We start from the raw sequence: 113,880 nt of genomic DNA, 5'->3' as shown, positions 1-113,880 counted from the left end.
CCCCACTTCGGTCGACGCCCGGTGTCACGCCGCCCTCCCCCTCCTGCCCGACGACGCGGCCTTCAGCCACGTGACCGCGCTCGCCCTGCTCGGGGTCGAGGTCCCGTGGCGCCTGCAGTCTGACCCGCTCGTGCACGTCACGACCCGCCGGCGCGAGACCCGCCCGCACCGACCCGAGATCGCGGCACACCTGTGCACCCAGGCCGCCCTCGACATCGTGCAGGTGGGGGCGCTGCCGGTGACCTCACCGGAACAGACCTGGTTGCAGCTGGCCCACTACCTGCCGCTCGCGGACGTCGTGGTCCTCGGCGACGCGATGCTGCGCCGGGTGGAACCCGTCACGGACCTCGGCCGGCTCGAGTCACTCATGCTCCACACGCACAAGATGCGCGGCCTCACCGCGTGCCGCGCGGCGCTCGAGCTCATGGTCGCCGGGACCGACTCGACTATGGAGACCCGCACCCGGCTCGTCCTCGTCGCCGCCGGGCTGCCGTGCCCGGAGGTGAACACCCCGGTCTATGACGACGCCGGACACTTCGTCGCGCTGCCCGATCTCCAGTACCACCGGCTCAAGATCGCGATCGAGTACGACGGCGACGTCCACCGCACCGACCCCGCCGCCTGGCGCCGTGACATCGAGCGTTGCCACGGGCTTGAGGACGCCGGGTGGCTCATCATCACTGCGACGGCCGACGACGTGCTGCGCCACCCCGAGCGCCTGGTGGCCCGGGTGTCCGCGGCGGTGCGGCGCCGGAGCGGCGAGCATGTCTGGGCCCAGGGGTAATCAGGGCATGTCCGTTGACCCACCGGATCGCCCATGAATTGCTAGCGCGCAAACACTTATATAGAGCACCAGATCTTCTCGACCGTGGATGCGCTGTGCCCGTTCCGCCAGCCCCTGTGGGCCACGGTCGGTGACGAGTTCCAGGCGGTGTTCGACGATGTCGCCGCCGCCCTGCGGGCCACCGCGATCGCTCAGCTGCTCTTCTCCCCCGAGGTCGACTGTCGTTTCGGGCTGGGCCTGGGAGAGCTGCGCACCGTCGGAGACGATGCGACGATCCAGGACGGATCGGCATGGTGGTTCGCCCGGGAGGCGATCGTCGAGGCCCACAGCAGAGAGGACAAGGCCAACCCCTATCTACGCACGTGGTTGGCCTCCGACGATTCGCGTCCGGACATCGCTGCGATCGTCAACTCCTACCTCCTCGTTCGCGACCACACGATCCGCAGGATGAACCCTCGCGAGCGATGCGTTGCTGCCGGTGCTTTGCTTGGCAGGCGGCAGTCCGAGCTCGCGACCGAGGAACGCATCTCCCAGTCGGCGGTCTCGCAGAGCCTCCAGCGATCGGGCGTAGCGACGCTCGTGGCGGCCCACCAGGTGCTCGACGAGCTGGGCACCTGATGACCGCGTCGGTCTTGGTCCTCCTGATCGGCCTCGCCGACATCGTACGGTCGGGGCTCACCTGTGGGCACCGTATCTCTCGTCGGCCCGCTCAAGGGTGGACGACTCATCGGCAGCCTCACGAGTTGGACGATCTCGGCGGCAGCAATTCTCTACCTCGCGGCAAGCACTCTTTGATCCCGCAGAACTGCCTATACCCATATAAGCAGTTGCGATGAGCATGAGACTCAGTCCGCGGCGACCGCCCCACGACCGTCCGCCCAACCGCGCGCGTACGCCTCGGCGCTGCCCTCACGGAACATGTCCTGATCCGGATCGCGGACCAGGACCCGTGCACCTGGGCCGTCGTCATCCAGCACGTGCTTGGCCAGACCGCGGACGATGGCGACCGGTCGCCCGGTGGCTTTGCCCTTGACCAGCTCGGCGGCGGCGGCGATCTCGTCGGCCACGGCGGTCACGGTGACCGTGAGCTCGCGTCCGTGGGAGTCCGTCCCTCCGCGCAGGTCGTCGAGAACCGCCAACCCGGCGGCGCCGATCGCGATGTCGGTCAGGCCGTTGCGCCAGGCGCGCCCAGACGTGTCAGAGACCACGACCGCCACGCTGACACCGTGGATGCCGCGGACGGCCGCTCGGAGCCGGCGCGCGGAGGCGTCGGGGTCGACCGGCAGCAGCAGCACGGTGCCGTCGGGGGTGTTGCTCGCGTCCACCCCGGCCGCGGCCATGACCAGGCCGAGGCGGTTCTCCACGATCCGCAGCACACCACCCGGATGCTCGCGGGTGGCGACCACCCGAACGGTCTCGTCCGTGATGGCCTGCTCGCGGTCGGCCGCGGCGATCATGCGCCCCTCGGCCTTGGACACGATCTTGCTCGTCACCACGAGCACGTCGCCGTCGACCAGGTCGGTGAGAACGGTCGCGAGCACTTCAGCGAGGTCGTCACCATCGCAGACCTCGCCGATGCCGGATGGTGCCCAGATGCGCAGCTGCGCCTCCGGATCAGAGACGACCGGTTCCGCCGAGGGCGGCACCGGGCTCACCGGACGAGCTTGGGCAGCACGTCGCGGCCGAAGGTCTCGATCCACTCGCGCTGGTTGCGGCCCACGTTGTGCAGGTAGATCCGGTCGAAGCCGAGGTCGACGTACTTCTGGATGTTCGCCCGGTGCACGTCCGGGTCGGCGGAGATGACCATCCGGCCCTCGAAGTCCTCGGGGCGCACGAGCTTGGCGATCTGCTCGAACTCGAACGGCGAGCGGATGTCCGCCTTCGGGAACTTCATGCCGCCGTTGGGCCACTCGGTCATCGCGTTCACCATGGCCTGCTCGTCCGTCTCGGCCCAGGACAGGTGGATCTGCAGGACCTTCGGCATGGTCAGCGGGTCGCGGCCGGACTCGCGGGCACCGTCGTCGAACTTGCCGAAGAGCATGGAGATCTTCTCGAGCGGCGCGCCCACGGTGATGAGACCGTCGGCGTGCTTGCCGGCCCGCTTGGCCGTGACCGGCCCGGCGGTCGCGACGAGAATCTCCGGGGCGACGTCGGGCATGGTCCACAGGCGTGTCGACTCGAGCTTGTAGAACGGCCCCGAGTGCTTGACGTCCTTGCCAGCGAGCGAGGCCGTGAAGAGCTTCTTGATGATGTCGATCGCCTCGAACATGCGGTTGATCCGCTCGGGCGCCTCGGGCCAGTACTGGCCGACGATGTGCTCGTTGAGCGCCTCACCCGACCCCAGACCGAGCCAGTGCCGGCCGGGGTACATGGCTGCGAGCGTCGCGGAGGCCTGGGCGACCATGGCCGGGTGCCAGCGGAAGGTCGGGGCGGTCACCCCGGGGCCGATGTCCCCGCGGGTGCGCTCCCCCAGCGCGGCGAGCACGTTCCACACGAAGGCGCTCTGACCCTGCTGGGGAACCCACGGCTGGAAGTGGTCGGCGGCCATCACCCCGCTGAAGCCGTGCTGCTCGGCATACTCGGACAACGTGATGATGTCGGTCGGGTGAAACTGCTCAAGCATCGCGGCATAGCCGATGGTCAGGTCCATAGAACGACCTTAAGCCCCGTGGCCCGGGTGGCACCCACCCACCCGCCAGATGGACGGCGTCGGGCAGACGGCGGCGGGCGGGCGGCGGCGGGCGCACAAGCCCGTCGCCGCTCGTGGACCCCCCTCGCTGAGTGCGGGGAAATGGCTGCCCAAACCGGACATCCGGCAGCCATATGACCGCACTCAGCGAGAGAGTGAGGGGCGGGAGGGGGCGGGAGGGGGCGGGAGGGGGCGGGAGGGGGCGGATGGAGAGGTGTCAGGTGAAGAGGGGGGTCAGGGCGGCGTACTCCTCGACTGAGCCGTCGCGCAGGCAGACCTCGATGATCTGGCGACCGAGCGGGTCCAGGTCGTCGGTGAGGAACTGCGTGAGCTCGCTCTTGAAGAAGTCCGTGATGATCTTCGCCCCGGCGTCGTACGCCTCGAAGCCCACCTGCGACTGCAGCTCGGGCCGCAGGAACGTCGGCCGGATGAGCTGGCCGTCGATCTTCATCTCCTTGAGCGTGTAGCCGAACAACGAGCAGCGGGAGGGGGTGAGCTCCTCGGCGCGCAGCTTTCCGCCGCCGCGACGGGCGAGGTACTCACGGGTGAGCCACTCGGCCGCGAAGTCCACCTTGTACGCGCCGATGTGCTGGTTGGGTGTCAGCACGTAGCGGGTCCGGTCCATGTCCACGATCTGGCGCAGCAGCAGGTTCGCCGCGGCCACCTTGGTGCCGGTCGCGAACGGCCAGTACGAGCCGACGCCCTCGGCGACCATGCCGCCGTGGGCGAGCTTGTCGGTCGCCGTCTTCGACTCCCCGATCGAGGGGTTCTTGTCCCCGCGCGGGGCGATCAGCCGCCAGATCCAGGCGAGCGACGGCGGCACGATGTGGGTCATGCCCATGATCCCGTAGGTCGGGTTCTCGCGGGTGCAGGCGGGCATCCGGGCACCGAAGGTGCGCACGTCGACCTCCTCGGCGCCGACGACGTCCGTCATCAGCCGACGTGGCACGACGACGCGCGGGTTGGGGCAGCGCTTGCCGTTCGAGTCGAGTGTGTGCTCCCACGGCAGGACCGTGGCGTCCGGGACGCCCTCGATGTTGAAGAAGACGAGCGGCTGGTCCGGGTGGATGCAGGCCCGCTCGAGGTGCACGTCCTGGCCATAGCCGGTGAGGTTGTCCACCCGTACGAACCAGCCGTCCTCGGCGTCGGCCACCACGAGGCGACCCTGGCCGGTCTGCAGGTCGATGTGGCACAGGGTCATGTCGTCGGTGACGGGGGCCAGGGCGCTCGTCTCACCGAGGGTGATGACGTAGGGCTCGTCGGAGACGACGTTGGTGCCGAGCAGGATCCGGCCGTCCTCCTGGCGGCGGATCTCCTGGCACATCTCGGACTTGCCACCGCCCGAGGCGCCCTCATGCATGATCACGGTCTCGTTCTCGTACGGCGTTGTCACCCGGACCGACGACGCGTGCGCGGTGACCCAGCCCTCCTGCTCCCCGACGTCGAGGAGGACCGAGAACACGCCCTTCTTTGCGCTCGGGCCTGGGTAGAGGTTGTAGGCGAACACCTCGTGCAGGGTCTCGGAGCGGTCGTGCACCACGACCTGACGGCCCTCGAAGTGGGTGTGGCGGAACGGTGGAGCGACGTAGAGGATCGAGCGCGGCTCGAAGGGACCGAGCTCGTCGAAGGTCACCCAGCCCTGCAGGTCCACCAGGGTCAGCGCGAAGAAGGCGGAGTTGACCGGGCAGATCGCGAGCGAGGGGTAGCCGTGCGTGAGGCCGCCGGCCTTGAAGGGCACGACGACGAGGTCCTGGCCTGCGAGCCAGTCGAGGGTCTGCGCCTTGACCGACGCGAACTCGGTTCCGAAGATGTCGCGGTAGCGGGGCTTGTCGGTGGGCAGGTCGTCGGCGATGCGCATGCAGTCCGGGTCCCGGCGGCGCATGTAGTCCTCGGGGTAGTTCACGGCGATGCCGTTCTTGCACCGGACCACCTCGGCCTCGGGCACGGGTGTGCCGAAGACGTCGTACTCGACGGTGAACCTCGGACCGCCTTCGGGGCCGAGGGCCAGCTGGTAGAGCTCCTCGCGGGAGGACGGGATGATGACGTTCGCGCAGGCGTCCAGGGCGGCCTGGACCGCAGGGGGAAGGACCATGCCGGCGGGAAGCGTCCCGGTGCCTCGCGCGGTCAGGCTGTCGATAAGGGTCATAGCTGCTCCAAGGTCGGACCTCACGTACGAGGGCGTCGGATCATCAGCCTGGCGCATCCACTCTTCGCCCAGGCCTTTGCTTGGAGATTACGAGCCGATGACCATCTGGACCAGGGACCTTTGACTAGATCTTCTGGAGGACGCCGCCACCAGGACGCGGAATACGTGGGTGCTCAGCCTGAGGTGAGCGAGAGCCAGTGCACCCGGCGCTCGGCCTGGACAGCGGGGTCCGCGACGGGCGCGGCCGCGAGCAGCCGCTGGGTGTACGGGTCCTGGGGCGAGCCGAGCACGTCCCGAGTCGGGCCCTGCTCGACGATCCGACCCTCGTGCATGACGGCGACCCGCCCGGTCACCCGCTCGACGACCGCGAGGTTGTGCGAGATGAACAGGCAGGAGAAGCCGAGCCGCTGCTGCAGGTCGGCGAAGACATCGAGGATGCGCTGCTGGACGGACACGTCGAGCGCGCTCGTCGGCTCGTCCGCGATGAGCACCTCGGGGTCGAGCGCAACCGCACGAGCGATCGACACCCGCTGCCGCTGCCCACCGGAGAGCTCGTGGGAGAAGCGGTCCGCAAGATCCGGCGAGAGCTGCACGAGCTCGAGCAGGTGCGCGACCTTGTCCCGCGCCGCCGTGCCGCGCAGGTCGGTGTGCAGCCGCAGCGGTTCACCGATCGCCTGGGCGATGGTCCACCGCGGGTTGAGCGTCGAGGCCGGGTCCTGGAATACGACGCCGACACGCCTGCGCACGCCGAGCTGCTCCTTGCGCGGGGCCGTGCGCAGGTCCACCTGGCAGACCCGGACCGTCCCGGAGGTCGCGGGGACGAGGCCGGCGAGCACCTGCCCGATCGTGGACTTGCCCGAGCCGGACTCCCCCACGAGACCAAGCATCTCCCCGCGCTCGATGCGCAGCGTGACGCCGCTCGCGGCATGGACCGGGGCGGAGCGGCGCGAGCCCGGGTAGACGACGTGGAGATCGACGAGGTCGATCGGCGGGGGCAGGACGGCCTCCACCCGGCCGGTCGGCGCGCTCACCAGGGACGTCGCCGTGGTTGTGGCCGTCTTGGTTGTGGCCGTCTTGTTCGCGGACGCGACGGCCCCGAGGTGCGGGACTGCGTCGAGCAGCTCGCGTGTGTACGCGTCCTCGGGCGCGGCGAAGAGCCGCGCGACGGGCGCCTGCTCGACGATCCGGCCAGCGCGCATGACGACGACGTCGTCGGCGAGGTCGGCCACGACGCCCATGTCGTGCGTGATGAGCACGATCGCGGTGCCGCGGGTGTCGCGCAGCGTGCGCAGGAGCCCGAGGATGCCCGCCTGAACGGTCACGTCGAGCGCGGTCGTCGGCTCGTCCGCGATGAGGGCGACGGGGTCCGCGCTGATCGCCATGGCGATGAGGGCGCGCTGGAGCTGGCCGCCCGAGAGCTGGTGCGGGTAGGAGCGGGCGATCCGCTCGGGGTCAGCGAGCCCGACCTCACGCAGGAGCTCAAGAAGGCGCTCACGCGCCCGCGCCCGGGTGACCTTCGAGTGCACCCGGATGGCCTCGATGATCTGCCACCCGATCGTGAGCACAGGGTTCCAGGCGTTCATGGGCTCCTGGGAGATGAGGCCGACGACGCCGCCGCGGACCGGGAGGAGCTGCGCGGGAGTCGCACCGACGAGTTGCATGGACGCGCCACCGCCCTCGCCCACACCCTCAGTCGGCGCGAGCCGGACGCTGCCCGTGACCTCGGCGGTCGCGGGCAGCAGGCCGAGCACCGAGAAGGCCGTCACGGACTTCCCGGAGCCGGACTCGCCCACGAGGGCGAGCACCTGCCCGCGGTGCAGCGTCCAGGAGACGCCGTCCACCGCGGGCCGGTCCTGGCCCTCGAACTGGACGGTCAGCCCCTCGACCGTGACGAGGGGCTGACCACCGATCAGATCGTCGCTCACTTGGCCAACGACGCCTTGAGGTAGTTCGGGTACGCCGGGAACGACGGGATGTAGAAGTTCTCGACGTTCGAGCCGTGCAGGAACGAGTTCCGCGTGAACACCAGCGGCACGACGGGTGAGGCCGCCATGATCGCCTCATCCGCCTGGGCCCAGATCGCGCCGGCCTTGACCGGGTCGATCTCGGCCGTCGCCTGGGCGATCAGCGCGTCCACGGCCGGGTCGGAGAAGCGAGCGATGTTCCACCCGCCGTTGCCGATCTGGCTCGAGTCGAACAGCGGCTGGATGTTGCCGTTCGCGCTCGGGAAGTCGGGCTGCCAGGCGCTCACATTGAGGTCGTAGTCACCGTCGCCCTGGGTGAGCGTCTGCGTCGCGGCAAGCTGCGCCTCGGGCTTGATGGTCACCTTGAAGCCGGCCCGCTCGAGACCCTGCTCGATCGCCTGCGCCTTGGACAGCGAGACCGAGTCGTCCTCGGAGACGAGGATGAGCTCACGGCTGGCCGGGTCCCAGCCCGATTCGGCGAGGAGCGCCTTGGCCTTGTCGACGTCGCCGCCGGCCGGGGCCTCGTAGAGGTTGAAGTCGACTCGGCCCTGGATGCCCGGAGTGATCAGCGTCGTAGCGAGCGCACCACCGGTCTCTCCTCCGGACGCGACCTGGAAGGCCTGCTTGTCGGTCGCGTACTGGATGGCTTGGCGGACCTTGACGTTGTCGAGGCCGTCACGCTCCGTGTTGATCGCCAGGTAGGCGAGCGCGCCGGCGTCGGACGTCACGAGGCGCTCCTTGGCGGAGGCGTTGTTGGCGACCTGGGCGAGCTGGGCCGGCGGCACGAAGGTTGCGCCAAAGGCGTTCTTGTCGGCCCCCGAGTCGGCGATCAGGCGCTGCGCGGTGACGGTCGCGTCCTGGCCGAGGGAGAAGACGATCTGGTCCGGTCCGGCCGTACGCACGTCGTCCGTAGCCTTGTCCCACTTGTCGTTGCGCTCGAGCGTGATCGAGACGCCGCTCTTGGTCTCGGCGACCCGGTACGGGCCCGAGGCGACGGGCTGCTGGGAGTATGTCGCGACGTCGTCCTTGGCCTCAGGGACCGGGGCGAAGGCGGGCTGCGACACGATCCACGGCCAGTCACCGTAGGCAGACGTCAGGTGGAAGACGATCGTCTTGTCGTCCGGCGTCTCGATCGAGGGCAGCTCAGCCCCGGCGAACGGACCGGTGTAGGTGTCCCCGCCCTCGAGCAGGCTCTTGTGGTAGCTCAGCCCACCGGAGAGCTCGGGCGCGAAGGAGCGCTCGATGCCGTACTTGATGTCCGCGGACGTGATGGGCGTGCCGTCCTCGAAGAACAGGCCGTCCTTGAGGGTGTACGTCCACGTCGTGCCGTCCTCGGAGACCGTCCCGGTATCCGTGGCGAGGTCCGGCACGACGACACCAGGCTTGCCGGGCTCGACGCCCCACGTGGTCAGGCGACGCTCGACGAGTCCGAGTGTCGTGATCGCGAGGTTCTGGCTCTCGGCCGGGTCCCAGTTCACCTCGGTCGCGGAGGTGAGGATCGTGAGCGTGCCGCCGGCGACGGTGTCCGTGGTGGAACCCTGCGTGCCGGTCGAGGAGTCGGCGTTCTTGTCGCCGTTGGCGTTGCACCCGGTGAGCGCGATGGCGACGACGGCCGCTGCTGCGGCCGTCTTGAGCGCCGTCTGGCGCAGGGACCGGGGGGAACGGGAACGTTGTGCGTTCATGGTGGTCGGGCCTTTCACTGCTGAGATTCTGCAATTTCACTTGGAATCGGGGCGGCGCTGACTCAGCGCTGTGTACATCGCCTCGGGGGACTCGAAGGATCTGGGCGGCGGATCATGCGCGTGCCCGCGGGTCCAGGACCCCGTAGACGAGGTCGACGAGGAAGTTGGCAACGATGATGACGGCGGCCGAGAACAGCGTGACGCCGACGAGGACGGGCAGGTCGAAGTTGCCGACGGCGTCGAGCAGAAGTGCTCCCAAGCCGGGCATCGAGAAGACCTTCTCTGTGATGACGGCGCCGCCGAGCAGGCCTCCGAGGTCGAGGCCGAACAGGGTGATGACGGGGATCATGACGTTGCGCAGGGCGTGCCGGGTGATGACGCGCTGCTCCGTGAGCCCCTTCGCCCGTGCGGTGCGGATGAAGTCCGACCCCATGACATCGAGCATCTGGGCGCGGGTGAGCCGGGCGTAGACGGCGGCCATGAGGATCGCGAGGACGGTCCAGGGCAGCACGAGGTGCCAGGCCCAGTCGAGCGGGCTCTCGGTGAACGCGACGTAGCCGGAGACCGGGACCATGTTGAGCGTGAAGCCGAAGAGCAGGATGCCGAGCAGCCCGACGAGGTAGCTCGGGGCAGACACCCCGGCGATCGCGCCGATCATGACGGCACGGTCGATCACCGTCCCCCGCTTGATCGCGGCGACGACCCCCGCGGCAACCCCGACGACGAGCCAGAGCACCGCGGCACCGATCGCGATCGAGAAGGTGACCGGGAGGCGGCTCGTGATGAGGTCCGTGACGGACTCGTTGAGCCGGAAGGAGTACCCGAGGCACGGGGCCGCGCAGTCGATCGCCGTCGCGCCGCTGCCGAAGGTGCGCCCCGCGAAGATCCCGCCGAGGAACAGCAGGTACTGCTTCCAGCTCGGCAGGTCGAGGCCCATGTACCCGCGGGCCGCCTCGAGCCGCTCGGGAGTGCACGGGCGTCCGCAGGCGAGCTGGGCCGGGTCTGCAGGGAGCAGGACGAAGACGGCATACGTGAGGGCGGAGACCACGAGCAGCACGATGATCATGCCGGAGGCCTTGCCCAGGACGAACCGGGCCGTGCGGGCCGCACTCGTGCCGGTGCGCACGGTCGTCACCGGGGCGCTCACGAGCGGACTCCGCGCGAGCGGGGATCGAGGGCGTCGCGCAGGCCGTCGCCGAACACGTTGAAGGCAAGGGTGATGAGGAACAGGGCCACTCCCGGGAAGACGAGGTACATCGGGGTCACGGAGAACCAGGTGACGGCGTCACCGATCGACCGACCCCACGACGGGGTCGGCGGGGCCACCCCCACACCAAGGAAGGACAGCGCGGCCTCGGAGCCGATCGTCGCCGGGATCGTGATGGTCGAGAAGACGACGATCGTGGCGGACAGGTTCGGCAGGATCTGCCGGAAGAGGATGTGCCCGTGACTCGCGCCGAGCGCGGTCGACGCCCGCACGTACCCCTGCTTGCGCAACGCGAGCGTCTGTCCGCGGACGACGCGCGCGATCGAGGCCCAGCCGAAGAAACCGATGATGACGACGAGCAGCACCAGTCGCGGGAACGACACGGGGACGATCGCGCCGAGCGCGATCATGAAGATGAGGCTCGGGAACCCGAACATGACGTCGATGATGCGGCTCGCGACGGTGTCGACCCATCCGCCGAAGTATCCGGCGACGAGTCCGACGACCGTGCCGAGGAGCATCGCGAGGAACGTGGCACCGAGCCCCACCACGAGCGAGGTGCGCGACCCGTAGACGACGATCGAGAAGAGGTCACGGCCCGTGAGCGGCTCGACGCCGAACCAGTGGGCGGCGCTGATGCCCCCTCCCCATCCTGCCGGGGCGCCGCTGCTGTCGAGCGCGTCGAGGTGGTACGTGTATGGGTCGTTGCCCGAGAGCGAGGAGAGGAAGGGGGCGAAGATCGCCACGAGGACGAAGACGACGATCGTCACGAGGCCGGCGATCGCCAGCCGGTCTCTGCGCAGACGGCTCAGCAGCGTGCTGCTGGAGCGGGAGGTCTTCATGCTCGCGACGGGACCGACGATGTCGTGGTCGAGAGACATGAGCGCAGGTCCTTAAGGGGTCGTGGAACGGAGGCGGTGACGGCTGAACCGACAACACATTCCGCTCACGGTTGCTTCCCTGTCTGCGAGATTCGCTCGAACGACCCGGCGGGCGCTCGTCACCGGCGAGGAGCACTGCTCCTCGTTCGCGGTCCGCTCACCCTACGCCGTCTCGCCATGCATTATCAGACGTATCACTTTTTGAGATGCGTATCACTTCTTGAGATTTGATGGTCCGCGCCGGGACGCGCCAGCGGCGTCCACCCCTCGACCGTGCAGGAATCGGGGTCGCCGATCGCCCACTGGCCCCCGGCCGGCTTGTCCCGACAAGATGAAAACGGAACGAGGACAGCATCGGGGCCTGAATCTGGGAAGATAGGTCCCATGAGCTCATCTGCTGACTTCCCCGCGCCCGCGAACGCCCCGACCCCGCCGCAGTCCCTGGTGGCCACGGTCAAGCAGGTTCCGGACAAGGTCAGCCTGGACGGCCTCGAGGGCCAGTGGGACGCCGCGTGGTCAGAGCAGGGCACCTACGCCTTCGACCGCACGGCCGAGCGCGCCCAGGTGTACTCGATCGACACCCCGCCGCCGACCGTCTCCGGCTCGCTGCACGTTGGTCACGTCTTCAGCTACACCCACACCGACGTCGTCGCCCGCTTCCAGCGCATGCGCGGCAAGTCCGTCTTCTACCCGATGGGCTGGGACGACAACGGTCTGCCCACCGAGCGCCGGGTGCAGAACTACTACGGCGTGCGCTGCGACCCGTCGCTGCCGTACACCGAGAACTTCGTGCCGCCCTTCGAGGGCGCCGAGGGCAAGAGCGTCAAGGCTGCCGACCAGCAGCCGATCAGCCGCAAGAACTTCGTCGAGCTGTGCGAGCGCCTCACCGCCGAGGACGAGCAACAGTTCGAGGCGCTGTGGCGCTACCTCGGCCTGAGCGTCGACTGGAAGCACCACTACCAGACCATCGGGCAGACTGCCCAGGCCACCGCGCAGACCGCCTTCCTGCGCAACCTCGCCCGCGGCGAGGCCTACCAGGCCGAGGCCCCGGGCCTGTGGGACGTCACGTTCCAGACCGCCGTCGCCCAGGCCGAGCTCGAGGCACGCGACTACCCCGGCCACTTCCACAAGGTCGCCTTCCACGCCCCCGACGGCTCGAAGATCTACATCGAGACGACCCGCCCCGAGCTGCTCCCGGCCTGCGTCGCGCTCATCGCGCACCCCGACGACGAGCGCTACCAGCACCTCTTCGGCACGACCGTGCGCTCCCCGCTCTTCGACGTCGAGGTGCCGGTCATCGCGCACACGGCCGCTGAGCCGGACAAGGGCGCGGGCATCGCCATGTGCTGCACCTTCGGCGACCTCACCGACGTGCAGTGGTGGCGCGAGCTGCAGCTGCCGACCCGGTCGATCCTCGTCCGCGACGGCCGCCTGACCCGCGAGGTCCCCGAGTGGCTCACGTCCGAGCGCGCCGTCGCGCTCTTCACCGAGCTCCTGGGCAAGACGACGTTCTCCGCTCGCTCGGCGATCGTCGACGCGCTGCGCGAGTCCGGCGACCTGGACGGCGAGCCGGTCGCCACCCAGCGCAAGACGAACTTCTTCGAGAAGGGCGACAAGCCCCTAGAGATCGTCACGAGCCGCCAGTGGTACATCCGCAACGGTGGCCGCGATGCGGACCTCAACACCACGCTGCTCGCCCGCGGTGACGAGCTGAAGTTCCACCCCGAGTTCATGGCCGTGCGCTACTCCAACTGGGTGGGCGGCCTCAACGGCGACTGGCTCGTCTCACGCCAGCGCTTCTTCGGTGTGCCGATCCCTGTCTGGTACCCCCTCGACGCCCACGGCGAGCCGCAGTGGGACGCCCCGATCGTCCCGGACGAGGCCTTGCTGCCCATCGACCCGTCCTCGGACTCGCCCGCGGGCTACACCGCGGACCAGCGTGGTGCAGCCAGCGGCTTCATCGGCGACCCAGACATCATGGACACCTGGGCGACGTCGTCGCTCACCCCGCAGATCGCCGGCGGCTGGCTCACGGACCCGGACCTCTTCTCCCGCGTCTTCCCGATGGACCTGCGCCCCCAGGGCCAGGACATCATCCGCACCTGGCTGTTCTCCACGGTCGTGCGCTCCCACCTCGAGCACGGCTCGCTGCCTTGGGCCAACGCCGCGATCTCCGGCTGGATCCTCGACCCGGACCGCAAGAAGATGTCCAAGTCCAAGGGCAACGTCGTGACCCCGATGGGCCTGCTCGAAGAACACGGCTCCGACGCCGTCCGCTACTGGGCGGCCTCGGCCCGCCTGGGCACCGACGCGGCCTTCGAGGTCGGGCAGATGAAGATCGGCCGCCGCCTGGCGATCAAGGTCCTCAACGCGAGCAAGTTTGCGCTCTCCTTCGCCGGTGAGGGCGAGGTCAGCCTCGACCCCGCCCGGGTCACCGAGCCGATCGACCGCGCCATGCTCGCCGGTCTGGCCGACGTCGTGGACCGCGCGACCGCGGCACTCGAGTCCTACGACCACACCAAGGCCCTCGAGGTCTCCGAGACGTTCTTCTGGACGTTCTGCGACGACTACCTCGAGCTGGTCAAGGACCGTGCCTACGGCGCCGGAGCGGTTGACGTCTCCCCCGAGACCGACTCGGCCCGCACCGGGCTGGCCATCGCGCTCGACACGCTGCTGCGTCTGTTCGCACCGGTCCTGCCGTTCGCGACCGAAGAGGTCTGGTCCTGGTGGCGCGAAGGGTCCGTGCACCAGGCAGCCTGGCCCACCTCGGGTGGCCTGCGCGAGGCAGCCGGGGACGCCGACACGTCGGTGCTCACCGCGGCCGGTCACGCCCTCGCGGCGCTGCGCAAGGTCAAGTCCGAGGCCAAGGTGTCCATGCGCACGCCGATCCTGCTCGTCGAGCTGGCCGTGCCCCGCCCGTACCTGCACGCGATCGAGTCGGCCCTGGTCGACGTCCGGGGAGCCGGTCGGGTGACCGGGGAGCTCCGGCTCGACATCGCGGCCGACGGCCTGGGTGACCAGGCCGTCCAGGGCGGCATCGTCGTCGTGCAGTCCGAGCTGGGCGAAGCCGAGGCCAAGCAGCCTCGCGGCTGACCCACTCCAGTCCTGCAAGTCACCAGCCCTGCCAGTCCCCCCAGCCCCGCCGCTCAGCGCCGAGAAAGGCACACCATGCGCGAGTTCTCCTCACCCAGCGTGGTCGACGTCTCCGAGGAGACGTCGATCAACACCCTGCTGGCCACCCGGGTGGCCACGGCCGGGGGCGGGGTGCTCATCGAGCGCAAGGCCCACCTCGGCGACACGTGGATCCCGATCACCGCGCGGGAGTTCCAGGCGCAGGTCACGGCCGTGGCCAAGGGCCTGGTCGCCCACGGGATCGCGGTGGGCGACCGGGTCGCGATCATGTCCCGCACCCGCTACGAGTGGACCCTGCTCGACTTCGCGATCTGGGCAGTGGGCGCCGTCCCGGTGCCGGTGTACGAGACGAGCTCGGTCGAGCAGATCCGCTGGATCTGCTCCGACGCCGGCGTGCGGCTCGCCATCGTGGAGACCACCGCGCACGGCGTCCTGCTCGACGACGCGCGCTCCACCCTCCCCGGCGTCGAGGCCGTCCTCGTCATCGACGAGGACGCGATCGAGACGCTGCGCGCCGCCGGCAGCGCGATCACCGACGGCGAGATCACCGCCCGCTCCGCCGGCGTGCGGGGAAGCAGCCTCGCCACGATCATCTACACCTCCGGGACCACCGGGCGGCCCAAGGGCGTCGAGCTCACGCACTGGAACTTCGTGTACCTCACCCGCAACGGGGTCGGCGGCCTGGGCGAGGTCTGCGCGACCCCCGGCTCTCGCACACTGCTGTTCATGCCGCTCGCGCACGTCTTCGCGCGGTTCATCGAGGTGCTGTGCGTGACCTCGGGGGCGGTCATGGGGCACACCCCCGACACCCGGAACCTGCTGCCCGACCTGGCGATCTTCCGACCGACCTTCCTGCTCGCCGTCCCGCGGGTCTTCGAGAAGGTCTACAACTCCTCCGAGCAGAAGGCCGGCACGGGGACGAAGCTCACGCTGTTCCGGTGGGCGGCGAAGGTTTCCATCGCATACTCCAAGGCCAGCGAGACCGTAGGTGGTGCCCCCTTCCCCCTCAAGGTGCAGCATGCCCTGGCCGGCGTGCTCGTCTACCGCAAGCTGCGCGCGGCGCTGGGCGGCACCCGGTACGCGGTCTCCGGCGGTGCACCGCTGGGCGAGCGGCTGGGTCACTTCTACCGCGGCATCGGGCTGACCGTCCTCGAGGGCTACGGCCTCACCGAGAGCACCTCCGCGACCGCCGTGAACCTGCCGGGCCTGATCAAGATCGGCACGGTCGGCCCCGCGTTCCCGGGTACCCGCATGCGGATCGACGACGACGGCGAGATCCTCATCGGCGGCGACCACCTCTTCCGCGGCTACCACAACAACCCCGAGGCCACCGCGGAGGCCCTGGTGGACGGATGGTTCCGCACGGGCGACCTCGGCTCCCTCGACTCCGACGGATACCTGCGGATCACCGGTCGCAAGAAGGAGATCATCGTGACCGCGGGCGGCAAGAACGTCGCCCCCGCCCTGCTCGAGGATCGCCTGCGTGGGCACCCGCTCGTCAGCCAGTGCGTCGTGGTCGGCGACCAGAAGCCGTTCATCGCCGCGCTGGTCACCCTGGACGCAGAGATGCTGCCCGGCTGGCTGCGCAGCCATGGCCTCCCAGCCATGGACGCGGCAACTGCGAGCCGCAGCCCGGAGGTTCTCGAGGCGCTCGACCGGGCCGTCGAGCGCACGAACGAGGCAGTCTCCCGGGCCGAGTCGATCCGCAAGATCCGGGTCCTCACGACCGACTTCACGGAGGAGAACGGGTACCTGACCCCGTCGCTCAAGGTCAAGCGCTCCCTTGTGCTCAAGGACTTCATGCCGGAGATCGAGCAGATCTACACCAAGTACTGATCGTGGCCCACAGCCCGATCATCTCGATCGACGCGGTGGACTTCACCAAGGTGCACTACGCGGCCGTCTTCTTCATCTCCGTCGTCGACGACGGGTCCTGACTGCACGACCCATGGCCCTGGTCGGACCCCCGCGACGTCGTGGGGGTCCGACCAGGGCAGGTGGCCGCCGTGCCGGCGGCCAGGCCGATCAGGCGAGGTTGTTGATCCGGGTGCTGTCCGAGGACAGGCTGGGAGCGAGTCCATCCCCCGGTGTGCCGTCGTCGTGCCAGCGCAGCACCGCACCGACGCCGTCACCGAGGGACACCGCGTCGGTGGGGACGAAGGTCAGCCCGGCGTCCTGGCCCAAGGCGGCCCGCACAAGAGCGACCGTCGCGGGCAGCTGATATGCACCGTCCGTCACGGCGAGCTCGGCGAGCCCTGCCTGCGTGAGCGCGACCTGCAGCGGCTCGGAACCGACCCACACCTCCTGCGCTCCGAGCTCGGTATCGGGGCCGTACTCGTCGGAGAGCAACAGCTCCCGCACCTGCCCGCGAGCGAGGACGGCGACCACGCTCTCCAGGCCGCTCACCCCGCCGATGTTACGGCCCCGCTCCGCCCGGAACATCTCGAGCACCTCGTCGCGACGTCGTGCACGGAACTGCGCCAGCGCCTGGCTGATGTTGGCCTCGAAGGCGCCCACGTTGACGCCCGGTCCGCGGGCCCCTCCGGCCACGTCCACGACCAGCTCAAGGGTCTTCTTCCCCAGCTCCGCCCGCAGCAGGGCGACCGCCCGGACGTCGCCGGTGAGCAGGATCAGCTCGGGCCGGTGCGCCGCGACCTGGCGTTCGATCTCGGCCGCGACGATCTCCGCGTTGCGCTCCCAGGAGTCCTCAGCGCGGGACTCGAGCCGCTTGTGCGACATTCCCCCGGTCGCGACCTTGTTGATCACATCGTGGCCGCCCTCGATCGCCTCTGGCTGCGAATACGGCAGGTGCCCACCGGCCTCGGACCAGGTGAGATCGGCACCCTGCCTGTCGACGACGACACGCAGGTAGTCGACCGACTCGTCGGCTGCGCGGGCTGCCTGGAGCAGCTCGGGCACGGGACCGTAGGTCGCCTTCTGGACCGCGGGCGGGTCCTTGATGATCCGATCGACGAGGATCCCGTCACGGAGGTTCGCAATCATCACCCGGCCGTGCGGTCCGCCGATCCGGGTGGGCCGGACCACCTCGTCCTCGATCGAGGCGATCACTGCGGCGTCGGCGCCGTCCTTCTCGAGGGAGCGCCTCAGCCCCTTCCACCTGTTCTCCACCTCTCGGTCGCCTTCACCGGAGCGGGTCACGTCGATGTAGACCGTAGCGAACGGGCCGGGTGTTCCCAGAAGCGGCTTGAGCCAGTCAATCTTCATGCAGAGACCTCGTGCCTTCCGTCGGGGGCGGACGGCCCTGGAACGGGTCGACCGCGGGCACTTCAGTCTCTGTCACCCGGAGGGGCCCCGCCACCCCACGTCAGTCCTCAGCGGTTCAGCGGCCGGCACGCACCGGTCTCAGGAATACGTGTCGAGGACACCCGCGCGGCCGTGCTCGGCCGCGATCCGCTCATGGTGACGGATCACCTCGGAGACGATGAACTCGCGGAACTTCTCCGCGAAGGCCGGATCGAGACCGGCCTCGAGGGCGATCGTCGTCAGTCGCTCGATCTGCAGCCGCTCGCGCAGCGGGTCGGCGGGCACCACCCCGCCCTGCGCCTTGAGCTCACCGACTCGTTGGGTGAACTTGAAGCGTTCGGCGAGCAGGTACACCAAGGCCCCGTCGACGTTGTCGATGCTGGACCGCAGGCGCAGGATCTCGTCCCGGATGGCGGGTTCTTGGGTCGGGTCAGATCGGTCGTCCGGGGACGTCATCGACTCAGGCGCTCTTCTCGCGGGGGGCGGACTTGCCACGCGAGCTGCGCGGCACGAGCGTCGGGTAGACGTTCTCCAGGACGACCTCACCCGTGATGACGACCTTCTCCACGTCGTCGCGGCTGGGCACCTCGAACATGACCTGCTGGAGGACCTCCTCCATGATGGCGCGCAGCCCTCGGGCACCGGTCCCGCGCAACAGGGCCTGGTCGGCGATCGCCTCGACCGCGTCCGTGGTGAACTCGAGCTCGACCCCGTCGATCTCGAACATCCGTTGGTACTGCTTGATCAGGGCGTTGCGAGGTTCGGTGAGGATCTGCACGAGTGCGCTCTGATCGAGCGGCTTCACGGTCGTGATGACCGGCACACGGCCGATGAACTCGGGGATGAGCCCGAACTTCAACAGGTCCTCGGGCATGACGTCGTCGTAGGCGGTGGACTCGTCGACCGTCTGCAGCGGCGCACCGAAACCGATCCCGTGCTTGCCCGCCCGGGAGGAGATGATCTCCTCGAGCCCGGCGAACGCACCCGCCACGATAAACAGGACGTTCGTCGTGTCGATCTGGATGAATTCCTGGTGGGGGTGCTTGCGCCCGCCCTGCGGCGGGACCGAGGCCGTCGTGCCCTCGAGGATCTTGAGCAGCGCCTGCTGGACACCCTCGCCGGAGACGTCACGGGTGATCGACGGGTTCTCCGACTTGCGGGCGATCTTGTCGACCTCGTCGATGTAGATGATGCCCATCTCGGCCTTCTTGACGTCGTAGTCAGCGGCCTGGATGAGCTTGAGCAGGATGTTCTCGACGTCTTCCCCGACGTAGCCGGCCTCGGTGAGCGCGGTGGCGTCGGCGATCGCGAATGGCACGTTGAGCATCTTCGCGAGGGTCTGGGCGAGGTAGGTCTTGCCACAGCCGGTGGGGCCGATCAGCAGGATGTTCGACTTCGCAAGCTCGACCTGGGAGGAGTCCTCCCCGACCGAGCGGGTGCCCTCGCTAGCCTGGATGCGCTTGTAGTGGTTGTAGACGGCGACGGCGAGCGACCGCTTCGCGCCTTCCTGGCCGATCACGTACTGCTCGAGGAAGTCGAAGATCGCGCGGGGCTTGGGGAGCTCGACCATGCCGAGCTCGGCGGCCTCTGTGAGCTCTTCCTCGATGATCTCGTTGCAGAGCTCGATGCACTCGTCGCAGATGTAGACGCCCGGGCCTGCGATGAGCTTCTTGACCTGCTTCTGGGACTTCCCACAGAAGGAACACTTCAGCAGGTCAGCGCCGTCACCGATGCGAGTCACAGTAGGTCTCCTCCCGGTCCGCTCCCGTGCGGAGCGATCGTCGTCCCGCGCCGCTGCACGGTCTTGTGCTGACGCTGGTCCGAATGATCTTGCGTCCATTGCACACCACCGGAGCGCCAATGTCGCTATGGCGCTCCGGTGGTGGGTGCTTCACTTCTTGACGAGGGTCGGCTTGCGGCTCTCCAGGACCTGGTCGACCAGGCCGTACTCGAGCGCCTGGTGCGCGCTGAGGATCTTGTCGCGCTCGATGTCCTTGCGGACCTCAGCCTCGTCGCGTCCGGTGTGCAGCGCGATCGTCCCCTCGAGCCACTCCCGCATGCGGATGAGCTCGTTGGCCTGGATCTCGATGTCGGAGGCCTGGGCGTAGCCCCCGCCCTCCATCGACGGCTGGTGGATCAGGACGCGGGCGTTGGGCAGCGCGAGGCGCTTCCCCGGCGCGCCGGCGGCGAGCAGGACTGCCGCGGCCGAGGCCGCCTGGCCCAGGCATACCGTCTGGATCTGCGACGTGACGTACTGCATCGTGTCGTAGATCGCCGTCATCGCGGTGAAGGAACCACCCGGTGAGTTGATGTAGATGATGATGTCGCGGTTGGGCTCGAGGCTCTCCAGCACGAGCAGCTGGGCCATGACGTCGTCCGCCGAGGCGTCGTCGACCTGGACCCCGAGGAAGATGATGCGGTCCTCGAAGAGCTTGTTGTACGGGTCCTGGCGCTTGAAGCCGTAGGCCGTGCGCTCCTCGAACTGGGGAAGGACGTACCGCGACTGCGGCGCGCCGTAGGGCAGTGCACGCCCACCAGCGCCGGCGAGGCGCTGCGCGGTCGAGATGAACTGGGACTCAATGCTCATGGGGATACTCCTCGAACTCTTCTGGTGGCTTGCGACGGACTCAGGAGCTGATCGTGCCGCCGCCGCCGGGGACCGAGCCCGCGTGGGTCACAACACGGTCGATGAATCCGTACTCGAGAGCCTCGGCCGCGGTGAACCAGCGGTCGCGGTCGGAGTCGGTGTGGATCTGCTCGGTGGTCTTGCCGGTCTGTTCGGCGATCAGCTCGGCCAGCACACGCTTCATGTGCAGGATGAGCTGGGCGTTGATCCGGACGTCGGTCGCGGTGCCACCGATACCACCGGAGGGCTGGTGCATCATCACGCGGGCGTGCGGGGTCGCGAAGCGCTTGCCCTTGGCACCCGAGGAGAGCAGGAACTGCCCCATCGAGGCAGCCATGCCCATCGCGACTGTCGCGACGTCGGGCTGGATGAACTGCATCGTGTCGTAGATCGCCATGCCCGCGGTGATCGAGCCACCGGGCGAGTTGATGTAGAGGTAGATGTCCTTCTCGGGGTCCTCCGCCGCGAGGAGCATCATCTGGGCGCAGATGGCGTTCGCGTTGTCGTCGCGCACCTCGGAGCCAAGCCAGATGATGCGCTCCTTGAGGAGCCGGTTGTAGATGCTGTCGTTCAATCCAAGGCCGGCCACGTCACCGCGTGCTGCCACTGGCATCTGCTCGTTCACGCCATCTCCTTATTGCTCCATGCTCAACCGTGCGTTGCAGTGACCCTAACGCGCCACGTGCCGGTGTTTCGTCCCTGAACTGCGCTGTTTCGCTTTGGGCGCACACACCCGAGGCGTGCCCGCAGCCGATCGGGCAACCGCGGGGGCGCAGATCGCCGCCGTCCGCAGACACGAACGGCCCTGCCTCCACCAGGAGACAGGGCCGTTCGATCAGCCGACCTGAACGATCAGGCCTTCTCGTCAGCGTCCGCGTCCGCGGGGGCCTCGGCCGACTCGTCGACGACAACCTCAACCACATCGTCAGACTCGACGACGGCGACTCCGGCGGCCTCGACGGCCGCGTCGTCCTCGTCGGAACCGATGAACTCGGAGAGGTCAACAGCATTGCCCTCACCGTCGACGACCTCGACCTGGCGCAGGGCGACCGCGAGGGCCTTGGACCGCGCGACCTCTCCGACCATGGCCGGGATCTGGCCGTTCTCGTCGATCGTCTTGATGAACGTGTTCGGGTCCATGCCGTACTGGCGGCTCGCGTTGACGAGGTAGTCCAGCAGCTCGTTCTGACCGACCTTGATAGCCAGCTTCTCGGCCAGGATGTCGAGAACGATCTGGTTCTTCAGCGCGGTCTCGGTCTGCTCGAGAACCTCGGCGCGGTGCTCGGCGTCCTCAAGACGTCCCTCACCCTCGAGGTGGCGGACGATCTCAGCCTCGACGACGCCCGCGGGCAGCGGGACCTCGACCTTGGTGAGCTCGGCGAGCAGCAGGTCACGGGCCTGGACGGCCTGGTTGGACTGCTTGATGTTCGCGGCCTGCTCGCGCAGGTCCTCGGTCAGCTCGGCGAGGGTGTCGAACTCGCTCGCCAACTGGGCGAACTCGTCGTCGGCCTCGGGCAGGTCGCGCTGCTTGACCGTGGTGGCCACGACCGTGACGTCGGCGTCCTGGCCCTCGTGCTCGCCACCGGCGAGCGGCGCGACGAAGGTCGTGGTCTCGCCCGCGGACAGTCCGGTGAGCGCCTCGTCGAGGCCTTCGAGCATGTTGCCCGAGCCGATCTGGTAGGAGATGCCGGAGACGGTGTCGACCTCTTCGCCGTCGACCTTGGCCGACAGGTCGAGGACGACGAAGTCGCCGTCGACCGCGGGGCGGTCCACTCCGACGAGGGTGCCGAAGCGCTCGCGCAGGGCGTCCAGGCGGGCCGCGACGTCCTCGTCGGAGACGGTGACATCCTCGACGGCAACCTTGATCGCGGACAGCTCGGGGAGCTCGACCTCGGGGCGGACCTCAACCTCGGCCGTGAAGTGCAGCTCGCCGTCGGTGCCCTCGAGGTCGGGGACCTTGATGACCTGGACGTCGGGCTGACCGAGCGGACGGATGTTCGTCTGTGTCACGGCCTGGCGGTAGAAGCCGGACAGGGACTCGTTGATCGCGTGCTCAAGCACGGCGCCACGGCCGACGCGCTGGTCGACGATACGTGCAGGCACCTTGCCCTTGCGGAATCCGGGGACGGAAATCTGCTCGGCGATGTGCTTGTACGCGTGATCGATGCTCGGCTTGAGCTCGTCGTACTCCACCTCGACGGTCAGCTTGACCTTGGTCGGGTCCAGGGTCTCGACAGCGCTCTTCACTTCGATGATCTCCAACTTGCTCGACGGCATGCCGATGACCCGGCACGGACACTGCTCAGAAGTTCTCGGGGATACCCGGGACGCCGTCTCAGAACGACGGCCTCGCCCACAGGTCCAACTCACCCACGAGCAACCAGTAGATGGTACGCCACCGAGCACGGTGCAAGACAGTCCGCACGAGCAGAGCCCGGAAGATCCACATCGGGGGCCATCGCAGCCGAACTACTTGGATGGAGTGTCGTCGCTCATGAGAGCGGTCATCGCCGGCAGGACTCCTCGACGGCGGACAGGCTCTGTCACGGCGGAAGGCCCGGGCGCGAGTCGAGTTCTCCAGCGCCCGGGACTTCCACTGCGAGTCGGGGTGACAGGATTTGAACCTGCGACCTTCCGGTCCCAAACCGGACGCGCTACCAACCTGCGCCACACCCCGTTGCCCCGCTCAAACGTCCACCCTCGGGTGAACACTCGGGCAAGCATAGTAGGAAGATCCCTTGCTCGGGACCATCAGAATTTTTGCTAAGGTGTTCCAGCAGGTTCCTCCAGCACCTGACGCACTGCGTCCGAAGCCGGAGATTTCATGCGGGCGTAGCTTAGTGGTAAAGCCTCAGTCTTCCAAACTGATGATGCGAGTTCGATTCTCGTCGCCCGCTCCACGGTATAAGGCCAGGTCAGAGGGCATTTCCTCGACCTGGCCTTCTGCATGTCCGGCCCCGCGGCGCGCGTTTGCCCCGCTCACAGCGCCTCGACGCCAGAGACAGCGTTGCACCGCGCGCGCACTGTCGATACAGTCGACGGTGCAGCCCTCGTGCTGCGCTCCCGCGCCTGACCGGCGCGAAGGTCAGGATCACCAGGGGAAGGACGCGCAGTGACCACGCAGGCCATGCCCTCGATCAGCCACGCGATCGCGTTGTCATGCCCGGTGTCCGGTCAGTGTCTCTAGAGCGTTGACCCGTTCCGGCACCCGCCGGGCCGTCAATGCTCCACACCCCCCTGTCCCGGCGCCCGCCTCGCTCAGACCGAGGCCTCCCACCGTCCGGTTCTCACGCACCTGATCCTGGACGGGCACCATCCTCGGCAACCGATCCGATCGATGAGGTCAGCCAGACACACCGGCCCAGCCGCAAACAGCTCACTCCGCGTCACCGGCATCCACCGGTTGACCATCGAGAAGACCACTGAGAAAAGGACTCCCCCATGGCACGGATCTACGACGACGTCACCAAGCTCGTTGGCAACACCCCGCTCGTGCGCCTCAACCGGCTCACCGAGGGCGTGGGCGCCACGGTCGTCGCCAAGCTTGAGTACTACAACCCGGCCAACTCGGTGAAGGACCGCATCGGCGTCTCGATCATCGACGCCGCCGAGGCGTCCGGAGACCTCAAGCCCGGCGGCACGATCGTCGAGGCCACCTCGGGCAACACCGGGATCGCCCTCGCCTTCGTCGGAGCCGCACGTGGCTACAACGTCGTGCTGACGATGCCGGAGACCATGTCGAAGGAGCGTCGCGCGCTGCTGCGCGCCTACGGTGCCGAGCTCATCCTCACCCCGGGCTCGGAGGGCATGAAGGGCGCCGTGAACAAGGCGAACGAGATCGCCGCCGAGCGCCCGGGCTCGATCCTGGCCCGCCAGTTCGCCAACGAGGCCAACCCGGCCGCGCACCGCGCCGGGACGGCCGAGGAGATCTGGGCCGACACAGACGGCAAGATCGACATCTTCGTCGCAGGCATCGGCACCGGCGGGACGATCACCGGAGTCGGCCAGGTGCTCAAGGAGCGCAAGCCGAGCGTGCAGATCATCGCCGTCGAGCCGGCCGAGTCGCCGATCCTCAACGGCGGCGCACCCGGCCCGCACAAGATCCAGGGCCTGGGCGCGAACTTCATCCCCGAGATCCTCGACACGACCGTCTACGACGAGGTCTTCGACGTCGACACCGAGACCTCGGTCGAGGTCGCTCGCCGGGCCGCCAAGGAAGAGGGCCTGCTCGTCGGGATCTCCTCGGGCGCCGCGATCCACGCAGCGCTCGAGATCGGCAAGCGCCCGGAGAACGCCGGCAAGCTCATCGTCGTCATCGTCCCCTCCTTCGGCGAGCGCTACCTGACATCCATCCTCTACGCGGACCTGCTCGACTAGGTCTCGACCACCCCGTCGGACGCCGCTCTCGCGGCGGCGTCCGACCGGGCCCCACCACCTGCACGACGCCGCACCTGCACCACCTCGCCGTCCCCCACCGAAGGACCCACTTCGCATGTCTGGCCCGATCAACGCTTGGCAGCTGCTCCGGGAGGACCTTCAGGTTGCCCGAAACCGCGATCCCGCGGCGCGCAGCTCCCTTGAGGTGGCCCTTCTCTACCCGGGGGTCCACGCTGTGTGGGCGCACCGATTGACGCACCGCATGTGGCGCAACCCAGCGCTGCGCCTGCCGGCGCGGATCATCTCGCAGCTGACCCGGTCGGCGACCGGGGTGGAGATCCACCCCGCGGCGACCCTCGGCCGGCGGCTGTTCATCGACCACGGGATGGGTGTGGTGATCGGCGAGACGGCGGTCATCGGCGACGACGTCACGCTCTTCCACAACACGACCCTGGGCGGCCGCTCGATGACGCACGGCAAGCGCCACCCCACCCTGGGAAACCGGGTCGTGGTGGGCGCGGGCGCCAAGGTGCTCGGCGCGGTGTGGGTCGGCGACGACGCCCAGATCGGGGCGAACGCCGTGGTCGTCAAGGACGTGCCCGAGGGCGCCGTCGCGGTCGGGGTGCCCGCGAAGATCAAGTCACGGCCGCAGTACTCCCCCACGGTCGAGCACTGCGAGGACCCGGCCATCTTCATCTAGGCGGAGCACACACAACAGAACTCACGAAAGCGGACCGAGTGCAGCTGCATCCGGTCCGCTTCTGTGTGCGCCTGCAGTTGTACTAGTTACATTAGAACAACTACAGTAAGACGATGCTCTTCCGAATCGATCCATCCGCACCTGAGCCGCTCTTCGCTCAGCTCGCAAGCCAGGTGCGGCTGGCGGCCGCCCGCGGTGAGCTCGATGCCGGCGAACGGCTGCCCGCCGCCCGCGACCTCGCCGAGTCCCTCGACCTCAACGTCCACACGGTCCTGCGCGCCTATCAGGACCTACGCGACGAAGGGCTCATCGACCTGCGCCGCGGCCGGGGCGCCGTCGTGACCGAGCGCGCAAGCGCGGACTACGCCGCCCTACGGGCGGCCCTCGCCGTCGTCGTGCATGAAGCCCATGCGCTCAACCTGTCTCCGGACACCACCCTCGCCCTGCTCAAGGAGGCCCTCGCATGACCGTTTCCGCCGCGCCCGCCCCGTCCATGCACCGGAGGTCGACTACTCTGCTCGGCCTCGCCCTGCCGCTCATCATCCTGGTGAGCTCGGCCGTCCTCGCGTGGTCCTGGAAGGACACGCTGCCGGACCCGGTCGCGACGCACTGGGGCACCGACGGCGTGGACGGCTTCGGCAGCCTCACCGGCGCGATCGCGGTCATCCTCGTGATCGGCGTGCTCGTCACGATCCTCCTGTGGGCCATCTCCTTCCGGACCGGGAAGATGTCGTCGACCCGTCGCATGGTCAACGGGCTCAACGTCTGGACCGCCGTGCTCCTCTCGACGATCCTGCTCGGCACGCTTCACGCCCAGAAGGGGCTCATCGACGCGGCCGACGTCGGGGGCGTCGGCGGGACGATCGCCCTGGGCATGGCGCTCGCCACCGTCGCCGGGGTACTGGTCGCCGTGGTCACCCCCGCCTGCGCCGCAGCCCCCGCGACTGATCGGGTCCCGGCCGATGCGAGCCGGCTGCCGCTCGGCGATGGCGAGCGAGCCGTGTGGTTCCAACGACCGCGTGGCGGCGTCGGCCTCGCCGTCGGCTTCCTCGCGGCCGCGGGCACCGGCGTCGCCGCGATCGCGACCAGCGATTGGTGGATGCTCCTGGTGACCGCTTCTCTCGTGGCGCTCATGGCAGCCATGTTCAGCTGGGTCGCCCGGGTGGACGAGGCAGGCCTGCACGTCCGGTCCTCCCTCGGGGTGCCACGCACCCACATCCCACTCGACGAGATTCTCCAGGCCCGCGCCACGACAGTGCGGTGCTTTCGCGAGTTCGGCGGGTGGGGCTGGCGGATCGGGCGCGACGGGCGGGTCGGCGTCGTGCTCCGCTCCGGCGACGCTCTTGAGGTCACCCGGACCGGGGGCGGTGTCTTCGTCGTCACGGTCGACGACGCCCAGACCGGCGCGGCCCTGCTCAACACACTCGCCGACCGCGCTCGCGCGACGCACCCGGTCGAGTAGGCTCACTGCCCCAGGGCTGGGCCGATCCGCGCGAGCGGCCCCGGCCGCCCACCCTCAACGACGAGGAGAACCATGCGCTTCGGTCTGCACACCGGTTACTGGTCGGCCGGTCCCCCCGCCGGGATCGCCGAGGCTGTCCAGGCCGCGGACGCCCTCGGGATCGACTCCGTCTGGACCGCCGAGGCCTACGGCTCCGACGCCCTCACCCCGCTGGCCTGGTGGGGCGCCCGGACGCGGCGGATCCGGCTGGGCACCGCCGTCATGCAGATGTCTGCGCGCACGCCGACTGCTGCCGCGATGGCCGCCCTCACCCTGGACCATCTCTCCGGGGGGCGGTTCATCATGGGCCTGGGCGTCTCGGGACCGCAGGTCGTCGAGGGTTGGTACGGCCAGCCCTACGCACGCCCGCTCGCCCGCACCCGGGAGTACATCGACGTCGTGCGTCAGGTCCTGCGCCGCGAGGCGCCCGTCACGCACGACGGCGCGTTCTACCAGCTACCGCTGGCTCCCGAGCGCGGGGGCAGCGGGCTGGGCAAGGCGCTGCGCTCGACCGTCCACCCGCTGCGCGCCGACCTGCCGATCCACCTGGCGGCCGAAGGCCCCAAGAACATCGCCCTGGCAGCCGAGATCGCCGACGGCTGGCTCCCGCTGTTCTACTCCCCGCGCCTGGACGGGGAGTTCCGCGAGCTGCTCGGCACGGGTTTCGCGGCCCGTTCGCAGGCACTGTCCCCCGCGGCCGACTTCGAGGTCTCGGCGACCGTCCCGGTCGTCCTCGGCGACGACGCCGAGCGCGCGGCCGATACGATCCGGCCGTTCCTCGCCCTCTACATCGGCGGGATGGGCGCCAAGGGCGCCAACTTCCACCGCAACGCCGTCGACCGGCTCGGCTACTCCGAGGTCTGCGACGAGGTCCAGGCGCACTTCCTCGCCGGCGCGAAGGACCGCGCGGCCGCGGCGATCCCCCTCGAGCTCGTGGACGACGTCGCCCTCGTCGGCCCAGCCGAGAAGATCGCCCGCGGCCTCACGGCCTGGTCTCAGACCGCGGTGACCACGCTCATCGTCCAGGGGGATCCGCGGACGCTCGAGACGCTGACGACCCTTGTTCCCTCGCTCGGGACCACCAGCTAGCTGCGCGCGCCAGGGCCCGTGTCCAGGTGCGCCGCGGCGAGTGCCACCCGGGAGCCGTCGGGCGTCAGGGGGCATCCTTCGCCCCGCAGCCGCTCCAGGGCGAGCGCCCGTTTGTGGAGCGGTGGCTGCCCGGCGGCGTTGACCACCCGCCACCATGGGACCCCTCCGCCCATCTGGCGCAGCACGGTACCCACCTGGCGCGGTCCCCCGCGCTGCAACGTCTGGCCGACGAGCGCGGCGACGGCGCCGTAGGTCATGACCCGTCCGGCCGGGATCGCCTCGACGACATCCAGAACCAGCTCGCGATATTCCTCGTCCACCCCTCCACCCTAGGTGGCGGGGGAACCGGTGACGCCCATAAAAGGGTTGGTGGGGGGCGGCCGGGCCAGGGATCATGGGGGCATGACGCTTCCTGATGGATACCGCCTCTCCCCCCTCCCCGAGTCCCGCCACGCCGAGCTGCTCGACCTCGACTCCTGGTCCTTCCCGACGTCGCACTCGGTGGACGACCTCCTCAAGCTGGCGTCCCCGCTGAGCTGGGACCGCACGGTCGCGGTCGTCTCCGAGCACCCCGACGCAGGTGCCGTCCCGATCGACGGTGCGGTCCCGGTCACGTCGACGGTCGTCGCGATCCACTCCTCCTACCCGTTCAGCCAGTTCCACGTCCCCGGTGCGCAGATCCCCGTCGCTGGCCTGACCTGGGTCGGGGTGCACCCCCAGCACCGTCGCAAGGGGATCCTCTCGGGGATGATCGACGCGCACTTCCAGAGCTGCATCGACCGCGGCGAGGCCGTGTCCGCGCTGTTCGCTGCGGAGGCCGGGATCTACGGACGTTTCGGCTACGGCCAGGCCGCCAACGACCTGCGGGTGAAGATCCCCCGCGGCGCCGCGCTGCGCCCGGTCGCCGGCTCGGCGGAGCTCACCCTACGGCTGGAGAGGTACGACGCCGCTCGTCACAGCGAGCTCGTCGCAACGCTGCACGCCGAGGCGGGCCGCCGCCCAACCCCGGCCGCCGGACTCAACCGTCCCGGCTGGGCCACCCGCGAGACGCCCGAGCTGCGCGCGACCTTCAACGACGACCCCGTGATGTTCCGTGACGGCCGTGAGGCGCTGCGGATCGCCATCGTCGAGTCCGACGGCGAGCCCCGCGGCTACGTGACCTTCCGCCGCAAGGTCGACTGGGAGGTCCGCGGTCCGCGTGGCACCGTGTCCACGGGCGAGGTCGTCGCCCTCGACGCGCCCGCTGCGCATCGCCTGTGGTCGACCCTGCTCGACCTCGACCTGTCCGACGAGGTCGAGCCGTTCCTCCTCCCGGTAGACGACCCGATCATGGCGCTGCTCGTCGACCCCCGATCGGCCCAGCCACGGATCGCGGACAACGTGTGGGTGCGCATCATCAACATCACCGGGGCCTTGACCGCGCGCCAGTACGCGACCGACGTGGACGTCGTCGTGCAGGTCAGCGATGAACGGCTGCCGGCGAACGCGGGGACCTGGCACCTGCGCGGGCAGGCCTTCGGGCCGGCCACGCTCACCCGGACGAGCGCCACGCCCGACCTGAGCCTGTCGGTCGCGGAGCTCTCACGGGCCTACCTCGGTGGCTTCTCGCTCGCCAGCCTGGCCGCGGCCGGTCTGGTGACCGAGCACACCGACGGCGCGCTCGCCGCGGCGTCAGCCGCCTTCAGCTGGCCGGTCGCCCCCGTCTGCAGCTGGGTGTTCTAGCCACCCAAGGCTGCCCCCCGGCCTCCCCCTCCCACCGGCTCCGCCAGATCGCTGAGTGCTGGGAATTACACGCGACGCGCCGTCGTTTCGCCGTAATTTCCGGCACTCAGCGGGAGGTTGCGGTGTCGGGTGGGGGCGGTGTCGGGTGGGGGCGGTGGGGCTCCGTCAGGGTTGGCAGGTGGGGCAGCGGAAGAGGTTGCGGGTGGCCATGACGGACAGCGCGATCGGCGTGCGGCAGATGCGGCACGGCAGGCCGTCGCGCTGGTAGACGTAGAAGGAGTCCTCGCGAGCGACCGCGCCGGGCTCGGCGTCGGTATTCTGGCGGGCCAGGCGTCGCGGCGCGCCGACGTCGGGCAGTCCCTCACCGCGTGAGCGGTCCTCAGGTCGCGTGGTGACGATCGCGCCGGTGCGTACGCCGTCGGCCATGAGCTCGGCGACGTCGCGCCAGATGTCCAGGACCACCTCACGCGACACCGTGATGCCGGGGGCGAGCGGGTTCTGGCCGGCCCGGAACAGCGCCTCGGCCCGGTAGATGTTGCCGACGCCCGCGATGACCTCCTGGTTCATCAGAAGTACCCCGATCGGCGACCTCGAACGCACGACCGCCTCGACGAAACGCCCTGGATCACTGTCCGGGCGCAACGGATCCGGGCCGAGACGACGCTGGACCGCCCGGGCCTCAGGGGTGGTGAGCACCTCGCAGGCCGTCGGCCCGGTCAGGTCCGCGCAGGCATGCTCAGACTCGAGCCGCACCCGGACCGCGCCACGCGGAGCGGGCGGCTCCCAGTCCCCGGGGGCCGGTGACGCGCTTGCACCGCTGCTGATGCCACCGCCGCCCGCGAGCACGGTCTCGCGCTCGCCGACCCGCTTGCGCGGCGCACCGATCGCATGCACGACGGCGGTGGCCGGGTCCCCCGCGAACGTCCAGGCCCCGTAGAGCCCCAGGTGGACGCGCAGCCAGCGCAGCTCCTCGGTGGGTACCGCCTCCGGCTGCGGCGCGAAGCCCAGGAACATCTGCTTCCCATAAGCCTCGCTGGCCACCAGGACATGCCCGTCGAGCAGCGCCGAGCCCGCGGCGAACCGGCCCTGCGGGCTCGACAGGCTCACCCGCGAGCCCAGGAACAGGTCCCCGAACGTCGCCGCAAGCCGGTGGACGGTGTGCCCCTCAGGCATGAGTCAGCGAGCCGCCTCGTAGGCTGCCATCTGGTCGATCCGGCGCTGGTGGCGGGCGTCACCGCTGAACGGCTCGGCGAGGAATGCGTCGACGAAGGACGCGGCCTCGGCAAGGGTGTGCTGGCGACCACCGATCGCGACGACGTTGGCGTCGTTGTGCTGGCGGCCGAGCCGGGCGGTGTCCAGGTTCCAGGCGAGCGCTGCCCGGACGCCGACAACCTTGTTCGCGGCGATCTGCTCGCCGTTCCCGGAGCCACCGATGACCACGCCGAGGCTGCCCGGATCGGCGACGACCGCCTCGCCGGCCGTGAAGCAGAACGACGGGTAGTCGTCGAGAGCGTCATACTCGTGCGCACCGTGGTCGACGACGTCGTGGCCTTCGGTGGTCAGGTGGTCGACGAGGAAGGCCTTGAGCTCGTAGCCGGCATGGTCGGAAGCAATGTGAACGCGCATACCGTCAATGATGCCGCATCCGAGCCGTCAGCCCCAGCCCTGAACCTTCTTGAGGTCGACGACGTATGCCCGCAGATCGCCGCTGCCGGGGATGATCGCGCGGACCGTCTGGGCGCCGACCGTGTTGGAGGCGCGGACGAGGAGGGCGAAGGGCGGGGAGTCCGGGAAGACCGCGGAGGCCAGGACCGCGACGTCGTCCTTCTTGAGCGTGCGGGTGAGCGCCTTGGCCAGCTGCTTGGAGCCAGCCTTGTCCAGGCTCTGGATCATGACCGTCAGACCGTCGAACCAGTGCGCCACCTCGGGGGTGCCATTCGGTCCCGGGACGATGACCTGCGGGACGAACTGGTCACGTCCGATCACGAAGGGGATCGGCAGGCCCAGCGCTGCGGCGACGTAGCCGCCGGAGGAGTAGCTCGAGAACGCGGTCTCGTACCGGCCGTTGCGGGTGGCCATGGACACCAGCAGCAGGATCGCCGCGACCGGGATGACGACGACCGGACCCCAGACGATGACAACGAGCATCGGGTCGGTCGACCCGCGCGTCCCCAGGGTCGAGAAGAACACCTCGAAGAACCGGCTCGCCGGAGCGCTGTTCTCCATGAGCGTCCGGACGGTGCTGAAGATGTTGTACGCGAGCAGGACGACGCCGATCACCAGGACGGCCTTGAGCGCCTTGGTGACCCCGCTCGCCGGCACGACGGCCTTCTCGAAGCCTTCCCGCGTGGCGAGCTGGCGGACGACCGGCTCAGGAGCGGTCCAGGTGGTGGTCGAGGTGGTCATGAAGAATCCTGTCGCTCGTGCGGCGTGGGGCGTGGGGCGTCGATCGACGCAGGCTCGGTCTGCGGGCAGACCACGGCCACGGACATTGCATACCGGGATGGGCTCGTGCGCCATGGGGACTTCTCCCCCGCGGCCACCGGCCAGCGACTAGCCTGGGTCGATGACGACGCACGAAACCCCCACCCCCGCGCCCCGGTCCGGCATCACGCTCGACGAGCTCGACCCGGCCATCCGCCCCCAGGACGACCTCTACCGCCACGTCAACGGCCGCTGGCTGCTCACCCACGAGATCCCGGCCGACCGCTCCTCCGACGGCGCCTTCCGCGCCCTTCACGACGAGGCCGAGGCGCAGGTCCGGGCCATCATCGAAGAGCTCGGCGGCGGTGACCACCTCACGGGTGTCTCCGCGCAGATCGGCGAGCTCTACGCGAGCTTCATGGACACCGAGACCGTCGAGGCGGCCGGCCGTGCGCCGCTCACCCCCGACCTCGCCCTGCTGGACACCGCCTCGACCACGGCCCAGCTGACCGGTGTGCTCGGTGCGCTGCAGCGCACGGGTGGCGCCGGAGCGTTCGGGTTCTGGGTCGACAACGACGCCAAGGACCCCGAGAAGTACGTCGTGTACCTCTACCAGTCCGGTCTTGGCCTGCCTGACGAGTCCTACTACCGCGAGGGCAAGTACGCCGAGATCCGCGCCAGCTACCTCGCCCACGTGGCCCGGATGCTCACGCTGTCTGGCGTCGTGCACCCCGAGGCGGCCGAGCCGTCCGCCGAGCGGGTGCTCGCCCTCGAGACCGCCCTGGCCGCCCACCACTGGGACGTCGTCGCGGACCGTGACTCCGAGCTCACCTACAACCCGACGACGCTCGCCGGCCTCGCCGAGGCTGCGCCCGGTTTCGACTGGAACGCCTGGGCCTTCGCCGTCGGCGCTCCGACCGGCTCGCTCGACGACGTCGTCGTGCGGGAGCCGGAGTTCTTCGCCGGCTTCGCCTCGCTGTGGCAGTCGCTGCCCGTCGAGGACTGGAAGCTGTGGGCGATCTACCACCTCGTCACCGCGCGCGCCCCGTACCTGTCCACGGACTTCGTCGAGGCGAACTTCGACTTCTACGGCCGGACGCTCTCCGGGGCCCAGGAGGTCCGCGACCGCTGGAAGCGGGGCGTCTCCCTCGTCGAGGGTGCGCTCGGCGAGGCGGTCGGCGAGGTCTATGTCGCGCGGCACTTCCCGCCCGCGCACAAGGAGCGCATGGACGTGCTCGTGACCAACCTCATCGAGGCCTACCGCGAGTCGATCACGAACCTCGACTGGATGAGCCCGGAGACCAAGGTCAAGGCGCTCGCCAAGCTCGACGCCTTCACCCCCAAGGTCGGCTACCCGGTCAAGTGGCGCGACTACTCGACCCTGATCATCGACGCGAGCGACCTCGTCGCCAACGTCCGCCGGTCCAACACCTTCGACCTGGACCGTGAGCTGGGCAAGATCGGCAAGCCCATCGACCGCGACGAGTGGCACATGACGCCGCAGACCGTCAATGCCTACTACAACCCGTCGATGAACGAGATCGTCTTCCCGGCGGCGATCCTGCAGCCGCCGTTCTTCGACCCCGAGGCCGAGGACGCCGCGAACTACGGCGGCATCGGCGCGGTCATCGGCCACGAGATCGGCCACGGCTTCGACGACCAGGGGTCCAAGTACGACGGCACCGGCCGGCTCGAGGACTGGTGGACCGCCGCGGACCGCGCCGAGTTCGACAAGCGCGCCGGCGCGCTGATCGCCCAGTACGACGCCGTCCACCCCACCCAGCTCGACGCCGAGCACACCGTCAACGGCGCCCTGACGATCGGGGAGAACATCGGCGACCTCGGCGGGCTGTCGATCGCGCTCAAGGCCTACCAGATCGCGCTCGGGACGGACCTCACCGGCGCCCCGGTGGTCGACGGCCTCACCGGAGCCGAGCGGGTCTTCCTGTCCTGGGCCCAGGTGTGGCAGACCAAGATGCACGACGAGGCGATGATCCAGCGCCTGGCCACTGACCCGCACTCCCCCGCGGAGTTCCGCTGCAACGTGGTCGTGCGCAACCTCGACGAGTTCCACACGACGTACGGCGTCGGCCCGCAGGACGGCCTGTACCTGGCTCCCCAGGACCGCGTGCGGATCTGGTGAATGCGGCCGCGGCCGGGACCCTGGGGTCCCGGCCGCGCGCCGGCTCAGAACCGCGTGATGCCGGCACGGGCGAGGGTGAACCCCTTGCCCGTGTTGGTGTCCGAGCACTTCATGCCGGACTCGGTGCTCTCGCACGCGAAGTTGTTCACAGACTCGGTGTCGCCGTAGGCCAGGACCGGAATGGCGGCATCGGCCTTGCCGGGCTTCTCCGGCATGCACGGGGTCTGGACCCCGGAGGTGGTCAGCGTGGCGACGTAGCCGACCGTCCCCTCGCAGCCGTCGACGGCGGCCGGCTCGGTCGCGAGCGAGGCGATCGCGCACTCGGCGCCCTCAGGCGAGAGGGTGCACGTGATGTTCCCGGTCGGGGACGCGACCTGCTTGGCGTCTGCGCCAACGGCCAACGGCGTCGCCGACGGGGTCGGGGACGCGCCGTCGGACGTCGCCCCGTCGGAGGTCGACGTAGGTGTCGCTGAGCTCTGCGCCCCGGCCGGGGAGTCGTCGGACCCCAGGGACAACCCGAGCAAGACCGCGGCCACCACGAGCACGACGTCGAGCACGATGAAGGCGATGAGCGCCGGGGACAGCCCCCGACGTCCGGACTGGCCTCGGTTCGCGGGCGGCGACGTCGTTCCTGTCATGCGGGTCTCCTCCTGGTGCGGTGATCTGGTGCGGTGATTCCACTGCTGCAGCGATTTCACCCGCCAGCATCCCACGCCGCCGCGGCGTGGCCGAACCGGAACGGCCCGATCTACGCCCGGCGGATCGTCCGCACGCCGTCCCCGGACCGCCACGTCGTGATGGCCAGGGCGTCGTTGTCAGAGGTCAGCTCGGTGAGCGTGACCGCCTGCAGACGGAGGAAGAACAGGTGCAGCGGCTCCGGAACCTCGTTGGCGGCGAGGAAGGCCTCACGCACCGGTCCGTCGGTGATCTCCACGACGCGGCCCGACAGCTTGGCGTCACCACCGAGCAGGGAGCCGTCACCCGGGTTGGAGTGCAGCGCGAAGCGTGAGTCGGCCGCGAGGTCCTCGGCCTTGCGGGCGCCCCACATGGACCCCACCCACAGCTCCCCGTCCCACCAGCCCACCTCGGTCCCGCTCACCCGCGGGGCACCGGAGGCCATGAGCGTGGCGAGGACGTGGTGCTTGAAGGCAGCGAACCGCGCTTCGACGCGCTCGGCGAGCTCGGGAGCCTGCTGGGCGAATGCCGCCCACCGCACGGGCGGGCCCGACGGCGCGCGCCTGACGGTCCGGCCCAGGCTCACCGGGACGCCGCTCACTCGAAGACCGGGCCCTGCGTCCGGGTGCGCTTGAGCTCGAAGAACCCGGGGGTCCCGGCCACCAGGACGCAGCCGTCCCAGAGCCGACCGGCGGCCTCACCGCGGGGCGCGGGGGTCACCACGGGGCCGAAGAACGCAACGTCGTTGAAGGAGACGACAGGGGTGCCCACGTCCTCGCCGACCCGGGAGATCCCATCCTGGTGGGAGGCGCGCAGCTCGTCGTCATAGCGCTCGGACACGGCGTAGTCCGCGAGCGCGGCCGGGAGGCCGACCTCCGCGAGCGCCTCGGCGATGACGACGTCGTAGTCCGTGCGCCCGCCCGGGTGCAGGCGGGTCCCGATCGCGTCGTAGAGCGGCTTGACGACGTGCTCACCGTGCTCGATCCGGGCGGCGGTGACGACTCGCACGGGTCCCCACGCCTTGTCCATGAGCTCGCGGTAGCTCTCAGGCAGGTCCCGTCCCTCGTTGAGCACCGCGAGGCTCATGACGTGCCAGCGCACGCGGACGTCGCGGACCTGCTCGACCTCGCCGATCCAGCGAGACGTCATCCAGGCCCAGGGGCAGAGCGGGTCGAACCAGAAGTCGGCGACATCCGTGGACGACGCGCCGGCGTCCTGCGCGGGTACGGAGTCGGTGTCAACGGCGGCAGGCATGGTGCTCCAGGGGGGGTGAGGAGGGAGGCGACGCGACCATCTCACCACGTTCTCCGCTCACCCGTGAAATGATCGGTGCGGGCCGCATCAGGCCCGACCCACCAGGTGCTCAGGTCTCCCGCTGCGCTCGCTCACAAGCTGCGCGGCCGACCCGAGCGCCGCATTGCCGAGGAGGCGTCCGTGCCCGGAGAGAACCTGACCCGCACCGAAGCGAGGGACCGTGCTGCGGTCGTCGCCGTCAGCTCCTACGAGGTTGCGCTCGACCTCACGACGGGGGCGCAGACCTTCGCCTCGACCACCGTGGTGACCTTCACCGCGCGGCCCGGCGCGAGCACGTTCATCGACCTCGTCGCCCCCGCCGTCCGCGAGGTCACCCTCAACGGCGTGAGCCTAGACCCGGCCGCGGTGTTCGCCGACTCCCGCATCCAGCTCGACGGGCTGGCGGAGTCCAACGTGCTGCGCGTGGTGGCCGACGCCGCCTACACGAACTCCGGCGAGGGCCTGCACCGCTTCGTCGACCCCGTCGACGGCGAGGTGTACCTCTACTCCCAGTTCGAGGTGCCCGACGCGCGCCGGGTCTACGCCGCCTTCGAGCAGCCCGACCTCAAGGCGACGTTCCAGCTCACTGTGACCGCGCCCTCGGCATGGCAGGTCGTCTCGAATGCCCCCACCCCGGAGCCCGTCCCCGCCGGCGAGTCCGCCGCTGTGTGGACCTTCGAGCCCACGCCGCGCATCTCCACGTACATCACCGCGATCGTGGCCGGCCCCTATGTGGTTGAGCGTTCTGAGCTGACCAGCAGCGACGGCCGGGTCATCCCGCTCGGCCTGTTCGTCCGCGCCTCCCTCGCCGAGCACCTCGACGCCGAGTACCTCTTCGACATCACGCGCAAGGGCTTTGCCTTCTACGAGGAGAAGTTCGCCTACCCCTACCCCTTCGCCAAGTACGACCAGCTCTTCGTCCCGGAGTTCAACGCCGGCGCGATGGAGAACGCGGGCTGCGTGACGTTCACCGAGACGTACGTCTTCCGCTCGAAGGTGACCGACGCGATCAAGGAGCGCCGGGTTGTGACGATCCTGCACGAGCTCGCGCACATGTGGTTCGGCGACCTGGTCACCATGCGCTGGTGGAACGACCTGTGGCTCAACGAGTCCTTCGCCGAGTGGGCCTCGACCCTGGCCACCGCGGAGGCCACCGAGTGGCACGGTGCGTGGACCACCTTCGCCGCGATGGAGAAGTCCTGGGCCTACCGCCAGGACCAGCTGCCCTCGACGCACCCGATCGTGGCCACGATCAACGACCTCGAGGACGTCCAGGTCAACTTCGACGGGATCACCTACGCCAAGGGCGGGTCGGTCCTCAAGCAGCTCGTGGCCTGGGTGGGCATCGACGCGTTCATGGCCGGGGTCGCCCAGTACTTCGCCAAGCACGAGTACGGCAGCACCGAGCTTGTCGACCTGCTCACCGAGCTTGAGGCCACGAGCGGCCGCGAGCTCACCACGTGGTCGAAGCTGTGGCTGGAGACCGCGGGAGTCAACACGCTCCGTCCCCTGATCACGCTTGACGAGTCCGGCGTGATCACCGAGTTCGCGGTTCTGCAGAGCGCGGCCGCCGACTACCCCACGATCCGCCCGCACCGCCTCGCGATCGGCTTCTACGACGTCGACGACGCCGGGGCGCTCGTGCGCACCCACCGCCTCGAGCTCGACGTCGACGGGGTCAGCACGGCCGTCCCCGAGCTCGTCGGACGCACCCGCCCGGACCTGGTCCTCATCAACGACGACGACCTCGCCTACGCCAAGATCCGTCTCGACGATGCCTCCCTCGCCGCGGCGACCGAGCACCTCGCCGCGATTGCGGACCCGCTCGCCCGGTCCCTCGTGTGGGGATCTGTGTGGGACGCGGTGCGCGACGGCGAGACCCCGGCGAGCGACTATGTGCGCCTCGTCCTGGGGAACATCGCGACCGAGACGGAGTCGACGACGATCCGCACGACCCTTGCTCAGCTCGCCCTCGCGGCCCGCAGCTACGTGGCGCCGGAACCCCGGAGCGCGACGATCACCGAGGTCGGGGACGGGCTGTGGGCCCTGGCCCAGGCAGCGGGCGCCGGCTCGGACGCGCAGTTCCAGTTCGTCAAGTACTTCGCGAACCTGGCCAGCACGCCCGGGCACGTGCGCGTGCTGCGGTCCCTGCTCGACGCCGACGTGACCCTCGCGGGCCTGACGATCGACACCGATCTGCGCTGGGAGCTGCTCGAGGGTCTCGTGCTGTGCGGCGCCGCCGCCCAGGACGAGATCGACGCCGCGCTGGCCCTGGACAACACGTCCAACGGTCAGCAGTCCGCCGCGCGTGCGACCGCGACGCACCCGACGTCCGAGGCCAAGCTGGCGGCCTTCGCCTCGCTCGTGGCCGACGACAGCGCCCCCAACGCGATCGTGCGGGCCACGACCGTCGGGTACGGCCACATCAACGACGCGTCATCGCTGTCCGAGGTCGTGGCGCCGTACTTCGCCGCGATCGAGGGGATCTGGGCGGACCGCAGTTACCACATCGCCGAGACGATCGTCGAGGGGCTCTTCCCGGCTGCGCTGGCCGACGAGCGGCTGCTCAATGCCGCACAGGCCTGGCTCGACACGCACCCGGACGCCGCGCCCGCGCTGCGCCGGCTCATCGTCGAGAGCCTCGCCGGGGTCGAGCGGGCGCTGCGCGCCCAGGCGGTCGACGCCCGGTCCTGACCGCGGGCGGCTGAGGCCGACGCCAGCGGGGGGACGCGGGACCTGAACCCGCGTCCCCCTGGACCGCAAACCGCCAAGATCTGGACGGTGAGGCGCCAGAGGCCATCCCCTCAAGCGAGCCCGCTCAGACCAGCCGGCTCCCGGCCGAGGCCGACCCCAGCCATGTGTGCGGGTTGCGTACTGTCGGGCATTCTGTTGACCGTTCTTGGCGATACAGGGGTAGGCGGCGGAACGCGTGAATGGTTGGCGCGTGGGTGAGGTCTGGTGGTGACGACGACCGTCATGTGGCTGTGGATTCGTCGAAGAATGTCAGTGGGGCCGGGTAGGTTCGGATCATGGTTACGGTACGCGACATGCTGTCGATTGTGACGTCGTTCTCTGGCTCGCTGTATGGCTGGCGGTCGGCCCAGGCCAAGCTGGTGCCCGCGGCCGCGGCCCAGGAGTTGCGCGGCGGTGGCCGCGGTGAGTGACGTGCTGCGTGAGTGGGGCGGGGTGAAGGTGATCGCAGCCCCGGGTGGCACGGCGACCACAACCCGATTGAGGACGAGCCTTGCCGACGACGCGGTGTTGACGGCTGTGGCGGAGCACGTCTCCAAGATCAGGCGGCGCGACCTGGCCGAGCGGACCCGTGCGCCCGGTGACCCTGTGTCCAAGGCGCGCCGCAAGCGGGAGATGACACCTGCCGCATCCTCGCGGTGGGCGGGGACGATCATGCGGGGCAACGATGCCCAATACCAGCTGGCACGCCGTGCTCAGCGCGCGGACATGAGGTCCCTGCGGGCGGGCATCGCCGCGATCACCGCTCGGCTTGCTCAACCAGTCGTGACCGCCGGTTCTGGTGCGCCGGCACCTGTTGAGCGGCGACGGGTAAAGGGCTACCGGTCCCTGGCGGAGCGGTATGGGAAGCAGGAGCGGTTGCAGGTCCTACAAGGCCGTCTGGTCCGGGTTGCGGTTGACTACGCAGCCGGCCATGTACATGTCGTGGCTGGCGGCAAGCGCCTGTTGAAGGTCCGGGCGAACCTGGACCTGGCCGGGTTGAGCGTGGAGCAGTGGCGTGAGCAATGGACGGCCTCCCGGGACAGGATCGAGGCGAACGGTGGCCGCGACGAACCGTTCGGGAACCTCACCTTGACCGTCACACCAGCCGGGGAGGTCAGCATCCGACTGCCGCGCCCGCTCGAGCACCTGGCCAATGCCCCGCGCGGACGCTACACACTCTCCGGCACGGCATCGTTCGCCCACCGCGGGGGCGAGTGGGCCGCCCAGATCACCACGCCCGGCGCCGTCGCGTACACCCTCGCCCGCAAGGCCGGTCGGGACGGCTGGTACCTGACCGCGTCCTGGACCACCACGGCACCCCAGCCACCGGCAGACGACGTCCTGACCGGTGGAGCGCTGGGTGTGGACCTGAACGCCGACCACCTGGCCGTGCGCCGGTTGGACGCTCACGGGAACCCTGTGGGGGCGCCGATCCGCATCGACCTCGACGTCACCGGTACCTCGGCACGCAGGGATGCCCAGGTGCGCCACGCGATCACCCAGCTCTTGCACCTAGCCGCTCGGTACAAGGTGCCGGCGATCGCGGTGGAAGACCTCAACTTCGCTGATGCCCGTGAGACCGGGCGGGAGATGATGGGCCGCGGCGCGCGCGGGAAGCTGTTCCGGCGCACCGTCGCCGGTATCCCCACAGCGGTCTTTCGCGACCGCCTCGCGGCGATGGCCGCGACAGCAGGCGTCACCGTCTTCGCGGTGAACCCGGCGTACACGTCCCAGTGGGGCGGACAACACTGGCGCAAGCCATACGGAATCACCCGGCACGAGGCTGCGGCTACCGTGATCGGGAGACGTGCCCAGGGGCACAAGGCACGGCGACGGGTAGGTGTGACGCGCGCTCGACCAGAGGATCGGACCGCGAGAGCTACCACCCAGGCCGTGCCTGCACCCGTGGGTATCACGGACGGTCACCACCGGAACGGGACGGGTGCCACCAAGGCGCCCGGGCCCCACCGGTCAAGTACGCGACCGCCCGGCCGGGCAACCGTTACCCCGGCACAGTTGACCAACAACGGCCAACTCCTTCCGTAACGGTTGCGGTCCCAGCACCAACCGAGCCGGGTAGCTCATCTGCGGTCAGGATGAGCCTGACCGGGTGACCCCGGACCAGCCCGCGACGTCAGGCCATGAATCCGAGCTTGCGCAACCGCTTGCGGTCCTTGAGCGAGGAGCTCGCCTGCAGGGCCAGGAGCTCGGAGTAGATGCCTCCGCTGACCGCCAGCTCGGCAGGGCTGCCCACCTCGTCGACGCGCCCGTCCCGCAGCGTGATGATCGTGTCGACCGACGAGATGGTCGAGAGCCGGTGCGCGATGATGATCGTCGTCCGGTCGATCATGAGCTCGTCCAGCCCGGCCTGGACCAACCGCTCCGACTTGGTGTCCAGCGCCGACGTCGCCTCGTCCAGTACCAGGACCGGAGCGTCCTTGATCATCGCGCGAGCCACCGCGATACGTTGCTTCTGCCCACCCGACAGCTTGAGCCCGCGCTCACCGATCGTGGTCTCGTAGCCTGCGCCGAAGGCAGAGACGAACCCGTGCGCGTGCGCGCGGGTCGCGGCCTCGACGATCTCGGCGTCGCTCGCGTCCTCGCGTCCGTAGGCGATGTTCTCCCGGATCGTCCCCGAGAACAGCGACGCCTCTTGGAAGACCACCGCGACCTGACGTCGCAGCAGGTCGAGGGGCACGTCGGCGACGTCGTACCCGGCCACCCGCAGCGTGCCCGACGTCGGGCGGTAGAACCCCAGCAGCAGGCTGACCAGCGTCGTCTTGCCGCCGCCGCTCTCGCTCACGAGGGCGACCCGCTCACCCTTGCGCACGGTGAAGGACACGTCACGGAGCACGTCCACGCCCTCGTCGTAGGCGAAGGTGACGCCGTCCAGCTCGACCATCGCTGCGCCGTCGGGCAGACGATCGATGCCCGACGGCGGAGCCTGGCGTGCGCCGGACGCCGCACCTGGTGCGGTCGCAGTCGCGGCGGGCGCGCCGGTGTCGGCGGAGGGGGCAGTGTCGGTCTCGGCGAGGAGCAAGGGCTCGTCGCGGTCGGCGGGCTCCGCCATGACCGCGAAGTAGTCCTTCGACCCTGCGATGGCGCGCTGCGTGGTGTCGATGAGGTAGCTCATCATCGTCACCGGTGCCTTGGCCATCGCGACGAGCTGAATGAGCAGGACCATGTCGCCCACCGAGAAGGTGCCCTTGGCTGTGCCGACGAAAAGGATCACGTAGATGCCGAAGAACACCACGTTGAGGAAACCGCGGCGCGCGGCATCCATCAGGTGCCAGTAGCGCGACTGGTCGCGTGTGGTCACGACGGTGCGGGCGAATCGACCGGCGAAGATGTTCAGCTCGCGGCGCTCCGAGGTGAAGCTCTTGACGACGTTGATCTGGCCGACGACCTCGGCGAAACGGCCACCAGCGAGGTCCACCTGTTCGTTCTTCTCTGCTTCGAGAACCTGCCACTTCTTGCTGGTCATCGCGGTCAGGCCGACGTAGATCGGGAAGACGACCGCGAGCAGCACGGCGATCGGCCAGGAGTAGCTGGCCGAGATGACCAGAACCGCGACCACGGTCAGCAGCATCGGGAAGAAGTTGTTGGCGAAGTTGTTGAGGAAGCCGGTGGTCTCGGAGATCGACCTGGTCAGGCGGCTGATGATGGAGCCGGTGACCTGGTTGTCGAAGTACCGCTGCGGCAGTCCGAGAAGCTTGGCGAAGTACCGGGTCGAGAGAATCTGGCGCATCCGCGCGGCCATCACATCACCGAGGTACCCACCGAAGTTCTGGACCGTGGAGCTGACCATGTCGGCGACCAACAGGGCAACAGCGAGCCAGACGACCGTCGTGATGACGTTGCCGACTGCTGTGCCTTGGACCACGTCGACGACCGTGTCGGTTGCGGCCTTCAGGACAAAGGGAATGACCAAGGTGGCCGCCGTCGCGATCAGCGAGCAGACGATGATGCCCAGGTAGAAGGGCCACAGAACGCGAGTGGCGCGCAGAATTAAGGCAATGCTCCGCACAGTTCTCCTCCGGTGGCGACGACGCCCTATCCTCCCTCATCGGTGCCCCCCGAGGAGAACCCGTCAGGCTGGGAGGTCGTCCTCGTTCATGACGGCTGCCAAGGAGAGCAGGCGAGCATTGTCCAGGAGGTCCTCGATGAGGACGACGTTGCCGCTCGAGTCGCCGAGCGGCACCTTCCAGTTCGGGTACTGCTGGTCGGTCCCGGGCTGGTTCTGCGCCCGGCGTTCCCCGACCGCATCGGCGAGCGAGACGCCGAGGAGGACCGCCGGGGTCGCCTTGATATACCGGTGCAGCGCCTCGACGAGCTCCCGCTCGGACGGGTCGTCGTCGATCAGCCCGCGGGTGGCCAGCGCAAGGATCATCTGGTCACGCTCGCGCCGGGCCTGCTGGCGCACGAGCTGGACCGGCTCGGTGAGCAGCCCCAGCCGGTCGCGCAGCTCAACCTGTTCACCGGCGAGATACCCGGCCGACGGCGGCAGGTCGTGGGTGGTCACGGTGGTCAGGGACAGGGCCCGATAGTGCTCGGGGGCGAGCGGACGCCCGTCGCTCTCTTGCTCGAACCACAGGATCGAGGTGCCCAGGATGCCCCGGTCAGTCAGGTAGTCGCGGACCCACGGCTCGAAGACACCGAGGTCCTCGCCGATGACGACGGCACCGGCACGGTGAGCCTCCAGGCACAGGATCCCGATGAGCGCCTCGTGGTCGTAGCGCACATAGACGCCCTCGTCGGCCCCGTTGCCTTCTGGGATCCACCAGAGCCGGAACAGGCCGATGACGTGGTCGATCCGCAGCGCACCGGCGTGACGCAGGACCGTGCGCAGCAGGTCGCGGTAGGCCGCGTACCCGGTCCGGGCGAGCTCCTCGGGGTGCCATGGCGGCTGCGACCAGTTCTGTCCCTGCTGGTTGTACATGTCCGGAGGCGCGCCCACCCCGATCCCGTGCGCCAGGACGCTCCCGAGCGCCCACGCGTCCGAGCCCTCGGGGTGCACACCCACGGCGAGGTCGTGCATGATCCCGATCGCCATGCCGCCCTCGAGGGCAGAGCGCTGGGCCTGCTCGAGCTGCACGTCGGCCACCCATTGCAGCCAGCAGTGGAAATCGATCTGCTGGGCGAGCTCGACGCGCAGCGCGGCGACCTCGTCACCCGCCGGGTCGCGCAGCGCGGGCGGCCACGCCGCACCGCCGAAGTGCTCGGTGAAGGCGCACCAGGTCGCGAAGTCTTCCAGGCCGCGGCCCTGGGAGGCACGGAAGTCCCCGAAGGCGGTCTGGCGGGCCGCGGACCGCGGTGCCTCGAACACGACCTGCAGCGCGGCCTTCTTCGCGTCCCAGGACGCGTCCCGGTCGATCGGCCCCGGGTCGGTGCTCAGCTCGCGGACCCCCTCGGCTGACCACTCCACGATCGAGCGGTCGGCAGCCGAGAGGTAGGCCGTCTCACGGATGTCCTCCACGCGTAGGTAGAGCGGGTTGATGAAGCGCCGGCTGACCGGCAGGTAGGGCGAGGGAGTCATCGGCGTGGTCGGCTCGGCGGCAGCGACCGGGTTGATGAGCAGGAAGTCCGCGCCGAGGGCCTTGCCGCCGATCCACCCCAGGTCCGCGAGGTCGGCGAAGTCGCCCACCCCCCAGGACTGGCGCGAGCGGACCGAGTACAGCTGGGCCATCAGACCCCAGGACTGGCGTCCGGCGAGGTCTGCCGGCAGCTCGAGGCGTACCGGCGTGACCGCGAGCGTCGCCCGGGACTGCCCGTCGGGGGTGGCCGCCCGGACCTCGTGCCAGCCCAGCGGGAGCGTCCGAGGGACCTCGAACATGGCCCGACCGATCGTGCGTCCGTCGACGGTCCGCGGCTCGGTGTACAGGTCGATCTGCTCCAGATCGATGCGTCCACCGTGGCCCTCGAGCTCGATCCACACCTCGACCGGCATCCCGTCGGTCACATGCACCGGGAATTTCTGGGCCTGGCCTTCACGCAGCACGAGCGTGGCCGGGAGCATCCTGCGCCACGGCGCGTCCACGACGCTGGCCAGCGCGACGTCGATCCGCTCGGGGGTGCTCGCGTCGACGCCCAGCGCGGCGAGCACAGCTGTGAGGGTGTCGGTCGAAGCCGTGCGGGATTCCCCGTGGAAGCCGAAGTGGTCGGGCGACACCCCGTAGGCGCGCGCAAGATCGATCAGCGCAGGTGACGGCGTCGCGTGCTCAGCAGGGTCCACGAGTGAATCCTGCCAGAGAGTGCCCAGAAGAGCAGCAGGACGTACCGGCGCGCCGAAACCTGGGAATGTGATCTAAGTTGACTCGGTAACCTTCGACCATGTACTTCGCAGACCTTGTGCCCGATGACCTTGTGCCCGACACCGTCGACCAGACGAGCGCCAACTCCTGGGTCACCTGGTTTCTCGGGACGCCGCTACGCCTGCTGCTCACGGCCCTGATCGGCGCTCTGGTCCTGGTGATCGTGCGCCGCCTGATCAAGAGCACGACCGATCACCTGGCGGACGGCACGTGGATGAACCGCCCGGGCCTGCGGGAGCTGGGGGCGACCGACATGGGTGCCGCGCTGCTGCGCGCGAACCCGCTCGCGAACGCCCGACGCGCTCAGCGTGCCCGGACCATCGGGTCGGTCCTGCGCTCGACGTCGACGTTGATCATCGGCTCGATCGTGGCGCTCATGATGCTCGACGACGTCGGGATGAACATCACGCCGCTGCTGGCCTCGGCTGGGGTGGTCGGTGTTGCCCTCGGTTTTGGCGCCCAGAGCCTGGTCCGGGACTTCCTGTCCGGAATGTTCCTGCTCATGGAGGACCAGTACGGGGTCGGGGACACGATCACGGTCGGTGACGTCTCCGGGACGGTCGAGGCGGTCGCGCTGCGGATCACGAAGATCCGTGATGAGGCGGGAACGCTGTGGTTCATCCGCAACGGGGAGATCCTGCGGGTAGGCAACCGCACGCAAGGGTGGTCCCGGGCGGTGATCGACGTCGCGGTGCCCGCCGACACCGACCTGGCCAAGGCCCGCGCCGCCCTCGTGCGCGCGGGCGAGAGGATCACCGGCGACCCAGTCCTGTCCGGCTACCTGCAGGAGGATCCCGAGGTGGTCGGCATCGAGTCGCTCAGCGCCGACTCGGTCCTGCTCAAGGTCCAGGTCAAGACCGACCCCGCCATGCAGTGGGAGGTGGCACGGGCGCTGCGCGAGGCGGTACGCCTCGAGCTCGAGGCCGCAGGCATCGCGCTCGCGGCGTAGGTCCTCAGCGCGGGGCGAGCCACCGCAGCAGCGGGTCCCCGCGCCGCACGAGCGTGCCAGCGCCGACGAGCAGCTCGACCTGCCCCGGGTCTTCCTGCAGCGCGATCACCGGGCAGACCGTGGCAAGTCCGCCCGCAGCGACCGCGGCCGGGTCCCAGGTGAGCATGTGCTGCCCGACGACGACCTGGTCACCCGCGGCGACCAGCGCACCGAAGCCCGCGCCCTTGAGCGTGACCGTGTCGATGCCCAGGTGCACCAGAACCGTGCGTCCGTCCGCCGTCTCGATCGCAAAGGCGTGCGGGAAGAGCGAGGCGACGGTTCCCGCCACCGGGGCCACGACTACGCCGTCGACGTCATCGACCAGGGAGGTGTGCAGCTCGCCGGGGGCGGTGGGAACCAGCGGCTCGATGGCCAGCCCCGGTCCCACGATCTCCTGGGCGAAGACTGGGTCGGGCACGTCGGCCAGGGGGACGACTCGGCCGGAGACAGGAGCGACCATGCTCAGCTCCGTGGGTGAGCCCACGGGACGAGCATGGTCGCGGTCGTTCGTCGCACGCACGCGGCGGACTCGGATCAGCGCAGGGCGTCGAGCTCTGCTGCGAGGTTGTCGGCCTCGGGACCGACGATGACCTGGACGACCTTGCCGGAGCGCACCACTCCGAACGCGCCGGTCGCCTTGAGGTCGGCCTCGTTGACGAGGTCCGGGTTGGTCACCTCGACGCGCAGACGGGTGATGCAGGGCTCGAGGTCAACAACGTTGGCCTGCCCTCCGAGTGCGGCGAGGATCTGCTGTGCCTTGCTCATATAGGAAAACTCCTGGTCTGGAGAACTGTGAACCGGGTACTAAGTCCTAGAGTAGTCGCCCCGGCTTGCAATTACTGCGAGACTTCCCCTGAGCATGCTGATCAGGAGGTCCCCATGACCACGCCCACTCCCCGCACCGTCGCCGGGATCGGAGTCTGCCCCGGGCTCGTCGCCGGGCCCGTCGTCCACATGCCCGAGCCGATCGCCGAGCCGACTCCGGGCCTGCGGCTGTCGCCCCGGGAGAACCCCACGACCCGCGCGGCCTCGATCCTCGACGCCAGCGCGCAGGTGAGTGCCGACCTCGACGCAGCCGCCGCGCGGGCCACGGGCGACGCGAAAGACGTCCTCGAGGCCACGTCTGCGATCGCCGCGGACCCGACCCTCGTCGCCGACGCCCAGCGCCGCGTGATCGAGGAGCACCTCGTCCCCGAACGCGCCGTGTGGGAGGCCGCCGAGGAGGTCGCCGAGCAGTTCCGGGCCCTGGGCGGGCACCTCGCCGAACGCGTCGCCGACATCACCGACATCCGCGACCGGCTGGTCGCAGCGCTCACCGGTCGGCCGCGCCCCGGCCTACCGACCTGCGACACACCCTTCGTGCTGGTCGCCCTCGACCTCGCCCCTTCGGTCACCGCCTCACTCGACCCGGCGCAGGTCATCGCGATCGTCACCGACGGCGCCGGACCCACCTCGCACACCGCGATCGTTGCCAACGCCAAAGGGATCCCCGCCGTCGTCGCCGCGACGGGCGCGCACGCACTGCTCACCGACGGGGCGATCGCGCTGGTCAACGGATCGACCGGGGTGGTCACCCTCGACCCGACCCCGGAACAGCTCAAGGCCGTCACGGCCCGGGCCGCCCGGGCCCGGACGTTCGCAGGACCGGGGCACACCCGCGACGGCCACCTCGTCCAGCTGCTCGCCAACATCGGCGACCCAGCCGAGGCCGCGCCCGCCGCCCGCGCCGGCGCGGAGGGGGTTGGGCTCTTCCGTTCCGAGTTCTGCTTCCTCGACCGCGACCTTCCCCCCACCGTGGAGGAGCAGGTCACCGCGTACCGGCGGGTCTTCACCGAGTTCGCCGGACGCAAGGTCGTCATCCGCACGCTCGACTCCGGCGCGGACAAGCCCCTGCACTTCCTGACCGCCGATGACGAGCAGAACCCCGCCCTCGGCGTACGCGGGCTGCGCACGGCGACCCGCTCCCCCGAGCTGCTCACCGACCAGCTCGAGGCGATCGCCCAAGCCGCCGCCGCCGAGGACGCCACCGTCTGGGTCATGGCTCCGATGGTCTCGACCGTCCCCGAGACCGAGTCCTTCGTCGCCGCGTGCGCGGCCCACGGCCTCGACGTGGCCGGGGTCATGGTCGAGGTGCCCAGCGCCGCCCTGCTCGCCGGGCCGATCCTCGCCCGGGCGACATTCGCCTCGATCGGCACCAACGACCTCACCCAGTACACGATGGCCGCCGACCGACTCCTCGGTTCGCTCGCCGAGCTCTCCGACCCGTGGCAGCCGGCCGTGCTCCAGCTCATAGCCGCGACCTGCGCAGGCGGCGCCCAGCAGGGCCGTCCCGTCGGAGTGTGTGGCGAGGCTGCGTCGAACCCGGCGCTCGCCGTCGTGCTGGTGGGCCTGGGGGTGTCCTCGCTGTCGATGACTCCACGCGCCCTGGCCGACGTCGCTGCGGTCCTGGCACAGGTGGACCTGGCGCTGTGCCAGCAGGTCGCCCAGCTCGCCCTCACCGCCGAGACGGCAGCCGATGCCCGGGCCGTCGTGCGGTCTCGTCTGCCCGTGCTGGACGAGCTTGGGCTTTAGGTGGGCTGGACCTGTGGCTGGCTGTGGCTGTGAGGCAGAGCACCGCAGGCGGGCGTCCCGGGGGCCACGGTTGTTTGGGATAGTGGACCGGTGACCGAAACTCCTTCCCTGCGCGCGGACTCCTTCTACGAGCTTGTCGGCGGGCACGCGACCTTCGTCAAGCTCATCGACGTGTTCTACGACGGCGTCGCCCACGACGAGGTCCTGCGACCGATGTACCCCGAGGCGGATCTGGGTCCCGCGAAGGAACGCTTCCTGCTCTTCCTCGAGCAGTACTGGGGCGGCCCGACGACGTACTCCGAGAACCGCGGGCACCCGCGGCTGCGGATGCGCCACGCGCCGTTCAAGGTCAACCCCGACGCCCGGGACCGCTGGCTCGCGCACATGCGCGTGGCGGTGACCGCTATCGACCTCGCCCCCTTGCACGAGGCCACGCTGTGGGACTACATGGAGCGCGCGGCGCACTCCATGATCAACACCTTCGACGAGTAGGAGCGCCCGTGAGCGAGCCCCAGGAAACGACCAGCGCGGTGGACCTCACCCGCATCCCGGACCCCGGCGCGATCGCCCGCGACCCGCTCGGGCACCTGCTCAAGGTGCTCCAGCTCGAGTATCACGGAGCGGAGACCGGCGAGGACGTGTACGCCGGCGACAGCATGCATCAGCCCAACGGGCGCGTGTACGGCGGTCAGGTGCTCGCTCAAGCCCTCCTCGCGGCCGGTGCCACGGTCGACCGGGGCCGGCTGCCGCACTCGCTGCACGGGTACTTCCTGCGGGCCGGCGACATCCACCAACCGGTCGACTTCGCCGTCGAACGTCTGCGCGACGGGCGGTCTTTCAGCGCCCGGCAGACGCACGCCTACCAGGGTGGCAAAGTGATCTTGTCGATGATCTCCTCCTTCCAGGAGGAGCAGGAGGGCCTTGAGCACTCCTCGACCATGCCCGACGTCCCCGCGCCCGAAGACGTGCTCTCCGCCCAGGACCTGCTCGGGGAGATCGACCACCCGGTCGCGGACTTCTGGTCCCGCCAGAGTGCCTTCGACGTGCGCCACGTCCAAGGCTCGCTCTACCTGGGGGCCGCCGCGGAGGCGACCGACCACCAGGCGGTGTGGATGCGCTCGCGCGGCCCGGTTCCGGGCGACCAGCTGCTGCACCGCGCGCTGCTCGTCTACGCCTGCGACCAGATCATGCTCGAGCCGGTGCTGCGCGCGGGCGGGCACAGCTGGATGACGCCCGGGCTGAGTGTCGCGAGCCTCGACCACGCCATGTGGTGGCACCGCGACGTCCGGGTGGACGAGTGGCTGCTGTACGTCCAGTCCTCCTCCTCCGCCCAGGGTGGTCGCGGGCTCGGGTCGGCTCGGGTCTTCGCCCAGGATGGCACCCTCGTGGCGAGCATCGCCCAGGAGGGCATGGTCCGGATCCCCAAGGCTTGAGCCGCCCCCGCGCGCGAGGCGGCTGCGGTCAGGCTCCTCGCCGGCGAAGTACCGCAGGGGCCTCGACGTACAGCTCCCACGCGCCACGTTCGGTCGCCGTGATGCGCCGCGGCGCCTGGGTGGCCGCATCGACGACCACGATGGTCGTGGAGGCGCGGGCGTAGGGCTTCTCGTCCCGCGCCGGCCCGCTGCGTCCGTCGGCCCCGTCCGGGTCGAAGACCTCGTAGCAGACCTCGAGGCTTGCGCCGCCGATGTGCCCGATCCACATCTGCACCGTGATCGGGTCACGGGTGAACCCGAGCGGGCGGAGGTACTCGATCTCCTGGCGGGCGACGAAGGTGTGCGAGTCCGCCTCCGGGCCGGAGTCGAGTACGGCGGTGGGCCACTCCAGCCCGGGGTCCGCCTCGCGGTGACGCCAGAACGCCGTGATCCGGGCTTCCTCGAGGAGACGGAACATCTCGACGTTGTTCACGTGTCCGTAGGCATCGAGGTCGGACCAGCGCAGCCGGACAGGGACGTTGAGGCGTGTCATGTACTCACCGTAGCCCGGGGCGGTTGGCTCCTCGGCGACCCGGATGAGTCGGAAGCCTACGTGCGCAGCGCGCGTCCCTCAGCGCCCGGCGAGCGCGGCGGCCGCCCGGCACTCGTCGAGCTGGCGACGCCGAGCCTCGACCGGCTCGATCACCGCTGTACCCGCCACGACCGAGATCTGCGTGCGCAGCCGGCGGGCAGCCCGGCGGGCTGCCCGGTTGGCGTCGACGTAGGCCGCCAGCCGGGAGACGAGCGCGAGGACCACGCCCACCCCGAAGCCGCCCACGACCATGAGGGTCGGGATCGGGAATCCCGAGACGTCCGGTGAGCCGGGGACGGGCAGCTGGATGAACGCGAGGATCGCGAGCACCGCGAGCCAGGCCAGCCCGGCGACGAAGATCGCGAACAGCACCCACTGGACGACCGAGGCGAAGGCCCACCACCAGGGCCGGTGCTCGGCGTCGAGCTCGGTCCGGGCCACGGCCTGGTCGAGGGCGTCCGGCAACCCGTCGTCGCGGACGGCGGCTCGGGCGAAGACCACCCACCCCGGGGGCGCACCAGTCGACGCCGCGTCGACGTACCCACGCACTGCGGTGTGGGTACGTGCCGTCATCGCGGCGTCCACGGCTGGCAGAGAGGTGCGGGCGAGGTCCGCCCGCACGGCCTTGCGATGCAGATTGAGGCGCCGCAGCGGGTCGGCGCGCAGGCGCCCGACCCAGCGGGTCAGCGGCCACCCGGTCGCCGCTCGTGCCCGGTGCAGGGCCGAGCCCCGCACGGCGTCGACCACGACGTCGGTGCGGGCCGCGGCGGCCAGGGCGTCGAGCAGCTCCCGGCGCGCGGTCTCCCCGACCCGGTGCTCGCGGGAGGGGCCGCACTCCGCCTGGAGCAGCGCGGCGGCTCCCCGCACGTCCGCGAGCAGCCGATCGGTCGCCGCGGCGCGCTCCGCGGCTGCCTGGGCCATGAGCTCGCGCAGCTCCCCCATGCCCTGCCCGGTGACCGCCGAGAGCCCCAGGACCGTGGCCCCGGTCAGGCCGTCGGCGACCGCGAGCCGGCGCAGGTCGGCCAGGCACTGCGCCTGGTCCTGCGGGGAGAGACGGTCGATCTGGTTGAGCACGAGCACGACGACGCCCGCGTGGCCGGCCAAGGGGCGCAGGTAGCGCTCGTGGAGCGCGGCGTCGGCGTACTTCTGCGGGTCCATGACCCACACGAGCAGGTCGGCGCGCTCGAGGAGGCGCTCGGCGCGGACCCGGTGCTCGACGACGACGGAGTCGTGATCGGGGAGGTCGAGCAGGACCAGTCCGCGGTTGTCGCCGCTCGGCTCGAGGTAGATGCGCTGACCGACCTCGAGCCAGTCGAGCAGCAGGCCCGCCTCGCGATGGTGACCGTCCTCCACGTCCCACACCGCCGCGACGGGGCGGGAGGTGGTCGGACGCATGATGCCCGGGCGGGAGATCTCCCGGCCTGCCAGGGCGTTGATGATCGTCGACTTCCCCGAGCCCGTCGAGCCGGCGAGGGCGACGACCGTGTGGTCGATCGAGTGGGCGAGCCGCACGCCGGCCCGCTGGACCACGCGGTCACCGCGCTCGACGAATGCCGGGCTGAGCCAGTCCCGTCCGGCGTCGAGCGCGCTCTCGAGGGCCTGGACGCGCATCATGAGCATCTCGCCGCGGCGGTGGGTCGCAGTCGCGAAGGCCTTCACGAGTCGCCCTCGCGGGAGACCGGGGCCGAGCCCGGCCGGGCCTTCTTACGCCACCACAGCCGGCTCAGCACACGCGGGCCGCCGGGCGGTGGGGCCGGGTGCGCATAGGGGTCAACGGCGATCGGCAGGTCGGCCCCGCGCAGCTGGCCGAGGCGCATGCGGTCGGTGTCGGTGTGGGAGCGATCGGTCGAGACGTCGTCCGGCGTCAGTGAGACGTGCGTGGGATGGGTTCGTACCTGAGCCGCGCGGGCGGCCCGTTCATGGGCTGCGGCGGACTGGACCTCGTGCGCCGCGGCGCGCAACCCCGGTCCCGCATCCAGTCCGGGAGGAGGCCCCCCGGGCGCCAGACCGCCGGGTACCAGGCCGTCCAGGATCGCGGTGAACCGTGCGGCCTGACCCTCCAGGATGGCTTCCACGCGGGCGTCGAGCAGGTCTTGGGCGGTGTGGGCCAGGGACCGGACGGCCTCGTCGCCGAAGACCGCCTCGAGGAGCCGCTGAGCGAGCACGACCGATCCTCCGGCGATCCCCACCTCCGCCCCGGTCAGCCCGCCGGTCGAGGCGAACACGACAACCATGAGCGCCGCCCCGATGCCGTTGACCCCGATGGCCAGCGTCCGCGCCCGCCCTCGCTTGCCCGCGCCGCGATCGGAGACGAGCGCGAGGACGTCCCCCTGCCACGCGCGGACCTGCCCCGCGAGCTCGCCGCGCAGATCCGCCGAAGCCCGGGACAGAACCAGCCCGTCGAGGAGCACGGCCCCCGCAGGATCGGCCCTCCACATGAGGTAGGCACGCTCGGACGCACGGTCTGCGGCGTCGAAGACGATCGCCTCGAGGCTGTGGCCGATCGCGAGGTTGACCTTGGGTGCCGCGGCGGGACGGCCCCTGAGGTAACCCGACACCCGGTCCCGCAGGACACCGATCTTCTCCTCCACGCCCCGCATGAAGTCGCCGGTCCCGACGAAGTCCTGCCACCGGGACAGCACCTCCCCGCGCAGCATCGAGCCGTCCGACGTCGCCTGCCGCATGTCGCGCGCGCCCGCGGCATAGGCCTCGGCGACGGCTCGCCGCAGAGCCGCGTCGGCCAGCGCCTGCGCGTCGCTCGCGTCGGCCAGTGTCATGGCCCGCGCCACGAGATCGTCGACGACTCCGTCTCGGGTGGCCGCGATGACCGCGCCGCGGGCACCGTCGTCGCTGCCCATCGCTGTGAGCCAGCGGGAGACCGGGGCGACCTCGGCCACCGGGAGCATACCGTCCACCAGGACGGACTCGCGGAGCAGGAAGACCGGGGCGCTCGGCAGGCCCTGGTCGGCCAGCATCTGGCGCAGGTGGTCACCGACCACCTCCGCCCCCGGGTCGACCCGGTCGATGACGAGGGCGACCTGGGCGCGCCGCGCGGCGCCGGCGCTGAGCAGCTCCCAGGGGACGGCGTCGGCGTACCGGGCGGCGGTCGTGACGAAGAGCCAGAGGTCGGCCGCGGCGAGCAGCTGCGCGGCAAGCTCGCGGTTGCCTGCGACGACCGAGTCGACGTCGGGGGCATCGAGCAGCGCCATACCCTGGGGCAGCACGTCGGTGGGCACGAGCCGCAACGACCGGGGATCGCCGTCCCGGGGGTGGTCACCGGGCGCACCGGGCGGCGTCGGGCCTGGCGAGGACGACACCTCGCGGGCTAGGTGAGGGAAGATCCGGTCGGAGGTGAACCACTCCGCGTCGAGCGGGTGGTGCACGAGGACCGGTGAGCGGGTGGTGGGGCGCAGCGCACCGGGGGTGGTCACGTGCTGCCCGAGGATCGAGTTCACCAGGGTCGACTTGCCCGCGCCGGTCGAGCCGCCGACAACGACGAGCAGCGGCGCGGAGTCGGCTCGCAGACGAGGCAGCAGGTAGTCGTCGAGCTGGTCGAGGCCGCGCTCGCGCTCACGGCGTGCGGTGGCTGCGGTCACGGTCTCCAGTGGCAACGCGACGGCCTCGATCTCGCGGCGCAGCGCCACGAGGGCATCGACCAGATCGGCGACGCCGGAGGGACCTCCGGCATCGCCGATCTTTGCGTGGTCACCCGTCACGTCAGACATGAGTGCAGTCTGCCGGAAAAGGCTCCCGTCCACCGCATGAGCGCTGGTCAGTCGCGGGTGAGTTTGCGGTGGGTCACCCGGTGCGGACGAGCCGCGTCGGCGCCCAGCCGCGACACCTTGTTCTCCTCGTAGGAGGCGAAGTTGCCCTCGAACCAGTACCAGTTCCCCGGGTTCTCCTCGGTGCCCTCGTAGGCGAGGATGTGCGTGGCGACCCGGTCGAGGAACCACCGGTCGTGGGAGACCACGACGGCGCAGCCGGGGAACTCGAGCAGCGCGTTCTCGAGCGAGCCGAGCGTCTCCACGTCGAGGTCGTTGGTCGGTTCGTCGAGCAGGAGGAGGTTTCCACCCTGCTTGAGGGTGAGCGCGAGGTTGAGTCGGTTGCGCTCACCACCGGAGAGGACGCCGGCAGCCTTCTGCTGATCCGGTCCCTTGAACCCGAAAGCCGCGACGTAGGCGCGCGACGGCATCTCGACGTTCCCGACCTTGATGTAGTCGAGGCCGTCGGAGACAACTTCCCAGAGGGACTTCTTCGGGTCGATGCCACCACGGGACTGGTCGACGTAGGAGATCGAGACCGTGTCACCGATCTTGAGCTCACCGGCGTCGAGGGGCTCGAGGCCGACGATCGTCTTGAACAGCGTGGTCTTACCCACACCGTTGGGACCGATGACCCCGACGATGCCGTTGCGGGGCAGCGTGAAGGACAGGCCGTCGATGAGCGTGCGCCCGTCGAAGCCCTTGTTGAGGTCGGTCGCCTCGATGACGATGCCACCCAGGCGCGGGCCCGGTGGGATCTGGATCTCTTCGAAGTCGAGCTTGCGGGTGCGCTCGGCCTCGGTCGCCATCTCCTCGTACCGGGCCAGACGGGCCTTCGACTTGGTCTGGCGGCCCTTGGCGTTCATCCGGACCCACTCGAGCTCGTCCGCGAGGCGCTTGGCGAGCTTCTGGTCCTTCTTGCCCTGGACCTTCAGGCGCTCGCCCTTCTTCTCCAGGTAGGTGGAGTAGTTGCCCTCGTAGGGGTACAGGCGGCCGCGGTCGACCTCACAGATCCACTCCGCGACGTGGTCGAGGAAGTACCGGTCGTGGGTCACGGCGAGGATCGCGCCGGGGTAGCTCGACAGGTGCTGCTCGAGCCACAGCACGGACTCTGCGTCGAGGTGGTTGGTGGGCTCGTCCAGGAGCAGCAGGTCGGGCTTCTCCAGGAGGAGCTTGCACAGCGCCACGCGACGACGCTCACCTCCCGAGAGCACCGACACGTCGGCGTCCGGCGGCGGGCAGCGCAGCGCGTCCATGGCCTGCTCAAGCTGGGCGTCGAGGTCCCAGGCGTCGGCGTGGTCGAGGGCTTCCTGCAGCTCGCCCATCTCGGCGAGCAGCTTGTCGAAGTCCGCGTCGGGCTCGGCCATCAGCGCGGAGATCTCGTTGAAGCGGTCGAGCTTGCCCTTGATCTCGGCGACGCCTTCCTCGACGTTGCCCAGGACGGTCTTTTCTTCGTTGAGCGGCGGCTCCTGCAAGAGGATGCCGACCGTGTATCCGGGAGACAGACGTGCCTCACCGTTGGAGGGCTGCTCGATGCCCGCCATGATCTTCAGGATCGTCGACTTACCGGCACCGTTAGGGCCGACCACACCGATCTTCGCTCCGGGGAGGAAGTTCAGCGTGACGTCATCAAGGATGACCTTGTCGCCGTGCGCCTTGCGCGTCTTGTACATGGAGTAGATGAACTCAGCCACTGGCTCTCGGTCCGCCTCATGCTCGATTGCGTTGGAGCGGGTTCGCTCGCGCTGGTCAGGGTGCGCCCGCTCGGCCGACTAGCACGGGCGACCACGAGCGAGGCTGCGTGGACGGGCGGGCTGAGGGCCAAGAGAGCTGCTCAACCCCACAGCCTACGCCGTCCGGACCCGCGGCGCTCATGCACGACCACGAAGAGGTCTCCACCGGCCCGATCGGGGCCGCGGCCAAGGCCCAGATCTGTCCGGTCCTGCGGGACAACCGGGCCCTGGCCGACGCCGTCCTACGCGACGGTGCGGTCGTCCGCCGAGACGAGCTCGCCGTCCTGCGCCTCGTCGGCGCCCTCCTCCGCTCCGGCGTCGGGCGCCGGCTCAGCGGCGGAGTCGGTGCCGTTCACCGCCCACGGGTCGGTCGGCCCGCCGTCGCTCGCCGGCGGAGCCTCCCCCGCCTTGGTGTGCACGGTGTGCCGGAACGTCGCCTGCCCCCGGGCCAGGTCGGGGCCGACCGCGTCGGCCTCGATGACGATCGTGGTCCGCGGACCGTCCGGGGACTCCCACGTCTCGGACGTGAGCGTGCCGTGCACGACGACGGGGTCGGACTTGCGCAGCGACTCCGCGATGTTGACCGCCATGGACCGCCACGCCTTGACGGTGAACCACGTGGTCAGGCCGTCGACCCAGGCGTCCTCGGCCCGGTTGTAGAACCGCTTCGTGCTGGCCAGGCGGAAGCTCGTGAAGTCGGTGCCGATCTCCGAGACGAAGTGCTTGGGCTGGGTGCCTACCCAGCCCGTCACGGTCACCTTGGTGTCTGTGCTCATGGATCCTCCAGCAACAAGGGGACGACGAGTGTCATCCCGTGTGCTGCAAGGCTCCGGCTTCGGGTCGCCCGTCCGCTCCAGGTCAGGCCGTGGCTGTGGGCACGGGTACGCTGCGGCGGCCTGTGGAGGAGGTGTCCCGGGCCGACAGCGCCGATTCCCGGACGTCCCGGTGCTCGGTCAGGACGCGCTGAGCGGGCTCGGCCAAGGTCGTCTCGACCACGTCGCGCAAGGCCCCGAAGGCCGCCGTGCGGACCTCTTCGGCCCGCTGTTCGGCGAGATTCGCCCGAATCCGGGCTCCGATCGTCAGTGCACCCACGGAGACGAGCGCGGCGACGACGGTCACGAGGGCGGCCACGAGAGTCCAGGTGTCGGCGACGTCGACCAGCCCGAGCGCGAAGGCGAGGGTCACCAACGCGCCCGCCAGCGTGACGCCTCCGGCGATCCAGCCGAGCAGCCGGGCGCGACGGGCGCCGACGGACCGCTCGGTCGAGATGGGCACCAGGTCCAGCGCCGCACCCAGGGCCGCGGCGATCCAGTCCTGGTCGGGGACTGCCCGGTCCACGGACTCCGCCCAGGCCGGTCGCATGCCCTCGCTGACCTTGGTGACCCACCGGCTGCGGATGACCCGGATCGCAGACTCCTGGGGAGCGCGGAACGCGGGCACGCGGGCGTCGTCACCACCGAAGCGCACGGTCGCCCGGACGTCGTCGACCACGGCGGAGACGCCCACGGCCACGGCGACCCGGTCCACCTCGCCGCCGACGAGCGGCTCGACGCTCTGCAGGACGGTCGCGGGGACCTCCTCGGCGATCCGGCGCCCCTCGCGGTCCAGCTCGTCCGCGAGCCGGCTCGCCGCGACCGAGCGCCGCGCGACCGCCTCGCGCAGCGTCTCGCGGAGCTCGGTCACGCCCTCGCCGGTCTTCGCGGAGATGGTGCGCACGTCCACGCCGACCAGGCCGTCCTCGGTCAGCAGGCGCGCGACGTCGGCGACGAGAGCAGGCCGGCCGGACTCGGCGACGGTGTCGATCTGGTTGAGCACGACGATCATCGATGCCTCGGCTCCGGCGAAGGCCTGCAGGTAGCCGGCGTGCAGCGCCTCGTCGGCGTACTTCTGCGGGTCGACGACCCAGATGAGCAGGTCCACCAGGGGCAGGATGCGGTCGACGATCTCACGGTGCTTCGGCTCGATCGAGTCATGGTCAGGAAGGTCGAGCAGGATCAGCCCGGCCAGGGACGCCTCGTCGCCGTCGAGCACGCTGTCCCGATTGATCCGGCGCTCGGTGTCCACCTCGAGCCAGTCGAGCAGCGCGGTCGCGCTGTCGCTCCAGGCGCACGCGGTGACCCGGGCGGTCGTGGGGCGCCGCACGCCGACGTCGGCGAAGGTCAGCCGAGAGATGGCGTTGAAGGTGCTCGACTTGCCCGACCCGGTGCCACCGGCGAGCGCGATGATCGTGTGGTCGACGCCGAGCGCCAGCCGTTCGTCCGCGCCGGCCAGGACCGACCGGGCCCGGGCGGCGATGTCCGGGTCGAGCCGGTCGCCGCCCACGTCGAGGGCCCGGCGCAGGTTCGCGACGTGCTGGGCGTAGCGCTCGCCGTCAGACTTCTTCGACTGTTCGCTCGACTGGCGATCCACGGCCGGTTCGGTCTGTGTCACGGGCTGCTCCTGTGTTGCGGCGGGTCTTTGCGGGTCATACGGCTCAGGTGAGCTGAGCGAGCTCGGCGAGCCGAACGCGCAGTCCCACCGCGGCGTCGTCGGCCAGGGCTGGCACCAAGAGCGCACGGCGGGTCGGGAGGATCTCCCGGTCCACCAGAGTAGCTGCGGAGTCGGCCAGCTCGCTCGTCACCTCGGGGCTGAGGTCGCGCCCGGCGTTGCCGAGCAGGCGCCCGAGCAGCTCCTCTGCGGGGGCCAGCCCGACGGCGGAGGCGAGCACAAGAGCTGTCAGCCCGTCGCGTCCGAAGGCCCGCACCGCTGCCGCGTTCTGCTTGCTCTCCGTCGCCTCGATGGCGCCGACCCGGTCCGTGGTCTGCGCGATCCAGAAGTCGACGGCCGCGCGGGCCGATCCTTCACGCGAGGCCCGCGCGGAGGCTTCGTCGATGCCGGTCAGCAGGCTCGCTCCCCCGGGCGCCTGCTCGAGCGCGCCACGCAGCGCGGCGTCGGCATCGTCCGCGGCCGCGGTCAGGGTGGCGGTCGCAGCGCGGCGCACCGCCTCGACGAGCTCGAGCAGGCTCGCTCCGCGGGACCGTCCCCGGCGGGCCGATCCACGGGCGAGCCCCGCACGCGAGATGGCCTTGTCCAGCCGGGCCGGGCGCAGCAGCTGGGACCACTGCGACTCGACGGCGCCCTGGGCGAGCTTGCCGGACTCGATGGCCTGGCGCACGTCCTTGGCCACCGGCGGCAGGGCGGCCTCTGCGACCTCGTGGATTTGCTCGCCGGCCCGGAACTGGTTCTCGACGTGCTCGCTGAGCTGCTCGATCCACGGCGGGAGTGCGGCCAGCGCGCCGCGCAGCGTGCGCAAGATCACGGTGCGGGCGCGGTCCGCGCCGCCCAGGGTGCGCAGCCAACGCTCGATCGCGGCCACCTCGGTCGCGGGCAGCAGGCCCTCGTGGGGACCGGCGTCGGGCACGACGAAGAGCGGGGTGTTGTCCATGTGGTGCTCGCGGAGGCGGTTGAGCAGGTCGCCGCGCACGGTCTTGAGGGAGGCGTGCGGCGCGCGGTTGAGGACCATGGCCACGGTCGCTCCACGCTGCATGGCACCCTCGAGCGCCTTCCACGGCAGGGCGTCGCCGTAGCGCGCCGCGGTCGTCACGAACAGCCACAGGTCCGCGCCCTCGAGCAGCCGCGCGGCGGTCTCGCGGTTCTCCTCCAGGACGGAGTCGAGGTCGGGGGCGTCGAGCAACGCGATGCCCCGAGGGACATTGGCGTTGGTCACCGAACGGACGGTCTGGACCAGCGGGGTGCCCGCGACGATCTCGGCGTCGGCGGGGTTGAACACGACGACCGGCTCGCGGGTCGTGGGGCGGATGACGGACGCTTCGGAGATCTCCTCGCGCAGCAGCGAGTTGAGCAGCGTCGACTTCCCGGCACCTGTCGAGCCGGCGATGACGACGACGGCGGGGGTCGAGAGCTCCTTGAGGCGGGGCAGCAGGTGGTCGTCGAGCTGGCTGACCAGCCTCGACTGCTGGGCTCGGGCATCATCGACGCCGTCGATCTCGAGCGGGAAGTCCAGCGCCGCGACCTCGCGCCGCAGATCGGTCACGACGTCGAACACGGTCGAGTGCGGCTCGAGCGCGTCATCGCCTCGCGAGGCGTGACGCCCTGACCGCGCACTCGACTGCTGGGGCTCCGCGCCGCTAGTGGTAGTCACGCCCTCGATTGTCCCGTGCAACCGTGATCGGGCCAAACGCGCGCGCCGTACGGCGTCGAGAGGAACCGCGATTACTTCCGCAGCGAGGCATCGTGGCTGGATCTGACCCGATTCGCGCCCCGATCCCGGGCACCCACGACCGTTCCGTGACTTGACGGTCCCGCTCATGAATGACAGAGTGCAAACGATTGCACACCAATCAGCGCCCGACCCCTCATCCAGACACCGCCGTCTGGAGAGCATAGGAAGGAACACGATGCGCACTCGTCGAAGCACCAGCTTTGCAGCGGCTCTCACCCTGTCCGCTCTCGCTCTCACCGGCTGTACCGCGCCCGGCAGCGGGTCCACCACCGGACCCTCGGCGCCGGCAGCGGCCGACGCCAACGAGGTGCCCGCCAAGCCCTCCGCGCCGGTCACGCTCAACATCCTGGACGTCGCCGGTGACCAGAAGCTCACCGGTGAGATGGTCGACCAGTTCGTCAAGGACCACCCCGACATCATCTCCGCGGTGACCTGGGAGAGCGGGGGCGCACCCGACCTGGTCGGAACCATCAAGCCGCAGGTCGACAGCGGAAAGCTCTCGATCGACCTCGTCATGACGGGTGTCGTCGGCCTTGCCTCGGGCATCGACCAGGGCCTCTGGGCGCCGATCGTCGACGACTACGGCGACCGCCTCTCGAACATGGACAACTACCTGGCCCCCGCAGCCGAGATGCAGAAGTACTCCGAGGGGCAAGCGGTCCTCACCGTGTACTACCCGAACGGCCCCTTGCTCCAGTACGACCCCTCCGTGGTGACAGACGTTCCCTCCACCCCCGAGGAGGTGCTTGCCTGGGCACAGGCCAACCCCGGCAAGTTCGGCTACGCCCGGCCCGCGAACTCGGGCCCCGGGCTCGCCTTCCTGACCGGGCTGCCGTACATCCTCGGCGACTCCGACCCCACCGACCCGGAGAAGGGGTGGGACAAGACCTGGGCCTACCTCAAGGAGCTGGGGGCCACGATCGACAACTACCCCACCGGGACCGGTCAGGTCATCTCGAACATGGCGGACGGGACGTGGTCGATGATCCCCACGACCACCGGTTGGGACATCAACCCACGCGCGACCGGCCAGCTGCCCAAGGAGTTCGAGGCCGCTGCCTTTGATGACTTCACCTGGGTCACCGACGCTCACTACGCCGTCGTGCCCAGGGGTCAGTCGGCCGACAAGATGTCAGCCACCCTCCTGCTCCTGCAGTACATGCTCACCCCCGAGATCAATGCGATGGCCTACGACCACGGCTACTTCTACCCGGGACCGTCGGTCAAGGGCGCAACGCTCGACATGGCACCCCAGGCCAGCCAGGACGTCATCGCCGAGTTCGGCCGGAGCTGGTATGACGACCTGATCGAAGAGATGCCGAAGGTGCCGCTGCTGCCCGCCGCCGACGTGCTCAGGGCGACGGACATCTGGGACCGCGAGATCGGCTCCGGAAAGTACTAGCAGCTCCCTGCAGCACCCAGCTGCACTGCGCGGCCGACCTGGTGGGCCTGATCGCCCCCAGGCCGGCCGCCGCAGCCCCCGCCCTGCCAGAGTGAGGAATTTGTTATGACCGTGCGGTTTGGGATCGTCGGCGTCGGGACCCTCGCCGAGCTCCATGCCCGAGCCATCAACCTCGTGGACGGCGCCGAGCTGGTCGCGTGCGTAGGCCGCCGGCCCGACGTCGCGAAGCGGTTCGCCCACGCCCACGGCTGCGAGTACGTCGGCGACCTCGACAGCCTCCTGGACCGGACCGACTGCGACGTCATCGTCGTCACGACTCCGTCCGGGACCCACGCCGACATCGGCGTCCGGGCGGCCAGGCGCGGAAAGCACGTGCTGTGCGAGAAGCCGCTGGACGTCTCGGTCGAGAAGGCGGACCAGCTCATCGCGGCCTGCGCAGAGAACGACGTGCTGCTGGGCGTGATCTTCCAGAGCCGTTTTGGTCCTGGCGCCCGTGCGCTCAAGAACGCGGTCGACCAGGGACGCTTCGGCCGGCTGGCCCAGTGCTCCGCGTACGTCCCGTGGTACCGCAGCCACGACTACTACACGTCCGCCGACTGGCGAGGCACCCTGGCCGACGACGGCGGCGCCCTCATGAACCAGGGCATCCACGCGGTGGACCTGCTCCTGTGGCTCGCCGGAGACGTCGAGGAGGTCTCCGCGCGCGTGCAGACCCGGATGCACGACATCGAGGTCGAGGACAATGCCGTCGCCTGGCTGACCTTCGCCAGCGGGAGCCTGGGGATGATCCAGTCCAGCACCTCGTGCTACCCCGGTGAGAGCAAGCGGGTGGAGATCAAGGGGGAGCTCGGTTCGGTGACGCTGGTCGACGACGTGCCGGTCCTGTGGGACTTCGCCGTCGCGGCCCCCGAGGACAAGGGCATCGCCCGGCTGCGAGAGCTGGCGGTGGGCGCGCAGGGCGCGAGCGACCCCAAGGCAGTCAGCCTCGAGGGCCACCGCGCGCAGTACGAGGACTTCGTCGCGGCCATCCGCGACGGACGTCCCCCGGCTATCCCCGGGGCCGAGGGTCGACGATCGATCCACCTGATCCGCTCGATCTACGCATCGAGCGAGACCGGGCGCACCGTGCGGCTGTGACGGCGCGACGGTCGGTCAGGCCTGCTCGACGCCGAAGCGCGCGCGCAGGGATCCGCGCACCTGGGCGTCCACGCCGATCGCATCGAGGTACCCGGTGAGCGACCCGAAGGTGCGATCGAGCTGATCCTCGGCGGCGGCCAGGTACTCCGGGCGCACGGTCAGGACGGCATCCCACAGGGCCGGGTCGACACCGGGGAGGGGCGGCATGGAGGCTGCGAGCGCTCCGGCAGCCTGCGCGGAGAGCAGGTACTCCTGGAGGATCTGCTCGCGGGGCACCGAGCAGATGCCCTGGACGAGGGCGACGATCCACCCGGTCCGGTCCTTGCCCGCCGAGCAGTGCACAAGCACGGCGTGGGTCGAGGAGGCTATCGCGGTCAGGGCAGTGCCCACCGCGGCGTGCGCGTCTGGGTCGGTGACGAAGCCGCGGTAGATGCCCTCCATGATCATCGCGCCCACCTCGGCCGGGTCAGGCGGGGTGGCCGAGTGGGCACCGACAAGGTTGGCGAGCACCTGCGCCATGTCGGCGCCGCCCGCCTCGCCGATGCCCTCGGCGTCGGCGTTCTTGTCGGTGGCGGGCGACCGCGGATGGCGGGGAGACCCGAAGGGAAGGGCGAGCACCTGGGCGCCCGAGGGGACGACGTCGGCTCCGTCGCGGGCAACCTCCTGCGGGCTGCGCAGGTCGAGCACAGTCGTCACGTCAAGGTCCGCGAGGGTGGCGACGCCGGCGGGCTCGAGATTCGCGAGGCTTGCGGTGCGCAGCAGCACGCCGGTCGCGATCGGTTCGCTCGCCCCCTCCGGCGTGGCGCGGCCGCCCACGTCGCGGGCATTCCAGGTGCCGGGGATGGTGAGCGTGGGATCTGCGGTCTCGGTCCCACGGGTGGTCGTCAGCTCGTCTGTCATCGCGGTCCTGCCTGTGCCTCGGAGTGAATCTTCACCCTACGCGTGGTCGCCCGGCGGAGGGCTCAACCGGCACGGAGGCGAAGATGTTGAGGCCGAGGGCGTCGGAGAGGAACTGGGCGGCGAGCCGACCGCGCACGCTGTTGCCGGCCTCGTCGAGGGGCGGGGAGAACGTCGCGAGCCCGCCCTTGCCGGGGGCAACCGTCATGATCGCGCCGCTCACGCCGCTCTTGGCAGGCAGCCCGACGTCGTAGAGCCACTCCCCCGAGCGCTCGTACAGGCCCGCGGTCGCCAGCACGGCGAGAGTCCGCTTGCAGACGAGCGGATCGACGACCTGCTCGCCGGTGACCGGGTTGACGCCGCCGTCGGCCAGGGTCGCACTCATCACCGCGAGGTCCTCGACCGTGATGAGCAGCGAGCACGTCCTGGTGTAGAGATCGGTCGCCTCGACCGGGTCGGAGTACATCCGCCCGTAGCCGTCGAGCAGCTGGGCGATCCCCCGGTTGCGCAGGTTGGTCGCCGACTCCGAGGCGTAGACCTCCTCGTCGAGGGCGAGGCTGTGCCCGGCGAACCGGGACAGCCCCTCGTGGATGAAGGCCCAGCGCGCCGCGGCGTCGGAGCCTGGGACCAGGCTCGTCGTCGCGATCGCCCCCGCGTTGACCATGGGGTTGGCCGTGCGGTCCGCGTTGAGCTCGATCGCGAGGACGGAGTTGAAGGCCAACCCGGAGTTGTTCACCCCGAGCTGGCGGCGCGCCTCGTCGACGCCGATCACCTGGGCGACGAGGGCGAAGACGAAGGGCTTGGCCACAGACTGGATGGAGAACTCGTGGCCGGTGTCGCCGGCCCGGTAGACGCTCCCGTCGACGTCGACGACGCACAGCCCGAACAGCGACGGCGACGCACAGGCGAGCGCGGGGATGTAGTCGGCGACCGCGCCGTCGGTCACCGGAGCGAAGCGTGCGTGCGCAGTCTCGAGGAGGGAGTTGACGACGTCGGGTCCGGGCAGGTGCCCGGTCGAGACCGGTGCCGGTGCCGGAGCCGGAGCCGGAGCCGCGATGCTGCCCGGGGAGCCCGGGGCGCTGTGCGTGGTGACCATCGGGTCATCGTGGCACAGCAGGACCGGCGCGGGCGGTCTCAGCTGCGGCCGGCGGCGACCGGAGACAGCTGTCCGACCTTCCCCGCCGCGCACGTGCGGGCACGCACGGGAGGGGTGACCCGATCGTCCCCGCGCCTCGAGCACGAGTTATTATAACAACATAATGTAGCCTGGCGGCATGACGTCAGATGCTCCGTTGTACGCACAGGTGGAGACCGCCCTCCTCGCCCGACTCGGGGTCGACCTCCATCCTGGTGATCGACTGCCGACCGAAGACGAGCTGATCAGCGAGTTCGGAGTCAGTCGGATCACCGTGCGACGAGCAGTCCAGAACCTCACCGCCCGCAACCTCGTGGTCACGAGACGTGGCCGAGGCAGCTTCGTTGCCATGCCGACATTCACCCAACCTCTCACCGCGCTGACCGGCTTCGTCGAGGACATGGACGCGCATGGATTGCACACGCACGCACGTGTGCTCCGGATCGAGGAGGTGACTGCCTCGTCTGAGGTTCGCGCCGCACTGGATCTACCCCTCGGGGCGATGGTCACCTACATCGAACGCGTACGCCTTGCTGCGGGTCACCCGGTGTCGTTCGATCGGACCTACCTGCCACTCGAGCTGGGACGCCTCATCGCCCAGGACGATCTGGAGAACGAACCGATCTTCATGCTGCTGGAAGCACGCCACGGCACGCCGCTCGTCGAGGCGACCTATGCACTGCAGGCCAGTACCGCCGATGCTGCGGTCGCGGATGCGTTGGCAGTTGCGGAGGGAAGCGCGATCTTCCGCATCGAGCGGACATCGTTCACGACCGGGCAGAAGGCGGTCGACTACGAGGTGCTGCACTACCGTGGCGACTCGATCACATTCACCACCCGCCTGCCCCGCCCCGGAGCCGATGTGGGCGACCGGTGACCATCGCACTATTCACCGTATTGTTCTTCGGCGCTCTGGGTGCGGGCGCTCTGGGGAGCGCTCTCGGCATGGCTGGGGGAATCTTTGTCGTCCCGCTGCTCACCCTGGTCGCTCAGGTTCCATTTCCGACTGCGGTCGCCGTCAGCCTGGTGTCAGTCATTGCTTGTTCGTGTGCCAGTGCGCCACATCTCCTGTCCTCGGGGTTGACGAATCTGCGCCTGGCCGTCGTCCTGGAAGTGGCCACCACGCTCGGCGCTGTGATCGGAATACTCATGATCGGGGCGGTGCCGAGCTCGATCCTGTATGGAATCTTCGCGGTGGTTCTGTTGGTCTCGGCAGTCCAGATGATCGCCGGCCGGCGTGACCAGGTCCCGGACCCTGCACTGCGGAAGTCCCGCCACCGGAGCCTGGACGGGGCATTCACGGATCATGACGGGAGCGCAGTCTCCTACCGGGTGTCACACCTCCCGTTAGGAGTGACGTTCATGTTCGGCGCCGGAGCCCTCTCGGCGCTCCTGGGCATCGGGAGCGGGGTGCTCAAGATCCCTGCCATGGACGCAGCCATGAAACTACCGATCAAAGCATCCTCAGCCACCGCGAATCTGATGATCAGTGTCACGGCATGCGGGACAGCTGCGGCCTACCTGATGTCGGGCACCCTCGATCTCAACTTGTCTGGACCCGTCGTGCTCGGGTCTCTCGCCGGATCGATCCTCGGCGCGAAGATCCTCGTACGCGTGGCTGGGGCCTCGCTCCGCGTCGTGTTCACGATCGTGCTCCTCGCACTCGCGGTACCCATGACCGCGAACGCCTTCGGCCTGAGCTGGGGAGCATCCCCATGACCCGACACACCCCCATCGCAGACGACCAGCCGCTGGCCGGTCGGATCGCCACTCTGTTGCGTGTCGGAACGGCGATTGCCGCACTGCTGCTCACCGCCGGCACGATCGCCCTGTATACCGGCGCAGTCCTTGCGCACCAGATCCTCCTGACCGCCGGCTGCAGCCTCCTCGTTCTCCTGCCCGTCATCAGGCTCACGATGATGGCTGGCCACTTCGTACGACAGGGTGACAAACGTTTCGCAATCATCACCGTCTCGGTCCTCATCCTTGTCCTCACCGGAGCTGCGGCCGGGGCCATGCTGCAGTCCGAGGGGGTTGAGTCAGGGAGCATCCCCTAGCCGAGATCGAAGCCGATCCGGTTGGTGACCTGCGCCTCACGTGGCACCGTTCGCAGAAACCAAGTGATCCGTTGCTTCCTGCTTCGTTGGCTGCTGCGGCCGTGCAGACCACCACCTGGGCGAGGTCGTCGTCGGAAGGGGCGCACCGGCAGGTACGAACGCGACGACGGCGGCATCTCCGTGAGCATGCTCTCCCGCCTCGAGTGCGGGCAGCGTCGACCCAACCTCGAGCTCCTGCTCCTGCTCCCAGTGGCGCGTGGGCACGGGTCATCGCGATGGCAGGGGCCCTACGTCGTCGCCCGATGCGTCGTGGAACGCGCGCACCATCGTCAGAGCGCCCGGGCGGCCGACACGGATGCCCCCGTCACCGGCCACGGTAGGCCTCCACGGCCAGGCGCAGCTCCTCGTTCATGAGGTCGGTGTTGATCGCGGCGCCGACCATGAGCCCGCGTGCGGCCGACGTCACGACCTGCGCCATGAGGTCACTGACGTTCCCGGCCGCCCAGACACCGGGCACAGACGTCAGGCCCGTCTCGTCGGTGACGACGTAGGTCCCCGCGCCCATCGGGTGCGCGGTCGTGGCGACCCCGAGCGCGGCGGCCAGCTCGGTCCGTGCGGTGAACGTCGGGCCGACGACGAGGGCCTGGACTGCGTGGCGCGGACCGTGAGTGAGCAGCACGGCCGCGAGCACGTCGTCGCGCACCTCGAGGCCGGCGACCGCGCCGGGAACGACAGCCACGCCGCGCGCGGCGAGCTGTTCGGCCTCCTCCTCGGTGGGCTCGGGGCGGCCGTTGAGGAAGAGCGTGACGTGCTCGCTCCACTGGCGGAACAACAGCGCCTGGTGGACGGCCATCGGGCCGCTCGCCAGAACGCCGATCATCTGGTCGCGGACCTCCCAGCCGTGGCAGTACGGGCAGTGCAGCACGTCGATGCCCCAGCGTTCGCGCAGGCCGGGCACGTCGGGGAGCTCGTCGACGAGGCCGGTGGCCAGGAGCAGGCGCCGGGCGCGGACCCGGGTGCCATCGTCGGCCACGACGTCGAAGGCCCCACCGATGGCGGTGACGGACCGCACGCTCGCGGTCAGGACCGTCCCGCCGTAACTGAGCACCTCGTCCCGGCCGACCCGGGCGAGCTCGGCGGGGCTCATGCCGTCGCGGGTGAGGAAGTTGTGCACGCCGGCGGCGGGCAGGTTGCGCTGCTGGCCCGCGTCGATGACAAGGACCGAGCGGCGCGCGCGGCCGAGCGCGACGGCGGCGCTCAGGCCCGCTGCACCGCCTCCGACGACGACGACGTCGTAGGTCGCGCCGGGAGGCTGGGGCGCTGAGGTCTGAGACTGGTGAGACGGCCGGTTCATGGTGGGCTCCTGGTGCGGGCTGGCGGTGTGGCTGAACCGGGTTGGGCTCGGCCGGATGGCGCTACACCCAGGGTGCGCCGCCCCGGCGTCGGACAGCAAGGAGTCTTGCCGAAGTGGCAAACTTGATTCATGTCAGACACATCCACGACGAACGACACAGACGACGTGCTCGCCGCGGTCGGACCACGGCTGCGCGCCCTGCGCGCGACCCGCAACCTGACCCTCGCCGCGCTGTCTGCAACCACGGGGATCTCGGTGAGCACGCTCTCCCGCCTCGAGTCAGGCCAGCGCCGGCCCAACCTCGAGCTGCTGCTCCCGCTCGCCAAGGCGCACGGCGTGCCGCTCGACGAGCTCGTCGGAGCCCCTGCCACCGGGGATCCCCGGATCCACATCCGGCCCATCTTCCATCACGGCATGACGATCCTGCCGCTCAGCCGCGGCGCAGGCGGCCTGCAGGTGTTCAAGCACCTCGTGCCCGCGGGCACAACCGAACCGGTCGTCTCCCAGCAGGTCCACGAGGGCTACGAGTGGATCTACGTGATCCGCGGTCGGCTGCGCCTCGTGCTCGGCGAGCACGACCTCGTGCTGCCCGCGGGCGAGGCCGCCGAGTTCGATACTCGGACGCCGCACTGGTTCGGCCGAGCCGACGCCCGCAGCGTGGAGTTCCTCAGCCTCTTCGGCCCGCAGGGCCAGCGGATGCACGTGCGGGCGCGCACGACCAGGTGACCTGCTAGCGCACGGGGCGGGGCGAGACTTCTCTGCGTGCGACCGGGCGGACGCCTACCTCGACCCCTGCCTCCGGTTCCGTCTCGACCAGCGCGTCGGGTCCGGTCTCGAGGAGGCGCATCGCGTCTTCAGCCCCGGCTGTGTCCCCCGCACGCGTCCGACGCGACCGGAGCACCGCGGCCGCCAGAAGCACGACGGCCCATCCAGCCAGAACGTCGATCGTCCAGTGGTTGGCGGTTCCGATGACGACCGCTGCCGTGGTGAGCGCGTAGGCGACGGCCGCGACCTTCCAGACCCTGCGGCACGGCACCCACAGGGCCACCAGGGCTACCCATATCGACCATCCCGCGTGCATGGACGGCAGCGCGGCGAGCTCGTTGGTGTGCGATCCCCACCCACCGGGCACCGACACCTGCGCACCCCACCAGCCGTGGTCGGCGGTCTGGGCCAGCACATCGATGTACGGCGCTCCCGCCAGACGCGGCGGGGCGGTGGGCACCGCCAGGTAGATGACCAGCGCGAACACGGTGGCCAGGACGAGGATGAACCGCAGGTGGGCGTAGTAGCCGGGGCGACGGAGGTAGAGCGCCAGCAGGACCGCGGCGGTGACGACGAAGTGCGCCGATGCGTACCAGAACGACGAGCCGAGACTCAGCAGCTGAGAGCTGGCGACAATCTGGTTGAATCCCTCCTCCACGTCGATGCCCAGGACTCGCTCGATCCTCAGCAGCGTGTGCGCGACCCCGACGGCGGGGGCGAGCGACCCGTCCGCCATGAGCCGCACCATGCTGTAGGCGAAATACACCAGTGCGAGCATCGCGATCTCCCGGATGCCTCGCAGTCCAGGGATCCGTTGCCACCACCGAGCACGGAGCGCGTCCACTGGAGCGTCGGCGGTCTCGAGTGTCTGCTCAATGGTCATAGGTGATACGTCATAGATCGATCAAGACCTTCGCTACTGGTGTCTTCCGGGCGACCCCGGTGCCAGCGTCCTGCCATCTGGCGGCGCCAATCGGCCCACCAGCGGCGATATCCGCCTGCATCCGCATCATAACCCTCAACTTCCAGGTACCAGGAACCACGTCGTGTGCACGGGAGCGTCTCGTAGCTGTCAGCCCTAACGCTGGCCTCCGCGACTGTCGACGCCCGCCAGCCCAGCTCGACGCTCGACGCTCGACTAGGAGATCTTGCGACGGTAGGCCGCCATGGCGAAGAGATACGCGACGACGAGAATGCCGACGCACCAGGCGAGGGCGACCCAGATGTCGCTGCCGACAGGCCGCTGTGCAAGCAGGTCGCGGATCGCATCGACGATGGACGTCACCGGCTGGTTCTCGGCGAAGGCGCGCACAGGGCCGGGCATGGTGTCCGTGGGCACGAAGGCCGAGCTGATGAACGGCAGGAAGACGAGCGGGTAGGAGAACGCGCTCGCGCCGTCCGCGGACTTCGCGGAGAGCCCGGCGATGACCGCGATCCATGTCAACGCCAGAGTGAACAGTATGAGGATGCCGGCGACCGCGAGCCACTCGGCGGCACCCGCCCCCGAGCGGAACCCCATGAGGAGCGCGACGCCCACGACAACGACGATCGAGATGAGGTTGGCGACCAGCGAGGTCAGCACGTGCGCCCACAGCACGGACGACCGCGCGATCGGCATGGACTGGAATCGCTCGAAGATGCCGCTCTGCATGTCCAGGAAGAGGCGGAACGCTGTGTAGGAGACGCCCGTGGCGATCGTGATGATCAAGATTCCGGGCAGCAGGTAGTTCACATATGCGTCCGACCCTGTGCTGATCGCGCCGCCGAACACGTACACGAACAGCAGCATGAAGGCGATCGGCATGATCGTGGTCGTGATGATGGTGTCCAGGCTGCGTGTGATGTGGCGCAGGGATCGTCCCAGCAGGACGGCGGTGTCGCCGAAGAATCGCGTGCTCATCGTGGGTCCCTACCCTTCCGTGCCGATGCTGCTGCCAGCGCTCGGGCCATTGCCGGCGTTGCCACCCTTGCCGTCGTCACCGATAACGGCAAGGAAGACGTCTTCGAGGGTCGGCTGCTTCTCGACGTACTCGACCGTGGCGGGCGGGAGCAGGTGCTTGAGCTCGGCGAGGGTGCCGTCGACGATGATCCGACCCTCGTGGAGGATCGCGATCCGGTCGGCGAGCTGTTCGGCCTCGTCGAGGTACTGCGTCGTGAGCAGCACCGTCGTGCCGTGGGAGGCGAGGTCCTTGACGGTGTTCCACACCTCGATGCGCGCCTGGGGGTCGAGCCCGGTCGTCGGCTCGTCGAGGAAGATCACTTGCGGGTTCCCGATGAGGCTCATCGCGATGTCAAGGCGGCGGCGCATGCCTCCCGAGTACGTCGACACCTTCCGCGCGGCCGCATCGGTCAGCGCGAATTGATCGAGGAGCTCGTTCGCGATCGCGCGCGGGTCCTTGAGGTGGCGTAGCCGGGCGATGAGCACGAGGTTCTCGCGCCCGCTGAGGATCTCGTCGACGGCCGCGAACTGTCCGGTGAGGCTGATGGACTCCCGCACGTCCGCGGGCTGCGTGGCGACGTCGAAGCCGTTGACGCTCGCTGTTCCCGCGTCGGCCTTGAGCAGCGTGGAGAGGATCTTCACGATCGTGGTCTTGCCCGCCCCGTTCGAGCCGAGCAGGGCGAAGATGGTGCCCGGCGCGACGTCGAAGTCGACGCCGCGCAGCACCTGAAGTTCCTTGTACGACTTCTCCATGCCCTGCACCCGGATCGCGGGTTCCAGGGCCCTGTCGGTGGTCATGTCACGGTCTCCGTTCTCGGCGATCTCACGCCTCGTCGCCGGCGGCCTGGTCGATGGCGTCGGTCAGGCGCTTGCGCTCCTTGTTGATCCACTGGCCGTCGGAGTAGTTCGCGATGAAGGTGTCTGCGAACTCGACCGGGTCGTCTCCGACGATGTCGCGGATCGGGGTGCCGTCGACGGCCGCACGCTCGATGAGGTCTGCGAGGTCGTCGAGCATCTGGACCAGGACATCACCCTTGGCGATCGCCCCGGCGTACATGAAGTAGCGCTCGATCCCGTCGATCGCGGTCCGGTAGCTCGCGGGAAGCTGTTCCTTGCGGGCCTTGTACTGACGCCAGCGCTTCTTGTCCTCGAACGATCCTGTGATCTGCTCGATCCATCCTGCGGCCATGACTACTCTCCTTCGCTCTGGTTGTCGCTCTGCGGGTGGTTGATCTGCTGGTGGAGGTGGTCGATGCGGGTCGCGAGGAAGTTCCAGTTCGTCCAGAACTCCTCGAGGTACGCACTCCCCTGCGCGTTGAGGGAATAGACCTTGCGCGGCGGCCCCTTCTCGGACGGGACCTTCTCCACGTCGACGAGGCCGCGCTGCTCGATTCGCACGAGCAGGGCGTAGACGGTGCCCTCGGCGATGTCGGAGAACCCCTCGTCGCGCAGCCGCGCGGTGATCTCGTAGCCGTAGGCGGACCGCGTGGCCAGGACAGCGAGGACGATGCCCTCCAACGTGCCCTTGAGCATCTCGGTCATCTGCTTGCTCATCGGCTCCCCTTCGACCTACCTAGCGTTATTGACTACCAGTACATAGTAACGCCGAGTACCGCCGGTGGGAAGGGCCCGGCGTTGATCACCTCGAGCGTCCTTCCTCGTCACCCCTGCCCGGGTTCGCCCGAACGGATTACAGTCGCTGTATGTGCCGAAACATTCGGGCGCTTCACAACTTCGACCCGCCGACGACCGACGACGAGGTTCGCGAGGCAGCCCTGCAGTTCGTCCGGAAGGTCAGCGGCTCGACGCGCCCGTCTCGGGCCAACGCCGAGGCCTTCGATCGCGCGGTCGACGAGATCGCGCTCGCGACTCGTCGCCTGCTTGACGATCTCGTGACGCACGCACCACCGAGGAGCCGCGAGGTCGAGGCCCTCAAGGGACGGCAGCGCCACGAGCACCGCATGGAACTCTCACGGACGGCATCGTCGTGAGCGTTGCGCCGAGCTGACATGTGTCTCCCGCGTGTTCGCTACCACGCGGCAGTATCGCTACCGAGGTCGCGCGCGGGCAGGTGCGCGCGGAAGTCGACACCGTCGATCGCCACCGGTGCCCGGAGCCTGCGGGCGGGGCCCCAGCTGGTGTGCTCGAAGGCTCGCGCGATGTCGTGCTCGTCCTCGGAGCGAATCGGTGGCCCCAGTTCCGAGGTGCCGTTCTGGGTGAGCAGTCCGGCGGTGCGCGCGAGGGAGAGCGCGGCGCTGCTGCCCCTGCCGGTGCGCAGTCGTCCGGCGAGTGCCCGGATTGCAGCGTGAGCCATGAGGTAGCCGGTGGCGTGGTCGAGGGCCTGCACTGGCAGCGGCGTGGGCTTGTCGCGCCCAAGCAGCCGCATACCCGCCTCGGCGATCCCTGTGCTCATCTGCACAAGACTGTCGAACCCGCGCCGGCTTGCCCACGGCCCCGTCCACCCGTATGCGTCAAGACTCACCTCGATCAAGCCCGGGCGGACATCCCGACGCGCCGCCTCACCGAGACCCCGGCCGTCGAGGGCGCCTGGGCGGTAACCGTGCACCAGCATGTCGGCACCGGCGAGGAGCTCGAGGAGGCGGTCGCGGTCGGCGGGTTCGCGCAGATCGAGCCGTGCGGACCGTTTGCCGAGGATCACGTCGGGCACGACGCCCGGCTCCTCCCACCACGGCGGGTCGATGCGCAGCACGTCCGCGCCGAGCTGCGCGAGGAACCGAGTCGCCACGGGACCGGCGAGCACCCGGGTCAGGTCCAGCACCCGCACGCCCGCCAGCGGTCGTGCCGGGTCGAGCGACCACGACGCCGCCGGGGCGGGGCCGGTGTCTTCCCAAGCGATGAGGGGTTCCGTGGCGACGCTGCGACCGGGTTCGCCGGCTTCCCACTCGTCGAGGGTGTGCATCGCGGCCGCGCACCCGCCGGCCGCGACGACCACCGTCTCGAGCCGATCCACCTGCCACGTCGCCACGGCTGCGGCGACCCGGCCACGGTCCGCTGGAACATCCAGCACAGCCAGCGCTGCCTCGCGATGGGCGGGCGCGTTGGTGTGCAGGCGAATCCACCCGTCGGTCGCCCGGTAGTCGCCGGCGACCGCGTCCCACGGGGGCGGGGGCTCCCACCCGTCGGGACGCAGGGACGAGGCGAACCACATCGACGCGAGCCGACGGTCCACCCTGACCGGGCGCGGCGCCGCGCCATCGAGGGCGAGGAGCTCGCTGACGGCGACCCCGGCCGCGGCGACGGATGCCGTCGCGAGGTCGCTGACGCCGAACACCGACGGTAGGCTGCCTCGACCCGTGACGGCCACCTCGACCGATCTGTCGTTGCCGACGATCTCGTCGAGCATCCGGTCGATCGTCGATGGTTCCTTGTGGCTCGGTGCGGTCATCGTCGTCTCGCTCTCTCCGGTGAGGGTCATCACGGCGCCCACACCCGGTCACCAGCCCGAGCCACCGCAACGCAAGAGTCCGAGGCCCTAGCACGATCTGCTTGGCTGCATGGTGGAACTTCAGACACGACGTGCCCCCGACAGGACTCGAACCTGCGACCTAGAGATTAGAAGGCTCTTGCTCTATCCACTGAGCTACGGGGGCACGGAGATTCTATGCGACACGTCGCCCTGCGGGCACGCGTCCGCCCGCGCCTGGGATGATGGCTGCCATGACGTTGCAGACTCCCCCCTCAGATGCCCTGCCCACCGGCTCCCCCGTGGAGATCTGGACCGACGGTGCCTGCAAGGGCAATCCCGGGGTCGGCGGCTGGGGTGCGTGGCTCAAGTCCAACGGGCACGAGCGTGAGCTCTTCGGCGGCGACCCGCTGACCACGAACAACAAGATGGAGCTCACGGCCGTCATCGAGGCGCTGCGAGCGCTCAACCGCTCCTGCGTGGTCACCCTGCACGTCGACTCCACCTACGTCATGAACGGCATGTCCAAGTGGATCGCTGGGTGGAAGCGCAACGGCTGGAAGACCGCGGACAAGAAGCCGGTCAAGAACGTCGAGCTGTGGCAGGCCCTCGACGAGCAGGTCGCCCGGCACACGATCACCTGGAAGTGGGTCAAGGGCCATTCGGGAGACGTCGGCAACGAGAAGGCCGACGAGCTCGCAAACCGCGGCGTCGACGAGGTCCGAGCGGCGGCCCGGCGATGACCGGCCCGCACTCCCACGACCACTCCCACAACGACGCCGCCGAGCCCCGCTGGGACGCGGCCGCCTGGGACGAGCGCTACAGCGAGCGCCAGATCGTCTGGAGCGGCAACGTCAACCCGTGGCTGCAGGACGTCACCGCGACCCTCACCCCGGGCCGCGCCCTCGACGTCGGCTGCGGGGAGGGCGCCGACACCGTATGGCTGGCCACCCACGGCTGGACCGTCACCGGCGTCGACATCTCCGCGGTCGCCCTGGCCCGCGCGCAGACGCACGTCAACACGCTCTCCAATCCCGCCGTGGTCACCCTCGAACGCCGCGACCTCGCCGAGTGGACGCCGCCTCCCGGCACCTTCGACCTCGTCTCGGCGTACTTCTTCCACCTGCCCATCGACCTGCGCGACGCCGTGTACCCCCGCCTGGTCGCGGCCGTCGCCCCGGGCGGCACGCTGCTCCTCGTCGGGCACGACGCCGCCGACGCCAAGGCCCTCGCCCAGCGCCCGCACGCCGAGATGCTCTTCACCCCCGAGCTGCTCGCGGCCTACGTGCCGCCGTCGTGGCAGTTCACCGCGGAGCGCCGGACCCGGCTCGGGAAGATCCATGGCGGGGAGCCCGACCAGATGGGTGAGGTCACCGACTCGGTGCTGATCGCGGTCGCGCCCGCCTGACCCGTGCCCGTCGCCCGGCAGGTCCTCGCCCACGCCGCCACCGCACCCGACCGCGTGGCGGTCCTCGCCGGCGACGCCCCTCCCCTCACCTATGCGGAGCTCGCCGCTCGCGCGCTGACTGAGTCCGCCGCCCTCATGCACGACGGCGTGCTCCCGGGTCAGGTCGTCGCGATCGACCTCGCCGGGGGCGCCGTCGACGCCCTCGTCGCGCTGCTCGCCGTCGATCTCGCCGGGGCCGTGGCGCTCATGTGCGACGGCACCTGGACTCCCGCTCAGCGCGCCGAGATCCTCGCGGCAACCGGACCCGACCACCACCTGACGGCGTTGACGAGGTCAACAACCCCGCCGGCCGACGGCTCCGCCGACGAGCCTGTTCCGGTCAGCGACGACGACCTCGCCTGGGGCGGGTTCACGTCCGGCAGCACCGGGCGGCCGCGCGCCGTCGTGCGCAGCCGCGGATCGTGGACCCGGTCTTTCGACGCCACGTCCAACCTCACGACCATCACCGCGGCCGACACCGTCCTCATCCCCGGCCCACTGTCCACCTCGTTGTTCTGCTTCGGAGCGGTGCACGCCTTCGCCGTGGGCGCGACCGTCCGTCTCGCCCCAAGCGTCGCGGCCGCGCTCGGCGACCTGGGTGAACTCGGCGCCTGCGACGTGGTCCACCTCGTCCCGGCCGCCCTGGGGGTCGTCCTGGACGCCCTCGCGTCCCCGACTCCCCCGGCGTCGCGACTGCGGATGGCAGTCGTGGGCGGCGCCGCCCTGCCACCTGGCGCCCGCGAGCGCGCCGCGGCCCACGGCATCTCGGTCGTCGCCTACTACGGCGCGACCGAGCTCTCCTTCGTGGCCATCGATCCGGACGGTGACGGGCTACGCCCGTTCCCCGGCGTGGAGATCGAGATCCGCGACCCGAGCACCGGCTTGTCCCTCACACCCGCCCGTCCCGTGGGCGGCACAGACGGCACGGGCACGAGGACAACCTCAGGCTTGGGCGAGGTGTGGGTGCGTTCGCCCTGGATCGCCCACGGTTACCTCGCCGGGGCGCGTGGTCCGCTGCGCACCGCCGACCGCTGGGCCAGCGTCGGTGACCTCGCCGAGCTGACCACAAGCGACGCCGGCCACCCCAGGGATCCTTCCTCTCGTCTCCTCCTGCGCGGCCGCGGCACCGGCGCGATCACTGTCGGCGCCGCGACGGTCGTGCCCGAGGATGTTGAAGCCGTCCTGCGCACAGTCCCGGGGGTACGCGACGTCGTGGTGCTGGGGACCCCGCACCCGCGCCTGGGGCAGGTCGTCACGGCGGTCGTCGTCGGTCGGGACGGTGCGGATCTGGACCTGGAGACTCTCGACCGGTCCTGCCGGGACCGGCTCAGTCCCGCCCAGCGCCCACGGCGCTGGTTCAGTGCCGACGCGCTCCCGGTGACGGGCACCGGGAAGCCGGCGCGCGCCGTCGTGCAGGCGGATCTGGCGGAACAGAACCCGGCGTACCGGCCAGCCCGTTCGCACAGCCTGTCATAGATCTGCAGCCGTGATTTCTCGGCCGAACGCCGCCCCTGGGATCGGCGTAGAGTCGAATACTCGGCCCAGACGAGGTGTGGCATGGACAGGCGCGGCGACAAGACTGCCGAATTTGAGCGACTGCATTCTTCGGGGTGCTTCGTCATGGCAAATCCGTGGGACGCGGGCAGCGCGCGGGCATTGGAACAGCTGGGGTTCAAGGCGTTGGCCACGACGAGTGCCGGACTGGCCTGGACCTTGGGCCGAGCAGACGCCCACGTCACCCGTGACGAAGTGCTCGACCATCTCCGTCGTGTCGTCAGCGCGGTGACGGTGCCGGTCAACGCTGACTTCGAAGGCGGCTACGCGGTCGAGCCTGCTGGCGTCGCCGCGAACGTGACGATGGCCGCGGACACGGGCATCGCCGGGCTATCGATCGAGGATGCTTCGGGGGTCACCTCCGATCCCCTGTTCCCGTTTGACCTGGCCGTGGAGCGCATCGCTGCCGCGCGACGAGCGATCGACGAGAGTGGCACGGGCATCCTGCTCACGGCACGTTCCGAAGGCTTCGTTGTTGGGCGCCCTGACATCGATGAGACGATTCGCCGGCTATGCGCGTACGCCGACGCCGGCGCCGACTGCCTATATGCACCGTGGATCGACAAGCTCGAACACGTCGCGGCGATCGTGTCGGCGGTCTCACCCAAGCCGGTGAACCTGCTGATCAACGCCCCGTTCACCACAGTCGCGGAGGCGGCGCAGCTTGGCGTGCGGCGGATCAGCGTGGGCGGCACGCTCGCGCGCACCGCATGGGACGGATTCCTCAGGGCCGCTACGGAGATCGCGGATCAGGGGACGTTCTCACGGTTCAAGGACCTGCCCGACCTCAACGCCCTGCTCGCCGGCTGAGGAGTCTCGATCCGCAGCCAACGTGATGGTCGTGTCCTCGAGGTCAGTCCGTCTGACACCACGACCGCCGCCATCCACCGCCCGGCGGTATTAGGCTCTCAGGTGTGATTGAGAAGAAGACTCCAGACCAGATCGACATGATGCGTGAGACCGGCCGTGTGGTGGCCCGCGCGCTCGAAGCCATGCAAGAGGCCTCCCAGGTCGGGGTGACCCTCAAGGAGCTCGACACTGTGGGAGCCCGGGTGCTCGCCGACGCCGGCGCCACGTCTCCGTTCCTCAACTACCACCCCGACTGGTCCCCGGTGCCCTTCCCCGGGTCGGTCTGCGCATCCGTCAACGACGCGATCGTGCACGGCATCCCGACCGACTACGCGATCGCCGACGGCGACCTCGTGAGCCTGGACTTCGGCGCCGTCCTCAACGGCTGGTGCGGCGACTCCGCCCGCAGCTTCATCGTCGGCACCCCGCGTCCGGGCGACGCCCAGCTCATCGAGGTGACCAAGGCCGCCCTCTACGCGGGCATCGCCGCGGCCCAGGTCGGCAACACGATCGGCGACATCGGCTACGCCGTGTCCAAGATCGCCCGCAAGGCCCGCTTCGGCAACCTCGAGGACCACGGCGGCCACGGCATCGGCTCCGAGATGCACATGGACCCCTTCGTCCCCAACGAAGGCCGCCGCGGCAAAGGCCTCAAGCTCACGACCGGCATGGTCATCGCGATCGAACCGATGTTCATCGCGGACGGCCGCAGCGACTACAAGCACGACGACGACGGCTGGACCCTGCGCTCCGTGCGCGGCGCCCGCGCGGCCCACTGGGAGCACACCGTCGCGATCACCGAGGCCGGCCCGCGGATCCTCACCGCGCTGTGATCTGGGCTGCGCCGATCTGGACAGCGCTGTGAAGTTGTCCCCGCGATGACGGTTGTCGTCGCGGCGCGGCGCGGGCCGATCGGCACTGCCGGGCGGGGGCTGCGCGCGTTGCTCGCCCACGAGCTCGCCGCCCCCGTCCTGCGCGCCGTGCACGACGACGCAGGACGGGCCGGCCTGCTCGGCCCGGCCGGCGCGTGGCTGGCACCTGACGACGTGGTGCTGGGCAACTGCACGGGGCCTGGCGGCAACCTCGCCCGAGTCAGCGCCCTCGCGGCGGGCCTGGGCACCGGTGTGCCGGGACTGACCGTCGACCGCCAGTGCGGCAGCGGGCTTGCCGCGATCCTCGCGGCCCACCAGGCCATCGCGGCCGGGGACATGACATATGTGCTGGCCGGCGGCGTCGAGAGCGCCTCGACGGCGCCCGACCGCGCGCACCGCCCCGGAGCCGCGCCCTCGCGCGACAACACCACACCCGAGCCGTACGCCCGGGCGCCCTTCGCCCCGCCCGGCTTCCCCGACCCCGACATGGGGCCTGCCGCGGACGCCCTCGCCGCCGCCCGGTCGATCGGTCGCGAGCGGCAGGACGCCTACGCCGCCAGCTCTCACGCGAAGGCGCTGGCCTCCCATGCTGCGGGCCGCTTCGACCGGGAGCTCGTCGCCGTCGGGGACCTGCGCCGCGACGATCGGCCCCGCCGGCTCGACCCGGCGGTCCTGGCCCGCATGCGCCCGGCCTTCACCCCGGGCGGATCGGTGACTGCCGCGACCGCCAGCCCGATCAGCGACGGCGCGTGCGCCCTCGCTCTCCTCTCCGATGCCGTGTGGGCTGGCTCGGGCGGCCCCGACCGCGAGCGGGCACCTGGCCTGCGGATCGTGGCGGGGGCCGTCGTCGGCTCCGACCCGGCGCTGCCCGGCTGGGGCGCGGTGCCGGCGATCGAGGCGGCCCTTGAGCGGTCCGGCCACGGCGTGGGCGACCTGGCGATGATCGAGATCGTCGAGGCCTTCGCGGCGCAGGTGCTCGCCGCGACCGATGCCCTAGGCCTGGACCCGCTCGGGGCGGACGCTGACCGGGTGTGCCCGGACGGAGGGGCGCTCGCGCTGGGTCACCCGTGGGGCGCGAGCGGCGCCGTGGCCGTCACCCGCCTGTTCTCCCGGCTCGTCGCCGGCGGCTTCCCCACCGGGACCCGCGGCCTCGCGGCCGCGGCGGTCGGCGGCGGCATGGGCATCGCGCTTGTCGTCGAGGTCGTGCGATAGGTCGTCCGGTAGCTAGTCGCAGGGCGCCGATCACGCGGGTCGCCGGACGCGGCACGGGCGCACTGGAAGGCATCCGTCGACCGTACAGCGGCGAAATCGCACAAAAAGACGTGCGCCCGCCGTAGGCCCCGTGATTGGCTGGTGCCACACCGCGGTGACGTCAGGGCAACGGAGTCGACGCCAGAGCCCATCCCAACACAACGTCACGGAGCATGACCATGTACTTCCCCGGATACGAGCTCTCCACGCTCGACCGCATCCACCGCGCCGAAGAGATCCGGCGCCAGTGGGGCAAACGCGATCAGGTTTTGCCGCGCACTCCGCTTTCCCAGCGGGTGAGGCACTTCTTCCAGCGCTCCGCGTGAGCACCGCACGCATCGTTCCCTCGCCTCGTCGGTCGGTCCCACCGGGACCGGTCGACGAGGCGTTCTTGCGTACCCGTAGGCTGTGGGCGTGGCAACGACACCAGCTAATGACCGAATCGTGTGGATCGACTGCGAGATGACCGGGCTCGACCTCGGCGCCGACGCCCTTGTTGAGATCGCGGCGGTCGTCACCGACTCCGAGCTCAACGTGCTCGGCGAAGGTATCGACATCATCATCAAGCCGCCTGCCGAGGCGCTCGAGCAGATGAACGACTTCGTCCGGAACATGCACACGACCTCCGGGCTGCTCACCGAGCTCGAGAACGGCACCACTCTGGCCGACGCCGAGGCCCGCGTGCTCGACTACATCCGCACCTTGGTCCCCGAACCGAGCAAAGCGCCCCTCGGCGGAAACTCCGTGGGCACGGACAAGATGTTCCTCGACCGGGACATGAAGGACCTCTCGGCTCACCTGCACTACCGGATCATCGACGTCTCCTCGATCAAGGAGCTCGCCCGGCGCTGGTACCCACGGGTGTACTTCGCCTCCCCGACCAAGAACGGCGGGCACCGGGCCCTCGCGGACATCCTCGAGAGCATCGACGAGCTCCGGTACTACCGGGCCGCGCTCTTCGTCCCCCAGCCCGGACCCGACACCAAGACCGCCCGGACCACCTCCGCGCAGATCGCCGCGACGTCGGTGTCGGGGACTGTGTCGGTCCCGGCGAGCTTCGGGACGACTGTTTGACGTAGGTCACACCCACCTCGGCAAAAAGGTGTTCCCGACACCGGAAAACTCCAGGTAGACTTCTTCACGGTTCGCAGTACAGGAACTGTTCATGGTGGGTATAGCTCAGCTGGTAGAGCACCTGGTTGTGGTCCAGGGGGTCGCGGGTTCAAGTCCCGTTACTCACCCCATGCGAAAGGCGCCTCACGGAATTCCGTGAGGCGCCTTTGCCGTTGTCGGGGCGGCGACTCCCCCGTTCGGGGTGTTGCCACGTCGTGCGCGCGGGTCCAGTCGTGGCCGCGGGAGGCGTGGCCATGTACGTGCGGAAGCCCCACGCGACGGATCGCGTGGGGCTTCCGGGTGAACGTGTGGTGCGTCAAGGTTCCGCCGACTGCTCGGCCGCGAGGAACTCGGAGCCATGCAGGATCGGTTGCGTCGGCGCAGCCTACTTCGCGGTCGCGCGGGCGACGATCGCGTCGGCGAAGCGGTCCAGCGCACCCTCCGACTTGCCCAGGAACAGCGACGGCTCCGTGAGCTCGAGCTCAAGGAGGATCGGGTCGCCGTCGTCACCGGGAACGATGTCGACGCGGGCGTAGAGAAGGTCCGTGGCGATGTCACCGAGGATCGTGTGGACCGCCTCGAGGGCACGCTGGCCCAGGGCTAGCTCCGCCTCGGAGGCATCCGTGCTGCGCATGACCTCTTCCTGGTACAGGCCCTGTGTGGGCCGGTGACCCCGGGTGAGCATCGCGTTCTTGCGCACCGCGTGCGAGAACTTCCCGTCGAGGAAGATCAGGCCCGTCTCGCCGACGACGTCGATCTGGTTCAGGTACGGCTGGACCATGACGTGCCGGCCAGAGCGGAGCAGGTCACGGGCGTGCAGGATCGCCTGACCGCGCGCCTGGGCGGTGTTCTCCTGATACCGGGCGGTGTCGCGCGCGCCGGAGCTCACCGTCGGCTTGATGACGTAGTCACCGTGCGCCGGGAGCCGGGTGTGGATGGCCTGGGAGGTGAGGTGGCGGTCCGGGTCGAGCCAGAGGGTCCGCACGATCGGCAGGCCCATCTCGCCGAACGTCTTGAGGTAGTACTTGTCGATGTTCCAGGCAAGCACCTCGGCGTCGTTGGCCAGGTGCGGCACGGTCCGGGCCCAGGCGATGTAGTCGTCGCGGCGCTGGGAGTAGTCCCAGGTGGATCGCACGACCACAAGGTCGAAGCTGGCCCAGTCCACGTCTGGGTCGTCCCAGACGGCGGCAACGGCCTCAACACCACGATCGGCGAGCGCACCCAGCAGGGGGGCGTCGTCGGGGTCGAGATCAGGCAGGACGGAACAGGTCGCTAGGGCTACACGAGTCGTCGGCACCCTTCCAGGATACCGACCCCGCGGCCAAGCCCTCGAGTCCCCGCCCCTAGGTGCGCATTTTCCGCCCCATTTTCGAGCAAAACAGGGCGGAAAACGCACACCCGACGGAGAGGGGCGGGGTGAGTCGGCGGGTGGGGCCGTCTGCGGCAAGGCGTGTGACATTCGTCATAACGGGCGCATGGGTGCGTCTTTCTGCACACTCCCGGGGCAAAGCAACAAGGCCCGGAACCTCAACGGTTCCGGGCCTTGCGTTGGTGCGCCATCCTGGACTCGAACCAGGAACCCGCTGATTAAGAGTCAGCTGCTCTGCCAATTGAGCTAATGGCGCGCGATTCGAAACACTAACAGGCTTTGGCCACTCAGTGCCAATCCGACCTGCTACCCGTCGAAAACGTTGGTATATCAACGATAATCGCTGATTGCCCCGCGGTTTCTTTCCTCGACTTCGGAGGTAACTCTACCCCACGTCCTGACGTTCGGACGCCATGATCTGGTCGGAGTTAGGCCCCTTCGGGCTGGCGAGGTCCGCGATGAGCGCCAAGGGGATGCGCTCGTCCAGCATCCTGGCCAGCAGGCCGCTCACGTCGGGTAGGTCACGCAGGCTCGGATCGGTGGCCTCGAGACCCTCCGCTCCCGGTTCTGCGGCGGCATGCGTGCCAGAGCAGCTCCGCGCGGCATTCTCGGACGCGGCCTTCGCACGCTCTCCGCGCCCCTCCGGGCGCGCGTCGTGCGATCTTGTCCTCGTCATGCCGTCCCCACCCCACGATTGCCAGTCATCCCACGAAACTCGCTTCCGTCCGCAACCGCAATGGAGAGAAGTACCCATCCCCGGGGCTACGACCCTCCCCAGCATGCTGGCCGATCCTGAACATCGCGAGGTGAGCACCTGGCAATCACCTGAGAATCACCCCGCGACCACCCATGAGCGGCATCGGGATCGAAGAGGATCCGGTCGCCGACGGCCACCTGGCGGACGTTCTCTCGCATCACCCCACGAACGCTACCCGGCGTAGGCTGGCGCCAGACGATCCGGCCTGTGCCACCGGCGCGCGCCGTCCCGACCCTCCCGAGGAGCACGATGTCCGTCCGCCTGTCCCCCGGCGACCCCGCCCCCGACTTCACCCTCGCCGCGGCCGACGGCGGATCCGTCTCGCTCGCCGACCTGCGCGGCCAGCGCGTGATCGTCTACTTCTACCCGGCCGCGAGCACTCCGGGCTGCACCAAGGAGGCGTGCGACTTCCGCGACAGCCTCGCCTCTCTGCAGGGCGCCGGATACGCCGTCGTCGGCATCTCACCGGACCCGATCCCCAAGATCGTGCGATTCATCGAGGCGGAGGCCCTGACCTTCCCGCTCGCCTCCGACCCGGACAAGGCCGTAGCAACCGCCTACGGTGCCTACGGTGAGAAGAAGCTCTACGGCAAGGTCGTCACCGGCATCATCCGGTCGACCTTCGTGATCGACGCCGAGGGCCTGATCGAGGTGGCCCAGTACAACGTCCGGGCCACCGGCCACGTCGCCAAGCTGCGCCGAGACCTGGGTATCGACGGCATCGACGCGGCCTGAGAGACCGTAGACTCATGCCCGAGCGCGAGTGGCGTAATTGGCAGCCGCGCCAGGTTTAGGTCCTGGTGTCTTCGGACGTGGGGGTTCGAGTCCCCCCTCGCGCACAGCTCATCACTCGTGACAGGACGCCACCGTGCCCCACACTCCCTTCCGTGATTCCGCCATGCCCGACGCCGTGTCCGACGCCGCCGCACGGGCGGCGGGAGAACCCGCCACAGAGCTGACATCGGCGCCTGCCGTCGCGCCCGCCCGGTTTCGCGCCCCGATGGTGTCCTTCGTCCAGCGCAGCACCCGGCTCAAGGACCGCCAGCAGCGCACCTGGGACGAACTGGCACCGCGCTTCGTGATCGAGCCCCCGCGAGTGGTCTCCAAGACGTCCGTGCAGCCCGAGTTCCTCTTCGACGCCGCGGCGACCTTCGGGCGCCAGGCGCCCCTCGTGGTGGAGATCGGGTCAGGCCAGGGCGAGGCCGTGGCCCACGCGGCCGAGCAGCGCCCGGACACGGATTTCCTCGCCGTCGAGGTGTACACCCAGGGGGTCGCCCAGACCCTGCAGCGCATCCGTCAGCGCGACCTGACGAACATCCGGATCGTCCAGGCGAATGCGGTCGAGGTGCTCACCACGATGCTGCCCGCGGCGTGCGCGGATGAGCTGTGGCTGTTCTTCCCTGACCCGTGGCACAAGTCCAAGCACACCAAGCGGCGGATCGTGACGCCGTCGTTCATGGACCTTCCGGCTCGGGTGCTGCGACCCGGTGGGGTGTGGCGCCTGGCCACGGACTGGGCGGACTACGCCCGGCAGATGCGCGAGGTGATCGGCGCTGATGAGCGCTTCACCGCGGACCTGCATGCCCCCCGCTTCGAGGGCCGGGTCCTGACCAGCTTCGAGCGCAAGGGCCTGGACAAGGACCGCGATATCGCGGACATCACTGCGGTCCTGTCCGCCGGCGTCTGACGCAGAGACAGCACAGCCGCCCGGCCCACAGGGCGGACGGCTGGCGAGACAGATCCCGGTCCCGAAGGCCCTGGATCGGTCCTGAGGCTCCTCAGCTACTCCGCGACTGTCGCCTGCGCGGCGATCTGCTGGCGCACCTCGTCCATGTCGAGGGCCTTGACGGCGTCGACGACCTTGGCGAGCTCGGGGGCCGGAAGTGCGCCCGGCTGGGAGAAGACGAGGACGCCCTCGCGGAACGCCATCAGCGTGGGGATCGACGTGATGTTCGCCGCGGCGGCAAGCTCACGCTGGGCCTCGGTGTCGATCTTGCCGTGCACCACGTCCGGGTTCGTCTCGGCCGAGGCCTCGAACACGGGGGCGAACTGCCGGCACGGGCCGCACCACGATGCCCAGAAGTCGACAAGGACGATGTCGTTGCCCTTGATGGTCTGCTCGAAGGTCTCCTGGGTAAGTTCCTGGGTGGCCATGCGGTTCCTCTCAAAGAAGTGATCGGTATGCCACGTATGACAATTCCGAGCCTCAGCCTATTCCCTGGACGGACCGGGGCCACGGCGCACGTGGGCGAGGTGGCGGTCGCCGGTGCCCTCGGGGTACAACTACACAGTGACCGACACCGCGGACTTCCCCCACCCTGAATTTGATCCCAAGGACTCCCAGCCTGCGGGGTGGCTTGACGAGCAAGAGCTGGCCGCCGCCCGCGGCAGCCTGCCGCTCGTCTACGTCGACGCCGTCCCGGTGCGTGTGGACGACTCCGGCGACGTGATCGCCGTCGGGCTGCTGCTGCGGGTCTCCCGCGAGGGCGTGATGACCCGCGCGCTCGTCTCCGGCCGCGTGATGTACCACGAGCGCCTGCGCGACGCCCTGCTGCGCCACATCGAGAAGGACCTGGGTCCCGTGGCCCTCCCCCAGATCCCGCCGTCCCCGCAGCCCTTCACGGTCGCGGAGTACTTCCCGACGCCGGGCATCACCCCGTACTACGACCGCCGCCAGCACGCGGTCTCGATGGCCTACGTCGTGCCCGTCACGGGCGACTGCCAGCCCCAGCAGCACTCCCTCGACCTGGCATGGTTGACCCCCGAGCAGGCGTGCAGCGAGTCCGTCCAGGCCGAGATGTACGGCGGCCAGGGCGTGCTGCTGCGCCAGGCGATGGCGCATGTGGGTCGCCTGTCCTGAGCCGTCTGGGCTGACCTGAGCGCCGTCCGCGTCACAGGTCCGCCCGCGTCACAGATCCAGGCGCGTCACAGATCCAGGCGTGGCCAGTCGTGCAGGTCTTCCTGCATGCGCCGGTCGTGGGTGGCCACGACGACCGCGGCCGACGTCGCCCGCAGCGCCTGGGTGAGGTCGTCGACGAGATCGATGGACAGGTGGTTCGTCGGCTCGTCGAGCAGCAGCACGTGGGGTGCCGCGAGCAGTGCACAGGCCAGGTCGAAGCGGCGCCGCTGGCCGACGGACAGCTCGGCGACGGGGCGATCGAGGTCCTCCTCGGAGAGCACGCCCAGGAAGGCGATCGGGACGACGAAGGAAGGGTCGAGCGCCCCCGACGCGAGGAGTTCGAGGGCAAGGGTCGCGTAGTGGTCGAAGCCGCTGCCGCCGGCCGTCGCCGCACCGTGCGTCACCGCGACGTCCACGACTGCGCCGTGCGCCACCGCCCCGCCGCGCCGCACGCCCTCCTGGGTCACCACGCCCAGGCGCGCGTCGGGCAGCACGGAGCGGTACCCGCGGTCCAGCGCGATCGTGCCCGCGAGCACGCCGAGCAGCGTGGACTTGCCGGCCCCGTTCGCGCCCGTGATGAGCAGCCGGCCCGACGGCGGCACGGTGATCCGCGCCCCGGGCAGGTCCAGGCGCGGCGCGGCGCTGGTGCGCCCACCGACCGCGGGATTGCGCACGTCGATGACCGGGGAGTCCGGGTGCCACCCGGGCGCCATGGTCGGCAGGTCCGGGAAGTAGAGCACAGGAGGCGGCGGGGGCACGTCGACGGCCTCGGCCTTGAGCTTCTCGACGAGGCGGTCCGCGGCCTTGACGTGGATCCGGGCGCCGGTGGCCCGGCGGTTCTTGTTGCTGCCCTTGGGCGGACGCCACTCGTCCGAAAGTCCCTCGTAGGAGGCGTCCAGGCGCTGGGCGAGCTGCTCAGCCCGCTTGGTCTCGGCCTTGTAGCGCTGGCGCCACCGGTGCAGCGACTGGTTCTTGGCGAAGCGGTAGGCGACGTACCCGGGCTGCCCGTAGAGCACGGGCTTGCCGTCGATCGAGGGATCGAGGTCGAGGATCGCGGTCGCCGTGTCGTCGAGCAGCTGGCGGTCGTGGGTGACGATGACCACCGCGCCCGCCCACCGGGTGAGTTCGCGGGTGAGGAAGTCGATGCCGTCGCGGTCGAGGTGGTTGGTAGGTTCGTCGAGCAACAGCAGGTCCGCACGGCCGGCCAGGCGGCAGGCCAGGCGCACCCGGAACCGCTCCCCCACGGACAACGTCTCCAGGGTCCGCCCCACGTCCCGGCAGGCCCCCAGCCGGGTCAGCGCCACGTCGACGCGTCGTTCGGCGTCCCAGGCGGCCAGGTGCTCGACCCGCGCGAGGATCTCGGCGAGCTCGCGCAGCGAGGACACGTCGTGGTCGAAGGCCGCCGACGCCCGGTCGAGCTCGGCTGCGGTCGCCCGGACGGTCGCGAGCGCGTCCTGGACGAGATCGCCGACGGTCTCCCCCGGGGCGACCTCGAGCTCCTGGGGCACCACGGCCATGCTGCCTAGGCGACGCACCGCGCCCGCGGTCGGCGTGAGCTCGCCAGACAGCAGCCGGAGCAGGGTCGTCTTGCCGGAGCCGTTCTCCCCGACCACCGCGAGCCGTTGCCCCCCGGAGACCCGCAGTGAGACGTCGGTGATGACCGCGCGCCCGGGGAAGGCAAAGGACAGGTGGTCGCTCACAAGATGCACCCCGCCACGATACGCGGTGCGCCGCCCGCCCCCTGCCCGACGGTACGGTTCATGGGTGCAGAACACCTCGCTCCGAACCCGCCCCGTGTGGGCCTTCCTGCTCGACGCCGTGTGCGTCCTCGTCTTCGCGATGGGCGGTCGGTCCTCCCACGAGGAGGCGAACTCGATCGGCGGCATCGCCCAGACTGCCTGGCCGTTCCTGGTGGGCCTGGGGGTCGGCTGGATCGTCGTCGTCGCGGCCGCCCGCCGGGCCACGATCGCGGGCGGCGAGGGCCCAGGCGGCCCGGGAACCCGCACCGCACGGTGGGGCCACCTCTCGGTGCTCCCCGTCGGCTGCGTCCTCGTGCTCAGCTCCTGGGCCCTGGGCATGGGCTTGCGCCTGGTGACTGATCGGGGCGCCAGCGGCGCGTTCCCGATCGTCGCGCTGGCCTTCTTGACGCTGACCCTGATCGGCTGGCGGGCGGTCGTGTCTCTGGTCAGCCGGCGAGGATCGCAGAGATCGTCGGTGCCAACGCCCTGAACGCCTGGCCGCGGTGGCTGATGGCATTCTTCTCGGCCGGGGTCAGCTCGGCGCACGAGCGTGTGTCGCCGTCGGGGCGCAGGATCGGGTCGTAGCCGAAGCCGCCCGCCCCGCGCGGCGCGGTCAGCAGCGTGCCGGTGAGCGCACCGGTCGTGACGAACTCCCGGCCGTCCGGGGTGACCAGCGCAGCCGCGCAGACGAACCGCGCCCCGCGGTGCTCCTCGGCGATGTCGGAGAGCTGGGCGAGGAGGAGCTCGAGGTTGGCGCGGTCGTCGCCGTGACGCCCGACCCAGCGCGCGGAGAAGATCCCCGGCGCCCCGCCGAGCACGTCGACAGCGAGGCCCGAGTCGTCCGCGACGCAGGGCAGGCCGCTCGCGGCCACGAGCGCGCGGGCCTTGATGAGGGCGTTGGCCTCGAAGGTCACGCCGTCCTCGACCGGCTCGACGTCCGTGAACGCGGCGGCCCCCACGACGTCGTCGCCGTCCAGGCCGTCGATGGTCCCGGCGGCCAGCAGGATCGCCCGGAGCTCACCGACCTTGTGCTCGTTGTGGGTGGCCAGGACGAGGCGGGGCGGGGTCACGACGGCTCCTTCGAGAGATTCACAGATGCACGACTAGGCACCTCTGGGCATGACAGGCACGGCTCAAAGAACGTAGGTCAGGCCCTGCTCGACGACCTCGACCGGGCCGTCGTAGACCGTCGCCGCCTCCGCCGCCGAGACGGCCGGGTCGTTCCAGGCCGGGATGTGCGTGAGCAGCAGCCGCGCGGCACCGGCCTTCGCGGCCACCTGCCCGGCGCGCAGCCCGGTCAGGTGGATCCCGGTCGCCTCGTCGCGGCCCTCGACGAAAGCCGCCTCGGCGAGCAGCACGTCGGCCGACTGCGCAAGAGCGAACACGCCGTCGCACAGGTCGGTGTCGCCGGTGTAGCCAAGTGTCACGCGGGTCCCGGGAACGACGGTGCTCGGACCGGTGACCCGCAGCCCGTAGGCCGGGATCGGATGCTCGACGGCGAAGGGCTCGATCGTGAACGGACCCACCTGGGCGGGCGTCCCCGGGGTCCACGTGCGGAAGTCGAACTGCCCGGCCATCGTCTCGTCGTCGGGCAGGCCAAAGGACTGGGCGATACGCCGCTCCGCCACTGCGGGGCAGTAGACAGGCACCGCGGTGCGCGACGGGTCGCGCACCGTGCCGCGCTCGGGGTGGTACTTGAGGTAGACGTAGTACCCGCACAGGTCCGCGAAGTGGTCCGGATGCATGTGCGAGATCGCGACGGCGTCGACCGCGAAGGGGTCGACGACCTGCTGCAGCGCGCCCAGCGAGCCGCTGCCCAGGTCGATCACGATCGACCAGGTGCGTCCCGCGGGGTCGTCGGCCTGCACGAGGTAGCACGACGCCGGGGACGCCGGTCCCGCGAACGAACCGGCCATCCCGACGATCGTCAGCTTCATAGGATCGATTCCACCACGACGACCTCGGGTCCGAGGAATCGGCGGGCGAGGCCGGAGAACACCGCAGCGTCGCCGGTCGACTGGAAGACGTGCTCGGGCTGGCCCGACGACACCTCCCTTTCAAGGCTATGAGCCACAAGTGTGCGGAACACGTCCTTCGCGGTCTCCTCCGCGCTTGAGACCAACGTCACGTCCTCGCCCATGACGTAGGAGATCGCGCCGGTGAGCAACGGGTAGTGGGTGCAGCCCAGGATGAGGGTGTCCACACCGGCCTCGCGGACGGGGTCGAGGTAGCGGCGGGCGGCGGCAAGCACCTCCGGTCCGGCGGTCACGCCGGCCTCGACGAGCTCGACGAAGTCCGGGCAGGCCTGCGGGGTGACGGTGACCCCGGTCGCGACCGCGAGCGCGTCCTCGTAGGCGCGGGACTCGATGGTCGCGCGGGTGCCGATGACCCCGACCCGGCCCGTCCGGGTGGCGGCGACTGCGCGGCGAGCGGCCGGCAGGATCACCTCGACGACGGGGATGCCGTGCCGGACGGTGTATCGCTCGCGCGCGTCGCGCAGGACTGCGGCGGAGGCGGTGTTGCACGCGATGACGAGGATCTTGACGCCCTCGTCCACGAGCTTGTCCATGACGTCCAGGGCGAGGGAGCGGACGGTCGCGAGCGGCTTGGGGCCGTACGGGGAGTTGATCGTGTCGCCGATGTAGTGGATCGACTCGTTGGGCAGCTGATCCAGGATGGACCGCGCGACGGTCAACCCACCCACTCCGGAGTCGAAGATCCCGATCGGGGCGTTGTTCACACAGTCGAGGATAGTCGAGGCCCTCGCGGGGCAAGACAAACGGCGCCCCGCACGGTGATCCGTGCGGGGCGCCGCAGGTGGCGGTGAGACCACGTGCCGTGGGGCTAGACCCGGGAGCTTCGTCCACGCCCGAGGAGACCGAGGATAAGGCTCACCACGAGGACGGCGACGCCGATCCAGATGAGGAACGACCCGACTCCGGAGAAGCCGAGAATAAGGAGGACAACTCCGATGATCAAGATGAGCAACCAGCTGGGCATGGGATCACCTTTCCGCTGCAAGGCCCGATGCGGGAGTTCCGCGGGGCCACAAAATTCATCCTGACAGACTCTTGACACGAGCGCATGTCGGCGGCATAGGTTGCGAACCCGCAGGTCGTGTGCTCAGGACATTCGGTCAGCGCCGCTTCTTGCGACGTCGGAAGTCGGTGAGCAAGCAGTCGGTGAGGGACTCCTGGAGGTAGCCGGCGAGCAGGAAGACCGAGCCGAGGAACAGGCGCGGTCCGCTCGTGCCCTCCCCGGCTGTGTCCCGCCTGGGGGCCTCGCGACCACCGTCGTCGCCGGGGTCCTCGGCGGGGTCGTCGTCGGCGCTCTCCCACGTCGCGGTGACCGCATCGTAGAGCTCTTCGGAGTCGAGGTCGGAGCGCAGCCCCAGCCTCTCGCCGATGACCAGGCGGATGTCGGCGAGCGCGCCCGCGATCGCCTCCGCCTCGTCGACCAGGACCACGAAGTCCAGCTGGTCGCTCTCGTCCGGAGAGGGCGGCACCTCCAGGAGCAGCTCGGCGAAGAGCAGCAGCCGCTCGACCTTGCGCTGACGCAGGTCGTCGTCGGTGTAGCGGCGGAACTCCCCCGCGATCTCCGGGTCGCTCGAGGCGTCCGGAAGCAGGCGGCGCACCGCGGGGTCCGCCGGCGCCTCGACCGGGGCGCCCTCGATGCCTTCGAAGATGCTCCGCAACGCGCTGATCGCCTCGGCGGCGGCCTCCGTCCCGTGCACCACGTCCGCCCCGGTATCCGACCCTCGGGCATCGCGGCGCGGGGCCGCGGCGTCACCAAAAGCCTCACCAACAGCCCCGCCCGCAGCGTTGTTACCTGTCGCTTCACCGGCGGCGTCCATCGAGTCGCTGTCGCCAGGGTCGCTGTCGCCGGGGTCGCTGTCGCGCGGTTCCTCGCCGCGCTCGTCGAGGCCGGGGAAGAAGCTCTCCTCCCCGCCCAGCAGCTCCACGACATCGCCGGTGACCTGGGCGAGCACGAGCCGTTCGGGGGTGGACAACCCCGCGACGTAGGTGCCCGAGCCGTCGCCCGGGCTGTCAAAGGGCCGCATGCCTATTCACCGCTCCGCTTCATCGTCGCCCACAGGCCGAAGGAGTGCATGGCCTGCACATCCATCTCGACCTTCTCCCGCCCCCCGGTCGAGACGACCGCGTGGCCGTCCTGATGCACCTGCATCATGAGCGTGTGGGCCTTGCGCTGGGAGTAGCCGAAATAGCTCTCGAAGACGTAGGCGACGTAGTTCATGAGGTTGACGGGATCGTTCCACACGAGGGTCACCCACGGCTCGGCGCGCTGGACGTCGGCCTCGATCCGCGTGGCCTGCTCTGGGGTGGTCTTCACTGTCACGGATCAACTCTAGGGCCTCACCCGGGCCGCGTGCCCTACGGTTGTCGCATGGGGACTGCGCTGCTCACGGACCGTTACGAACTCACGATGCTGCAGGCGGCACTCGCCGACGGCACGGCTGACCGGCACTGCGTGTTCGAGGTGTTCACCCGCCGGTTACCGTCCTGGCGCCGCTACGGCGTGCTGGCTGGCACGGGCCGTGTGCTCGAGCTGCTCGCCGACTTCCGCTTCGACGCCGAAGAGCTCGAGTGGCTGGGCCGCGAGCGGGTGGTCGACTCCGCGACCCTGGAGTTCCTCGCCGGCTACCGGTTCACGGGCGACATCCGCGGATACGCCGAGGGTGAGGTGTTCTTCCCCTCGAGCCCCGTCATGGTCGTGGAGGGCACCTTCGCCGAGGCGGTCCTGCTGGAGACACTCATCCTGTCCGTCCTCAACTACGACTCCGCCGTGGCCTCCGCGGCCTCCCGGATGACCAGTGCCGCCGCCGGGCGCCCCTGCCTGGAGATGGGTTCGCGCCGCGCGCACGAGCAGGCCGCGGTCGCCGCCGCCCGCGCCGCCGCCGTCGCGGGCTTCGCCGGGACGTCCAACCTCGAGGCCGGGCGCCGCTACGGCCTGCGAACGATCGGCACCGCCGCGCACGCCTTCACCCTCCTGCACGACGACGAGGAGCAGGCCTTCGCCGCCCAGGTCGCCTCCGCGGGCCCAGGCACCACCCTCCTGGTGGACACCTACGACGTGACGCGCGGCGTCGAGCGTGCCGTAGCGATCGCGGGCACCGGGCTCGGCGCCGTGCGCCTGGACTCCGGCGACCTCGGGGTTCTCGCCCAGGAGGTCCGCGGCCAGCTCGACTCCCTCGGCGCCACGAGCACCCGGATCACGGTGACCTCCGACCTCGACGAGTATGCGATCGCCTCCCTGGCCGCCTCGCCGGTCGACTCCTACGGCGTGGGCACCAAGCTCGTGACCGGCTCAGGGGCGCCCACCTGCGGCATGGTCTACAAGCTCGTCGCCCGGGAGGGCGCCTCCGGCACCCTCGAGCCGGTCGCCAAGGCCTCGACGTCCAAGACGTCCGTCGGCGGACGCAAGAGCGCCGCCCGACTGCTCGACGCGTCCGGGCGCGCGGTGGCCGAGGTGCTGCTCAACGGGTCCGACCTAGACGGTATCGACCCCGCGAGCCTGGATCCGGCGGGGGCCTCGCTGCGCCCGCTGCACACCACCCTGGCGACCGGCGGAGTCGTCGAGGAGCGGTGGACCGGGTCTGGCGGGGTCCTCACGGCGGCCGCCCGGCACGCGGCCTCCCGCGAGGAGCTGCCCCGCGGCGCCCGCCGGCTCTCGACCGGAGACGTGGCCATCCCGACGATGAGCCGGGATCTCCACTAAGGCGAACGAGTCGGCTACCCGGTCGAGGGGACGACTGTTCCCTGGTGGAAACGCAGGACCGGGGAACCCGAGCTGATGTCCCAGATCGAGGAGTGGCGGCTCTCCCGCTGGTCTCCGCGCATCCGGTAGGTCACGAGGACCAGATCGGGTGCGAGCTCCATCAGCTCCCACTCGTCGGTGGCCGGAGTCGGGCGCGCCTGCTCGCAGGCCAGGCGATCCAAGACGTCGTCACGGGTCCATCGTCGTCCGGAGCGGCCGACCTCGACATAGTCCGGATGTAGCAGAGCCCGAATACGTTCCGGGTCTTGTCGGGTGGCCGGGGTGAGCAGCGCGACCTCAGCCACCCGGAGCATGGCGGCCAGGTCCACATATCCTCGTTCGGCCATGCCCGCCATGCTAGCGACACCCGTCGGGGACTGACCGAAGCCGCGCGGCCGGACCGTCCCAAGTGCAGTGCCCGACGACGAAACGACTGGGCCGTCACGATCGTCAGTCCCTGAGCCGCTTCTGGATCTCTTTCATCGACAGCACGAGATGCAGTTCCTCGATCGGTGAGGCAAGAAAGTCCCCGTTCGCCTGGTAGAAGGCCTTCGCGGACTCGTCGCGACAGTGGATCAGCAGGGCAGCGGCGCCCACCCGTTCACTGAGGGAGAAAGACTGTTCCATCGCGTGCCTGAGCAACGCGGCCCCCACGCCCTGTCCCTGCGCGGTCGAGTCGACTGCCAATCGAGCGAGCAGGATGCAGGGCGTCTCACCCGGGCGATTCTTCTGCATCCGCTCGGGCAACCGGTTGGTGGTGTAAGCGGACATCGCGATGGCGTAGTACCCCAGCACAACACCGTCACGCACCGTCACATAGGTGACGGCATTGTTGGCCTGCTGGTTCTCCAGGGCAAAGCGTCGGAACCAGTCATCGAGCTCAGGAGCGCCGCTGTCAAAAGCGGTCCGATCGTCACCCTTGGCCAAGCGCCTCGGCCGCTCGAGGATCCCGTCGGTCATCGAGGCTTCGGGGTGAAGGACTGTCCGAATGGCGTAGGTCGTGACCACAGCTTCTCAAACTTGTCCGTCGACTCCAAAGGTTCGTCCAGGAGACGCAGAAACTCGTCGTACTGCTCCGGTGCTCCGGCGAACCGACGACGCTCAGCCAAAATCCTCTCGGCGCGCTCTACCGCCGATGCGAGGATGAAATCCGTCATCGTCCTGTCCGTCGCTGCAGCGGCCTGCTTGAGAACCATCTCTTGACGCTCCGTTGCACGGACCTCGATCCGTTGACTCTTCGTCGGACGGGGGGTTGCTACGTGCCTTGCCATCACTACCTCCATGCGTGTACGGATATCGTACGTACATCTTCCCCTGCAGGCAACGACATTCGACTGTCCACCGGCGACGTGGCCATCCCGACGATGACCCACACCTAGACCTGTCGTGGGAGGTCTGCGGACGAGGCGCGCTCCGACCGACCCCTGCGGACCATCCGTGGTCCTAGGGACGTCCGCCCTGGCGGCGATACCCTGACGAGATGTCCTCCGATGACCTGCAGCGCAGCAACATCACCGACGAGATCGTCGGGCACCTGAGGGCCGGGACCAACGTCAACCTCGTTGGTCTGCGCGCCTCGGGCCGTTCCGCGACGATGTCCCGGGTTGTCGAACACCTCGTCGAGGGCGGGGTCCGCGTTACCCGGATCACCGGTGTGCAGGCCCTGCACGACCGGCCGCTGGGCGCCCTCGCGGTCGCGGGCATCAACATCTCCCCGTCGCCGAACAGCCTCAACATGCTCATGTCCGCGGTGGAGTGCCTCGAAGAGGCGCTTGCAACCAAGCCGTCCGTCCTGACCATCGACGACGCGGACGACCTCGACGCGTCGACGATCGGCGCCATCGCGGCCGTCCACGCCCGGCTCCACACGCCCGTGGTCATCACGAGCCGTCCCACGGGCTGCCGGCGCTCGGACGCCGGCGCGCTCATCGCCGCGTTGCAGCCGGGCGTCCGGATCACCCTGCCTCCGCTGCGCTTCGAGGAGGTCCACCGCCTCGTGCACCAGCTTCTCGGCGGACCCGTCGAGCCCATGACAGTCGCCCGCATCGCCGCGAAGTCCGGTGGGCTCCCGGGCCTGGTCACGGCGATGGTCCGCACCGGCCGAGCGAGCGTCCGGCTCGCCCCGCGCGGCGGGCTCTGGGTGGCCCGGGGCGACCTGTGGACCACCCCTCTTGCCCAGTCCGTCGAACCGTTCCTGGACGACCTCGACGAGGCGAGCCTTGACGCGATCACCGTCCTGTCGCACGCGGGCCCGGTGAGCATGGCCGGCGCCCTGCGTCTCGTACCAGCCGAGAAGCTGTCCGTCCTCGAGGACTTCGGCCTCCTGCGTGTGCTCCCCGAGGGCGACGACGCCCTCGTCGGCGTGTTCCCGCCGCTCATCGCGGAGTACATCAAGCACGAGGGGTCGACGACGAGGCGCATGCTTGTGCGCGGCCGGCTCGCGGCCGCGCCCGACCGTGAGCCGGTCCCCGCCCTCGCCCCGGGTCCGCCCGCCAGACCGAGCGCAGACCCGCTCCTCAGTCGCCGCCTGAGCGCCCACTGGCACACGACGCTCGCAGCCCACCGCCTGACCTGGGACACGGACCCGTCCCCGTCCAATGCCATCCCGCTCCTGGGTTCGCTCCTGACCTGCCGCGCTCTCCCGCACGAGATCGACGCGATCCTCACGGACACGGTGACCGACGCCGCCGACGACGAGTCCCTCGCCCGTCTCCTGGTGTTGACGGCGTTCAGCGAGGCTCTAGGTGCGGGCCGGATCGACGCCGCTCAGGAGCGCCTGCGCGAGGCCCGACCGGCTCAGCCGCGCTTCGACGGTCTGGTCCGGGCCACACAGGCGCACCTGCAGCTCCTGACCGACTCCGTGCCCGACGTCGCCGACCTCGCCGACCCCCCGGAGTCCGAGCCGCACCTGTCCCACGAGGCCGTCGTCGTCGTCCGCGCCCAGACTCTCGTTGCCTCAGGCCAGGCCCAGGCTGCCCTAGACCTGCTGGCCGCGTTCACGACCGACGAGCCGTACCTGGCGCGCGCCGTCGACGTCACCCGCGAGCTGGCCCTGCTCTACACGTGCGACGTCGACCGGGCCGTGACCTTGGCCCTGGTCAACGTGGAGCGCAGCCGCCGCGCCCATGATCCCGCCGGCGTCGAGGAGCACTCGTATGTGGCTGGGATGGGGCTCGCCTTCCGCGGCCGCCTGGTCGAGCTCGACGACCTGGTCGCCTCCGCGTTGTCCCTGTCCCCGATGCCGCACCATACGTCCCACGTGCAGACCGGCCTGCTCGCCCTCTGGGCCGACGTAGCCCGGTGGCAGGGGCGACACGCCTATGCCGACTCGCTCGCCGTTCAGTCCACGGGGCTGGGCCGGCGCACCGGACCGCACCCGGGGATGTCCGCCGATGGCATCGCCGCCCAAGCGCGCAAGGGCGAGGAGAAGCAGACCGCAGACGAGCTGTGGGCGATCGCCGAGGACCGGCTCGACCGCGGCTACCTCCCCGCCGGGATCATCGCGGGGGTCGCGGCCGTGGAGGCACACCCCGATGCGACGCGGGCGGCCCGCCTTCTGGATGCGGCCGCCGCGTGCGACTGCCCACTGCCGGTGCACCTCGCCGCCTATGCGGCCGCGATCGCCTCGGGCGCCCCCCGGGAGCTGGCCGAGCTCGAGCCGCACCTGCTGGGTGCAGGCCTGCGCCTGTACGCGGTGCGCACGGCGGTGGCACGCTCGGTCAACATGCTCCTCACGGGAGACCTCACGGGCGCCGTCGAACAGGCCGACGCCGCCTGGAACAAGGCAGGCCTGCGCGGGCGTGACCTGTGCGGGCTCTTCCGCCGCTTCGACCGCGCGGTGAGCCTGACGGCCCGAGAACGCGAGATCGCCGTCCTCGTCGCGCGTGGGATGAGCTCGAACGAGATCGCGGTCGCGAAGGTGATCAGCATCCGTACGGTTGAGAACCACGTCTTCTCGGCATGCCGCAAGGTCGGCGTCGACACGCGGGAGGGTCTGGCGCGCGCCGCCCAGACCTGGTTGTCCTGCGCAATCGAGTAGAACCCGCGGTGCGGGCGGTTCGCGTCCGGGACCGCCCGGGAGTCCTGAGAGGCACCCGGCAGCGAGCCCTGAGGGGAGGAAGCTCGCTGCCGGGTGCCTCGGTCGTGGGGCAGTGCCAGGGGTGGGTCAGCCCTGGCGCAGCTGGATGCCCATCCCGCCGCGCGGATAACGCCACGTGAGCGCCCCCGGGGCAGCGATGGCCAGGCACGCTCCACACTCGGAGCACGCGGCGTACTCGACCGAGATGGTCCCGTCTGCTTCTTCCGCGTAGACCTTCGCCGGGCAGATGGCGACGATCGCCTTGCCCGTCCCGGTCCGCCGGGCGATCTCCTGGTCGACGTGGATGTGCGACTCCTCCTCGTCCGTCACGTAGCGGTTCCTCGCAAGACGTTCCGGGATCGTCGTCTTCTTCACAGCGCACGCACCCCCGCAATTCCGTCTGACATGAGGTCCCGCATCCGCACGGGTGACCTCTTGAGCTCACCGCGCGCGACTGACATCAGTCGGCGGCGAGGGGTGAGGTCATGGTTGAACACCCCGTAGAGGATGTCGCCGAGCAGCTGCCCGTACCGGGTATACATGCGTTCTCGCTCCAGGAAGGCCGGCGCCTTGGCGTAGGTCTCCATGTCCTTGCCGGCGAAGGACGCGAACAGCGCCGTGCGGTAGCCCGCCAAGCCGACCTTCGACGTGTCCCCGGCGGTGAGCGCCTGGTCGATGCCCGTGGCGGCCGCGATCCCGGAGGCCGCCGCGAGGTCCATGCCACGCACCGTGAGGCCGGTGTTCAGCGTGAGCCCTGCCGCGTCGCCGACGACAACCATGCCGTCCGTCTCTATCTGGCCGACCATGCTCAGGCCCCCCTCGGCGACGAGGTGGCTCGCGTATTCGGAGATCTCCCCGTCCTTGAGGAAGGGCGCGACGAAGGGGTGGGCGATGAAGTGGTCGAACACGTCGGAGGAGGCGTAGCCCTTGGCGGTCATGTCGTCCAGGCGCAGCACGACCCCGATCGAGAGGGATGCCTTGTTCGTGTACATGAACCCCCCTCCTCCCACGCCCATCGTGCAGTCGCCGACGACGGCGTAGGCCGCTCCCTCGTCGCCGCTGAGGTGGAAGCGTTCGCGGATCGTCTCCTCTGGCAGGGAGACGATCGCCTTGACGCCGAGTGCGAGGTGGTTGGTCGGTTCCTTGGTGCGCAGCCCGGCATCGCGGGCGATGAAGGAGTTCACCCCGTCCGCGGCGACGACGACGTGCGCACGGAGCTCGTCCTCGCCCGCCCGGACCCCCACGACGCGGCCGTTCTCCTTGAGGACCGCGTCGACCCGGACCCCGGCCATGAGAAAGACTCCCGCCTCCTCGCACTTCTCGGCGAGCCACGCGTCGAGCGTGGCACGCAGGACCGTCACTGCGTTGACGGGATTGGCGAGGCGGTCGTCCTGGTAGTCGATGCCGATCGAGGAGGAGCCGTTGAGGAACTGGATGTAGTTCCGCGTGATGGTCCGCTCGATCGGGGCCTCGGTGAGGAAGTCGGGGAAGACCTCCTCCAGGACGCGGGAGTACAGGACCCCACCGGAGAGGTTCTTGGCACCGGGGGTGTCCCCCCGCTCGATGAGGACGACCGAGCGGCCCGCTTGGGCGAGCAGGTAGGCGGCCACACAGCCAGCGACGCCGGCACCGATGACGATGACGTCGAAGTCAGGCTCGACCCCCTCGGTCGCGGTGGTCACGTCGCTCATGTCAGCGCCCTGGTGAGCGCGGGCACGACGTCGTAGAGGTCCCCGACGATGCAGTAGTCGGCCTCCTTGAAGTACGGGCAGTCCTTGTCGGTGTTGACCGCGACGATCGTCCCGGCCCCCCGTGCCCCGACGGCGTGCTGGAGCTGGCCGGAGATGCCCAGCGCCAGGTAGAGGTCCGGGCTGACGTGCTGCCCGGTGATGCCGACGTAGCGGTCCTTGGTGAACCAGCTCACGCCCTCGGCGAGGGGACGCGAGCATGCGGTCTCCGCATCGAGCGCGGCGGCGAGCGCCTCGACCATGGCCACGTCGTCCTGGGACTTCAGTCCGCGTCCGACCGAGACGATGCGCTGGGCGCGCCCGAGGTCGACCTGGGTGCGCGCGGCGGGCCGGTTCTCGACGACGACGACCCCCGCGGGCACGGCGGCAACTTCTTCGACCGGGGCATCGCCACCGGTTCCGGAGGCGCCGCCGTCCAAGATCACCACGGCCGTGCCGGTGACCGCGACGACCTCCTGGGCGATGCCGCCGTAGACGCCGCGGGTGACCTGGGCCCCGTCGCCGGAGACGACGACCTCCGACACCATGGTGGACACCGGCGCGCCGAGGCGCGCGGCGACGGCTCCCGCGAGCACCCGGTCGCTGGGCCGGGTCGAGGCCAGGACGAGCTGGGGCGCGGCGGCCGCGACGACGTCGGCCACGGGGCCGGCGAAGGCCTCGAGGGCGTTCTCGCCGGGTTCACCGAGCCAGACGACCGTGGCCACAGCCGAGGCGGCGACCGCGTCGGCGACCGCGCGGGTCCCCACGACGACAGCCGTGATGCGGGTTCCCGCCGCGGCCGCGACGAGGTTGCCGATCCGGGCGTCGCCGGCCACGAGGATGTATGTGCTGGGCATGATGTTCCTTCCGCTCCTGGACAGACTCAGATGACGTTCGTGGCGCGCAGCGCAGCGACGAGCTCGGCCACGACGGCGTCGACGTCCGCGCCGGCCAGGACCCTTCCGCCACGGGACTTCAGCTCAGGCCGGCTCGTGGAGACACCGGCGACGCTCGAGGCGCTCGGGCCGGTGGCGAGTGCGGCGAGGTCGACCTTCTCGACGGGTCGCTTGCCCGCTGCGAGGATGTCCTTCATCCCGGGGACGCGGGGGACGACGGCGTCGGAGGCAGCGGCCAGGACTACGGGTCCGGTGACCGCGAGGACCTGGGAGCCGCCCTCGTGGGCCCGCTCGACCCGCAGGTCTCCCGCGCCGACGCTGACCGTGGTCACGTTCATGACCGAGGGCCAGCCGAGGGCACCGGCGAGGACGGCCGGGACCATCTGGGCTCCGACGTCGACCGAGGAGTCGCCGGTCAGCACCAGGTCGACGTCGCCGATGTGTGCGATGACCTGCGCCAGGACGAGGGCGGTCTGGGTCGTGCTGGCCCCGGCGAGGGCGTCGTCGGCGACGACGACGACCCGGTCGAAACCGCGTGAGAGCGCGGACTTCGTGGCCATGGGGCTCGCTGTGTCGGCGCCGCCCACGCTCACGCCGATGAGCTCGGCGCCGGTCGCGTCGGCCAGCCGACGGCCCAGCTCGACCGCGACCGGGTCGTACTCGGAGACACCGGCCTTGGCGCGACCCCACGTGACGGTGCCGCCGGAGTCGACCGTGGCGTCCTGCGGGTTGAAGGCCCATTTGTAGGCGACGACGATCTTCATCTTTGTTCCTCCTTGAGTTTCTGGGTAGAAGCTTCTGGTGTGCTGGTGGCCCGGGCGCCGAGCCCGAGCGTGCTCGCCTGAGCCAGGGTCAGGCCCCTGGTCTCGGGAGCCATGGCGATGGAGACGAGGAGCCCGACGGCGGAGATGACCGCGCCGGCGATCATGGTGCCGCGCGTCCCGTGGGTCTCGAGGAAGCCAGGCAGGACGTAGATGGACACGACCGTGCCGATCCGGCTGAAGGCCATCGCGGCCCCGACCGCCGAGGCGCGGATCTCCGTGGGGAAGAGCTCGTTGGGGTAGAGCCACTGCAGGTTGCCCGGTCCGCCCGAGAAGAAGGCGTAGACGGCGAAGCAGACGACGACCATGGCCGTGCTCGCTGCGGGCAGGACGCCCAGGACGGCCAGGGCCGCCGTCATGCATGCGAAGCTGGCGATGAGGAGCTTGCGTCGGCCCATGGAGTTGGCCCAGAACATGGCCGGGATGCAGCCGATCATGAAGAACGTCCCGATGACGAGCTCGCCGAGGATGGACACCCGACCGTCGGCGAGCCCGAAGGCCGCCATGATGCGGGGGCCGAAGGTGTAGATGGCGAACATGGGGACGGACTGGCACAGCCAGATCGTCCCGACGAACAGGACCTTGGCCAGGTACCGCGGCTGGAACAGCGTGGAGTACCTGGTCTGGGTCACCGCGGTGGGTTCGAGCTCGACCGAGGCGCCAAAGATGCGCAGGACGATCTCGTCGGCCTCGACCACCCGGCCCTTGTTCGCGAGCCAGCGGGGGGACTCGGGGATGCCGACCCGTCCCACGAGGATGACCACGCACGGGACGACGGCGCTCGCGAGCATCCACCGCCAGCCGCCGTCGACATCCATGAGGAGGTAGCCGACGACGTAGGCGGCGTTCGCCCCGACGTACCAGATGGCGGCGATGAAGCCCATGGAGATGGCCCGGTACTTGCGCGGGGTGAATTCGGCGACCATGGACGTGGCGATCGGGTAGTCCGCCCCGACGAGGACCCCGATGAGGAACCGCATGACCACCAGCATGAGCGCGGTCGAGACGAAGGCCGTCCCGACCGAGACGACGGCGATGCCGACGATGTCGATGAGGAACATGCGCTTGCGGCCGATACGGTCGGTCAGGTACCCCCCGATCGAGGTGCCCAGGAACAGCCCGACGAGGGCGGCGACGCTGATCACGGAGATCCAGCGGGCGTCCAGGGCGAGCTCGTCGTCGCGCACCATCTGGCTGATCGCGACGCCGATGATCGCCAGGACGTAGCCGTCCAGGAACGGGCCGCCCGCGGAGAAGAGCGTGACCTTCTTGAGGAACGGCGTCATCTCGACGTCGTCGAGCCTGATCCGATCGACTGTCATGGTCGCTCTCCTCTCCGCTGCGTTTGGGGTTCTCGATGGTGCTGGATGCAATCGGTATGCGCCGGTCAGCGGCGGGGATCTACTTCCATTCGATGATTCCGAAGTTGAGGAAGGGCTTGGCCGTGGGGTCGTTCGCGTCGACGAGACGGAAGTGCACGACGCCCTCCCCCATGACCCACATCTCGGTCCTGACGGTCGTGCCCGGCAGCAGCGGGGACGTGATGCGCGTCTTGAAGCGGGTCAGCCGCTCGGGCTCGCCGGGGATGAGCTGGTTGATGAAGTGGCGGCTGGCAACCCCCGCGAAGCTCACCGCGTGCAGGATCGGGCGGGACATGCCGTTCTCGGCCGCGTAGTCCCAGTCGACGTGCTGGGGGTGGTAGTCGCCGGAGAGGCGGTAGATGAGCGCCTGGTTCTCCGGGATGCGCTCCTCGACGGCGAAGTCAGGTTCCCGGTCGGGGATCTCGACGATGTCCTTGGGTGCGGCCGGGCCGCCCCAGCCCCCGTCGAAGATCAGGCAGTCCCAGCTCTCGTTGGTGAACAGGAGCGTGCCGTCCTCGTCGTAGGTGTCCCCCACGTGCTGGGCGAGCAGGCCCTTGCCCTCGCCGCGGTCGAAGAGCCCCTTGAGGAGAACCTTGGTCGACAGGCGCCCGGACGTCTTGGTCAGGGGCTGGTGGAACTTCAGGTCGAAGCTCCAGTGCAGGGACCCTGCGTAGTTGTAGCCGTAGTCGATCGTCCTGGTGACCTCGGAGTCGACGATCGGCATGGCGCCGAACATCGGCAGGACCTTGAGGTCCTTCTCGTAGACGTACTGCAGGTCCGTCTTGCCGTCGATCCCGGCCCCGCAGCCGAGACCGAACAGGATCAGGTCCTTGAACGTGTAGTCGCGCTCGAACGGGCCGAACGTCTGGCCGACCATCTGAGTGTTGATTGCCATTGCTCTCACCTATCTTCGTCGGGTGGCGTACGGGGCATGCCGGCACGCGTCATCTGAGGGAACACTTCGCGATCTTGAAGCTGGCGGTACGTGGGAGGGAGTCGACGATCTCGATGACCGTCGGCACCTTGAACCGGGCGAGCCGGGTGCAGCAGTAGTCCTGAACCTCGCGGGAGGTCAGGGCTGCGCCGTCGGCGAGGATGACGAAGGCTTTGACCGCCTCGTCGTAGATGGGGTCCGTGACGCCGATCACGGCGGCCTCGGAAATGAGCGGGTGCTCGGCCAGGACAGCCTCGACCTCTGCCGCGGAGACGTTCTCCCCGGCGCGTTTGATGAGCTGGGAGTGGCGGTCCAGGAAGAAGAACCAGCCGTCTGCGTCTACGTAGCCGAGGTCGCCGGTGTGCATCCAGCCGTCCTCGTCGAAGAGCGCCTCGGTGGTCTCCGGGTCGTTGAGGTAGCCCTGCATGAGCGTCACTCCCAGCGTGCCGCGCACCTGGATCTCCCCGGTCTCCCCGGGGCCGAGGGTGCGCCCGTCGGGTCCGGCGATGCGGGCCTCGTAGCCGGGGCCGACCTGGCCGATCGAGGGCCACCTGCGCTCGCCGTGGGGCGGGTCGGTGATGACGCCGACGAGGGTCTCGCTCGTCCCGTAGGAGTTGAGCAGCCGGACGTCGAAGCGCGCCTCGAACTCCTCCTTCTCCGCGTCGGTGATCGGCAGGTAGTACAGGACCTCACGGACCGTGTTCTCCTTCTCCCACTCCGCGGCAGGTTGCAGCAGCATGGTGCGGACCATCATGGCGATGCCCTGGACGACACTCGCCTCATGGCGGCAGACCTGCCTCCAGAAGCTGCGCGCGCTGAACCGCTCAACCGCCACGAGCACGGCCCCAGCGCACAGGACCGGCATGAGTGCGTTGAGCTGGAAGTTGACGTGGCACGCGGGCATGGTCGTCAGGAGCCGGTCCTGGGCCGTCAGGGCGGATTGCCAGTCGACGAAGACCCCCGAGAACAACAGGTTGTGGTGGGTGAGCACGACCCCCTTGGACCGGGCGGTCGTGCCCGAGGTGAAGACGATGCTCACCGGGTCGTCCCCGGTCAGGGGCACCCGCACCGCCAACCGGTCCGCCCGGGCGTCCCGCTCGGCCTCGAAGGCCAGCGCCCCGGGCTTCGGCGCCTCGCCCGGGGCGCGCGCCGTGAGCACGTGCGCGACGTCGATGCGCCCAGGCCCGGCCCCGTACAGGGGGGCCGTGGCCGGTTCGCACACGACGGCGCGCGCGCCGACGCGGTCGATCATCTCGGCGCACTCCTCCTGCGTGTTGCGCGGGTGCAGCGGGACCATGACGGCACCGATCTTGGCGAGGCCGAACATGACCATGAGCAGCTCGGGGCAGTTGCCCAGGTGCACCGCGACCGTGGTTCCCTTGGCGACGCCCAGATCGGCGAAGAGGTTCGCGGTGCGGTTCACAAGACGGTCGAACTCGCCGTAGGTGTAGCTCGTGACGGACCCGGCCGTGTCCTCGAAGACGAGGAAGGGCTGGTCCCCGGACGTGCTCGCCAGGTCGTCCCACAGGTCGCGCAGGGTGCGCTCCCCCGCGGCAGTCGCCATGTCGGTCACATCTACGGTGGTCCGGGTCGTCATCTGGTCAGCCCCGCTTGACCGTGCCGCGGGCGGCCAGCTCGGTGATCTGTTCCGGGGTGTAGCCCGCCTCAGCGAGGATCGTGTCGGTGTCCATGCCCAGGGTCGGCATGGGGCGCCAGATCTTTCCGGGGTTGTTCTTGAACTTCGGGAAGATGCCCACGCCCTTGACGGGGTCGCCGCCCTGGGTGGTCCATTCCACGATCGCCTCGCGCTGGGCCAGGTGCTCCTCGGAGGTGAGAGCGTCGAAGTCCATGACGACGTTCGCCGCGATGCCGACGGCGCAGAACTCCTTCTCGATGTCGAGGGCGGCCTGGGTGAGCATGAACTCATCGATCGTGGACTCGATGAGCTTGGCCTGAGGGCCGTCGAGCCACAGTGCGCTCGTGTCCTCGGGATACTCCTCGGTTCCCCACAGGTGACCGAGGCCGATGCGTTCGAGCAGGTACTTGTTCTGCTTGACGCCGTAGCAGCACAGGGCGACGAAGCCGTCGCGGGTCTTGTACTCGCCGATCGCGCACAGGTTCTGGTGGCGGGCGCCCGGGCGCGGGTAGACGGTCCCTGCGTTGAGGTAGTCCATCATGTAGTAGCCGCCGATACGGAGCATGACCTCGTACATCGCGACGTCGACGCTCTCCCCCACGCCGCTCGCCTGGGCCTTGCGCAGCGCGGCCAGGGCCGAGCTGACGACCATGAGCGAGGTGAAGTAGTCCCCGACGTAGGGCGCGGGAGCCATGGGCTGCTCGGGGGTGCCGTTCTGGTTGAGGTAGCCGCTGTACGCCTGGACCGTGAGGTCGTAGGCGGCGCGGTTGACCCGATCCTCGACGCCGTCCTGGCCGAAGCCGGACACATGAACGATCACAAGATCGGGGTTGTGCTCCCACAGGACCTCGTCGGTGATGCCGCGGCGGGCGTAGGTGGGGCCTTTGCTCGACTCGATGAAGATGTCCGCGTCCTTGACGAGGTTGAACAGGACCTCCCGCCCCTCGTCGGTGAACGGGTTCATCGAGATGCTGCGCTGGTTGCGCCGTTCCATCTCCTTGACGAACTCGGTGTCTCGCATGGAGTCACCGGTGTACATGTTCTCGATCCAGACGACGTCCGCGCCCCACTCGGCCATCAGTGCGGCCGCGGACGGGGCCGCGATCTCGACGGCCGAGTAGACGACCTTGAGCCCCTCCAGGACACCGAACGCGGGGACAGATGATTGCCTTGCCATCAAGCTCACTCCTTCGTGGTCTGCGGTGATGTGCGGGAGCTGACCATGTCAGCGGTATTCCTTGAGGACGGCGCGGCCTGCGGTGAGGATCATCATCTCGTCGGTCCCACCGGAGATGCGCTCCACGCGAAGGTCGCGCCAGAAGCGCGCGACGCGGTGGTTCCCGGTGACTCCGATGCCACCGAGCACCTGGATGGCGTCGTCGACGACCTCGGCCGCCGCGTTCGTGCAGTAGTACTTGGCCATCGAGCAGTCGCCGCGGCCCATGAGGCCGTTGTCGAACTTCCAGGCGATCTCGAAGATCATGTTGCGCATGTTCGTGAGCTTGATCTGCATGTTGCAGAACTTCTCCTGGATGAGCTGGTAACGACCGATCGTCTCGCCGCCCTGGACTCGCTGGTTGGCATACTTGGCGGCGTCCTCGAAGGCGCAGTGCGCCCATCCGTAGTCGCACGCGGCGACGAGGAAGCGTTCCATGTCGAAGTCGACGACCCCGCGGGCAAAGCCCTTGCCTTCGGTCCCGAAGAGGTCTTTCTCCTCGAGCTCGACGTTGTCGAAGTAGACCTCGCAGCAGGAGTCCATCCGCAGGCCGAGCTTGTCCAAGGGCGCCTTGGAGATGCCAGGCAGGGTCATGTCGACGAGCCACTCGGTGAAGACGTCGGGGTTGTCGGCGTCGCGGGTCATGACGACGAGGTAGGGCACGTGGGCGCTCGAGGTGATGAACGTCTTCTGGCCGTTGAGGTAGACCTTGCCGTTGCGGCGGGTGTACGTAGTCGTCATCCCGGACAGGCTCGAGCCGGCCCCGGGCTCGGTCATGGCCGCGTTCCAGATCTGCTTGCCGGTCCCGACGTACGCGAGGACCTTCTCGATCTGCTCTTCCGTGCCCTCGCGGACGATCGTGTCTAGGGTCGGTAGCTGGTAGAGGACGTACGTCGGCGCTCCGAGGCGACCGAGCTCGGCCCAGACGACGGCGAGGGTCACCCAGTCGGCGTCCATCCCCCCATGGTTCTCCGGGAGCATCATGGAGTCGATGCCGAGTGCGGCCAGCTCGGCGACGAAACGCTCGGGGTAGGTGTGCGTGTCATCGCACTCCTGGAAGTACTGGTCCCAGCTCTCCCGAGCCATGAGCTCGCGGATCGCCTGGACCATGAGCTGCTGATCCTCGGTGAGTGAGAAGTCCATGGTGCTGCCTTTCGTCGGATGCGTCAGTCGTGCGTGGTCAGGATGGTGCTCGAGGTGCGCCGTCACTGGGTCGTGCTGTGGTGCTCCCGGTAGAAGGCCGCCCCGTCCTCGAGCGCGTCGACGGCTTCGGGGAGCATCCGCGAGTGATGCAGGAACCCGTGCAGTACGCCGTCGAAGACGCGCAGCCGGTGAGGTACACCGGCGTCGTCGGCGATTGCGGCGAGCGCGAGGGAGTCGTCCAGGAGTGGGTCCAGCGCGGATGCTGCGATGTAGCTGGGCGGCAGAGCGTGGGTGAGATCTGCGCTCAGGCAGTCGAGGTAGGGGCTGTCCAGGTCGAGGGCGGAGGTCGTGTACCAGGTCATGTAGTTGGCGAGGTCCTGCGGGGTCAGGCCGTCCCAAGTTCCCCCGTAGAGACGCCGTGCTGCGGAGTCGCGCAGCCCGAACATGCCGTAGTAGAGCAGGAGCGTCTTGATGTCCGGGGCTCCGGCGACCTCGTCGCGCAGGTAGAGCGTCGCGGCGAGGGCCAGGTTGGCCCCGCCAGAGTCCCCGGCGAAGGACAGGTGCTCGCCGTCGATGCCCAGGTCGTGGGCGTTCTCGTGCAGGTGGACGGCAACCGCTGCGCACTCGTGGACGGCAACCGGGAACCGCGCCTCGGGTGAGAGCGAGTAGTCGACGCCGACCACGACCGCCCCGGTCTGCGCTGCGAGGGTCCGCTGGATGCGATCGTGGGTGTCGAGGTCCCCCACGACGAACCCGCCGCCGTGCACGTAGACGATGCACGGCAGTCCGGTTGCGTCCGTGGGGCGGTGCACCCGGATCGCCACGTCCCCGGCTGGGCCGGGGACGACCGCGTCGAGCGTGGCCGCCATGACGGGGCCGCCCTCGTTCCAGAAGGTCCGCTCCTGTGCGTAGCTTGCACGCATCTGGGCGGGGCTGACGTCCGTGGCGAACACGTCACCGGCGAGCTCGTTCTGCTTGGTCAGCACCGCTCGCATCGCCGGAGTGATGCGAGCCAGGACGTCAACGGTGGCCATCAGGCTGCTCGAGCTGCTACGACAGCTGCCTCGGCTTCGGCCTGGGCCACGATGAGGTTGTCGGAGTTCTTCTTCACGTACCAGCGCAACGCCATGGCCGCTGCGGCGGCGATGAGGGCGGAGGCTGCCAGGATCCAGAAGATCTGCGAGTAGATCGGACCCTGTTCGATGCCCTCCGGCTTGGCGTCGAGCATCGACCCGAACCAGGTGCTGGAGAAGGAGTCGGGGAGGAACCCGACGACGGAGACGACGCCGGTCGCTGCACCGAACGTCGACAGCGCGACCTTGCCCTCGGTGAGCTGAGCCGAGACGATGCCGAAGACACCGTTGGCGATGAAGCCGAGACCGATTGCGAGGACCACGACGACGAAGACCATGCCGCTGTTCATCGGCATGAGGGCCAGCGTGGCCAGGCCTGCAACCATGATCGCGGAACCGATCCAGATGATGCGGGACGGTGACTTCGCCTTGTGGGCGAGGGCGCCGAAGACGGGGCCGGCCAGGAGCGTCACGCCATAGGTGCGGAAGACCGAGACGATGTTGGTCATGTTGTCCGAGGCACCGACGACGTTCTTGAGGAACGGCGTGGTGTACGTGATTCCGGTGTAGAAGAAGTAGACGAAGAACATCGTCACGGCGCAGATGAGGACGACGGGGTTGGCCAGCGACCTCAGCGCGTCGAGGATGACCTCCATCGGGCGGTTCGTCGGGAGCAGCTCACCCTCGAACTTCGGGATGAAGAGGTAGGACAGGACTCCCAGGACGAAGATGAGGCCGGCGAGCACGAGGAGGAAGGTGCGGAACGCAACCTGCTGGTTGTCGCCGAGGGCGCTGAGGATCCAGGTTCCCAGGAGACCGACGACAAGTCCGGCCGCTCCGTAGAATCCGTAGCTCAGTCCGATGTTCTTGGAGTAGTCCTTCTCCTCGGAGATGAGACGGACGAGCTTGTAACGCACTCCCCACCAGATGAGGATCGTGGTGACGCCCATGCCGATGAACAGTGCGACGAGGACGCCGTAGGAGGGCAGCATCGCGTAGAGGACTGTCAGCAGGGATGTGAGGATGAACCCTGCTGCGGACAGTGTGCGCACACGCACCCGGTCAGCAACGAGTCCAGAGGGGAGGTAGCAGATCGTCGCGGTGATCGCGTAGGCCGACAGCAGCCCACCCACCTGGGCGTTGGTGATCTGCAGTGATGACATCTGAGCGTCGTAGAACGTGTTCTTGAGGTACGCCGGGGCGTAGATCGTTGAGCTTCCGACGCTCACCAAGATCAGCAGGAACCACCGATGAGCACTCGTCAGATCGATGGCCTTCTTCTCGCCTGTGGCGGCACGCTGCATTTCTACTCCTTGGGCCAGGTGCGCTCCTACGCTGGAGCTGACTCAAGGATCAACCGTGACCGGTGTCCACGGCGTGGGACTCATGTCCCTCCGGGGGGCGCCTAGGTAGCCCCCGGCACCGAAGTGAGTAGCGGGCGACCGCTCCTCACGGCCTACTTCTTGCCGACGAACCACCCACGGACCACGTCGACCCGGACCGTGAGCTGGTCGAGGCTGGCGAGGGGCACCTCGGGGCCTCCGCTGCGCCGACGCAGCTCGTTGTGGACCGTGCCGTGCGGCTGACCGGACCGGCGGGCCCAGGCCGAGACGAGCTGGGAGAGCTCCTTGCGCAGCTCGGCGGCCTTGCGGTGCTCAAGCTCGCTACGCTCGGCGGCCTGCTGCACAGCCTTGCTCTTGCCGCTCAGCTGGCTCGCCTGGCGCTGCTTGAGCAAGGTGGTGACCTGGTCGACGTCGAGCAGGCCGGGCAGGCCGAGGAAATCGAGCTCCTCGGCGGAGCCCATCTCGGCGCCCGTTCCGAACTCGCCGCCGTCGAAGAGCACCCGGTCGAAGGACGCCTGCGCCTCGAGCATCTCGAAGGAGCCCTCGCCCATGCCGTCAGAGGCCTTCTCCTCCCGGTTGGCCGCCGCCATCATGGCGTCCTCGGGGTTGTACATGTCCCCCTGCTCCTCGGCCGTGAGCGGACGGTCGAGGGCGTGGTCACGCTCCAGCTCGAGGCTGTTGGCCAGGCCCAGCAGGTTGGGCACGCTCGGCAGGAACACCGAGGCGGTCTCCCCGCGGCGCCGGGCCCGCACGAAGCGGCCCACCGCCTGGGCGAAGAACAACGGTGTCGCGGTCGACGTCGCGTATACCCCGACCGCCAGCCGCGGCACGTCCACGCCCTCGGAGACCATCCGCACGGCCACCATCCAGCGCTGGTCGCCGTCACTGAACTCATCGATGCGCTTGCTCGCCCCCTCGTCGTCGGAGAGCACGATCGTCGGGGACTGGCCGGTGATCCGGGCCAGGTGCCCGGCGTAGGCTCGCGCGTCGGTCTGGTCGGTCGCGATGACCAGCCCACCGGCGTCGGGCACGGCGCGGCGCACCTCGGTGAGCCGCTTGTCCGCAGCCGCCAGGACCGAGGGGATCCACTCCCCGTTCGGGTCGAGCGCGCTGCGCCAGGCCTGGCTGGTCATGTCCTTGGTCATCGCCTCGCCGAGGTTGGCGCTGATCTCGTCGCCGGCTTTGGTGCGCCAGCGCATCTGCCCCGAGTAGGACAGGAAGATCACCGGGCGCACGACGCCGTCGCGCAGCGCCTCGCCGTAGCCGTAGACGTAGTCCGCGTGGGAGCGGCGGATGCCGTCCATGCCGCGGTCGTAGGTGACAAACGGGATGGCCGCCGTGTCCGAGCGGAACGGGGTCCCGGTCAGCGCGAGGCGCCGGGTGGCGCCGTCGAAGGCATCCCGGATCGCCTCGCCCCAGGACAGCGCGTCGCCGCCGTGGTGCACCTCGTCCAGGATGACAAGCGTCTTGGCGGCCTCCGTGCGCGCGGTGTGCAGCGCGGGATTCGCCGCGACCTGGGCATAGGTGAGGGCCACGCCGTCGTACTGGGCGCCGTGGCGGCCCTGGCTGTTCTTGAAGTTGGGGTCCAGGCGTACGCCCACCCGCGCCGCGGCGTCGGCCCACTGGTGCTTGAGGTGCTCGGTCGGCGCGACGACCGTGATGCGGCGCACCTCGCCCTGCTCGAGCAGCTCGGTCGCGATCCGCAGCGCAAAGGTCGTCTTGCCGGCGCCGGGGGTCGCCACCGCGAGGAAGTCACGCGCGCCCCGGGCACGGTAGATGTCGAGGGCCTGGGCCTGCCAGGCGCGCAGCTTCGAGGCCGTGCCCCACGGGGCACGGGTCGGGAAGGACGGCGACAGGTGCGAGGCCGCCGCCGACGACGCCGCCTGGGGCACCGGGGTCACCGGAGGCTTGAGCGGAGCGCCGGCGGGCGTGCCGTGGTGGGCGCCGGTGCGGTCCGCTTCGATGTCCAGGGCCACCGAGGACATCAGGTCAAAGGGCTCATCGTGGTCCAGCTCGGAACTCACTTGCCGCTGTCGCCAGATCCCGAGCCGGACTCGTCATCCTGGGGTGCACGCAGGCCGTCGTAGATCTCTTTGCAGATGGGGCAGACAGGGAACTTGTTCGGGTCGCGACCGGGAACCCAGACCTTGCCGCACAACGCGATGACGGGCTTGCCGGAGAGCGCGGAGCCAAGGATCTTCTCCTTGCGCACGTAGTGGGCGAAGCGTTCGTGGTCACCGGGCTCGACCTCCTCGCGGGTCTCGGTGTGCTCGAGCACGCTCGTCGAGGTCCCCGATCCTGGCGCACCGGGGGCCCCTGGGGCGTCGAACGGATCGAGGGGTCCGGTGCTCATCGAGGGGGTCTGCGTCATGGACAGAAGTCTACGTGCGCGCTCACGACACGCCCAACCGTTGGGAGAGCACCAGGACCGCCGCGCCGGCCAGGATGTTGTCCTCGCTGCGGGCCGCCATCCGGATCCGGAAGTTCCGCCCGATGGCCGGCATGGTCCGCTCCCGGACCACACGTTCCGCCTCCTCCAGGAGCGCTCCGTCGAGCAGGGTACGGGGTCCGCTGAGCACCACCTCGGCGAGGTTCAGCACACTGACCACGGGCGCGAGCGCGATCCCCAGCAGCAGGCCGACGCGGGTGAGCGCCTCCCGTGCGGCGGCGTCGTCCAAGCCGGCCAGGCGCCGTTCGAGCGCGACGACGGACAGCACGGTCTCCAGGCAGCCGAACCGCCCGCACGCGCACTCCAGGCCACCCTCCTCGACCACCCGGACGTGTCCGATCTCACCCGCGCCGTCGCTGTGGCCGCGCAACCGGGCGCCGTCGAGCATGACGCCGGAGCCCACGCCGTCGCCGACCATGAGGACCATGAGGCCGGCTCCGTCCGCCCCACCGAAGGTGTACTCGCACAGCACGGCGGTGTTCGCGTCGTTGGCCACGAACACCGGCAGGCCCAGGGCCCGGGTGAGGATGGCGGCCAGCGGCACGTCGAACCACCCGCGGCTGGGTGCCTCCAGGACCACCCCTGAGGAGTCGATGATGCCCGGTGCGGCGACGGCCGCGCCGATCACCGGGGCCGTCGCCATCGACACGAGCCTGCGGGCGAACCGGGTGAGCAGCGAGATCAGCGCGTCACCGCTGCGTCCGCCGATCGCCACGCTCGCCTCGCTCAGGCTCCGCCCGCCCAGGTCGACGACCGCGCCGCGCACGGATCGTCCGGTGCCCAGATCGACCGTGACGATCTGGAACGCGGAGGTCCGCAGGGCCACCAGGATCGCCGGCTTGCCGA

105 protein-coding genes, 6 tRNA genes and 1 pseudogene (2 of these 112 running past the window's edge) are annotated in these 113,880 nt (G+C 69.7%); 42 read left to right on the top strand and 70 right to left on the bottom strand.

Translation table 11 applies throughout. From position 1 onward, the window contains the following. Positions 1–784: the 3' portion of a hypothetical protein gene (locus BLQ50_RS09030; RefSeq protein WP_093183006.1), read on the top strand. 110 nt of this gene lie to the left of the window's left edge; only the last 784 of its 894 coding nucleotides appear in the window; the start codon falls outside the window, past its left edge; the stop codon is at positions 782–784. Between the two features lie 84 nt (positions 785–868). Further along, the gene (locus BLQ50_RS09025; RefSeq protein ID WP_175559078.1) at positions 869–1,402 is read left to right on the top strand and encodes a SatD family protein; all 534 of its coding nucleotides are present in this window, start codon (positions 869–871) and stop codon (positions 1,400–1,402) included. 227 nt (positions 1,403–1,629) lie between these two features. Here the strand turns inward: BLQ50_RS09025 and BLQ50_RS09020 are convergent, their stop codons facing one another. From BLQ50_RS09020 to BLQ50_RS08990, 7 genes are all read right to left on the bottom strand, one after another. After that, entirely contained in the window at positions 1,630–2,439 is an 810-nt protein-coding gene (locus BLQ50_RS09020; RefSeq protein WP_093183003.1) for a coenzyme F420-0:L-glutamate ligase, read from the bottom strand. Beyond that, the gene (locus tag BLQ50_RS09015; RefSeq protein ID WP_093183001.1) at positions 2,436–3,434 is read right to left on the bottom strand and encodes a TIGR03557 family F420-dependent LLM class oxidoreductase; all 999 of its coding nucleotides are present in this window, start codon (positions 3,432–3,434) and stop codon (positions 2,436–2,438) included. Before BLQ50_RS09015 ends, BLQ50_RS09020 begins: the two co-directional genes overlap by 4 nt. A gap of 256 nt (positions 3,435–3,690) precedes the next feature. Continuing rightward, on the bottom strand, positions 3,691–5,619 hold the full coding sequence (locus tag BLQ50_RS09010) for a DUF4914 family protein (protein WP_093183000.1): 1,929 nt from the start codon (positions 5,617–5,619) through the stop codon (positions 3,691–3,693). Between the two features lie 173 nt (positions 5,620–5,792). Then, positions 5,793–7,544 (bottom strand): dipeptide ABC transporter ATP-binding protein, encoded by a 1,752-nt coding sequence (locus BLQ50_RS09005; RefSeq protein WP_093182998.1) that lies wholly within the window; start codon positions 7,542–7,544, stop codon positions 5,793–5,795. Then, entirely contained in the window at positions 7,541–9,265 is a 1,725-nt protein-coding gene (locus BLQ50_RS09000; RefSeq protein ID WP_093182997.1) for an ABC transporter substrate-binding protein, read from the bottom strand. The genes BLQ50_RS09005 and BLQ50_RS09000 overlap by 4 nt, the downstream gene beginning before the upstream one ends. Before the next feature lie 112 nt (positions 9,266–9,377). Continuing rightward, complete coding sequence (locus BLQ50_RS08995; protein WP_281181315.1) at positions 9,378–10,412, bottom strand: ABC transporter permease; 1,035 nt, start codon at positions 10,410–10,412, stop codon at positions 9,378–9,380. Continuing rightward, positions 10,409–11,353 (bottom strand): ABC transporter permease, encoded by a 945-nt coding sequence (locus BLQ50_RS08990; protein ID WP_093182995.1) that lies wholly within the window; start codon positions 11,351–11,353, stop codon positions 10,409–10,411. Before BLQ50_RS08990 ends, BLQ50_RS08995 begins: the two co-directional genes overlap by 4 nt. Before the next feature lie 384 nt (positions 11,354–11,737). On the opposite strand from BLQ50_RS08990, the gene valS reads away from it, so the two are divergent. Both valS and BLQ50_RS08980 read left to right on the top strand, forming a co-directional pair. Next, a complete protein-coding gene (valS, locus tag BLQ50_RS08985; protein ID WP_093182994.1) occupies positions 11,738–14,446 on the top strand; it encodes a valine--tRNA ligase in 2,709 nt (902 codons plus the stop codon). Between the two features lie 75 nt (positions 14,447–14,521). Further along, positions 14,522–16,321, top strand: coding sequence for an AMP-dependent synthetase/ligase (locus tag BLQ50_RS08980; RefSeq protein WP_093182992.1), 1,800 nt, complete (start codon positions 14,522–14,524; stop codon positions 16,319–16,321). Positions 16,322–16,510: 189 nt separating this feature from the next. On the opposite strand, the gene BLQ50_RS08975 is transcribed toward BLQ50_RS08980, so the two are convergent. From BLQ50_RS08975 to BLQ50_RS08945, 7 genes are all read right to left on the bottom strand, one after another. Further along, positions 16,511–17,710: a baeRF2 domain-containing protein gene (locus BLQ50_RS08975; RefSeq protein ID WP_093182991.1), complete on the bottom strand. Its 1,200-nt coding sequence runs from the start codon at positions 17,708–17,710 to the stop codon at positions 16,511–16,513. A 138-nt stretch (positions 17,711–17,848) separates the two neighbouring features. Then, positions 17,849–18,205, bottom strand: a complete 357-nt coding sequence (locus BLQ50_RS08970; RefSeq protein WP_093182990.1) for a chorismate mutase — start codon at positions 18,203–18,205, stop codon at positions 17,849–17,851. A 4-nt stretch (positions 18,206–18,209) separates the two neighbouring features. Next, positions 18,210–19,490 (bottom strand): ATP-dependent Clp protease ATP-binding subunit ClpX, encoded by a 1,281-nt coding sequence (gene clpX, locus BLQ50_RS08965; protein WP_093182988.1) that lies wholly within the window; start codon positions 19,488–19,490, stop codon positions 18,210–18,212. A 150-nt stretch (positions 19,491–19,640) separates the two neighbouring features. Then, positions 19,641–20,336, bottom strand: coding sequence for an ATP-dependent Clp protease proteolytic subunit (locus BLQ50_RS08960; RefSeq protein WP_093182987.1), 696 nt, complete (start codon positions 20,334–20,336; stop codon positions 19,641–19,643). Between the two features lie 40 nt (positions 20,337–20,376). Beyond that, positions 20,377–21,000 carry an ATP-dependent Clp protease proteolytic subunit gene (locus BLQ50_RS08955; protein WP_093182985.1) on the bottom strand — a complete coding sequence of 208 codons (624 nt, stop codon included), beginning with the start codon at positions 20,998–21,000 and terminating at the stop codon, positions 20,377–20,379. Between the two features lie 227 nt (positions 21,001–21,227). Beyond that, complete coding sequence (gene tig, locus BLQ50_RS08950; RefSeq protein WP_093183324.1) at positions 21,228–22,622, bottom strand: trigger factor; 1,395 nt, start codon at positions 22,620–22,622, stop codon at positions 21,228–21,230. A 356-nt stretch (positions 22,623–22,978) separates the two neighbouring features. Continuing rightward, positions 22,979–23,052: transfer RNA gene (locus tag BLQ50_RS08945), tRNA-Pro, on the bottom strand. 149 nt (positions 23,053–23,201) lie between these two features. Here BLQ50_RS08945 and BLQ50_RS08940 point away from each other — a divergent pair. The 6 genes from BLQ50_RS08940 to BLQ50_RS08915 all read left to right on the top strand — a co-directional run bounded on the left by BLQ50_RS08940 (position 23,202) and on the right by BLQ50_RS08915 (position 28,042). Beyond that, positions 23,202–23,275, top strand: a tRNA-Gly gene (locus tag BLQ50_RS08940). A gap of 541 nt (positions 23,276–23,816) precedes the next feature. After that, a complete protein-coding gene (cysK, locus tag BLQ50_RS08935; protein ID WP_093182984.1) occupies positions 23,817–24,752 on the top strand; it encodes a cysteine synthase A in 936 nt (311 codons plus the stop codon). Positions 24,753–24,867: 115 nt separating this feature from the next. Further along, complete coding sequence (epsC, locus tag BLQ50_RS08930) at positions 24,868–25,452, top strand: serine O-acetyltransferase EpsC (RefSeq protein WP_093182982.1); 585 nt, start codon at positions 24,868–24,870, stop codon at positions 25,450–25,452. Between the two features lie 113 nt (positions 25,453–25,565). Beyond that, positions 25,566–25,919: a GntR family transcriptional regulator gene (locus BLQ50_RS08925; RefSeq protein ID WP_093182981.1), complete on the top strand. Its 354-nt coding sequence runs from the start codon at positions 25,566–25,568 to the stop codon at positions 25,917–25,919. Continuing rightward, positions 25,916–26,914 carry a DUF1648 domain-containing protein gene (locus BLQ50_RS08920; RefSeq protein WP_093182979.1) on the top strand — a complete coding sequence of 333 codons (999 nt, stop codon included), beginning with the start codon at positions 25,916–25,918 and terminating at the stop codon, positions 26,912–26,914. Before BLQ50_RS08925 ends, BLQ50_RS08920 begins: the two co-directional genes overlap by 4 nt. Before the next feature lie 72 nt (positions 26,915–26,986). Continuing rightward, positions 26,987–28,042 (top strand): LLM class F420-dependent oxidoreductase, encoded by a 1,056-nt coding sequence (locus tag BLQ50_RS08915; protein WP_093182978.1) that lies wholly within the window; start codon positions 26,987–26,989, stop codon positions 28,040–28,042. Here the strand turns inward: BLQ50_RS08915 and BLQ50_RS08910 are convergent. Continuing rightward, on the bottom strand, positions 28,039–28,362 hold the full coding sequence (locus tag BLQ50_RS08910) for an MGMT family protein (RefSeq protein WP_093182976.1): 324 nt from the start codon (positions 28,360–28,362) through the stop codon (positions 28,039–28,041). The genes BLQ50_RS08915 and BLQ50_RS08910 overlap by 4 nt on opposite strands. A gap of 82 nt (positions 28,363–28,444) precedes the next feature. Between BLQ50_RS08910 and BLQ50_RS08905 the strand changes: the two genes are divergently transcribed. Next, on the top strand, positions 28,445–29,764 hold the full coding sequence (locus BLQ50_RS08905) for a GNAT family N-acetyltransferase (protein ID WP_093182975.1): 1,320 nt from the start codon (positions 28,445–28,447) through the stop codon (positions 29,762–29,764). A gap of 165 nt (positions 29,765–29,929) precedes the next feature. On the opposite strand, the gene BLQ50_RS08900 is transcribed toward BLQ50_RS08905, so the two are convergent. From BLQ50_RS08900 to BLQ50_RS08890, 3 genes are read right to left on the bottom strand one after another with little or no spacing between them, the layout of a single operon-like run. Further along, positions 29,930–30,937: an Fpg/Nei family DNA glycosylase gene (locus BLQ50_RS08900; RefSeq protein WP_093182973.1), complete on the bottom strand. Its 1,008-nt coding sequence runs from the start codon at positions 30,935–30,937 to the stop codon at positions 29,930–29,932. Positions 30,938–30,940: 3 nt separating this feature from the next. Continuing rightward, positions 30,941–31,390 carry a ribose-5-phosphate isomerase gene (locus tag BLQ50_RS08895; RefSeq protein ID WP_093182972.1) on the bottom strand — a complete coding sequence of 150 codons (450 nt, stop codon included), beginning with the start codon at positions 31,388–31,390 and terminating at the stop codon, positions 30,941–30,943. Positions 31,391–31,417: 27 nt separating this feature from the next. Next, the gene (locus BLQ50_RS08890) at positions 31,418–32,170 is read right to left on the bottom strand and encodes a hypothetical protein (RefSeq protein WP_093182970.1); all 753 of its coding nucleotides are present in this window, start codon (positions 32,168–32,170) and stop codon (positions 31,418–31,420) included. 160 nt (positions 32,171–32,330) lie between these two features. Here BLQ50_RS08890 and BLQ50_RS08885 point away from each other — a divergent pair, with 160 nt between their 5' ends. Next, on the top strand, positions 32,331–34,331 hold the full coding sequence (locus BLQ50_RS08885) for a M13 family metallopeptidase (protein WP_093182968.1): 2,001 nt from the start codon (positions 32,331–32,333) through the stop codon (positions 34,329–34,331). 44 nt (positions 34,332–34,375) lie between these two features. Here BLQ50_RS08885 and BLQ50_RS08880 read toward each other — a convergent pair whose 3' ends face one another. The 3 genes from BLQ50_RS08880 to BLQ50_RS08870 form a co-directional block, all read right to left on the bottom strand. Further along, complete coding sequence (locus BLQ50_RS08880; protein WP_093182967.1) at positions 34,376–34,969, bottom strand: hypothetical protein; 594 nt, start codon at positions 34,967–34,969, stop codon at positions 34,376–34,378. Between the two features lie 110 nt (positions 34,970–35,079). Beyond that, a complete protein-coding gene (locus tag BLQ50_RS08875) occupies positions 35,080–35,607 on the bottom strand; it encodes a pyridoxamine 5'-phosphate oxidase family protein (protein ID WP_217629143.1) in 528 nt (175 codons plus the stop codon). Continuing rightward, positions 35,604–36,260 (bottom strand): mycothiol-dependent nitroreductase Rv2466c family protein, encoded by a 657-nt coding sequence (locus BLQ50_RS08870; RefSeq protein WP_093182964.1) that lies wholly within the window; start codon positions 36,258–36,260, stop codon positions 35,604–35,606. Before BLQ50_RS08870 ends, BLQ50_RS08875 begins: the two co-directional genes overlap by 4 nt. 180 nt (positions 36,261–36,440) lie before the next feature. On the opposite strand from BLQ50_RS08870, the gene pepN reads away from it, so the two are divergent. Both pepN and BLQ50_RS08860 read left to right on the top strand, forming a co-directional pair. Then, complete coding sequence (gene pepN / locus BLQ50_RS08865; RefSeq protein WP_093183323.1) at positions 36,441–38,993, top strand: aminopeptidase N; 2,553 nt, start codon at positions 36,441–36,443, stop codon at positions 38,991–38,993. A gap of 453 nt (positions 38,994–39,446) precedes the next feature. Then, complete coding sequence (locus BLQ50_RS08860) at positions 39,447–41,078, top strand: hypothetical protein (protein ID WP_093182962.1); 1,632 nt, start codon at positions 39,447–39,449, stop codon at positions 41,076–41,078. A gap of 88 nt (positions 41,079–41,166) precedes the next feature. Here the strand turns inward: BLQ50_RS08860 and BLQ50_RS08855 are convergent, their stop codons facing one another. Both BLQ50_RS08855 and malQ read right to left on the bottom strand, forming a co-directional pair. Next, positions 41,167–43,059: an ABC transporter ATP-binding protein gene (locus BLQ50_RS08855; protein WP_093182961.1), complete on the bottom strand. Its 1,893-nt coding sequence runs from the start codon at positions 43,057–43,059 to the stop codon at positions 41,167–41,169. Positions 43,060–43,122: 63 nt separating this feature from the next. After that, positions 43,123–45,264, bottom strand: coding sequence for a 4-alpha-glucanotransferase (gene malQ, locus BLQ50_RS08850; protein ID WP_093182959.1), 2,142 nt, complete (start codon positions 45,262–45,264; stop codon positions 43,123–43,125). 98 nt (positions 45,265–45,362) lie between these two features. Here malQ and BLQ50_RS08845 point away from each other — a divergent pair, with 98 nt between their 5' ends. Beyond that, positions 45,363–46,292 (top strand): mechanosensitive ion channel family protein, encoded by a 930-nt coding sequence (locus BLQ50_RS08845; protein ID WP_093182957.1) that lies wholly within the window; start codon positions 45,363–45,365, stop codon positions 46,290–46,292. Between the two features lie 4 nt (positions 46,293–46,296). Here BLQ50_RS08845 and BLQ50_RS08840 read toward each other — a convergent pair whose 3' ends face one another. Beyond that, positions 46,297–46,815, bottom strand: a complete 519-nt coding sequence (locus BLQ50_RS08840) for a PTS sugar transporter subunit IIA (RefSeq protein ID WP_245701031.1) — start codon at positions 46,813–46,815, stop codon at positions 46,297–46,299. 50 nt (positions 46,816–46,865) lie between these two features. Continuing rightward, on the bottom strand, positions 46,866–47,096 hold the full coding sequence (locus BLQ50_RS08835) for a PTS sugar transporter subunit IIB (protein ID WP_093182956.1): 231 nt from the start codon (positions 47,094–47,096) through the stop codon (positions 46,866–46,868). Positions 47,097–47,210: 114 nt separating this feature from the next. Between BLQ50_RS08835 and ptsP the strand changes: the two genes are divergently transcribed. From ptsP to BLQ50_RS08820, 3 genes are all read left to right on the top strand, one after another. Next, positions 47,211–48,902 carry a phosphoenolpyruvate--protein phosphotransferase gene (gene ptsP, locus BLQ50_RS08830; RefSeq protein ID WP_093182954.1) on the top strand — a complete coding sequence of 564 codons (1,692 nt, stop codon included), beginning with the start codon at positions 47,211–47,213 and terminating at the stop codon, positions 48,900–48,902. A gap of 108 nt (positions 48,903–49,010) precedes the next feature. Further along, positions 49,011–49,394 carry a globin gene (locus tag BLQ50_RS08825; protein ID WP_093183320.1) on the top strand — a complete coding sequence of 128 codons (384 nt, stop codon included), beginning with the start codon at positions 49,011–49,013 and terminating at the stop codon, positions 49,392–49,394. Between the two features lie 53 nt (positions 49,395–49,447). After that, on the top strand, positions 49,448–50,335 hold the full coding sequence (locus tag BLQ50_RS08820) for an acyl-CoA thioesterase (protein ID WP_425424092.1): 888 nt from the start codon (positions 49,448–49,450) through the stop codon (positions 50,333–50,335). Between the two features lie 28 nt (positions 50,336–50,363). Here BLQ50_RS08820 and BLQ50_RS08815 read toward each other — a convergent pair whose 3' ends face one another. From BLQ50_RS08815 to BLQ50_RS08785, 7 genes are all read right to left on the bottom strand, one after another. Then, positions 50,364–50,867 carry an acyl-CoA thioesterase gene (locus tag BLQ50_RS08815; RefSeq protein ID WP_093182951.1) on the bottom strand — a complete coding sequence of 168 codons (504 nt, stop codon included), beginning with the start codon at positions 50,865–50,867 and terminating at the stop codon, positions 50,364–50,366. Positions 50,868–50,945: 78 nt separating this feature from the next. Next, positions 50,946–52,565, bottom strand: coding sequence for a GTPase (locus BLQ50_RS08810; protein WP_093182950.1), 1,620 nt, complete (start codon positions 52,563–52,565; stop codon positions 50,946–50,948). Then, on the bottom strand, positions 52,562–54,631 hold the full coding sequence (locus BLQ50_RS08805) for a dynamin family protein (protein ID WP_093182948.1): 2,070 nt from the start codon (positions 54,629–54,631) through the stop codon (positions 52,562–52,564). Before BLQ50_RS08805 ends, BLQ50_RS08810 begins: the two co-directional genes overlap by 4 nt. Positions 54,632–54,678: 47 nt before the next feature. Then, positions 54,679–56,361: an energy-dependent translational throttle protein EttA gene (gene ettA, locus BLQ50_RS08800; RefSeq protein WP_093182947.1), complete on the bottom strand. Its 1,683-nt coding sequence runs from the start codon at positions 56,359–56,361 to the stop codon at positions 54,679–54,681. Between the two features lie 281 nt (positions 56,362–56,642). After that, positions 56,643–57,176 (bottom strand): single-stranded DNA-binding protein, encoded by a 534-nt coding sequence (locus BLQ50_RS08795; protein ID WP_093182945.1) that lies wholly within the window; start codon positions 57,174–57,176, stop codon positions 56,643–56,645. Positions 57,177–57,258: 82 nt separating this feature from the next. After that, a complete protein-coding gene (locus BLQ50_RS08790; RefSeq protein ID WP_093182944.1) occupies positions 57,259–58,830 on the bottom strand; it encodes a GTP-binding protein in 1,572 nt (523 codons plus the stop codon). Between the two features lie 43 nt (positions 58,831–58,873). After that, positions 58,874–60,541: a GTPase gene (locus tag BLQ50_RS08785; RefSeq protein WP_245701030.1), complete on the bottom strand. Its 1,668-nt coding sequence runs from the start codon at positions 60,539–60,541 to the stop codon at positions 58,874–58,876. A gap of 256 nt (positions 60,542–60,797) precedes the next feature. Here BLQ50_RS08785 and BLQ50_RS08780 point away from each other — a divergent pair, with 256 nt between their 5' ends. Together BLQ50_RS08780 and BLQ50_RS08775 are read left to right on the top strand one after the other, a co-directional pair. Beyond that, positions 60,798–62,024, top strand: a complete 1,227-nt coding sequence (locus BLQ50_RS08780) for an extracellular solute-binding protein (RefSeq protein ID WP_093182941.1) — start codon at positions 60,798–60,800, stop codon at positions 62,022–62,024. Positions 62,025–62,129: 105 nt separating this feature from the next. After that, a complete protein-coding gene (locus tag BLQ50_RS08775) occupies positions 62,130–63,161 on the top strand; it encodes a Gfo/Idh/MocA family protein (RefSeq protein ID WP_093182939.1) in 1,032 nt (343 codons plus the stop codon). Between the two features lie 15 nt (positions 63,162–63,176). On the opposite strand, the gene BLQ50_RS08770 is transcribed toward BLQ50_RS08775, so the two are convergent. Together BLQ50_RS08770 and glsA are read right to left on the bottom strand one after the other, a co-directional pair. After that, positions 63,177–64,061 carry a tyrosine-protein phosphatase gene (locus BLQ50_RS08770; protein ID WP_093182938.1) on the bottom strand — a complete coding sequence of 295 codons (885 nt, stop codon included), beginning with the start codon at positions 64,059–64,061 and terminating at the stop codon, positions 63,177–63,179. Positions 64,062–64,092: 31 nt separating this feature from the next. Beyond that, a complete protein-coding gene (gene glsA / locus BLQ50_RS08765) occupies positions 64,093–65,154 on the bottom strand; it encodes a glutaminase A (protein WP_093182937.1) in 1,062 nt (353 codons plus the stop codon). Positions 65,155–65,332: 178 nt separating this feature from the next. Here glsA and BLQ50_RS19340 point away from each other — a divergent pair. The 4 genes and pseudogenes from BLQ50_RS19340 to BLQ50_RS08750 form a co-directional block, all read left to right on the top strand. Then, positions 65,333–65,527: pseudogene (locus BLQ50_RS19340) on the top strand (GntR family transcriptional regulator); the annotation flags it as partial. 15 nt (positions 65,528–65,542) lie between these two features. Next, positions 65,543–66,070 (top strand): GntR family transcriptional regulator, encoded by a 528-nt coding sequence (locus BLQ50_RS08760; RefSeq protein WP_245701029.1) that lies wholly within the window; start codon positions 65,543–65,545, stop codon positions 66,068–66,070. Further along, the gene (locus tag BLQ50_RS08755) at positions 66,067–66,912 is read left to right on the top strand and encodes a sulfite exporter TauE/SafE family protein (protein ID WP_093182934.1); all 846 of its coding nucleotides are present in this window, start codon (positions 66,067–66,069) and stop codon (positions 66,910–66,912) included. Before BLQ50_RS08760 ends, BLQ50_RS08755 begins: the two co-directional genes overlap by 4 nt. After that, the gene (locus tag BLQ50_RS08750; protein ID WP_093182933.1) at positions 66,909–67,250 is read left to right on the top strand and encodes a DUF1634 domain-containing protein; all 342 of its coding nucleotides are present in this window, start codon (positions 66,909–66,911) and stop codon (positions 67,248–67,250) included. Before BLQ50_RS08755 ends, BLQ50_RS08750 begins: the two co-directional genes overlap by 4 nt. A gap of 364 nt (positions 67,251–67,614) precedes the next feature. On the opposite strand, the gene BLQ50_RS08740 is transcribed toward BLQ50_RS08750, so the two are convergent. Beyond that, positions 67,615–68,604: an NAD(P)/FAD-dependent oxidoreductase gene (locus BLQ50_RS08740; protein WP_093182930.1), complete on the bottom strand. Its 990-nt coding sequence runs from the start codon at positions 68,602–68,604 to the stop codon at positions 67,615–67,617. 129 nt (positions 68,605–68,733) lie between these two features. On the opposite strand from BLQ50_RS08740, the gene BLQ50_RS08735 reads away from it, so the two are divergent. Then, on the top strand, positions 68,734–69,330 hold the full coding sequence (locus tag BLQ50_RS08735; protein ID WP_093182928.1) for a helix-turn-helix domain-containing protein: 597 nt from the start codon (positions 68,734–68,736) through the stop codon (positions 69,328–69,330). 4 nt (positions 69,331–69,334) lie between these two features. Here BLQ50_RS08735 and BLQ50_RS08730 read toward each other — a convergent pair whose 3' ends face one another. The 5 genes from BLQ50_RS08730 to BLQ50_RS08710 all read right to left on the bottom strand — a co-directional run bounded on the left by BLQ50_RS08730 (position 69,335) and on the right by BLQ50_RS08710 (position 72,862). Beyond that, complete coding sequence (locus tag BLQ50_RS08730; RefSeq protein ID WP_093182927.1) at positions 69,335–70,252, bottom strand: phosphatase PAP2 family protein; 918 nt, start codon at positions 70,250–70,252, stop codon at positions 69,335–69,337. A 255-nt stretch (positions 70,253–70,507) separates the two neighbouring features. After that, positions 70,508–71,269 (bottom strand): ABC transporter permease, encoded by a 762-nt coding sequence (locus tag BLQ50_RS08725; protein WP_093182925.1) that lies wholly within the window; start codon positions 71,267–71,269, stop codon positions 70,508–70,510. 9 nt (positions 71,270–71,278) lie between these two features. After that, entirely contained in the window at positions 71,279–72,106 is an 828-nt protein-coding gene (locus BLQ50_RS08720) for an ABC transporter ATP-binding protein (RefSeq protein ID WP_093182923.1), read from the bottom strand. 25 nt (positions 72,107–72,131) lie between these two features. Further along, a complete protein-coding gene (locus tag BLQ50_RS08715) occupies positions 72,132–72,497 on the bottom strand; it encodes a DUF1048 domain-containing protein (RefSeq protein WP_093182922.1) in 366 nt (121 codons plus the stop codon). A 2-nt stretch (positions 72,498–72,499) separates the two neighbouring features. Then, positions 72,500–72,862, bottom strand: coding sequence for a PadR family transcriptional regulator (locus BLQ50_RS08710; protein WP_093182921.1), 363 nt, complete (start codon positions 72,860–72,862; stop codon positions 72,500–72,502). A 149-nt stretch (positions 72,863–73,011) separates the two neighbouring features. Here BLQ50_RS08710 and BLQ50_RS08705 point away from each other — a divergent pair, with 149 nt between their 5' ends. Beyond that, positions 73,012–73,299 carry a DUF2277 domain-containing protein gene (locus BLQ50_RS08705; RefSeq protein WP_093182920.1) on the top strand — a complete coding sequence of 96 codons (288 nt, stop codon included), beginning with the start codon at positions 73,012–73,014 and terminating at the stop codon, positions 73,297–73,299. 38 nt (positions 73,300–73,337) lie between these two features. On the opposite strand, the gene BLQ50_RS08700 is transcribed toward BLQ50_RS08705, so the two are convergent. After that, a complete protein-coding gene (locus tag BLQ50_RS08700) occupies positions 73,338–74,744 on the bottom strand; it encodes a CoA transferase (protein ID WP_217629142.1) in 1,407 nt (468 codons plus the stop codon). 102 nt (positions 74,745–74,846) lie between these two features. Next, positions 74,847–74,919 (bottom strand) — tRNA-Arg (locus tag BLQ50_RS08695). A gap of 67 nt (positions 74,920–74,986) precedes the next feature. Here BLQ50_RS08695 and rnhA point away from each other — a divergent pair. The 9 genes from rnhA (at position 74,987) to BLQ50_RS08655 (ending at position 81,949) form a co-directional block, all read left to right on the top strand. After that, positions 74,987–75,475: a ribonuclease HI gene (gene rnhA, locus BLQ50_RS08690; RefSeq protein ID WP_093182919.1), complete on the top strand. Its 489-nt coding sequence runs from the start codon at positions 74,987–74,989 to the stop codon at positions 75,473–75,475. Continuing rightward, on the top strand, positions 75,472–76,140 hold the full coding sequence (locus BLQ50_RS08685) for a class I SAM-dependent methyltransferase (protein ID WP_093182917.1): 669 nt from the start codon (positions 75,472–75,474) through the stop codon (positions 76,138–76,140). Before rnhA ends, BLQ50_RS08685 begins: the two co-directional genes overlap by 4 nt. A gap of 3 nt (positions 76,141–76,143) precedes the next feature. Continuing rightward, positions 76,144–77,655, top strand: a complete 1,512-nt coding sequence (locus tag BLQ50_RS08680; protein ID WP_093182916.1) for a class I adenylate-forming enzyme family protein — start codon at positions 76,144–76,146, stop codon at positions 77,653–77,655. An 81-nt stretch (positions 77,656–77,736) separates the two neighbouring features. Next, on the top strand, positions 77,737–78,543 hold the full coding sequence (locus BLQ50_RS08675; RefSeq protein ID WP_093182914.1) for an isocitrate lyase/PEP mutase family protein: 807 nt from the start codon (positions 77,737–77,739) through the stop codon (positions 78,541–78,543). 104 nt (positions 78,544–78,647) lie between these two features. After that, positions 78,648–79,415 carry a type I methionyl aminopeptidase gene (gene map / locus BLQ50_RS08670; protein WP_093182913.1) on the top strand — a complete coding sequence of 256 codons (768 nt, stop codon included), beginning with the start codon at positions 78,648–78,650 and terminating at the stop codon, positions 79,413–79,415. A gap of 45 nt (positions 79,416–79,460) precedes the next feature. Next, positions 79,461–80,666 (top strand): thiolase family protein, encoded by a 1,206-nt coding sequence (locus BLQ50_RS08665; protein WP_093182911.1) that lies wholly within the window; start codon positions 79,461–79,463, stop codon positions 80,664–80,666. Between the two features lie 212 nt (positions 80,667–80,878). Next, a complete protein-coding gene (locus tag BLQ50_RS18625; RefSeq protein ID WP_175559077.1) occupies positions 80,879–81,031 on the top strand; it encodes a hypothetical protein in 153 nt (50 codons plus the stop codon). A gap of 136 nt (positions 81,032–81,167) precedes the next feature. Next, the gene (gene orn, locus BLQ50_RS08660) at positions 81,168–81,779 is read left to right on the top strand and encodes an oligoribonuclease (RefSeq protein WP_245701064.1); all 612 of its coding nucleotides are present in this window, start codon (positions 81,168–81,170) and stop codon (positions 81,777–81,779) included. 94 nt (positions 81,780–81,873) lie between these two features. Further along, positions 81,874–81,949 (top strand) — tRNA-His (locus tag BLQ50_RS08655). Positions 81,950–82,203: 254 nt separating this feature from the next. Here BLQ50_RS08655 and BLQ50_RS08650 read toward each other — a convergent pair. From BLQ50_RS08650 to BLQ50_RS18320, 3 genes are all read right to left on the bottom strand, one after another. After that, entirely contained in the window at positions 82,204–83,115 is a 912-nt protein-coding gene (locus BLQ50_RS08650) for an ATP-grasp domain-containing protein (RefSeq protein WP_093182910.1), read from the bottom strand. 252 nt (positions 83,116–83,367) lie between these two features. After that, a tRNA-Lys gene (locus BLQ50_RS08645) sits at positions 83,368–83,443 on the bottom strand. A gap of 129 nt (positions 83,444–83,572) precedes the next feature. Further along, positions 83,573–83,863 (bottom strand): hypothetical protein, encoded by a 291-nt coding sequence (locus BLQ50_RS18320; RefSeq protein WP_139185790.1) that lies wholly within the window; start codon positions 83,861–83,863, stop codon positions 83,573–83,575. 330 nt (positions 83,864–84,193) lie between these two features. On the opposite strand from BLQ50_RS18320, the gene bcp reads away from it, so the two are divergent. The 3 genes from bcp to trmB all read left to right on the top strand — a co-directional run bounded on the left by bcp (position 84,194) and on the right by trmB (position 85,631). Beyond that, entirely contained in the window at positions 84,194–84,679 is a 486-nt protein-coding gene (bcp, locus tag BLQ50_RS08640) for a thioredoxin-dependent thiol peroxidase (RefSeq protein ID WP_093182908.1), read from the top strand. A 22-nt stretch (positions 84,680–84,701) separates the two neighbouring features. Beyond that, a tRNA-Leu gene (locus BLQ50_RS08635) sits at positions 84,702–84,783 on the top strand. A 29-nt stretch (positions 84,784–84,812) separates the two neighbouring features. Then, the gene (gene trmB, locus BLQ50_RS08630; RefSeq protein WP_342672058.1) at positions 84,813–85,631 is read left to right on the top strand and encodes a tRNA (guanosine(46)-N7)-methyltransferase TrmB; all 819 of its coding nucleotides are present in this window, start codon (positions 84,813–84,815) and stop codon (positions 85,629–85,631) included. A 95-nt stretch (positions 85,632–85,726) separates the two neighbouring features. On the opposite strand, the gene trxA is transcribed toward trmB, so the two are convergent. Next, positions 85,727–86,098, bottom strand: coding sequence for a thioredoxin (gene trxA / locus BLQ50_RS08625; protein ID WP_093182905.1), 372 nt, complete (start codon positions 86,096–86,098; stop codon positions 85,727–85,729). Between the two features lie 136 nt (positions 86,099–86,234). Between trxA and BLQ50_RS08620 the strand changes: the two genes are divergently transcribed. After that, entirely contained in the window at positions 86,235–86,804 is a 570-nt protein-coding gene (locus BLQ50_RS08620) for an NUDIX hydrolase family protein (protein WP_093183312.1), read from the top strand. Positions 86,805–86,869: 65 nt separating this feature from the next. Here BLQ50_RS08620 and BLQ50_RS08615 read toward each other — a convergent pair whose 3' ends face one another. After that, complete coding sequence (locus BLQ50_RS08615; protein ID WP_093183310.1) at positions 86,870–88,552, bottom strand: ABC-F family ATP-binding cassette domain-containing protein; 1,683 nt, start codon at positions 88,550–88,552, stop codon at positions 86,870–86,872. A gap of 55 nt (positions 88,553–88,607) precedes the next feature. Here BLQ50_RS08615 and BLQ50_RS08610 point away from each other — a divergent pair, with 55 nt between their 5' ends. Continuing rightward, entirely contained in the window at positions 88,608–89,072 is a 465-nt protein-coding gene (locus tag BLQ50_RS08610) for a DUF3054 domain-containing protein (protein ID WP_217629141.1), read from the top strand. On the opposite strand, the gene rdgB is transcribed toward BLQ50_RS08610, so the two are convergent. From rdgB to clpS, 6 genes are all read right to left on the bottom strand, one after another. Beyond that, on the bottom strand, positions 89,029–89,652 hold the full coding sequence (gene rdgB / locus BLQ50_RS08605) for an RdgB/HAM1 family non-canonical purine NTP pyrophosphatase (protein ID WP_093182904.1): 624 nt from the start codon (positions 89,650–89,652) through the stop codon (positions 89,029–89,031). The two genes, BLQ50_RS08610 and rdgB, sit on opposite strands and share 44 nt — an antisense overlap. Positions 89,653–89,715: 63 nt before the next feature. After that, entirely contained in the window at positions 89,716–90,519 is an 804-nt protein-coding gene (locus BLQ50_RS08600) for an MBL fold metallo-hydrolase (protein ID WP_093182902.1), read from the bottom strand. Then, positions 90,516–91,322, bottom strand: a complete 807-nt coding sequence (murI, locus tag BLQ50_RS08595) for a glutamate racemase (RefSeq protein ID WP_093182900.1) — start codon at positions 91,320–91,322, stop codon at positions 90,516–90,518. The genes BLQ50_RS08600 and murI overlap by 4 nt, the downstream gene beginning before the upstream one ends. 104 nt (positions 91,323–91,426) lie before the next feature. Beyond that, positions 91,427–91,582: a hypothetical protein gene (locus BLQ50_RS18620; protein WP_175559076.1), complete on the bottom strand. Its 156-nt coding sequence runs from the start codon at positions 91,580–91,582 to the stop codon at positions 91,427–91,429. Positions 91,583–91,718: 136 nt separating this feature from the next. Then, positions 91,719–92,642 carry a DUF2017 family protein gene (locus BLQ50_RS08590; protein ID WP_093182899.1) on the bottom strand — a complete coding sequence of 308 codons (924 nt, stop codon included), beginning with the start codon at positions 92,640–92,642 and terminating at the stop codon, positions 91,719–91,721. A gap of 2 nt (positions 92,643–92,644) precedes the next feature. Further along, positions 92,645–92,938 carry an ATP-dependent Clp protease adapter ClpS gene (clpS, locus tag BLQ50_RS08585; protein ID WP_093182897.1) on the bottom strand — a complete coding sequence of 98 codons (294 nt, stop codon included), beginning with the start codon at positions 92,936–92,938 and terminating at the stop codon, positions 92,645–92,647. Positions 92,939–92,986: 48 nt separating this feature from the next. Between clpS and BLQ50_RS08580 the strand changes: the two genes are divergently transcribed. Continuing rightward, a complete protein-coding gene (locus tag BLQ50_RS08580; RefSeq protein ID WP_093182896.1) occupies positions 92,987–94,318 on the top strand; it encodes a nicotinate phosphoribosyltransferase in 1,332 nt (443 codons plus the stop codon). A 14-nt stretch (positions 94,319–94,332) separates the two neighbouring features. Here the strand turns inward: BLQ50_RS08580 and BLQ50_RS08575 are convergent, their stop codons facing one another. The 3 genes from BLQ50_RS08575 to BLQ50_RS08565 form a co-directional block, all read right to left on the bottom strand. Beyond that, on the bottom strand, positions 94,333–94,704 hold the full coding sequence (locus BLQ50_RS08575; protein ID WP_175559075.1) for a nuclear transport factor 2 family protein: 372 nt from the start codon (positions 94,702–94,704) through the stop codon (positions 94,333–94,335). Between the two features lie 103 nt (positions 94,705–94,807). Then, positions 94,808–95,317, bottom strand: a complete 510-nt coding sequence (locus BLQ50_RS08570; protein WP_093182893.1) for a GNAT family N-acetyltransferase — start codon at positions 95,315–95,317, stop codon at positions 94,808–94,810. Next, the gene (locus tag BLQ50_RS08565; protein WP_093182891.1) at positions 95,314–95,628 is read right to left on the bottom strand and encodes a type II toxin-antitoxin system TacA family antitoxin; all 315 of its coding nucleotides are present in this window, start codon (positions 95,626–95,628) and stop codon (positions 95,314–95,316) included. Before BLQ50_RS08565 ends, BLQ50_RS08570 begins: the two co-directional genes overlap by 4 nt. 209 nt (positions 95,629–95,837) lie before the next feature. Here BLQ50_RS08565 and BLQ50_RS08560 point away from each other — a divergent pair, with 209 nt between their 5' ends. Continuing rightward, on the top strand, positions 95,838–98,396 hold the full coding sequence (locus BLQ50_RS08560; RefSeq protein ID WP_093182890.1) for a helix-turn-helix transcriptional regulator: 2,559 nt from the start codon (positions 95,838–95,840) through the stop codon (positions 98,394–98,396). A 126-nt stretch (positions 98,397–98,522) separates the two neighbouring features. On the opposite strand, the gene BLQ50_RS08555 is transcribed toward BLQ50_RS08560, so the two are convergent. The 14 genes from BLQ50_RS08555 to BLQ50_RS08490 all read right to left on the bottom strand — a co-directional run. Beyond that, positions 98,523–98,810: a ferredoxin family protein gene (locus BLQ50_RS08555; protein WP_093182888.1), complete on the bottom strand. Its 288-nt coding sequence runs from the start codon at positions 98,808–98,810 to the stop codon at positions 98,523–98,525. Next, a complete protein-coding gene (locus tag BLQ50_RS08550; protein ID WP_093182887.1) occupies positions 98,807–100,126 on the bottom strand; it encodes an FAD-dependent oxidoreductase in 1,320 nt (439 codons plus the stop codon). The genes BLQ50_RS08555 and BLQ50_RS08550 overlap by 4 nt, the downstream gene beginning before the upstream one ends. Next, positions 100,123–101,019: an electron transfer flavoprotein subunit alpha/FixB family protein gene (locus BLQ50_RS08545; protein ID WP_093182885.1), complete on the bottom strand. Its 897-nt coding sequence runs from the start codon at positions 101,017–101,019 to the stop codon at positions 100,123–100,125. Before BLQ50_RS08545 ends, BLQ50_RS08550 begins: the two co-directional genes overlap by 4 nt. Positions 101,020–101,045: 26 nt before the next feature. Next, positions 101,046–101,822, bottom strand: a complete 777-nt coding sequence (locus BLQ50_RS08540) for an electron transfer flavoprotein subunit beta/FixA family protein (RefSeq protein WP_093182884.1) — start codon at positions 101,820–101,822, stop codon at positions 101,046–101,048. Beyond that, entirely contained in the window at positions 101,819–103,201 is a 1,383-nt protein-coding gene (locus tag BLQ50_RS08535) for an MFS transporter (protein ID WP_093182882.1), read from the bottom strand. The genes BLQ50_RS08540 and BLQ50_RS08535 overlap by 4 nt, the downstream gene beginning before the upstream one ends. A gap of 79 nt (positions 103,202–103,280) precedes the next feature. Next, a complete protein-coding gene (locus BLQ50_RS08530) occupies positions 103,281–104,135 on the bottom strand; it encodes a MaoC/PaaZ C-terminal domain-containing protein (RefSeq protein ID WP_093182881.1) in 855 nt (284 codons plus the stop codon). A gap of 49 nt (positions 104,136–104,184) precedes the next feature. Further along, a complete protein-coding gene (caiC, locus tag BLQ50_RS08525) occupies positions 104,185–105,771 on the bottom strand; it encodes a crotonobetaine/carnitine-CoA ligase (RefSeq protein ID WP_217629140.1) in 1,587 nt (528 codons plus the stop codon). A gap of 4 nt (positions 105,772–105,775) precedes the next feature. After that, positions 105,776–106,987: an L-carnitine CoA-transferase gene (gene caiB / locus BLQ50_RS08520; RefSeq protein WP_093182879.1), complete on the bottom strand. Its 1,212-nt coding sequence runs from the start codon at positions 106,985–106,987 to the stop codon at positions 105,776–105,778. A 48-nt stretch (positions 106,988–107,035) separates the two neighbouring features. Next, a complete protein-coding gene (gene caiA, locus BLQ50_RS08515) occupies positions 107,036–108,169 on the bottom strand; it encodes a crotonobetainyl-CoA dehydrogenase (protein WP_093182878.1) in 1,134 nt (377 codons plus the stop codon). 62 nt (positions 108,170–108,231) lie between these two features. After that, positions 108,232–109,203 (bottom strand): acetyl esterase, encoded by a 972-nt coding sequence (gene aes, locus BLQ50_RS08510; protein ID WP_093182876.1) that lies wholly within the window; start codon positions 109,201–109,203, stop codon positions 108,232–108,234. Further along, positions 109,203–110,546 (bottom strand): MFS transporter, encoded by a 1,344-nt coding sequence (locus tag BLQ50_RS08505; RefSeq protein ID WP_093182875.1) that lies wholly within the window; start codon positions 110,544–110,546, stop codon positions 109,203–109,205. Before BLQ50_RS08505 ends, aes begins: the two co-directional genes overlap by 1 nt. 152 nt (positions 110,547–110,698) lie before the next feature. Then, positions 110,699–112,570 carry a DEAD/DEAH box helicase gene (locus tag BLQ50_RS08500; RefSeq protein ID WP_093183306.1) on the bottom strand — a complete coding sequence of 624 codons (1,872 nt, stop codon included), beginning with the start codon at positions 112,568–112,570 and terminating at the stop codon, positions 110,699–110,701. A gap of 35 nt (positions 112,571–112,605) precedes the next feature. Further along, positions 112,606–112,956, bottom strand: a complete 351-nt coding sequence (locus tag BLQ50_RS08495) for a DUF3039 domain-containing protein (RefSeq protein ID WP_093182873.1) — start codon at positions 112,954–112,956, stop codon at positions 112,606–112,608. Between the two features lie 22 nt (positions 112,957–112,978). Beyond that, positions 112,979–113,880 carry the 3' portion of an ROK family protein gene (locus tag BLQ50_RS08490; protein WP_093182872.1) on the bottom strand. It continues 262 nt past the right edge of the window, so the window shows 902 of its 1,164 coding nt (coding positions 263–1,164); its start codon lies off the right edge, out of view; the stop codon is at positions 112,979–112,981.

It is taken from the genome of Sanguibacter gelidistatuariae (assembly GCF_900096585.1).
GTDB lineage: Bacteria > Actinomycetota > Actinomycetes > Actinomycetales > Cellulomonadaceae > Sanguibacter > Sanguibacter gelidistatuariae.
The sequence above is the reverse complement of the archived record's forward strand: the minus strand, read 5'-3'. Positions and strand labels throughout refer to the sequence as shown.

Coding starts and splice junctions, on each gene's coding strand:
- BLQ50_RS09015 (WP_093183001.1), bottom strand. CDS start 3,434: ATGGACCTGACCATCGGCTATGCCGCGATGCTTGAGCAGTTTCACCCG.
- BLQ50_RS09010 (WP_093183000.1), bottom strand. CDS start 5,619: ATGACCCTTATCGACAGCCTGACCGCGCGAGGCACCGGGACGCTTCCC.
- BLQ50_RS09000 (WP_093182997.1), bottom strand. CDS start 9,265: ATGAACGCACAACGTTCCCGTTCCCCCCGGTCCCTGCGCCAGACGGCG.
- BLQ50_RS08990 (WP_093182995.1), bottom strand. CDS start 11,353: ATGTCTCTCGACCACGACATCGTCGGTCCCGTCGCGAGCATGAAGACC.
- valS (WP_093182994.1), top strand. CDS start 11,738: ATGAGCTCATCTGCTGACTTCCCCGCGCCCGCGAACGCCCCGACCCCG.
- BLQ50_RS08980 (WP_093182992.1), top strand. CDS start 14,522: ATGCGCGAGTTCTCCTCACCCAGCGTGGTCGACGTCTCCGAGGAGACG.
- BLQ50_RS08975 (WP_093182991.1), bottom strand. CDS start 17,710: ATGAAGATTGACTGGCTCAAGCCGCTTCTGGGAACACCCGGCCCGTTC.
- BLQ50_RS08970 (WP_093182990.1), bottom strand. CDS start 18,205: ATGACGTCCCCGGACGACCGATCTGACCCGACCCAAGAACCCGCCATC.
- BLQ50_RS08960 (WP_093182987.1), bottom strand. CDS start 20,336: ATGAGCATTGAGTCCCAGTTCATCTCGACCGCGCAGCGCCTCGCCGGC.
- cysK (WP_093182984.1), top strand. CDS start 23,817: ATGGCACGGATCTACGACGACGTCACCAAGCTCGTTGGCAACACCCCG.
- epsC (WP_093182982.1), top strand. CDS start 24,868: ATGTCTGGCCCGATCAACGCTTGGCAGCTGCTCCGGGAGGACCTTCAG.
- BLQ50_RS08925 (WP_093182981.1), top strand. CDS start 25,566: ATGCTCTTCCGAATCGATCCATCCGCACCTGAGCCGCTCTTCGCTCAG.
- BLQ50_RS08920 (WP_093182979.1), top strand. CDS start 25,916: ATGACCGTTTCCGCCGCGCCCGCCCCGTCCATGCACCGGAGGTCGACT.
- BLQ50_RS08915 (WP_093182978.1), top strand. CDS start 26,987: ATGCGCTTCGGTCTGCACACCGGTTACTGGTCGGCCGGTCCCCCCGCC.
- BLQ50_RS08905 (WP_093182975.1), top strand. CDS start 28,445: ATGACGCTTCCTGATGGATACCGCCTCTCCCCCCTCCCCGAGTCCCGC.
- BLQ50_RS08900 (WP_093182973.1), bottom strand. CDS start 30,937: ATGCCTGAGGGGCACACCGTCCACCGGCTTGCGGCGACGTTCGGGGAC.
- BLQ50_RS08895 (WP_093182972.1), bottom strand. CDS start 31,390: ATGCGCGTTCACATTGCTTCCGACCATGCCGGCTACGAGCTCAAGGCC.
- BLQ50_RS08890 (WP_093182970.1), bottom strand. CDS start 32,170: ATGACCACCTCGACCACCACCTGGACCGCTCCTGAGCCGGTCGTCCGC.
- BLQ50_RS08885 (WP_093182968.1), top strand. CDS start 32,331: ATGACGACGCACGAAACCCCCACCCCCGCGCCCCGGTCCGGCATCACG.
- BLQ50_RS08880 (WP_093182967.1), bottom strand. CDS start 34,969: ATGACAGGAACGACGTCGCCGCCCGCGAACCGAGGCCAGTCCGGACGT.
- BLQ50_RS08870 (WP_093182964.1), bottom strand. CDS start 36,260: ATGCCTGCCGCCGTTGACACCGACTCCGTACCCGCGCAGGACGCCGGC.
- BLQ50_RS08845 (WP_093182957.1), top strand. CDS start 45,363: ATGTACTTCGCAGACCTTGTGCCCGATGACCTTGTGCCCGACACCGTC.
- BLQ50_RS08835 (WP_093182956.1), bottom strand. CDS start 47,096: ATGAGCAAGGCACAGCAGATCCTCGCCGCACTCGGAGGGCAGGCCAAC.
- ptsP (WP_093182954.1), top strand. CDS start 47,211: ATGACCACGCCCACTCCCCGCACCGTCGCCGGGATCGGAGTCTGCCCC.
- BLQ50_RS08815 (WP_093182951.1), bottom strand. CDS start 50,867: ATGACACGCCTCAACGTCCCTGTCCGGCTGCGCTGGTCCGACCTCGAT.
- BLQ50_RS08805 (WP_093182948.1), bottom strand. CDS start 54,631: ATGTCTGACGTGACGGGTGACCACGCAAAGATCGGCGATGCCGGAGGT.
- BLQ50_RS08795 (WP_093182945.1), bottom strand. CDS start 57,176: ATGAGCACAGACACCAAGGTGACCGTGACGGGCTGGGTAGGCACCCAG.
- BLQ50_RS08780 (WP_093182941.1), top strand. CDS start 60,798: ATGCGCACTCGTCGAAGCACCAGCTTTGCAGCGGCTCTCACCCTGTCC.
- BLQ50_RS08775 (WP_093182939.1), top strand. CDS start 62,130: ATGACCGTGCGGTTTGGGATCGTCGGCGTCGGGACCCTCGCCGAGCTC.
- BLQ50_RS08770 (WP_093182938.1), bottom strand. CDS start 64,061: ATGACAGACGAGCTGACGACCACCCGTGGGACCGAGACCGCAGATCCC.
- glsA (WP_093182937.1), bottom strand. CDS start 65,154: ATGGTCACCACGCACAGCGCCCCGGGCTCCCCGGGCAGCATCGCGGCT.
- BLQ50_RS08760 (WP_245701029.1), top strand. CDS start 65,543: ATGCCGACATTCACCCAACCTCTCACCGCGCTGACCGGCTTCGTCGAG.
- BLQ50_RS08750 (WP_093182933.1), top strand. CDS start 66,909: ATGACCCGACACACCCCCATCGCAGACGACCAGCCGCTGGCCGGTCGG.
- BLQ50_RS08740 (WP_093182930.1), bottom strand. CDS start 68,604: ATGAACCGGCCGTCTCACCAGTCTCAGACCTCAGCGCCCCAGCCTCCC.
- BLQ50_RS08735 (WP_093182928.1), top strand. CDS start 68,734: ATGTCAGACACATCCACGACGAACGACACAGACGACGTGCTCGCCGCG.
- BLQ50_RS08730 (WP_093182927.1), bottom strand. CDS start 70,252: ATGACCATTGAGCAGACACTCGAGACCGCCGACGCTCCAGTGGACGCG.
- BLQ50_RS08725 (WP_093182925.1), bottom strand. CDS start 71,269: ATGAGCACGCGATTCTTCGGCGACACCGCCGTCCTGCTGGGACGATCC.
- BLQ50_RS08720 (WP_093182923.1), bottom strand. CDS start 72,106: ATGACCACCGACAGGGCCCTGGAACCCGCGATCCGGGTGCAGGGCATG.
- BLQ50_RS08715 (WP_093182922.1), bottom strand. CDS start 72,497: ATGGCCGCAGGATGGATCGAGCAGATCACAGGATCGTTCGAGGACAAG.
- BLQ50_RS08710 (WP_093182921.1), bottom strand. CDS start 72,862: ATGAGCAAGCAGATGACCGAGATGCTCAAGGGCACGTTGGAGGGCATC.
- BLQ50_RS08705 (WP_093182920.1), top strand. CDS start 73,012: ATGTGCCGAAACATTCGGGCGCTTCACAACTTCGACCCGCCGACGACC.
- BLQ50_RS08700 (WP_217629142.1), bottom strand. CDS start 74,744: ATGACCCTCACCGGAGAGAGCGAGACGACGATGACCGCACCGAGCCAC.
- rnhA (WP_093182919.1), top strand. CDS start 74,987: ATGACGTTGCAGACTCCCCCCTCAGATGCCCTGCCCACCGGCTCCCCC.
- BLQ50_RS08685 (WP_093182917.1), top strand. CDS start 75,472: ATGACCGGCCCGCACTCCCACGACCACTCCCACAACGACGCCGCCGAG.
- BLQ50_RS08675 (WP_093182914.1), top strand. CDS start 77,737: ATGGACAGGCGCGGCGACAAGACTGCCGAATTTGAGCGACTGCATTCT.
- BLQ50_RS08665 (WP_093182911.1), top strand. CDS start 79,461: ATGACGGTTGTCGTCGCGGCGCGGCGCGGGCCGATCGGCACTGCCGGG.
- BLQ50_RS18625 (WP_175559077.1), top strand. CDS start 80,879: ATGACCATGTACTTCCCCGGATACGAGCTCTCCACGCTCGACCGCATC.
- orn (WP_245701064.1), top strand. CDS start 81,168: ATGACCGGGCTCGACCTCGGCGCCGACGCCCTTGTTGAGATCGCGGCG.
- BLQ50_RS18320 (WP_139185790.1), bottom strand. CDS start 83,863: ATGACGAGGACAAGATCGCACGACGCGCGCCCGGAGGGGCGCGGAGAG.
- bcp (WP_093182908.1), top strand. CDS start 84,194: ATGTCCGTCCGCCTGTCCCCCGGCGACCCCGCCCCCGACTTCACCCTC.
- trxA (WP_093182905.1), bottom strand. CDS start 86,098: ATGGCCACCCAGGAACTTACCCAGGAGACCTTCGAGCAGACCATCAAG.
- BLQ50_RS08600 (WP_093182902.1), bottom strand. CDS start 90,519: ATGAAGCTGACGATCGTCGGGATGGCCGGTTCGTTCGCGGGACCGGCG.
- BLQ50_RS18620 (WP_175559076.1), bottom strand. CDS start 91,582: ATGCCCAGCTGGTTGCTCATCTTGATCATCGGAGTTGTCCTCCTTATT.
- BLQ50_RS08590 (WP_093182899.1), bottom strand. CDS start 92,642: ATGCGGCCCTTTGACAGCCCGGGCGACGGCTCGGGCACCTACGTCGCG.
- BLQ50_RS08580 (WP_093182896.1), top strand. CDS start 92,987: ATGGGGACTGCGCTGCTCACGGACCGTTACGAACTCACGATGCTGCAG.
- BLQ50_RS08575 (WP_175559075.1), bottom strand. CDS start 94,704: ATGGCCGAACGAGGATATGTGGACCTGGCCGCCATGCTCCGGGTGGCT.
- BLQ50_RS08570 (WP_093182893.1), bottom strand. CDS start 95,317: ATGACCGACGGGATCCTCGAGCGGCCGAGGCGCTTGGCCAAGGGTGAC.
- BLQ50_RS08565 (WP_093182891.1), bottom strand. CDS start 95,628: ATGGCAAGGCACGTAGCAACCCCCCGTCCGACGAAGAGTCAACGGATC.
- BLQ50_RS08560 (WP_093182890.1), top strand. CDS start 95,838: ATGTCCTCCGATGACCTGCAGCGCAGCAACATCACCGACGAGATCGTC.
- BLQ50_RS08550 (WP_093182887.1), bottom strand. CDS start 100,126: ATGAGCGACGTGACCACCGCGACCGAGGGGGTCGAGCCTGACTTCGAC.
- BLQ50_RS08545 (WP_093182885.1), bottom strand. CDS start 101,019: ATGCCCAGCACATACATCCTCGTGGCCGGCGACGCCCGGATCGGCAAC.
- BLQ50_RS08540 (WP_093182884.1), bottom strand. CDS start 101,822: ATGAAGATCGTCGTCGCCTACAAATGGGCCTTCAACCCGCAGGACGCC.
- BLQ50_RS08535 (WP_093182882.1), bottom strand. CDS start 103,201: ATGACAGTCGATCGGATCAGGCTCGACGACGTCGAGATGACGCCGTTC.
- BLQ50_RS08530 (WP_093182881.1), bottom strand. CDS start 104,135: ATGGCAATCAACACTCAGATGGTCGGCCAGACGTTCGGCCCGTTCGAG.
- caiC (WP_217629140.1), bottom strand. CDS start 105,771: ATGACGACCCGGACCACCGTAGATGTGACCGACATGGCGACTGCCGCG.
- caiB (WP_093182879.1), bottom strand. CDS start 106,987: ATGGCAAGGCAATCATCTGTCCCCGCGTTCGGTGTCCTGGAGGGGCTC.
- caiA (WP_093182878.1), bottom strand. CDS start 108,169: ATGGACTTCTCACTCACCGAGGATCAGCAGCTCATGGTCCAGGCGATC.
- aes (WP_093182876.1), bottom strand. CDS start 109,203: ATGGCCACCGTTGACGTCCTGGCTCGCATCACTCCGGCGATGCGAGCG.
- BLQ50_RS08505 (WP_093182875.1), bottom strand. CDS start 110,546: ATGCAGCGTGCCGCCACAGGCGAGAAGAAGGCCATCGATCTGACGAGT.
- BLQ50_RS08500 (WP_093183306.1), bottom strand. CDS start 112,570: ATGTCCTCGGTGGCCCTGGACATCGAAGCGGACCGCACCGGCGCCCAC.
- BLQ50_RS08495 (WP_093182873.1), bottom strand. CDS start 112,956: ATGACGCAGACCCCCTCGATGAGCACCGGACCCCTCGATCCGTTCGAC.